The 113,942-nt window shown below is 66.5% G+C and carries 104 protein-coding genes (2 of these 104 cut by a window edge); 53 read left to right on the top strand and 51 right to left on the bottom strand.

From position 1 onward, the window contains the following. Positions 1–1,156, top strand: partial view of an isoprenylcysteine carboxylmethyltransferase family protein gene (locus ETR14_RS01750; protein ID WP_243455719.1) — the 3' portion only. The gene continues 182 nt to the left of window position 1, outside the view; the window shows 1,156 of its 1,338 coding nt (coding positions 183–1,338); the start codon falls outside the window, past its left edge; its stop codon occupies positions 1,154–1,156. Here the strand turns inward: ETR14_RS01750 and ETR14_RS01745 are convergent, their stop codons facing one another. Next, complete coding sequence (locus ETR14_RS01745; protein ID WP_129383080.1) at positions 1,157–3,070, bottom strand: PAS domain-containing sensor histidine kinase; 1,914 nt, start codon at positions 3,068–3,070, stop codon at positions 1,157–1,159. Between the two features lie 94 nt (positions 3,071–3,164). Further along, positions 3,165–4,340, bottom strand: coding sequence for an LL-diaminopimelate aminotransferase (locus ETR14_RS01740; protein WP_129383079.1), 1,176 nt, complete (start codon positions 4,338–4,340; stop codon positions 3,165–3,167). A 162-nt stretch (positions 4,341–4,502) separates the two neighbouring features. On the opposite strand from ETR14_RS01740, the gene ETR14_RS01735 reads away from it, so the two are divergent. Beyond that, a complete protein-coding gene (locus ETR14_RS01735) occupies positions 4,503–6,341 on the top strand; it encodes a DUF885 family protein (protein WP_129383078.1) in 1,839 nt (612 codons plus the stop codon). 22 nt (positions 6,342–6,363) lie between these two features. Here ETR14_RS01735 and ETR14_RS01730 read toward each other — a convergent pair whose 3' ends face one another. Next, a complete protein-coding gene (locus ETR14_RS01730) occupies positions 6,364–6,543 on the bottom strand; it encodes a DUF4169 family protein (RefSeq protein WP_129383077.1) in 180 nt (59 codons plus the stop codon). Between the two features lie 120 nt (positions 6,544–6,663). On the opposite strand from ETR14_RS01730, the gene ETR14_RS01725 reads away from it, so the two are divergent. Further along, positions 6,664–7,119 (top strand): pyridoxamine 5'-phosphate oxidase family protein, encoded by a 456-nt coding sequence (locus ETR14_RS01725; protein WP_129383076.1) that lies wholly within the window; start codon positions 6,664–6,666, stop codon positions 7,117–7,119. Between the two features lie 9 nt (positions 7,120–7,128). Then, positions 7,129–7,572 carry an NUDIX domain-containing protein gene (locus ETR14_RS01720; protein ID WP_129383075.1) on the top strand — a complete coding sequence of 148 codons (444 nt, stop codon included), beginning with the start codon at positions 7,129–7,131 and terminating at the stop codon, positions 7,570–7,572. 22 nt (positions 7,573–7,594) lie between these two features. Here the strand turns inward: ETR14_RS01720 and ETR14_RS01715 are convergent, their stop codons facing one another. Further along, complete coding sequence (locus tag ETR14_RS01715; protein ID WP_206185939.1) at positions 7,595–8,014, bottom strand: DUF6491 family protein; 420 nt, start codon at positions 8,012–8,014, stop codon at positions 7,595–7,597. A gap of 157 nt (positions 8,015–8,171) precedes the next feature. Between ETR14_RS01715 and ETR14_RS01710 the strand changes: the two genes are divergently transcribed. Beyond that, complete coding sequence (locus ETR14_RS01710) at positions 8,172–10,373, top strand: penicillin acylase family protein (RefSeq protein ID WP_129383074.1); 2,202 nt, start codon at positions 8,172–8,174, stop codon at positions 10,371–10,373. A gap of 6 nt (positions 10,374–10,379) precedes the next feature. Here the strand turns inward: ETR14_RS01710 and ETR14_RS01705 are convergent, their stop codons facing one another. Beyond that, a complete protein-coding gene (locus ETR14_RS01705) occupies positions 10,380–11,273 on the bottom strand; it encodes an AraC family transcriptional regulator (RefSeq protein WP_129383073.1) in 894 nt (297 codons plus the stop codon). Positions 11,274–11,402: 129 nt separating this feature from the next. Here ETR14_RS01705 and xth point away from each other — a divergent pair, with 129 nt between their 5' ends. Continuing rightward, on the top strand, positions 11,403–12,176 hold the full coding sequence (xth, locus tag ETR14_RS01700) for an exodeoxyribonuclease III (protein ID WP_129383072.1): 774 nt from the start codon (positions 11,403–11,405) through the stop codon (positions 12,174–12,176). Positions 12,177–12,180: 4 nt separating this feature from the next. Here the strand turns inward: xth and ETR14_RS01695 are convergent, their stop codons facing one another. Next, on the bottom strand, positions 12,181–13,086 hold the full coding sequence (locus tag ETR14_RS01695; protein ID WP_129383071.1) for a LysR family transcriptional regulator: 906 nt from the start codon (positions 13,084–13,086) through the stop codon (positions 12,181–12,183). A gap of 98 nt (positions 13,087–13,184) precedes the next feature. Here ETR14_RS01695 and ETR14_RS01690 point away from each other — a divergent pair, with 98 nt between their 5' ends. From ETR14_RS01690 to ETR14_RS01665, 6 genes are all read left to right on the top strand, one after another. Beyond that, positions 13,185–14,177 carry an aldo/keto reductase gene (locus ETR14_RS01690; protein WP_129383070.1) on the top strand — a complete coding sequence of 331 codons (993 nt, stop codon included), beginning with the start codon at positions 13,185–13,187 and terminating at the stop codon, positions 14,175–14,177. 96 nt (positions 14,178–14,273) lie between these two features. Then, on the top strand, positions 14,274–14,801 hold the full coding sequence (locus ETR14_RS01685) for a cupin domain-containing protein (RefSeq protein ID WP_243455718.1): 528 nt from the start codon (positions 14,274–14,276) through the stop codon (positions 14,799–14,801). Positions 14,802–14,859: 58 nt separating this feature from the next. Continuing rightward, a complete protein-coding gene (locus tag ETR14_RS01680) occupies positions 14,860–15,291 on the top strand; it encodes a MarR family winged helix-turn-helix transcriptional regulator (RefSeq protein WP_129383069.1) in 432 nt (143 codons plus the stop codon). Between the two features lie 43 nt (positions 15,292–15,334). Next, complete coding sequence (locus tag ETR14_RS01675) at positions 15,335–15,838, top strand: (2Fe-2S)-binding protein (RefSeq protein WP_129383068.1); 504 nt, start codon at positions 15,335–15,337, stop codon at positions 15,836–15,838. Next, a complete protein-coding gene (locus ETR14_RS01670) occupies positions 15,835–16,818 on the top strand; it encodes a xanthine dehydrogenase family protein subunit M (RefSeq protein WP_129383067.1) in 984 nt (327 codons plus the stop codon). Before ETR14_RS01675 ends, ETR14_RS01670 begins: the two co-directional genes overlap by 4 nt. Then, positions 16,815–19,127, top strand: coding sequence for a xanthine dehydrogenase family protein molybdopterin-binding subunit (locus ETR14_RS01665; RefSeq protein ID WP_129383066.1), 2,313 nt, complete (start codon positions 16,815–16,817; stop codon positions 19,125–19,127). The genes ETR14_RS01670 and ETR14_RS01665 overlap by 4 nt, the downstream gene beginning before the upstream one ends. A 13-nt stretch (positions 19,128–19,140) precedes the next feature. On the opposite strand, the gene ETR14_RS01660 is transcribed toward ETR14_RS01665, so the two are convergent. After that, positions 19,141–20,475 carry an MFS transporter gene (locus ETR14_RS01660; protein WP_129383065.1) on the bottom strand — a complete coding sequence of 445 codons (1,335 nt, stop codon included), beginning with the start codon at positions 20,473–20,475 and terminating at the stop codon, positions 19,141–19,143. Positions 20,476–20,718: 243 nt separating this feature from the next. Here ETR14_RS01660 and cyoA point away from each other — a divergent pair, with 243 nt between their 5' ends. From cyoA to cyoD, 4 genes are read left to right on the top strand one after another with little or no spacing between them, the layout of a single operon-like run. Beyond that, on the top strand, positions 20,719–21,816 hold the full coding sequence (cyoA, locus tag ETR14_RS01655; protein WP_371416847.1) for a ubiquinol oxidase subunit II: 1,098 nt from the start codon (positions 20,719–20,721) through the stop codon (positions 21,814–21,816). A 19-nt stretch (positions 21,817–21,835) separates the two neighbouring features. After that, on the top strand, positions 21,836–23,833 hold the full coding sequence (gene cyoB / locus ETR14_RS01650; protein ID WP_129383063.1) for a cytochrome o ubiquinol oxidase subunit I: 1,998 nt from the start codon (positions 21,836–21,838) through the stop codon (positions 23,831–23,833). 1 nt (position 23,834) lies between these two features. Next, a complete protein-coding gene (gene cyoC, locus ETR14_RS01645) occupies positions 23,835–24,473 on the top strand; it encodes a cytochrome o ubiquinol oxidase subunit III (protein WP_129383062.1) in 639 nt (212 codons plus the stop codon). Further along, positions 24,470–24,856 carry a cytochrome o ubiquinol oxidase subunit IV gene (gene cyoD / locus ETR14_RS01640; RefSeq protein WP_129383061.1) on the top strand — a complete coding sequence of 129 codons (387 nt, stop codon included), beginning with the start codon at positions 24,470–24,472 and terminating at the stop codon, positions 24,854–24,856. Before cyoC ends, cyoD begins: the two co-directional genes overlap by 4 nt. Before the next feature lie 29 nt (positions 24,857–24,885). On the opposite strand, the gene poxB is transcribed toward cyoD, so the two are convergent. Continuing rightward, entirely contained in the window at positions 24,886–26,610 is a 1,725-nt protein-coding gene (gene poxB / locus ETR14_RS01635) for a ubiquinone-dependent pyruvate dehydrogenase (protein WP_129383060.1), read from the bottom strand. A 181-nt stretch (positions 26,611–26,791) separates the two neighbouring features. Continuing rightward, positions 26,792–27,055 (bottom strand): hypothetical protein, encoded by a 264-nt coding sequence (locus ETR14_RS01630; RefSeq protein ID WP_129383059.1) that lies wholly within the window; start codon positions 27,053–27,055, stop codon positions 26,792–26,794. A 233-nt stretch (positions 27,056–27,288) separates the two neighbouring features. On the opposite strand from ETR14_RS01630, the gene ETR14_RS01625 reads away from it, so the two are divergent. The 8 genes from ETR14_RS01625 to ETR14_RS01590 all read left to right on the top strand — a co-directional run bounded on the left by ETR14_RS01625 (position 27,289) and on the right by ETR14_RS01590 (position 32,362). Continuing rightward, complete coding sequence (locus ETR14_RS01625) at positions 27,289–27,696, top strand: Dabb family protein (protein ID WP_129383058.1); 408 nt, start codon at positions 27,289–27,291, stop codon at positions 27,694–27,696. A 177-nt stretch (positions 27,697–27,873) separates the two neighbouring features. Continuing rightward, positions 27,874–29,838: an acyltransferase family protein gene (locus ETR14_RS01620; RefSeq protein ID WP_165356266.1), complete on the top strand. Its 1,965-nt coding sequence runs from the start codon at positions 27,874–27,876 to the stop codon at positions 29,836–29,838. A 199-nt stretch (positions 29,839–30,037) separates the two neighbouring features. After that, positions 30,038–30,301 (top strand): hypothetical protein, encoded by a 264-nt coding sequence (locus tag ETR14_RS01615; protein WP_243455716.1) that lies wholly within the window; start codon positions 30,038–30,040, stop codon positions 30,299–30,301. Between the two features lie 197 nt (positions 30,302–30,498). After that, complete coding sequence (locus tag ETR14_RS01610; RefSeq protein WP_129383056.1) at positions 30,499–30,684, top strand: hypothetical protein; 186 nt, start codon at positions 30,499–30,501, stop codon at positions 30,682–30,684. Between the two features lie 121 nt (positions 30,685–30,805). Further along, positions 30,806–31,480 carry a phage shock protein PspA gene (pspA, locus tag ETR14_RS01605; protein ID WP_129391160.1) on the top strand — a complete coding sequence of 225 codons (675 nt, stop codon included), beginning with the start codon at positions 30,806–30,808 and terminating at the stop codon, positions 31,478–31,480. Between the two features lie 3 nt (positions 31,481–31,483). Then, the gene (pspB, locus tag ETR14_RS01600; RefSeq protein ID WP_129383055.1) at positions 31,484–31,762 is read left to right on the top strand and encodes an envelope stress response membrane protein PspB; all 279 of its coding nucleotides are present in this window, start codon (positions 31,484–31,486) and stop codon (positions 31,760–31,762) included. Further along, the gene (locus ETR14_RS01595) at positions 31,759–32,106 is read left to right on the top strand and encodes a PspC domain-containing protein (protein WP_129383054.1); all 348 of its coding nucleotides are present in this window, start codon (positions 31,759–31,761) and stop codon (positions 32,104–32,106) included. The genes pspB and ETR14_RS01595 overlap by 4 nt, the downstream gene beginning before the upstream one ends. Before the next feature lie 22 nt (positions 32,107–32,128). Continuing rightward, positions 32,129–32,362, top strand: coding sequence for a hypothetical protein (locus tag ETR14_RS01590; RefSeq protein WP_129383053.1), 234 nt, complete (start codon positions 32,129–32,131; stop codon positions 32,360–32,362). A 44-nt stretch (positions 32,363–32,406) separates the two neighbouring features. Here the strand turns inward: ETR14_RS01590 and ETR14_RS01585 are convergent, their stop codons facing one another. Further along, on the bottom strand, positions 32,407–32,808 hold the full coding sequence (locus ETR14_RS01585) for a GFA family protein (protein ID WP_129383052.1): 402 nt from the start codon (positions 32,806–32,808) through the stop codon (positions 32,407–32,409). 34 nt (positions 32,809–32,842) lie between these two features. Beyond that, the gene (locus ETR14_RS01580; protein ID WP_129383051.1) at positions 32,843–33,379 is read right to left on the bottom strand and encodes a histidine phosphatase family protein; all 537 of its coding nucleotides are present in this window, start codon (positions 33,377–33,379) and stop codon (positions 32,843–32,845) included. 168 nt (positions 33,380–33,547) lie between these two features. Between ETR14_RS01580 and ETR14_RS01575 the strand changes: the two genes are divergently transcribed. From ETR14_RS01575 to ETR14_RS01565, 3 genes are read left to right on the top strand one after another with little or no spacing between them, the layout of a single operon-like run. After that, positions 33,548–34,828, top strand: coding sequence for a 3-methyl-2-oxobutanoate dehydrogenase (2-methylpropanoyl-transferring) subunit alpha (locus tag ETR14_RS01575; protein WP_129383050.1), 1,281 nt, complete (start codon positions 33,548–33,550; stop codon positions 34,826–34,828). A 5-nt stretch (positions 34,829–34,833) separates the two neighbouring features. Further along, on the top strand, positions 34,834–35,838 hold the full coding sequence (locus ETR14_RS01570) for an alpha-ketoacid dehydrogenase subunit beta (protein ID WP_129391157.1): 1,005 nt from the start codon (positions 34,834–34,836) through the stop codon (positions 35,836–35,838). 6 nt (positions 35,839–35,844) lie between these two features. Further along, entirely contained in the window at positions 35,845–37,227 is a 1,383-nt protein-coding gene (locus tag ETR14_RS01565) for a dihydrolipoamide acetyltransferase family protein (RefSeq protein WP_129383049.1), read from the top strand. A gap of 5 nt (positions 37,228–37,232) precedes the next feature. Here ETR14_RS01565 and ETR14_RS01560 read toward each other — a convergent pair whose 3' ends face one another. Beyond that, positions 37,233–37,640, bottom strand: a complete 408-nt coding sequence (locus ETR14_RS01560) for an endonuclease domain-containing protein (protein WP_129383048.1) — start codon at positions 37,638–37,640, stop codon at positions 37,233–37,235. Positions 37,641–37,751: 111 nt separating this feature from the next. Between ETR14_RS01560 and ETR14_RS01555 the strand changes: the two genes are divergently transcribed. Together ETR14_RS01555 and ETR14_RS01550 are read left to right on the top strand one after the other, a co-directional pair. Further along, positions 37,752–40,085 (top strand): transketolase, encoded by a 2,334-nt coding sequence (locus ETR14_RS01555; protein ID WP_129383047.1) that lies wholly within the window; start codon positions 37,752–37,754, stop codon positions 40,083–40,085. Between the two features lie 65 nt (positions 40,086–40,150). Continuing rightward, the gene (locus tag ETR14_RS01550) at positions 40,151–40,357 is read left to right on the top strand and encodes a hypothetical protein (protein WP_129383046.1); all 207 of its coding nucleotides are present in this window, start codon (positions 40,151–40,153) and stop codon (positions 40,355–40,357) included. A gap of 79 nt (positions 40,358–40,436) precedes the next feature. On the opposite strand, the gene ETR14_RS01545 is transcribed toward ETR14_RS01550, so the two are convergent. From ETR14_RS01545 to rsmI, 5 genes are all read right to left on the bottom strand, one after another. After that, entirely contained in the window at positions 40,437–42,578 is a 2,142-nt protein-coding gene (locus tag ETR14_RS01545) for a transglycosylase domain-containing protein (RefSeq protein ID WP_129383045.1), read from the bottom strand. A gap of 116 nt (positions 42,579–42,694) precedes the next feature. Then, positions 42,695–43,849 (bottom strand): FAD-binding oxidoreductase, encoded by a 1,155-nt coding sequence (locus tag ETR14_RS01540; protein WP_129383044.1) that lies wholly within the window; start codon positions 43,847–43,849, stop codon positions 42,695–42,697. Continuing rightward, a complete protein-coding gene (locus ETR14_RS01535) occupies positions 43,846–44,700 on the bottom strand; it encodes an alpha/beta fold hydrolase (RefSeq protein WP_129383043.1) in 855 nt (284 codons plus the stop codon). The genes ETR14_RS01540 and ETR14_RS01535 overlap by 4 nt, the downstream gene beginning before the upstream one ends. A gap of 30 nt (positions 44,701–44,730) precedes the next feature. After that, complete coding sequence (locus ETR14_RS01530) at positions 44,731–45,081, bottom strand: YraN family protein (RefSeq protein ID WP_129383042.1); 351 nt, start codon at positions 45,079–45,081, stop codon at positions 44,731–44,733. Next, a complete protein-coding gene (gene rsmI / locus ETR14_RS01525; RefSeq protein ID WP_129391154.1) occupies positions 45,078–45,908 on the bottom strand; it encodes a 16S rRNA (cytidine(1402)-2'-O)-methyltransferase in 831 nt (276 codons plus the stop codon). Before rsmI ends, ETR14_RS01530 begins: the two co-directional genes overlap by 4 nt. Positions 45,909–45,921: 13 nt before the next feature. On the opposite strand from rsmI, the gene ETR14_RS01520 reads away from it, so the two are divergent. Further along, entirely contained in the window at positions 45,922–47,121 is a 1,200-nt protein-coding gene (locus ETR14_RS01520) for a penicillin-binding protein activator (protein ID WP_129383041.1), read from the top strand. 10 nt (positions 47,122–47,131) lie between these two features. Here ETR14_RS01520 and hemW read toward each other — a convergent pair whose 3' ends face one another. The 3 genes from hemW to rph all read right to left on the bottom strand — a co-directional run bounded on the left by hemW (position 47,132) and on the right by rph (position 49,877). Beyond that, positions 47,132–48,238: a radical SAM family heme chaperone HemW gene (hemW, locus tag ETR14_RS01515; RefSeq protein WP_243455966.1), complete on the bottom strand. Its 1,107-nt coding sequence runs from the start codon at positions 48,236–48,238 to the stop codon at positions 47,132–47,134. 278 nt (positions 48,239–48,516) lie between these two features. After that, positions 48,517–49,164, bottom strand: a complete 648-nt coding sequence (rdgB, locus tag ETR14_RS01510) for an RdgB/HAM1 family non-canonical purine NTP pyrophosphatase (RefSeq protein WP_129383039.1) — start codon at positions 49,162–49,164, stop codon at positions 48,517–48,519. After that, complete coding sequence (rph, locus tag ETR14_RS01505) at positions 49,161–49,877, bottom strand: ribonuclease PH (RefSeq protein WP_129383038.1); 717 nt, start codon at positions 49,875–49,877, stop codon at positions 49,161–49,163. Before rph ends, rdgB begins: the two co-directional genes overlap by 4 nt. A gap of 120 nt (positions 49,878–49,997) precedes the next feature. On the opposite strand from rph, the gene ETR14_RS01500 reads away from it, so the two are divergent. After that, positions 49,998–50,201, top strand: a complete 204-nt coding sequence (locus ETR14_RS01500) for a hypothetical protein (RefSeq protein WP_129383037.1) — start codon at positions 49,998–50,000, stop codon at positions 50,199–50,201. Between the two features lie 30 nt (positions 50,202–50,231). On the opposite strand, the gene ETR14_RS01495 is transcribed toward ETR14_RS01500, so the two are convergent. Next, the gene (locus ETR14_RS01495; RefSeq protein WP_129383036.1) at positions 50,232–51,863 is read right to left on the bottom strand and encodes a sodium/sugar symporter; all 1,632 of its coding nucleotides are present in this window, start codon (positions 51,861–51,863) and stop codon (positions 50,232–50,234) included. A 222-nt stretch (positions 51,864–52,085) separates the two neighbouring features. On the opposite strand from ETR14_RS01495, the gene ETR14_RS01490 reads away from it, so the two are divergent. The 9 genes from ETR14_RS01490 (at position 52,086) to ETR14_RS01450 (ending at position 57,077) form a co-directional block, all read left to right on the top strand. Beyond that, the gene (locus ETR14_RS01490; RefSeq protein WP_129383035.1) at positions 52,086–52,796 is read left to right on the top strand and encodes a FadR/GntR family transcriptional regulator; all 711 of its coding nucleotides are present in this window, start codon (positions 52,086–52,088) and stop codon (positions 52,794–52,796) included. A gap of 16 nt (positions 52,797–52,812) precedes the next feature. Beyond that, entirely contained in the window at positions 52,813–53,661 is an 849-nt protein-coding gene (gene aac(3), locus ETR14_RS01485; protein WP_129383034.1) for an aminoglycoside 3-N-acetyltransferase, read from the top strand. A gap of 47 nt (positions 53,662–53,708) precedes the next feature. Further along, on the top strand, positions 53,709–54,032 hold the full coding sequence (locus ETR14_RS01480; protein WP_129383033.1) for a helix-turn-helix transcriptional regulator: 324 nt from the start codon (positions 53,709–53,711) through the stop codon (positions 54,030–54,032). Continuing rightward, positions 54,029–54,439, top strand: a complete 411-nt coding sequence (locus ETR14_RS01475; RefSeq protein WP_129383032.1) for an SRPBCC domain-containing protein — start codon at positions 54,029–54,031, stop codon at positions 54,437–54,439. Before ETR14_RS01480 ends, ETR14_RS01475 begins: the two co-directional genes overlap by 4 nt. A gap of 61 nt (positions 54,440–54,500) precedes the next feature. Continuing rightward, entirely contained in the window at positions 54,501–54,728 is a 228-nt protein-coding gene (locus ETR14_RS01470; protein ID WP_129383031.1) for a hypothetical protein, read from the top strand. A 2-nt stretch (positions 54,729–54,730) separates the two neighbouring features. Then, the gene (locus ETR14_RS01465; RefSeq protein WP_243455715.1) at positions 54,731–55,189 is read left to right on the top strand and encodes a DUF1801 domain-containing protein; all 459 of its coding nucleotides are present in this window, start codon (positions 54,731–54,733) and stop codon (positions 55,187–55,189) included. A gap of 18 nt (positions 55,190–55,207) precedes the next feature. Continuing rightward, positions 55,208–55,612 (top strand): DUF1801 domain-containing protein, encoded by a 405-nt coding sequence (locus ETR14_RS01460; protein WP_129383030.1) that lies wholly within the window; start codon positions 55,208–55,210, stop codon positions 55,610–55,612. A 116-nt stretch (positions 55,613–55,728) separates the two neighbouring features. Beyond that, positions 55,729–55,911: a hypothetical protein gene (locus ETR14_RS01455; RefSeq protein ID WP_129383029.1), complete on the top strand. Its 183-nt coding sequence runs from the start codon at positions 55,729–55,731 to the stop codon at positions 55,909–55,911. 44 nt (positions 55,912–55,955) lie between these two features. Beyond that, entirely contained in the window at positions 55,956–57,077 is a 1,122-nt protein-coding gene (locus ETR14_RS01450; RefSeq protein ID WP_206185938.1) for an ankyrin repeat domain-containing protein, read from the top strand. Positions 57,078–57,082: 5 nt separating this feature from the next. Here the strand turns inward: ETR14_RS01450 and ETR14_RS01445 are convergent, their stop codons facing one another. The 6 genes from ETR14_RS01445 to ETR14_RS01420 form a co-directional block, all read right to left on the bottom strand. Continuing rightward, positions 57,083–58,318 carry a glycoside hydrolase family 27 protein gene (locus ETR14_RS01445; RefSeq protein ID WP_129383027.1) on the bottom strand — a complete coding sequence of 412 codons (1,236 nt, stop codon included), beginning with the start codon at positions 58,316–58,318 and terminating at the stop codon, positions 57,083–57,085. Between the two features lie 23 nt (positions 58,319–58,341). After that, complete coding sequence (locus ETR14_RS01440; protein WP_129383026.1) at positions 58,342–59,856, bottom strand: tryptophan halogenase family protein; 1,515 nt, start codon at positions 59,854–59,856, stop codon at positions 58,342–58,344. Next, positions 59,853–61,397 (bottom strand): tryptophan halogenase family protein, encoded by a 1,545-nt coding sequence (locus tag ETR14_RS01435; RefSeq protein WP_129383025.1) that lies wholly within the window; start codon positions 61,395–61,397, stop codon positions 59,853–59,855. Before ETR14_RS01435 ends, ETR14_RS01440 begins: the two co-directional genes overlap by 4 nt. Positions 61,398–61,476: 79 nt before the next feature. Beyond that, complete coding sequence (locus ETR14_RS01430) at positions 61,477–64,536, bottom strand: TonB-dependent receptor (RefSeq protein WP_129383024.1); 3,060 nt, start codon at positions 64,534–64,536, stop codon at positions 61,477–61,479. A gap of 252 nt (positions 64,537–64,788) precedes the next feature. Then, on the bottom strand, positions 64,789–65,994 hold the full coding sequence (locus tag ETR14_RS01425) for a cellulase family glycosylhydrolase (protein ID WP_243455714.1): 1,206 nt from the start codon (positions 65,992–65,994) through the stop codon (positions 64,789–64,791). A 31-nt stretch (positions 65,995–66,025) separates the two neighbouring features. Beyond that, on the bottom strand, positions 66,026–67,165 hold the full coding sequence (locus tag ETR14_RS01420; RefSeq protein WP_129383023.1) for an aldose epimerase family protein: 1,140 nt from the start codon (positions 67,163–67,165) through the stop codon (positions 66,026–66,028). 127 nt (positions 67,166–67,292) lie between these two features. Here ETR14_RS01420 and ETR14_RS01415 point away from each other — a divergent pair, with 127 nt between their 5' ends. Continuing rightward, positions 67,293–68,351, top strand: a complete 1,059-nt coding sequence (locus ETR14_RS01415; protein WP_129383022.1) for a glycoside hydrolase family 43 protein — start codon at positions 67,293–67,295, stop codon at positions 68,349–68,351. A gap of 28 nt (positions 68,352–68,379) precedes the next feature. Here ETR14_RS01415 and ETR14_RS01410 read toward each other — a convergent pair whose 3' ends face one another. Both ETR14_RS01410 and ETR14_RS01405 read right to left on the bottom strand, forming a co-directional pair. Beyond that, positions 68,380–71,235: a TonB-dependent receptor gene (locus tag ETR14_RS01410; RefSeq protein ID WP_129383021.1), complete on the bottom strand. Its 2,856-nt coding sequence runs from the start codon at positions 71,233–71,235 to the stop codon at positions 68,380–68,382. A gap of 158 nt (positions 71,236–71,393) precedes the next feature. Then, positions 71,394–72,017: a GNAT family N-acetyltransferase gene (locus ETR14_RS01405; RefSeq protein WP_129383020.1), complete on the bottom strand. Its 624-nt coding sequence runs from the start codon at positions 72,015–72,017 to the stop codon at positions 71,394–71,396. 119 nt (positions 72,018–72,136) lie between these two features. On the opposite strand from ETR14_RS01405, the gene ETR14_RS01400 reads away from it, so the two are divergent. Next, entirely contained in the window at positions 72,137–73,405 is a 1,269-nt protein-coding gene (locus tag ETR14_RS01400) for a M20/M25/M40 family metallo-hydrolase (RefSeq protein ID WP_129383019.1), read from the top strand. Positions 73,406–73,481: 76 nt separating this feature from the next. Here ETR14_RS01400 and ETR14_RS01395 read toward each other — a convergent pair whose 3' ends face one another. Then, complete coding sequence (locus tag ETR14_RS01395) at positions 73,482–74,552, bottom strand: glycoside hydrolase family 43 protein (protein WP_129383018.1); 1,071 nt, start codon at positions 74,550–74,552, stop codon at positions 73,482–73,484. 99 nt (positions 74,553–74,651) lie between these two features. On the opposite strand from ETR14_RS01395, the gene ETR14_RS01390 reads away from it, so the two are divergent. Beyond that, complete coding sequence (locus ETR14_RS01390) at positions 74,652–76,256, top strand: M20/M25/M40 family metallo-hydrolase (RefSeq protein ID WP_129383017.1); 1,605 nt, start codon at positions 74,652–74,654, stop codon at positions 76,254–76,256. A gap of 89 nt (positions 76,257–76,345) precedes the next feature. Beyond that, positions 76,346–79,456, top strand: a complete 3,111-nt coding sequence (locus ETR14_RS01385) for a GAF domain-containing protein (RefSeq protein WP_129383016.1) — start codon at positions 76,346–76,348, stop codon at positions 79,454–79,456. On the opposite strand, the gene ETR14_RS01380 is transcribed toward ETR14_RS01385, so the two are convergent. Further along, positions 79,389–80,612, bottom strand: a complete 1,224-nt coding sequence (locus ETR14_RS01380; RefSeq protein ID WP_129383015.1) for an acyltransferase family protein — start codon at positions 80,610–80,612, stop codon at positions 79,389–79,391. The genes ETR14_RS01385 and ETR14_RS01380 overlap by 68 nt on opposite strands. A 62-nt stretch (positions 80,613–80,674) precedes the next feature. Here ETR14_RS01380 and ETR14_RS01375 point away from each other — a divergent pair, with 62 nt between their 5' ends. Continuing rightward, positions 80,675–81,532, top strand: a complete 858-nt coding sequence (locus ETR14_RS01375) for a LytTR family DNA-binding domain-containing protein (protein WP_129383014.1) — start codon at positions 80,675–80,677, stop codon at positions 81,530–81,532. A 25-nt stretch (positions 81,533–81,557) separates the two neighbouring features. Here ETR14_RS01375 and ETR14_RS01370 read toward each other — a convergent pair whose 3' ends face one another. After that, positions 81,558–82,202 carry a response regulator transcription factor gene (locus ETR14_RS01370; protein ID WP_129383013.1) on the bottom strand — a complete coding sequence of 215 codons (645 nt, stop codon included), beginning with the start codon at positions 82,200–82,202 and terminating at the stop codon, positions 81,558–81,560. Positions 82,203–82,401: 199 nt separating this feature from the next. On the opposite strand from ETR14_RS01370, the gene ETR14_RS01365 reads away from it, so the two are divergent. Further along, positions 82,402–84,336, top strand: a complete 1,935-nt coding sequence (locus ETR14_RS01365; protein ID WP_165356265.1) for a TonB-dependent receptor domain-containing protein — start codon at positions 82,402–82,404, stop codon at positions 84,334–84,336. Between the two features lie 54 nt (positions 84,337–84,390). Here ETR14_RS01365 and ETR14_RS01360 read toward each other — a convergent pair whose 3' ends face one another. Beyond that, positions 84,391–84,849, bottom strand: coding sequence for a hypothetical protein (locus ETR14_RS01360; protein WP_165356264.1), 459 nt, complete (start codon positions 84,847–84,849; stop codon positions 84,391–84,393). A 125-nt stretch (positions 84,850–84,974) separates the two neighbouring features. On the opposite strand from ETR14_RS01360, the gene ETR14_RS01355 reads away from it, so the two are divergent. Then, complete coding sequence (locus tag ETR14_RS01355; protein ID WP_206185937.1) at positions 84,975–85,172, top strand: VOC family protein; 198 nt, start codon at positions 84,975–84,977, stop codon at positions 85,170–85,172. Positions 85,173–85,526: 354 nt separating this feature from the next. Here the strand turns inward: ETR14_RS01355 and ETR14_RS01350 are convergent, their stop codons facing one another. The 16 genes from ETR14_RS01350 to ETR14_RS29020 all read right to left on the bottom strand — a co-directional run bounded on the left by ETR14_RS01350 (position 85,527) and on the right by ETR14_RS29020 (position 101,996). After that, positions 85,527–87,599 (bottom strand): TonB-dependent siderophore receptor, encoded by a 2,073-nt coding sequence (locus tag ETR14_RS01350; RefSeq protein WP_243455713.1) that lies wholly within the window; start codon positions 87,597–87,599, stop codon positions 85,527–85,529. 47 nt (positions 87,600–87,646) lie between these two features. Beyond that, a complete protein-coding gene (locus tag ETR14_RS01345; RefSeq protein WP_243455712.1) occupies positions 87,647–88,774 on the bottom strand; it encodes a DUF1624 domain-containing protein in 1,128 nt (375 codons plus the stop codon). Positions 88,775–88,827: 53 nt separating this feature from the next. Next, the gene (locus ETR14_RS01340) at positions 88,828–89,226 is read right to left on the bottom strand and encodes a MerC domain-containing protein (RefSeq protein WP_129383010.1); all 399 of its coding nucleotides are present in this window, start codon (positions 89,224–89,226) and stop codon (positions 88,828–88,830) included. Between the two features lie 67 nt (positions 89,227–89,293). After that, the gene (locus ETR14_RS01335) at positions 89,294–89,587 is read right to left on the bottom strand and encodes a hypothetical protein (protein ID WP_129383009.1); all 294 of its coding nucleotides are present in this window, start codon (positions 89,585–89,587) and stop codon (positions 89,294–89,296) included. After that, positions 89,584–90,048: a Fur family transcriptional regulator gene (locus tag ETR14_RS28080; RefSeq protein ID WP_165356263.1), complete on the bottom strand. Its 465-nt coding sequence runs from the start codon at positions 90,046–90,048 to the stop codon at positions 89,584–89,586. The genes ETR14_RS01335 and ETR14_RS28080 overlap by 4 nt, the downstream gene beginning before the upstream one ends. Positions 90,049–90,065: 17 nt before the next feature. Further along, positions 90,066–92,207, bottom strand: a complete 2,142-nt coding sequence (locus ETR14_RS01325; protein ID WP_129383008.1) for a TonB-dependent receptor — start codon at positions 92,205–92,207, stop codon at positions 90,066–90,068. A 161-nt stretch (positions 92,208–92,368) separates the two neighbouring features. Beyond that, entirely contained in the window at positions 92,369–92,740 is a 372-nt protein-coding gene (locus ETR14_RS01320) for a hypothetical protein (RefSeq protein ID WP_165356262.1), read from the bottom strand. A 63-nt stretch (positions 92,741–92,803) separates the two neighbouring features. Then, positions 92,804–95,992, bottom strand: coding sequence for an efflux RND transporter permease subunit (locus tag ETR14_RS01315; RefSeq protein WP_129383006.1), 3,189 nt, complete (start codon positions 95,990–95,992; stop codon positions 92,804–92,806). Between the two features lies 1 nt (position 95,993). Then, positions 95,994–97,163 carry an efflux RND transporter periplasmic adaptor subunit gene (locus ETR14_RS01310; protein ID WP_129383005.1) on the bottom strand — a complete coding sequence of 390 codons (1,170 nt, stop codon included), beginning with the start codon at positions 97,161–97,163 and terminating at the stop codon, positions 95,994–95,996. Positions 97,164–97,173: 10 nt separating this feature from the next. Next, positions 97,174–98,403: a TolC family protein gene (locus ETR14_RS01305; RefSeq protein ID WP_129383004.1), complete on the bottom strand. Its 1,230-nt coding sequence runs from the start codon at positions 98,401–98,403 to the stop codon at positions 97,174–97,176. Positions 98,404–98,456: 53 nt separating this feature from the next. Continuing rightward, positions 98,457–98,819 (bottom strand): hypothetical protein, encoded by a 363-nt coding sequence (locus ETR14_RS01300; RefSeq protein WP_129383003.1) that lies wholly within the window; start codon positions 98,817–98,819, stop codon positions 98,457–98,459. A gap of 138 nt (positions 98,820–98,957) precedes the next feature. Continuing rightward, entirely contained in the window at positions 98,958–99,701 is a 744-nt protein-coding gene (gene arsH / locus ETR14_RS01295; RefSeq protein WP_129383002.1) for an arsenical resistance protein ArsH, read from the bottom strand. After that, positions 99,698–100,132 (bottom strand): arsenic resistance N-acetyltransferase ArsN2, encoded by a 435-nt coding sequence (gene arsN2, locus ETR14_RS01290; RefSeq protein WP_129383001.1) that lies wholly within the window; start codon positions 100,130–100,132, stop codon positions 99,698–99,700. The genes arsH and arsN2 overlap by 4 nt, the downstream gene beginning before the upstream one ends. A 79-nt stretch (positions 100,133–100,211) precedes the next feature. After that, a complete protein-coding gene (locus ETR14_RS01285) occupies positions 100,212–100,580 on the bottom strand; it encodes an ArsC/Spx/MgsR family protein (protein ID WP_243455711.1) in 369 nt (122 codons plus the stop codon). 90 nt (positions 100,581–100,670) lie between these two features. Beyond that, positions 100,671–101,000 (bottom strand): helix-turn-helix transcriptional regulator, encoded by a 330-nt coding sequence (locus ETR14_RS01280; RefSeq protein WP_129382999.1) that lies wholly within the window; start codon positions 100,998–101,000, stop codon positions 100,671–100,673. A gap of 396 nt (positions 101,001–101,396) precedes the next feature. Continuing rightward, positions 101,397–101,996 (bottom strand): YdeI family protein, encoded by a 600-nt coding sequence (locus ETR14_RS29020; RefSeq protein WP_129382998.1) that lies wholly within the window; start codon positions 101,994–101,996, stop codon positions 101,397–101,399. A 168-nt stretch (positions 101,997–102,164) separates the two neighbouring features. Between ETR14_RS29020 and ETR14_RS01270 the strand changes: the two genes are divergently transcribed. The 5 genes from ETR14_RS01270 to hemA all read left to right on the top strand — a co-directional run bounded on the left by ETR14_RS01270 (position 102,165) and on the right by hemA (position 108,155). Then, entirely contained in the window at positions 102,165–102,863 is a 699-nt protein-coding gene (locus ETR14_RS01270; RefSeq protein WP_129382997.1) for a helix-turn-helix domain-containing protein, read from the top strand. Between the two features lie 39 nt (positions 102,864–102,902). Then, entirely contained in the window at positions 102,903–104,792 is a 1,890-nt protein-coding gene (locus ETR14_RS28075) for a hypothetical protein (RefSeq protein WP_165356261.1), read from the top strand. 28 nt (positions 104,793–104,820) lie between these two features. Then, positions 104,821–105,918, top strand: coding sequence for a M23 family metallopeptidase (locus tag ETR14_RS29615; RefSeq protein WP_165356260.1), 1,098 nt, complete (start codon positions 104,821–104,823; stop codon positions 105,916–105,918). Positions 105,919–106,010: 92 nt separating this feature from the next. Beyond that, the gene (locus ETR14_RS01260) at positions 106,011–106,811 is read left to right on the top strand and encodes a universal stress protein (RefSeq protein ID WP_165356259.1); all 801 of its coding nucleotides are present in this window, start codon (positions 106,011–106,013) and stop codon (positions 106,809–106,811) included. A 129-nt stretch (positions 106,812–106,940) separates the two neighbouring features. Further along, positions 106,941–108,155, top strand: coding sequence for a 5-aminolevulinate synthase (gene hemA, locus ETR14_RS01255; protein ID WP_129382994.1), 1,215 nt, complete (start codon positions 106,941–106,943; stop codon positions 108,153–108,155). Here hemA and ETR14_RS01250 read toward each other — a convergent pair. Together ETR14_RS01250 and ETR14_RS01245 are read right to left on the bottom strand one after the other, a co-directional pair. Further along, on the bottom strand, positions 108,152–109,267 hold the full coding sequence (locus ETR14_RS01250; protein ID WP_129382993.1) for a hypothetical protein: 1,116 nt from the start codon (positions 109,265–109,267) through the stop codon (positions 108,152–108,154). The genes hemA and ETR14_RS01250 overlap by 4 nt on opposite strands. A gap of 62 nt (positions 109,268–109,329) precedes the next feature. Continuing rightward, positions 109,330–111,033 (bottom strand): hypothetical protein, encoded by a 1,704-nt coding sequence (locus tag ETR14_RS01245; RefSeq protein ID WP_129382992.1) that lies wholly within the window; start codon positions 111,031–111,033, stop codon positions 109,330–109,332. A 432-nt stretch (positions 111,034–111,465) separates the two neighbouring features. Here ETR14_RS01245 and ETR14_RS01240 point away from each other — a divergent pair, with 432 nt between their 5' ends. Further along, on the top strand, positions 111,466–113,942 hold the 5' portion of the coding sequence (locus ETR14_RS01240; protein WP_129382991.1) for an alpha-2-macroglobulin. It continues 3,319 nt past the right edge of the window; only the first 2,477 of its 5,796 coding nucleotides appear in the window; the start codon lies at positions 111,466–111,468; the stop codon falls past the right edge of the window.

The following is a 113,942-nucleotide window of genomic DNA, read 5'->3' as shown; positions in this document are numbered from 1 at the left end:
CGCCGGGCCGATGATCCTGTGGTCGATCGCGGTGGACAAGGTTCATCGCCGCGCATCGACCGGCATCGACTGGTCGGTGCCGCCCCGGCCATGGCGCGAGACCCGCGAGACCAGCATCGTCAAGATCGTCGGCCTGTGGGCGACCTGGGCCGGCATCGCCTTCCTATATTGTCTTGGACGCTGGTATTGGGAGGATCCCTATCTCTTCTCCATGCGCCTGCTCGGCTGGGCGGCGGGGCCGCTAGTGCTGCTCTCCGTCCCTTATATCCTGTGGATCGACCGGCGGCTGAAGGCGCCGCGGGACGGGTCCTGGCACTTCGGCCAGCTCGTCATCGGCCGAACCAGCCTCGTCGATCGCACGGCCGTTCATGACCACCTGCGCAGCTGGGCGGTGAAGGGATTCTTCCTGGCCTTCATGATCGCGATCGTTCCGGGCAACTGGTTTCGGGTGATTACCCCGAGCGGCGCGGAGATCGGCACCAACATCCTCACGCTGACGCGCTGGCTGGTCAGCTGCATGTTCATGGTCGATACGGTATTCGCAACGGTCGGCTATGCGCTGACGCTGAAGCCGCTCGACTCCCACATCCGCTCGGCCAATCCCTATGCCGCCGGATGGATGGCGGCGCTGATCTGCTACCCGCCGTTCATCATGATGGGCGAGGGCCGGCCGCTCAACTATCATCCGGGAACGATGGGCGATGACGGCTGGGTCTATTGGCTCGACGGCTATCCGGCCTTGATCGCGCTCTGGGCGCTGCTGCTGGTGCTGCTGACCGCCGTCTATGCCTGGGCAACGGTGGCGTTCGGGATCCGCTTCTCCAATCTCACGCATCGCGGCATCCTGACCGGCGGCCCCTATCGGCTGACCAAACATCCCGCCTACGTGTCGAAGAATGCGTTCTGGTGGCTGGCGACCTTGCCGTTCTTCGCGACCACCCACAATCTCAACGATGCGATCCGCAACACCATGCTGCTGGCGCTGGTCAGCGGCGTCTATTACTGGCGCGCACGCACCGAGGAGCGGCATCTGATGGCCGATCCCGCTTATCGGGCTTATGCCGACTGGATGGACCGTCACGGCCCGATGACCCGCCTGCTGCGCAGGCTCTCCGGGCGGCCTGCGGGGCCGCCGGCGGCAGTGCCGGCCGAGTAGTCAGTTCAGGGTCGGAACTTCGTCATAGGCGGCCATCAACGCCAGCCCGAGCTGCTGCGCGTCATAGGGCTTGTGGACGAAATGGAATTCGGCTCCGGCGCCCGCCAGGATTTCGTCGCTATAGCCGCTCGCCAGCAGCACCGGCATGCCGCGCCGCCGCTCGCGTGCTCTTCGGGCGAGCTCCACCCCGCTCATGCCCGGCATGACGACGTCGGTGAACAGCAGATCGATCGGCTCGCGATCGAGCAGGGCAAGCGCAGCCTCACCGCCGTCCGCCGGAACCACCTTGTGCCCGAGATCCTCCACCAATGCGGTGGCGAATTCACGGACGTGATCGTTGTCCTCAACCAGCAGCACATTGAGCTGGCGCTCGGTTTGAAGGGCCTGCGGCGTCGCCTCGGCGGGGGTTCCGGTCTTGCCGCTGCGCGGAAGCAGCAGGCGAATGGTGGTGCCTTCGCCGAGCGTCGACTCGATTTCGGCGCGCCCCCCCGATTGCGCGGCGAAGCCATGGATCTGGCTGAGGCCGAGACCGGTGCCCTTGCCGACCGGCTTGGTGGTGAAGAAGGGTTCGAAAACCCGCCCGAGTACCTCCTCGCTCATGCCCTCGCCGGTGTCGTGCAAGGTGATGCTGACCCAGTCGCCGTCCTGATCGGCGCGATTGCAGGTGGCGAGAATGATAGCGCCGCCATTCGGCATCGCGTCGCGCGCGTTGAAGGCGGCATTGAGCAAGGCGGTTTCGAGCTGGGTGCTGTCGACCTCCACCGGCCATAAGGACGGCGCGAGATCGAGCTGGACCTGGATGCTGCCGCCGAGCGTGCGGGAGAGGACTTCGCCGAACGCGTCGAGCCGAACGTTCAGATCGATCACTTCCGGCTTCAGCGCCTGCCGCCGCCCAAAGGCAAGCAGATGGCTGGTCAGCATCGCCGCCCGATCGGCGGTCTCGGTGATCGCATCGAGATAGCGCACCCTTTTCTCGTCGCTGAGCGTCCCTCGGCGCAGCAGGTCCGCCGAGCCGCGGATCACCGTCATCAGATTGTTGAAATCGTGGGCGATGCCTCCGGTCAGCTCTCCCAAAGCCTGCAGCTTCTGCGATTGCTGGAGGGCGGCGCGCGTTTCCTCCAGCTCCAACTGCGCGCGGTGGCGCTCGGTGACGTCGCGGGTGACCTTGGCGAAGCCGATATGCTGCCCGTCGTCATCGAAGATGGGATCGATGACGACGCTGGCCATGAAACGGCTGCCGTCCTTGCGCAGCCGCCACGCTTCCTTCTCGTATTTCCCTTCGCGCAGCGCGGTCGCCAGTGCCCGCACCGGCTCGCCGTTGGCGCGGTCCTCCTCGGTGTAGAATTGGGAGAAATGCTTGCCGACGATCTCGTCCGCCTTGTAACCCTTGATCTCTTCCGCGCCCGAATTCCAGTTGGTCACATGCCCTTCGGGATCAAGCATGTAGATGGCGTAATCGCGCACGCCCTGGACGAGCATGCGGAAGCGGCGTTCGCTCTGGCGAAGCGCGTCGTCGGCCGCTTTCTTCTCGCTGATGTCGCGGGTGATCTTGGCGAAGCCGACCAGCGTGCCGTGATCGTCGCGGATCGGATCGACGACGACATGCGCCCAGAAGCGTGTGCCGTCCTTGCGCACGCGCCAGCCTTCCGCTTCGAACTTGCCCTCCCGGACGGCGGTGCCAAGCACGCGCTCCGGCAGTCCGGCAGCGCGATCCTCCTCGGTGAAGAAATTGGAGAAGTGCCGGCCGATGATCTCGTCCGCCTCATAGCCCTTGAACCGCCGCGCCCCGGGATTCCAGGTCGCGACATGGCCGTCGGCATCCAGCATGTACAAAGCGTAGTCGGTGACCGCGTTGACCAGCAGCCGAAAACGCTGCTCCGTCAGATGGGATTCAAACCGGGCTGCTTCAGCCATTAGCATCCTGAATGACAGGGGGGCAGGGGCGCGCTTCGGCAGGCTCTAGCGCCCCCCACATACCCCTGCAACGGCTTACCATCAAAAGACCGTATTATCCCGAGGCGAGGAACTTTTTCACGTTTCGCGCTGCCTGCCGCAGCCTCTGTTCGTTCTCGACCAGGGCGATGCGGACGAAGCCTTCGCCTTCCTCGCCAAAGCCGACGCCGGGCGCTACCGCGACATGCGCTTCGGCGAGCAGCCGCTTCGAGAATTCGACCGATCCGAGGTGACGAAACGCTTCCGGGATCGGCGCCCAGGCGAACATGCTCGCGGTCGGCGACGGGATGTCCCAGCCGGCGCGGGCGAAGCTCGCCACCAGGCAGTCGCGCCGCGACTTGTAGAGGGCGCGATTGGCCTCGATGATGTCCTGCGGCCCATTCAGCGCCGCGGTCGCGGCCGCCTGGATCGGAGTGAACGCACCGTAATCGAGATAGGATTTGACCCGGGTGAGGGCGTTGATCAGCGTCCGGTTGCCCACCGCGAAACCCATTCGCCATCCGGCCATCGAATAGGTCTTGGACATCGAGGTGAATTCGATCGCGACGTCCTTCGCATCCGCAACCTGAAGGATCGACGGCGTCGGCGTCTCGCCAAAGTAGATCTCGGCATAAGCGAGATCGCTGATCACCCACAATTTATGCTCGCGGGCGAAGGCGACGACCTGCTCGTAAAAGGCGAGATCCGCGACATAGGCGGTCGGATTGGACGGATAACCGATCACCAGCACCGAGGGTTTGGGCACGGTGTAGCGCATCGCCATTTCGAGCCGGGTGAAGAAATCGGGGCCCGGCGCGGCGGGGATCGATCGGATCGCGGCGCCGGCGATGATGAATCCGAACTGGTGGATCGGATAGGAGGGATTGGGCGCGAGCACGACGTCGCCGGGCGCAGTGATCGCCTGGGCAAGGTTGGCCAGACCTTCCTTGGAGCCGAGCGTGACCACCACTTCGCCCTCGGGATCGACGTCGACGCCGAAGCGGCGCTGGTAATAAGCGGCCTGCGCCTTGCGCAGTCCGGAAATGCCCTTGGACGCCGAATAGCGATGGGCGCGCGGGTTGCGTGCGACCTCGGCGAGCTTGTCGATAACATGGGCGGGCGGAGATCCGTCGGGATTGCCCATGCCGAGATCGACGATGTCGACACCCTGCGCCCGCGCCGCTGCCTTCATGCCGTTCACTTCGGCGAAGACGTAGGGCGGCATGCGGCGGATGCGGTAAAAATCTTCCATAGCTCTTCCCGCATATCGACACTTGCGAGGGTGCGAAAGGCACAATGGGATCCCGTCCCCACAAAATGCGCGCGCCGCGCAGCACGGGAACAAGGCTTGCGATTGCGGAGCAAGCGTGCGGCGGGCACAAGGAGCGGCCAATAACTATAAGCAGGAGTGTAGATGCTCGACCGGCGCACCTTCCTCGTCGCGAGCGGCGCCGCCGCCGCCGTTCCTCTCCTCGACGGCTGCGCGGGCGGGTCCGCAACCGCCAGCGGGCCCAATGCTGCCGGCGTCGAGGCGACGCTGGCCGAAACGGCCGAGCAATTGCTCCGCGATTACCCGGAGAATGCGACGTCGCTGGGACTCGACAAGGGTGTACGGGCCGGGCTGAAGGCGCGGCTTACCGATCGTTCGCTCGAAGGATATCACCGGCTCGGCAAGACCGCGGCCGATCGGCTCGAGCGCTTGAACGCGATCCCGCGGAGCAGTCTCGCGCCGGCGGCGGCGATCGATCTGGACGTGGTTCGCACCGCGCACGAGATCGCCGCAGAAGGCTTTCGCTTCCCTTATGGCGACGTGGTGACGCTCAACCAGAACTGGTCGTACCGCAACTCGCCCTACGTGGTTGCGCAGAATACCGGCGCTTTCGTCGAGATCCCGGACTTTCTCGACAGCAACCACGTCATCGCCGTCGCGGCCGATGCGGACTCCTATCTCGATCGCCTCGATGCCTATTGGCGCATGCTCGATGGGGAAACCGAGCGGCTCGCCTACAATCGCAAGCTCAACGTGATCGCGCCTGATTTCCTGCTCGACAAAACTCTGCGGCAGATGAAGAGCGCAAGGGCGCTGCCGATCGCGAATTGGGGTCTGATCACGTCGCTGGTCCGCCGAACCGCCGCCATCCCCGGCGATTGGCAAAGCCGTGCGACCGCGATCGTCGAACGCCGCGTGCTGCCGGCGATGGACCGCCAGATCGCCGAGCTCGAACGCCATCGCGCCCATGCCACCGGCGATGCCGGAGTCTGGAAGCTGCCCGACGGCGACCGTTATTATGCCTGGGCCCTGCGTGCGGCGACGACGAGCAGTCTTTCGCCGGAAGATGTCCACGCGCGCGGCCTGGAGGAGCTCGCCGCCCTGCAAGCGCGAATGGAGCCGTTGCTGCGGGCGCAGGGGCTGACCAGGGGGACCGTCGGCGAGCGCATGACGGCACTCGGCAAGGATCCCAAGCATCTGTTCCCGAACACCGATGCCGGACGGCAGCAGATCCTCGATTATCTGAACGGGCGCGTCGCCGATATCCGCACGCGCCTGCCGCGTGCGTTTGCGACCCTGGTGCCGGGCAATCTCCTGATCAAGCGCGTGCCGCCGGAGATCGAGGCGGGCGCTCCCGGCGGTTATGCGGCGGCCGGCACCATCGACGGTTCGGTGCCGGGCAATTACTATATCAACCTGCGCGACACCGCGATGTGGCCGCGCTTCGGGCTGCCGACCCTCACCTATCACGAAGGGCTGCCCGGGCACATTTGGCAGGGCGAATATACCTACAAACTGCCGCTGGTCCGCTCGCTGCTCGCCTTCAACGCCTATTCGGAAGGCTGGGCGCTCTATGCGGAGCAGCTGGCCGACGAGCTTGGGGCCTATGACGAGGATCCACTCGGGAGGCTCGGCTATCTGCAATCACTCGCCTTCCGGGCCTGTCGCCTCGTCGTCGACAGCGGCCTGCATGCCAAGAGGTGGACACGGGCGCAGGCGATCCAATGGTTCGCCACCACCAACGGCTCGACGGTCGAGGAAGTGCAGGGCGAGGTCGATCGTTATTGCGCATGGCCGGGCCAGGCCTGCGGCTATAAGGTCGGGCATAGCGAGATCGTCCGGCTGCGCGCCAAGGCGCAGGCGGCGCTCGGCGACCGTTTCGATCTGCGCACCTTCGACGATGCCCTCGTGCTCGGCGGCAACGTGCCGCTGACCCTTCTCGAGGATGTCGTCGACCGCCACGTGGCGGCGCGACGCGGCTGAAAGGTCGGGCCGCGGCTGAAGCTCAGTCGGCGTCTCGCCTGGCGGCGTCGAGCAGGCGTCGTTGCCGGTCGGCCTCCATCTTGGCCGTCTTCCTCTCGGCCGCGGTGCGGCCGTGCGCAGCGCGATTGCGCTCCGCGGCGGCGTCCTTCGCGGCGCGCGCCTGTGCCTTGCGGGCCATGCGCAGATTGATGATATCGGCCATGGCGGGATCTAGGCCCGCGCGTCCGCGGCTGACAAGCCCGCAACACCTGCTTTGTCCCGTGTCCAGAACCTGGACCGACGCGGCGCGTTGGCGGCGAAACGGAGATCGAAGGAGCGCGACATGGCCGACATGGACCTGAAGAGCATAGCGGAGAAGATGAAGGACATCGATTTCGCGATCCTGTCCACCCGCACCGAAGGCGGAGAGATTGCGGGCAGGCCGATGAGCAATAATCGCGAGGTGGAGTTCGATGGCGACAGCTTCTTCTTCACGCTTGAGGACACGCGTACGGTGGACGACATCAAGCGCGATCCCAAGGTCGGGCTCGGCTATCAGGGCAAATCAGGCCTGCTCGGGGTGAAGCCTTTCTTCATCACCATCGAAGGCCGCGGCGAGCTGATCCGCGACAAGGCAGCCTTTGCCGAGCATTGGACCAAGGATCTCGACCGCTGGTTCGAGAACGGCATCGACACGCCGGGGCTGGTGCTGCTCAAGATCGTGGCCGACCGGCTCCATTACTGGGATGGTAACGACGAAGGCGAACTGCGTCTTGCCGGAGAGGCCGCGTCCGCATAGCAGGACGGCATGACGTTTCCGGTCAATCTGCCGCGGGTGGGCGCCGGTGCCGCAATCGTGCGGGACGGTGCTCTGCTTCTGGTGCTTCGAAAGCGGCCGCCGGAGGCGGGCCATTGGGGCCTGCCCGGCGGCAAGGTCGATCCGTTCGAGACTGTCGCGAGCGCGGTGGCTCGCGAGATCCGCGAGGAACTGGGCATCACCATCGAACCGGTCACTTTGCTGTGCGTGATCGATCATATCGACCGCGAACGCGGCGATCATTGGGTGGCTCCGGTCTATCTCGTCGAGCGCTTCGGCGGCGCGCCTGCGGTGCAGGAGCCGGAAGCGCTCGCCGACATGGGATGGTTTCCGCTCGACGCCCTGCCGCGCCCGCTGACCCAGGCCGCGGAACAGGCCGTGCGGGCGCTCCAGGTCGGAAGCGCACCGCCGGCGGGGCCATTTGGCCGCGCATGAGGCGGGCCTGGCGGCATCGGGTTCAACGCCGCGCCTTTCGGCGCTCACGGTAGGCATCGACTTCCGCATCGCTGAGTGCGGTGACGTTGGTCACCGGGCAGCGCTGCACGCCGCTCGGGCTCGGGCTCGGCACGATCAACTCGGCGTCGAGACCGCCGCAAATCCACGATCCGCCGCCGCGCGCGCGGATGCCGATGCGCTGCGACCAATCGATGTCGGGGCAGGTGCCAACGATCTCGAGGCGGAACATGCGGCGGGTGCCGATGGTGACGTAGACCGTCTGATCGTCTTCGGCGTGAAAGTCGTTCACCTGGCCCGGAAGAAAGCAGCGTTGCCGCGAGGCGGTCGCGCTCGTCGCCGGTTTTGCGTCGCGGGCGGCGCCGCATGCCGCGACGACGGCGCTGCCGATCAGGGTTCCGGCCAGGCATGCCGCCAATCTCATCGCTCTCGTGCGCATGTTCGACCTCGCTGGTTTCAGGATCCGAACCGGCGCGGCTGCCGCAGGTTCCGGGAGGATCGCCCGTCCGGATCTGGATCAGCACGATGTTCGGGCCGAGCCACGCTTCCCCGGACGGCACGCACCGGCTAAGCCTCTGACCATGCTGCTCGTCAGGAAGGGCGCTCGCCCCGCATTCGCCGCCGGAGCCCTGCTCCTCCTCGCAACCGCATGCGCGACGCCGCAGACCGGATCTTCCGAGATGTCGCGCTGGCGCAGCCAGGCGGAGCGCGTGGAAATTGTGCGCGACGATTGGGGCATCGCCCACATCACCGGCAAGGCCGATGCCGACGCCGTGTTCGGCATGATCTACGCGCAGGCGGAAGACGATTTCAATCGGATCGAAACCAACTATCTGGTCTCGCTCGGCCGCCTCGCGGAGGCGGAAGGCGAAGCGGCGATCTGGCAGGACCTGCGCGCGCGTCTCTACATGGATCCGGGCGATCTGCAGGCGCGCTGGGCGGCCGCGCCGTCCTGGCTCAAGCAGTTGACGCAGGCCTGGGCCGACGGGCTGAACTTCTTTCTCGCCACCCATCCCGACGTGCGGCCGCGGGCGATCACGCGGTTCGAGCCGTGGATGGCCCTGTCCTTTACCGAAGGCAGCATCGGCGGCGACATCGAGCGGATCGATCTTGCCGCCCTGCAGGCCTTCTACGGCGGCAAGGGTCGCGCGCTCGCCGCCGTTCAATCCGCCGGTGGGGAGGATCTGGAACCTCGCGGCTCGAACGGGTTCGCGATCGCACCGTCCAACACAAAGGGCGGCCACGCGCTTTTGCTGATCAACCCCCATACCAGCTTCTTCTTTCGCGCCGAGCAGCAGGTCACGAGCGGCGAGGGCCTGAACGCTTATGGTGCCGCGACGTGGGGCCAGTTCTTCATCTACCAGGGCTTCAACCCCAAGGCCGGCTGGATGCACACCTCCTCCGGCGTCGACGTCGTCGATGAGTTTCTGGAAGCGGTGGAGCAGGGGCCGGCGGGGCTTCGGTATCGCCACGGCAACGGCGTGAAGCCGGTCGCGACGCTGCCGGTGACGCTTCGGTACCGCGCCGCCGACGGCACAATGGCGACGCGTACGTTCGAAACCTACCGGACCCATCACGGGCCGATCGTGCGCGAGCAAGGCGGCAAATGGGTCGCCTTCGCCATGATGCACAAGCCGGTCGAGGCGCTGGAACAATCCTATCTGCGTACCAAGGCGACGGATTTCGCCAGCTTCCGTGCGGTTGCGGAGCGTAAGGCGAATTCGTCGAACAACACCATCTTCGCCGATTCCAAAGGGGAGATCGCCTATCTCCACCCGCAGTTCATCCCTGTGCGCGACCCGCGATTCGATTACACCAAGCCCGTCGACGGCAGCGATCCGCGCGCGGACTGGCGCGGCGTGCACCGGCTGGAGGATGCGCCGCATCTCCTGAATCCGGCCAATGGATGGATTCAGAACACCAACAATTGGCCCTATTCGTCGGCCGGCCCGAACAGCCCGAGAGCCGCCGATTACCCCGCCTATATGGATACTTTCGGCGAGAATGCGCGCGGGCGGCACGCCGTTTCGCTGCTCGGGGCGCGGCGCGACTTCACCCTCGATCGGTTGCGGGACTCTGCCTTCGACAGCTGGCAGCCCGGCTTTGTAACCTTGGTACCCACGCTCGTCGCCGCCTTCGACTCGCTTCCGGCCTCGCCGCGCAAGACACGTCTGACCGAGCCGATGGGGCTGCTGCGCGACTGGGATCATCGCTGGTCGGCGGAGTCGGTGCCGACGACCATTGCTGTCTTCTGGGCGGACCGGCTGATGCAGGACCTTCCTGAGGATCTGCGTGCGCGTCGCAACCAGCTTCCCGAAAATCTCGCCGCCCAAACGACCGCCGCGCAAAAGCTGGTCGCGCTGGAGGATGCGCTGGCGCGGCTCACGCGCGAGTTCGGCCGGTGGCGAACGCCGTGGGGCGAGATCAATCGCTTCCAGCGCCGGACCGGCGATATCGTCCAGCCCTTCTCCGATGCGGCGCCGAGCATCGCCGTGCCGTTCCCATCCGCCCTGTGGGGATCGCTCGCGTCTTTCGGCGCGAAGCCGTACCCCGGCACGTCGAAATGGTACGGCACCAGCGGCAACAGCTTCGTCGCGATCGTCGAATTCGGGCCGCGGGTGCGCGCCCGTGCGGTCAGCGCCGGCGGCCAGAGCGGCGATCCGAAGTCGCCGCACTTCAACGATCAGGCGCAACTTTATGCCGACGGCACCTTCCGCCCCGTCTATTTCCACCCGGACGAACTCGCCGGCCATGTCGCGCGGCGCTATCGCCCCGGCTCGTAGGTCGGCTCAGCCGATCTCCCGCGCCTTGCTTGGCGGGACTCCGAAGGTGCCGCGGAACGCGCGGGTGAATGCGCTGAGGCTGGCATAGCCCAGCTGTCCGGCGATCTCCGTCGCCGTCGCGGCCTGGTTCTTCAGCAGCCCTGCCGCCGCTTCCAGGCGAAGCCGGCGATGATAAGCAAGCGGCGGCAGCCCGAACACCTCCGAGAAGCTGCGCGTCAGGTGAAAGCGCGACAATGCAGCATGTGCCGAGACTTCTCCCAGAGTCACCGGACGGCCGGCATGATCGTGCAGGAAGCAGCGTGCCCGCTCGACTCTCTGCAACGTTTCGATGCGGGTCGATGCCTTGAGACAGGCGAGGCGCTCCAGCCGGTTGGCGAAGGCGGCGAGATAGTCCTCGGCGCCGATCGTCGCTTCCTGGACGATGCGGCGGGCGAGGCCCGGCCCGGCCGAGGGGCGATCGGCGAGCAGGCGGGCATAGTTGCCGAGTGTCACCGCAAGCGGATCGATCCGGCTTCCGGCGAGCGCGCGCCCGAGGCCGAGCGTCGGATCCCCGGCGATCGATGCATGATCCTCGGTGCCGAGATAGACGCAGAGGCCCGTCGTGCGGTCCGGGCCCGTGGTCCGCGCTTCGAACTCCACACCAGCCTCGACCAGCATGAACTCGCCGGCGCGAAGCCGCCGGGTGCGGCCTTCGATTTCGTAGAATTCCTCGCCTTCGAGCACATATTTGACCGACGGCGCGGACGACCGCATGCGGCTGCGGCCCCCGTTCAGCCGCGACAGCACCACCGTGCCGCTGCGCAGCGGCAGGCGCATTCCCTCGCCATGGCTTTCCATGAGATAGAAAGGCGGCGTTGCCGAAGCGGATCGAGACGAGCCGCCGATCATTGTCGTGTCCATAGCAGCAAGAGAAGCAAACCAGATGGGACTGCCGGTCGACCGCAATTCTACCGACGACAGATCGATATCGACGAAACGCAGGGATCTTGGCGCCCGCAAATGCAGGCTGTCCGGAGGACATGATCGGCGATGAGGATCGCGACGTTCAACGTGAACGGCGTCAATGGCCGTTTGCCGCTGCTGCTCGAATGGCTGGAGGAGACGCGGCCGGATGTCGCCTGCCTGCAGGAGTTGAAAGCCCCGGACGACAAATTCCCCGCGGCCGCGATCGAGAAGGCGGGCTACGGTGTCATCTGGCACGGGCAGCCGCGCTGGAACGGTGTCGCGATGCTGGCCAGAGGCTGCGAGCCGGTGGAGACCCGGCGCGGTCTCCCCGACGATCCGGATCCCGCGCAATCACGCTATCTGGAGGCGGCGGTCTCGGGCGTGCTGATCGGATGCCTCTACCTGCCCAACGGCAATCCCCAGCCCGGTCCGAAATTCGATTACAAGCTCGCCTGGATGGACCGCTTCCATGCCCATGCGCAGACGCTGATCGGGCTCGACTGTCCCGTCGTGCTCGCCGGCGACTATAACGTCATCCCGACCGACGCCGACGTCTACAAGCCCGAGCGCTGGCGTGACGATGCGCTGATGCAGCCTGAATCGCGCGAAGCCTTTTTCCGCCTGCTCGATCAGGGATGGACGGACTCGCTGCGTCATCTGCACCCGGACGAGACGATCTATACCTTCTGGGATTATTGGCGGAACGCCTGGGCACGCAACGCCGGCCTGCGCATCGATCATCTGCTGCTCAATCCGCGCGCAGCGCCGCTGCTTCAGGCCGCCGGCGTCGATCGCGAGACACGCGCCAAGGAGGGCGCAAGCGACCACGCGCCGACCTGGATCGAGCTCGATCTCTGATCGCTCAGCCCTGTGCCCGGTTGGCGGCAACGAAGAAATCGATGAACGCACGCACTGCCGGGCGCATCTGGCGGCGGCTGGGATGATATAGCGAAAAGCCCGGAAACGGCGCGCAATGGTCGGCAAACAGCTCGATCAGGCGGCCGGCGGCGAGATCGTCGGCGATCCGATCCTGATAGAGAAAGGCGATACCCGCGCCACGGAGCGCCGCCTGATGAACCATCTGATCGTCATTGGCGGTGATCGCCGCCACCATTTGGGTCAGGGTGAGATCCGCACCGTCACGCACCACCTCCCAGGCATAGGTCCCGCCGCTGCTGAAGCGCCGCTGGATGCAACGATGCTCCGACAACGCCTCCAAGGTCGCGGGCCGTCCGTACCGCGCGAGATATTGGGGCGCGGCAACGATGGTGAAGCGCTGCGCAGGGCCGATCCGCACCGCGACCATGTCGGGCTGCAGCCGCTCGCCCAGACGCAGGCCGGCGTCGAAGCGCTCCGCGACGATATCGACGAAGCGATCCTCGACCACGATGTCGAGCGAGATCTCCGGATAGGCTTGCGAGAAGGCACCCAGATGCGGTGCGAGCAGCATCAGGGCGGCCGAGGGCGGGGCCGTGATCCGCACCCGCCCCGACGGAGCGCCGTCGAGCTCCCGCGCTTCTCGCATGCCCTCGTCGATCTCGGCCAATGCCGGTTCGAGCCGGTCGAGCAACCGCTGTCCGGCGTTGGTCAGGGAAAGGCTGCGGGTCGTGCGGTTGAACAACCGGACACCGAGCCGGTGCTCGAGCGCGCCGACGCTGTGGCTTACGGCAGACGGCGAGAGATTGAGAGCCCGCCCGGCCGCGCGAAAGCCGCCGCTGCGGGCTACCGCCGCGAACAACATCAAATGCGGCAACTGGTCGCGGTCCATTGTCCAATTTCATCGAACAGGATGTGCTGCATAGCCCTGCTACTCAGAACGGTACAGAGGTCTAGAGAGGGGGTGAAGCTCGATCCGGAGGAAGACAGATGGAACAGCGTAAACTCGGCACTTTAGAGGTTTCGGCGATCGGCCTTGGCTGCATGGGCTTTACCGCGGCCTATGGCGGGCAGGACGAGGCGGCATCGCGGGCCACCCTGGATCGCGCGGTGGAGCTCGGCGTCACCTTCTTCGACACGGCCGAAGTCTATGGCCCGTACGAGAATGAGGAGATTGTCGGCCGAGCGCTGCGCCCGGTGCGGGACCGGGTGCTGATCGCGACCAAGTTCGGCTTCGCGATCGGTGACCAGGGCGTTGGCTTTCAGCGGACCACCGGCCTGGACGGCAGCCCGGCCAACGCGCGGCGTGTCGCCGAAGCGTCGCTGGCGCGGCTCGGCGTCGAGACCATCGACCTCTTCTACCTGCACCGTCCCGATCCCGCGGTTCCGATCGAGGAGTCCGTCGGCGGAATGGCCGAGCTGGTTCGGGAGGGAAAGGTGCGGGCGATCGGTCTTTCGGAGGTCAGCGCCGATCAGCTTCGCCGCGCCCACGCCGTCCACCCCATCGCCGCCCTGCAGAGCGAATATTCGCTTTGGTTCCGGGATGCGGAGCAAAGCGTTCTGCCCGTCTGCCGAGAGCTCGGCATCGGCTTCGTGCCCTACAGTCCGCTCGGCCGCGGCTTCCTCACGGGCCGCATCCGCAGCCGCGGCGATCTCGAGCAGGACGATTTCCGCGCTGGCCTGCCGCGGTTCGCCGAAGAGAACATGGCGGCGAATCTCGCCCTCGTCGATCGGCTGAACGAGCTGGCGGAGGCGCGGGGGGGCACCGCCGCGCAGCTCGCTCTCGCATGGGTGCTGGCCCAGGGCGACGACGTCGTTCCGATTCCCGGCGCGCGCAAGATCCCCAATCTGGAGGCCAATGTCGCCGCTGTCGGGCTCGAGCTCTCCGCCTCGGAGCTTGCGGCGATCGGTGAAATCATGACGGGGGTTCAGGGCGCCCGTTATGGTGAGCGGGAGATGGCGCGGCTGGCCGGTCAGCGCTGATCCGGCACTGTCGCTTCTCCACGGGCGCGGCGGCGTGCTAAGGCCGGCACGCTGCTGCCCCGAAAGCGTGGCGTCCGCCGAAGAGAGGATGCGTGGATGAAGATCGAACTGGTTGCCGGCTCCGCCGGCACGAATTGGCGCCGGCGAATTCTTCCGATCGCGATGATGATGGCTGCCTCAGCCTCGTCAACGGCGCAGACCGCGGATCCGACCTCTTTCGCCCGTGCGGGCGATGTCCAGGCGAAAGTCGCGGACATGGAAAAGGCCATGAAGCCCGATCAGGGCTTTGCATGGCAGCCGCTGGTGCGCGACGGCGACAGGGTCGCAGCGCTCGAGGTCTGGAGGAAGCCCGGTAGACCCGCCGTTCACCCGGACGAGGCCGAATATGCGACCGTCATCGCAGGTGCCGGTACTCTGGTGTCGGGCGGCACGCTGGTCGACGCCGAGGTCAAGAGACCTGGGTTGACCGAGGGAAGCCGGATCGAAGGCGGCACGACGCGCGCGCTCGCGCCCGGCGATGTGCTGTTGATCCCTGCCGGAACCCCGCACTGGTTTGGAATCACCGGGGACAGGCTCGTGCTGCTCGGCACGAAGCTTCCGGCAGCGCGCGCTACTCCTAAGTAGGGCGGTACGCACCCGGCTGCGACTAGCCATGCGCCGTCGTTGCGGGGTATGCGGCCCCATGACCATGCCGACCGATGACCAGCTTGCCAGGCTCGGCGCCGCCTTCGACGCGTTCACGCGCCGCTACAAATTGGCGGATGCGCTGGGCGCGGAAAAGCCGCTCAACGAGCTCGACAAGCAGGCGTTGCTCTACGTTGCCCAGCATCCGGGTTGCGGGCCGACCGACATTGCGCGTTTCCTCGATATTCCGAAGACCACCGTGACCTCCGCCACCGATCGCCTGGCCAAGCGCGGCCTGCTCGAGCGGAGCCGAATGGAAGGCGATCGGCGCGCCGTTGCGCTGCAACTGACCGGCCAAGGCCGGGCGCGGGCCGAAGACTTGCTGTCTGCGCACCGCCAGATCAATCGCCGGCTGCTCGAGCCGCTCACCGCACCAGAGCGCGACCAGTTCATCGCCCTGATCACCAAGATTGTTTCACACGAGTATTGAATAATCCGAAGTTCGTTGTATCCTTTCCCAAGGAGGTACGACGATGGCGATCAGGATCAACGGCCGAGACGTAGACGCGCCGGCCGATGCGCGTATCTCGCTGCTCGACCTTCTGCGCGAGCAACTCCACCTCACCGGCACGAAGGTCGGCTGCAACCAGGGTGCGTGCGGTGCCTGCACGGTGCTGATCGACGGCGAGCGCGTGCTCTCCTGCCTCACCCTTGCCGCCCAGGCGGACGGACGCGAGGTGACGACGATCGAAGGGCTGGGCAGTGGCGAGGATCCGCACCCGCTGCAGGCGGCCTTCATCGCCCATGACGGTTTTCAATGCGGCTATTGCACACCCGGGCAGATCTGTGCGGCGGCGGCGATGCTTCGCGAAATCGAACTCGGCGTGCCGAGCTACGTCACAGTCGATCTCGCGCGCCCGGCACCGCTCTCCCGCGAGGAGATACGCGAGCGGATGAGCGGCAACCTGTGCCGATGCGGCGCCCATAACGGGATTATCGATGCGATCCTCGAAGTTGCGCAAGGTACATGCGCATGAACCCGACCACCTATCGCCGTGCGACCTCCCTCGAGCAGGCGCTGGCGTTCGCAGGCGAGGGCGATCGTCTGCTTGGCGGCGGCACCAATCTCGTGGACCTGATGCGCAAGGGTGTCGAGCGCCCCGCAGCGCTGGTCGACGTGACCGGCTTGTCCGACACGATCGAGGCCACCGCCGATGGCGGGCTCCTGATCGGCGCGGCGACCCGCAACGCTGCGGTTGCCGCGCATCCGCTGGTCCGCACCCGCTTTTCGATGCTCGCCCGCGCGACGCTGGCCGGCGCGTCGGCGCAGATCCGCAACATGGCGACGGTCGGTGGCAACGTGATGCAGCGCACCCGTTGCCTCTATTTTCAGGACGAGGCCGGCTCCCGTTGCAACAAGCGTGTTCCGGGCAGCGGCTGCGATGCGCAGGGCGGCTTCGATCGCTATCATGCGATCCTCGGCACCTCTTCGGCGTGCATCGCCAGCCATCCGTCCGACATGTGCGTCGCGCTTGCGGCCCTGGATGCACGGTTGCACCTCGCCGGTCCCGCAGGCGCGAGAACGCTCCCGATCGTCGATTTCCACCGGCTGCCCCGCGATCGGCCCGATCTCGAACATGCGCTCGCACCAGGCGATATGATCGTCGCGATTGAAGTACCGCCGGCGGGGAGCGGGGCCCGGTCCGACTATCGCAAGGTGCGCGATCGGGCGAGCTACGCCTTCGCCCTTGTTTCGGTGGCGGCGGAGCTCACCGTGCGGGATGGAAGGGTAGACGAGGTCCGTATCGCGCTGGGCGGGATCGCGCCGAAGCCCTGGCGCGCCCTGCGTGCCGAGCAGGCGCTGCGCGGCGGTGCCGCCACGGCCGAAGCCTTCGCTGCGGCGGCGGATGCGGAACTCGCCGAGGCAACGCCGCCGCCGGGAGCTGCGTTCAAGGTCGAACTCGCCCGGCGCACGATGGCGGCATTGCTTGTCCAGTTGAGCGGGAGCGCGGCATGAGCAGGATCCAGAATGCCGTCATCGCGTCGGTGAAGACCGCGCTCGGCTGGGTACCGGCGCAATGGTTGCCGGGCGGCACGCCCGATCCGCTGCTCGCGCGGCGGGCGGCGATCGGCCGGCAGGATTCACGGCTGGACGGTCCGGCCAAGGTGCGCGGCGAGGCGCGCTTCGCGGCCGAAGTGGTGATGGAGGGGCTGTGTTATGCCGCCCTCGTCCATGCCGTTGTCACGCGCGGACGGATCAGCCGTCTCGACACCACGACCGCCGAGGCCGCGCCCGGCGTGCTGCTGGTGCTGACCCATCGCAACATGCCGCGGATCAGCACGCTGGCGCTGATCGGCGTTACCGATCTCTCGGCCGTCGGCAACAGCAGCCTGCCGATCCTCCAGGATCCGGAAGTGCGCTATAACGGCCAGATCGTTGCCGCCGTGGTCGCCGAGACGCAGGCGCAGGCCGATCATGCCGCATCCTTGATCGAGATCGACTACGCGGCCGAGCCCGCCCGGACCCACTTCGACCGCGCCAAGGCCGAGGCACGCACGCCGCCATCGATCCTGATCGAGAAGAACCACGTCTCGGTCGGGGACGCCGAGGGTGAACTGAGGCGGGCCGCATTCAAGGTCGACAATCTCTATTGCACGCCCGCGCAGAACCACAATGCGATCGAGCTCCACGGCCTCACCGTTGCATGGGAGGGGGAATCGGTGGTTGTCCATGACGCCACCCAGATGATCGCACCGAGCGCCCGGGCGCTGGCCAAGCTGTTCGGACTGAAAAAGGATCGGGTACGCGTGCTGTCGCCTTATGTCGGCGGCGGCTTCGGCGGCAAGGGGATGTGGGATCACCAGGTGGTGGCGGTCGCCGCGGCCCGGCTGGTCGGACGCCCGTTGCGTCTGATGCTGACCAGGGAAGGCGTCTACCGCAGCGTCGGCGGCCGCAGCCGGTCGGAGCAGCGTGTGGCGATCGGCGCGGACTCGGACGGACGGTTCACCGCCTTGCTCCACACCGGCTATTCGATCATGCCGCCCTACGGCGCCTGCCCGGAACAATACAGCCTGTGTACGCGCGCCTTGTACCGTTCGAACTCTTTCGAGATCCTGCAGCGCCACCTCGATCTCGACATCGTTCCGAACACCTATATGCGCGCGCCTGGCGAAGCGATCGGAACCTTCTCACTGGAGAGCGCCGTCGACGAGCTCGCCCACGCGATGGGCATCGACCCGATCGAACTGCGCCGCCGCAACGAGCCCGAGCGGCACCCGATCCACCATGCGCCCTTCTCGCAACGCGCGATGACGGAGGCTTTCGCCATGGGTGCGGAGCGCTTCGGCTGGGCCCGGCGTTCGCCCGACCCGGGGCGGCAGCAGGACGGCGAATGGCGGATCGGGATGGGCTGCGCCGCAGGCAGCTTTCCTTACGCGCGCATGCCCGGAGCCAACGTGCGCCTGACGCTGCGGGAAGACGGGTCGGCGACGATCGCCAGCTCGGCCCAGGAAATGGGGATGGGCACGGCGACGGTCCAGGTTCAGCATGCCGCCGACCGCTTGGGGCTGCCGGTCGAGGCGATCAGTTTCGAGATGGGGGATTCCGCGTTGCCCGCGGCACCGATGGCCGGCGGCTCGTCGCAGACCGTTTCGCTGGCCGCGGCAATCACCGCCGCGTCGGACAAGCTCATCGCGGAAATGCTGCGTCTCGCCGGTAACGACAGCCCCCTGGCCGGGCTCCGCGCGGGCGAGGTTCACCTTGCCGACGCAGGGATCGTCTGCAGCGACGATCCCGCGCGTCACGAGAGCTTTCGGTCGATCCTTGCCCGGGCCGCGCGCGACGAAGTGGTCGTCACCGCCGCCGGCAGCGCGCCGCTGGAGATGCTCAAATTCGCGATGCACAGTTCATCGGCGATCTTCTGCGAAGTGCGGGTCAGTGCGGTGACCGGTGAAGTGCGCGTCGATCGCCTGCTCGGATCGTTCGATTGCGGCACGATCCTCAACCCGAAAACGGCGGCCAGCCAGTTTCGTGGCGGGATGATCATGGGGCTCGGCCTTGCCCTCACGGAGGAGACCCTGTTCGATCCGCGCAGCGGGCGGGTGATGAACCCGACCCTCGCCGATTACCACATCCCCGTGCACCTCGACATTCCCGACATCGACGTGATCTGGACCGGCATTCCCGATCCGCGATCTCCGCTCGGTGCGCGCGGCATCGGCGAGATCGGAATCACCGGGGTCGCTGCGGCCGTAGCCAATGCGGTCTTCAACGCCACCGGCAAACGCATACGCGATCTTCCGATCACGCTCGACAAATTGCTCTGATGTCCGCTGCGGTTCACTCCGCTTTGCGTGCCCATTCGCGGTTGATGCCGAGCGCGGCGAGGGTGCAGATCGCCCCGGAGAGCAGATAGGCGCCGACCGACAGCAACCCGAAATGGTGGGCGAGCAGCAATGCCGCGAGCGGGGCGAAGGCGGCGCCGATGAACCACGACGCCGTCGCGGTGGTGCCGGCGCCGGTATAGCGATGCTTGAGGGGAAAGCTGCTGTTCACCGCGCCAGAGGACTGGCCGAACGCCAGCCCGAGCAGGATGAAGCCGAGGATCATGTAGACCCACTCTCCCGTCCGTCCCTGGCCAAGCAGTTGCGGGGCGAATCCGCTATAGGCGCCGATCGCCGCGGCCGAGACGCCGAGCAGGACCCGCCGCCCGATCCGATCGGCGATGATCCCGGAGAGCAGAACGGCGACTAGGCAGACCACCGCACCGACGATCTCGATGATGAGGAAGTGGACTGGGCTGTCCTTGCCGGTCAGCACCACCCACGAGAGCGGGAACACGGTGACGAGATGGAACAGGGCGAAGCTCGCCAGCGGCGCGAAGGCGCCGAGGATGACGGTGCGCCATTCTTCGCGAAACAGATCGGGGATCGATGACGGCTGCAACTCGCGGCTTTCGTACAATTCCTGGAATTCGGGGGTGGAGATCAGGCGAAGCCGCGCGAAGAGGGCAACGACGTTGATCACGAACGCGACGAAGAACGGATAGCGCCAGCCCCAGTCGAGAAAGTCGGCAGTGCTCAAGCTGGTCAGGAGAAAGGCGAACACCGCCGCGGCGACGATCAGGCCGAGTGGTGCGCCGAGCTGCGGGATCATCGCGAACCAGCCGCGGCGCGCCGGTGGCGCATTGAGCGAAAGCAAAGCGGGGAGTCCGTCCCAGGTCCCGCCCTGGGCGAAGCCCTGGCCGATCCGGAACAATGCAAGGATCCAGGCCGCGGCGACGCCGATCTGGTCGTAACTCGGCAGGAAGGCCATGGCGGCGGTCGATCCACCGAGCAGGAACATGGCGATGGTCAGCTTGACGCCTCGACCGTGGCGGCGATCGATCCACACGAACAGCAAGGCGCCGAAGGGACGCGCGATGAACGCAAGCGAGAACATGGCGAACGAGTAGAGCGTGCCGGTGACGGCATCGACATAGGGGAAGATCAGCGACGGGAAGACGAGGACGGACGCGATCGCGTAGACGAAGAAGTCGAAGAACTCGGTCGTACGACCGATGATGACGCCGACTGCGATGTCACCCGGTCGTACCTGGTGTTCGCGGGCATTGATGAGGCTCGCATCGCGCTCCAATGCCGTCGAACTCGCCGGTCCTGCGACGGTGCCTGCCATTCCGATACATCCTCTTTGCCGGATCGATCCCGCTGCGACGAATATCGTCGCGCGGCTGCAACGATCTTGGCCCTGGTTGGTTCACTGTAGCCAAAGTGCGGTAGCACGAGATCGTTCGCAAGCCCCGAAGGGGATGCAGGGGAGGGTCGTATCGCGAGCATGCGCAGGCCAGTATCCGGCGCCTTTGCCAAGGCGTTGATTCTCCCCCTTCTTGCGCTGCCGCTCCTGCTCGACAGCTGCAACATGGTGGTTATGAACCCCACCGGCGATGTTGCGGTTCAGCAGCGCAACCTGATCCTGTTCGCCTTCGGCGTCATGCTGCTGATCATCGTCCCGGTGATGATCCTGACCGTCGTGTTCGCCTGGCGCTACCGACAAAGCAATCCGAACAAGGTCTACGATCCCAATTTCGATCACTCGACGACGCTCGAACTGGTGATCTGGTCGTGCCCGCTGTTGATCATCATCGCGCTGAGCGCGGTGACCTGGACGAGCACCCACCTGCTCGATCCGTTCCGCCCGCTCGAGCGGATCGGTCCGGGCAGACCGATTGCACCGAACACGAAGCCGCTCGACATCCAGGTGGTGGCGCTCGACTGGAAATGGCTGTTCATCTACCCGGAACAGGGCATCGCGACGGTCAACGAACTCGCTCTGCCCGTGGACGTGCCGGTGCGATTTACCATCACCTCGTCCGATCAGTTCAACACCTTCTACGCGCCGACCCTCGCCGGCATGATCTACGCCATGCCGGGCATGCGCTCGACGCTCCACGCGGTGCTTAACGAGCCGGGGCAAAGCTGGGGCTATTCGGGCAATTATACCGGGCAGGGCTATTCGCACATGCGGTTCAAGCTGCTCGGAATGGCACCGGCCGACTTCCCGCGCTGGGTCGAGCAGGCCAAGGTCGCAGGCCAGGGCACGCTCACGCCGGCAAGCTACACGACGCTTGCGAAGCCGAGCGAAAGGGTGCCGGTGATGCGCTTCGCGGCGGTCACTCCGGGGCTGTTCGACCGGGTCCTCAATCGCTGCGTCGAGCCGGGGCGTCCATGCCTGGCTGACGTGATGCGGCAGGATATGGCACGAGGCGGAGGCCATCCGCATGACAACGGACTCGGTTCGGGCATGGCGCCCGGCCGGTCGGCGCCGCCGATCCACGGCGACAAGCCGACCCCCGCCTTGGAGAAGAGCAATGCGGAGAAGGCCACCGGGCCGAACGTCACCAAACCGGCACAGCCGCGTACGCCGGGTCAGCTGAAACCGGGCGACCCGCGCAATCGAGACATGTCTGCCGTTCATCCATTCGTCGCCCCCGGCGCTACGCGCGCCGGGCGGGCCTGACCCTGGCTTCGGGATCGTCATGACCGAGAACAGCTTCCTCAAGACGATTTTCGGCCGGCTCGGCTGGGAATCCTTCCCGATCCACGAACCGATCCTTCTTGGGACCTTCATCGTCGTCGCTCTGCTCGGGCTTGCGCTCCTCGGTGCGATCACGCGCTACCGATTGTGGGGCTATCTCTGGCACGAATGGTTCACCAGCGTCGATCACAAGAAGATCGGCATCATGTACATCATCCTTGGCATCGTCATGCTGCTGCGTGGCTTTTCCGACGCGATCATGATGCGTCTGCAGCAGGCGATCGCATTCGGCGACAATGAAGGCTTTCTGCCGCCCCATCATTATGATCAGATCTTCACCGCGCACGGCACGATCATGATCTTCTTCGTGGCGATCCCGCTCGTAGTGGGGCTGATCAATTTCGTGATGCCGCTCCAAATCGGCGCTCGCGATGTCGCGTTCCCGTTCCTCAACAATCTCAGTTTCTGGCTGACCGCGTCGGGAGCCGGCCTGGTCATGGTTTCGCTGTTCGTCGGCGAGTTCGCGCGCACCGGCTGGCTGTCCTACGCTCCGCTCGCGGGCCTTGCCTACAGCCCGGATACGGGTGTCGATTACTATCTCTGGTCGCTTCAGATCGCGGGCCTCGGAACGACCCTGTCCGCGATCAACATGGTGGCGACGATCATCAAGATGCGTGCGCCGGGCATGACGATGATGAAAATGCCCGTGTTCGTCTGGACGGCGCTCTGTTCCAACGTGCTTGCGATTGCGATCTTTCCGGCGCTGACCGCCGCCTTCTTCCTGCTGATGCTGGATCGCTACGTCGGCACCAACTTCTTCACCAACGACCTCGGCGGCGCGCCGATGATGTACTGGAACATGGTGTGGATCTGGGGGCATCCGGAGGTCTACGTCCTCGTCCTTCCCGCCTTCGGCATCTATTCCGAAATCACCTCCACCTTCACCGGCAAGCGCCTGTTCGGCTATTCGTCGATGGTCTATGCGACGGTGGTCATCACCATCCTGTCCTACCTCGTCTGGCTGCACCATTTCTTCACGATGGGAGCGGGGCCGAGCGTCAACTCCTTCTTCGGCATCGCCACCATGGTGATCTCGATCCCCACCGGCGCGAAGATCTTCAACTGGCTGTTCACCATGTATCGCGGCAACATCCGGTTCGAATTGCCGATGATGTGGGTGCTCGCATTCATGCTGACCTTCACGATCGGCGGCATGACCGGAGTCCTTCTCGCCATCCCGCCGGCCGACTTCGTGCTGCACAATTCCCTGTTCCTGGTCACCCACTTCCACAATGTCATCATCGGCGGCGTGGTGTTCGGGCTGTTCGCCGGCATCGTCTACTGGTTCCCGAAGGCCTTCGGATTCCGCCTCGATCCCTTCTGGGGCAAGATCGCGTTCTGGGGCTGGGTGATCGGCTATTGGGTCGCCTGGATGCCGCTCTACTTCGCCGGGCTGATGGGCGTCACGCGGCGCATCCAGCATTTCGACGATCCCGCGCTACAGCCCTTTTTCGTCATCGCCTTCATCGGCGCGCTGATCATCGCCATCGGCATCTTCGGCTTCGTGATGAGCATCGTGATGGGCTTCGTGCACCGCGTGAAGCTTGCCGACACCAGCGGCGATCCTTGGGACGGCCGCACCCTCGAATGGTCGACCGCATCGCCGCCGCCGCCCTACAATTTCGCATTCACGCCGGTGGTTCACGATCTCGATGCCTGGTACGATATGAAGAGCCGCGGCTACCGGCGGCCGGAAGGCGGCTATCGGCCGATCCACATGCCGCGCAATACCGGCACCGGACTGATCCTGTCCGGTATCGCCTTCGTGCTCGGCTTCGCGATGATCTGGTACATGTGGTGGCTCGCCGCACTCAGCTTCGTCGCCCTGTTGGCGGTGGCGATCGTCCACACCTTCAACTTCAAACGCGACTATTTCATTCCGGCCGACGAGGTGTCCGCGACCGAGGGCAGGCGTGCCGAGCTTGCAGCGGGGGCCTGAGATGACCGATCACACGCTTGCCGGAACAGAGCCGACCGGCCCCACCTGGCACCTTGCCGAAGAGGAAGACCATGATCATGGCGGCGGCGGCGCCACGATCCTCGGCTTCTGGATCTACCTGATGAGCGACGCGCTCATCTTCGCGTCCCTGTTCGCGATGTACGGTGTGGTGAGCACAAGCTATGCGGGCGGGCCGGTGCCGCGGGAGATTTTCGATCTGCCGCTGGTCGCGCTCAACACCGCCCTGCTGCTGGCATCGTCGATCACCTTCGGACAGGCGATGCCCCACATGGAAGCGGGTCGGGTCAGGCCAACCCAGATCTGGCTGGCGATCACGGGCCTGCTCGGCGTAGCCTTCGTCGCGGTGGAGCTGTTCGAGTTCACTACTCTGATCGCGGAAGGGGCGGGGCCGCAGCGCAGCGCCTTCCTGTCCGCCTTCTTCACCCTGGTCGGCACGCATGGCGCGCACGTCAGCGTGGGGCTGATCTGGATCGTCGTCACCGTCGTGCAACTCGCCCGGCAGGGGCTCGGGCAGGAGATGAAGCGGCGCCTCGTCTGCCTTGGGATGTTCTGGCACTTTCTCGACATCGTCTGGATCGGCGTCTTCACCTTCGTCTATCTCTATGGAGTGATCCGTTGAGCAGTCCCTCCCTCGACGGCGATGCCGCGCTCCACAGCCACGGCGACACCCATGGTCACGGCAGCCGGCGCGGCTACTTGATCGGCACGATCCTCTCGATCCTGCTCACCGCTGTTCCCTTCTGGCTGGTGATGTCGGGCGGGATAGCCGACAAACAGGTCACCGCCATTCTCATCTTTGCGATGGCCCTCATCCAGATCGTCGTGCACGTGCTGTGCTTCCTGCACCTCGACACCCGTTCTGAGGGCGGCTGGACACTGATCGCCTTCCTGTTCACCGTCGTCATCGTCGTGCTGATGATCGGCGGCTCGGTGTGGGTGATGTTCCACCTCAACACCAACATGATGCCGATGCCGGTCGAAATGGCGCCGCCGATACGCTGAGCGGGAAAGCGGATGGCGAGCGCCGAGGTTCAGCGGAGGAGGTTGGTCTTCGCCAGATCGACGATCTCGTCGCCGCGCCCGTTCATCACCGCGCGCAGCACATAGAGGCTGAATCCCTTGAGCTGCTCCGCCGTCACCTTCGGCGGCATCGACAGCTCCTGACGGTTGACGACGACGTCGAGCAGGGCAGGGCCCGGGCTGGCGAGCAGGGTTGCGACGGCGCCCTGGAGATCGCCCGGTTTCTCGACCCGAATGGCCTTGACCCCGATCGCCCGCGCCATTGCTGCGAAATCGGGATTGTGGAGCGACACACCGGTTTCGAGATATCCCGCTGCCTTCATCTCCATCTCGACGAAGCCGAGGCTGCCGTTGTTGAAGACGATGACCTTTACCGGCAGCTTATGCTGGGCGAGGGTCAGGAAATCGCCCATCAGCATGGCGAAGCCGCCATCGCCGGACAGCGACACGACCTGTCGCCCGGGGCTCGCCGCCTGCAGGCCGATCGCCTGGGTCATCGCATTGGCCATCGATCCGTGCACCCAGGAGCCGATCAGGCGGCGCTTGCCGTTCATGCGCAGATAGCGCGCCGCCCAGATCGTCGGCGTTCCCACGTCGGCGGTAAACAGGCAGTCGGCAGCCGCCGTCTCGTCGATCACCTTCGCCAGATATTGCGGATGGATCGGGCCGTCTGCGGGACGTGCGACCGCGAGCGCATCCAGATCTGCGCGCGCCTTGCGGTAATGGCGGAGACTGTCGTCGAGATGAGCGCGGTCCGACTTGCGCGTCAGATGCGGCAGCAACTGCCGGACCGTTTCTTTGACATCTCCGACCAGCCCGAGATCGAGCCGGCAGCGGCGGCCGAGATGCTCGGGACGAATGTCGATCTGCGCGATGCGGGCGTCGTCGGGATAGAATTGCCGATAAGGGAAGTCGGTGCCCAGCATCAGCAGCATGTCACATTTCAGCATTGCGCGATAGCCCGACGAGAAGCCGATCAGGCCCGTCATCCCCACATCGAAAGGGTTGTCGGGCTCGACGAACTCCTTGCCGCCAAGTGCATGGACGATCGGCGCGCCGAGCGCGTCGGCAAGCTCCAGCAATTCGCCATGGGCGCCGCGGCAGCCGCGCCCGCAGAGCAGGGTGACGGACTTCGCCTCGTTGAGCATGGCCGTCAGACGATCGATGTCCGTGGGTGCAGGGGCAATGCGCGGGGAGGGCGGGAGCAGGCCGGAAATCCCCGCCGACTTCGTGTCGGACGCCTTTTCGAGCGCGACATCGCCCGGGATGACGAGCACGGAGACACCGCCCTTGCCGACCGCCGCGCGGATGCCGAGCTCGAGCGTGCGGGGCATCTGCTTCGGGCTCGACACCAGCTCGCAATAATGGCTGCAGTCCGCGAACAGCCGCTCCGGCTTGGTCTCCTGGAAATAGCCGCTGCCGATTTCCGCGCTTGGAATGTGGGCGGCGATGGCGAGCACCGGTGCGCCGCTGCGGTGACAATCGTAGAGGCCGTTGATGAGATGCAGGTTGCCGGGCCCGCAGGAACCCGCGCAGACGGCGAGCCGGCCGGTCAGTTGCGCCTCGGCACCGGCGGCGAAGGCCGCCGCCTCCTCGTGCCGCATGTGCACCCATTCGATCTTGCCGCGCCGCCGGATCGCCTCGGTCAGACCGTTCAAGCTGTCGCCGACGATCCCATAGATCCGCTCGACGCCGATTTCTTCAAGCATCTCCACGATGGTGTCGGCGACGTTCATCGGCAATCCTCCGCTACGCAAATGGGTGTGCGGAATGCCTTATGCGCTTCTCCGCGCACTTGCGATGACAAGTCGGCATGGCCGGGATCGGCAGGCGAAAAAAAGCGCCCGCAGCACAGGCGGGCGCTTCTTTCTGCGCGGTCCGCCGAACGGCGGCTGCGCAACCGAATCCGTCTGCGGCTCAGAGGCCGTTGGCGAGATTGGTGTCGGGATCGTTGGTGTTGGCGTCCTGCGCCATCAAATTCTGAGTATTGGCGTCCATGGTCGCATTCGCGTCCATGCCCGGCATGGCGCCCATCGAACCGTTTGCGTCCATGGACAGATTGTCATCGACCATGATGTTTTCGGTCGTCAGGGTGTTCGCCTGGTTGACGTCCGCCTGATTGTCGCCACCGCCGCAAGCGGCGGTCGCCAGCGCCAGGCCGGCGATCAAGATAACACGCATATAATCCTCCCTCTTCATCTCATTCGGCAACGCTTAGCGGCGCGCCAAGGGCGGTCAACGGCTCGTAAGCCGCTTGGCTCCACGACATGGAATCAGGATGCTGTTTTCGGGCTTCTTTCTCGTTGGTGGCGTCTGACGTGGCCGAGAGACAAGGAAGCGGCGGCTGAGCCATGGGGATTGTCGTTGCCGCACCGATAGCTTTATGCCCACGGCCGCAACCGTGGGGACGCAGCATGTCGGTCGAACGAAGAGACGTCGTAAAGGCGGTGGCGCTTGGCGGCGCCGCCATGCTCTCGGGCACCCCCGCCGCGGCGGCGCCGGCACAGGCCGGCAGCAGGATCGTCCATCACGTCTTCTTCTGGCTGAAACGGCCCGAATCGGCCGAAGACCGCGACGCTCTGATCGCCGGCCTGCGCACGCTCCGGGCGATCCCCGTCATCCGCGATCTCCAGATCGGCGTGCCGGCCTCGACCGAACAGCGGGACGTCGTCGATTCCAGCTTCGATGTGTCGGAGCTGATGGTCTTCGACAGCGTCGAAGACCAGAAGACCTATCAGGATCATCCCATCCACCAGTCCTTCGTCGCCGAGTGCAGCCGCTTGTGGGGCAGGGTGATCGTCTACGACATGGTCACGGTCTGACGCCACGGATGCCGCCGGGGCCGCAGTCGACTGTCCGACGATGAAGCGCCGCCCGATCGGCTTCGCCGTTCAAGTTAGGAGGTCGCCATGAAGGTGGCTGGCGCCGAGACGACGATCGAAGGCGCCGGGCGCTACATACCCGGTATCGACGGGCTTCGCGCGATTGCCGTCCTCGCCGTGATCCTGTTCCACTTGCGTCCGAGGTTCTTTCCGGGCGGGTATCTTGGTGTCGACATTTTCTTCGTCATCTCCGGGTTCGTCGTCACAAGATCGTTTATCGACGCCCAATCCGGTCGGCTGCGCACGACACTGGCGCGATTCTACGCACGTCGCGTCGTCCGGATCGTTCCGGCGCTCGTCGTCATGCTCACAGTCACGTCCGTCTTTTCCGTCCTGTTCATACCGGCAGCCAGCGTGATGACCGCGAGCAGGGGCGTTGCCGTCGGCGCAGCCGTGGGAGGCGCCAACATAGTCCTCGCCTTCCTCAGTCAGGCGTATTTCGGCGGAAGTTCGGAGCGCAATCCGTTCCTCCACACCTGGACCTTGGGCGTGGAGGAGCAATTCTATCTCGTCTTGCCCTTCCTCATCTGGCTCTGGTCAGGAGGGGATCAGAAACAAGGAAGACGCCGGCTTGCGCTGTCGATCGGTGCGCTCGGCTTCGCTTCGCTGCTTCTTTCCACCCACCTCTACGCCTCGGCGCCGAACCTCGCTTTCTACCTGATGCCGTCGAGATTTTGGGAGCTTGCTGCCGGAGTGTTGCTCGCGATCGGGTTGCCGGGTTGGCAAGAGGCTGCAAAGTCCGCAGGACTGCCGGCTCGCTGGTGCGCGTACCTATTTTCGATCGCAATGCTGGGAGCGTTGATCACCTTGCCGTGGCTCCAGGCGGCGCCTCGAATCACTATCGGCGCGGTTGTTGCAGCCATGATCCTCCTGATGCTCGTGGTGGCGCGGCCGGGATACATGCCGCCGATCTGGCTGGAGACGAAAGCGGCCACCTACGTCGGCAGGGCGTCCTACTCCCTGTATCTGTGGCATTGGCCGGTAATCGTGCTGCTGCGTTGGACGATAGGGCTAGAAGGCGGAATTCCGCTCGTTATCGCCCTTGTCCTGACGGCGGTTCTCGGCCTCCTTTCCTACCATTTCGTGGAGCAGCCGTTTCGAGCGAAGCGCCGCGAGACCTACACGTTTCCGTTGCAGGTGGTCCTGGCAGGAAGCGTCGCCTTGCTGGTCTGCGCGTGTGTCGTCTTCACCGTCTTCCACGCCGAGCGTTCAATAACGCTCAGCCGGATGCATTACGGGCTGCTGGCTGACCGGACTTTTCGGGCGGGGGCCTGCGCCAGCAGCAGCCTTGTGGAGCCACTCGCTGGCGGCACCGTCGAACGCTGGTCCCCTCGTTGCCCCGGCAAGCCCGGACGAGCCCGTCTATTCGTGGTCGGCGATTCTTACGCATGGTCCTATGGGAGCATGGCTGCGCGATACGCCGCCGGGCGCGGTGCTCCTGCGGCGATATTTCATCGCAACGGATGCCCGTTCCCCTATATCGCCCCGATCGCCCCGCAGCAGGCCGGGTGCGAAGCCTTTCACCGCTCCGTCATCGCTACGCTTTCGAGATCGGTAGCACCCGGCGACGTGGTGGTGATGGCGTCGCTGCGGATCGATCGCCTGGATCCGGACCGGCCAAGGGGAATTATCCCGCTACCGGCGCGGCCGGCGGCGGCGGCGATGTCCCGTCGCCGGGCGCTGGCCCTTCTGCTTCCGCTCGCTCGGCGAGGCGCGATCCTCGTGTTCGAGGCGCCCAGGCCGGTGTTCAGGGCGATGCCGTATCGCTGCTCGGACTGGTTCAATCGCGCCAATCCCGATTGCCGCGGCGGCTTCAGGGTTCCGGAACGGGAATTTTCAGCCTCCCGGGCCGTCATGCTGGCCGAATATCGAGAGCTTGGGGCGGTTCTACCGAGAGCGGCAGTGTGGGATCCCTTTCCTGCGCTGTGCCCAGCCAGCGTTTGTGACGCCTATCGCGGCGATCGCCCCCTGTATTTCGACTCGTACCACGTGACGGAACATGCGAACGATCTGCTCTACCCAGCCTTCCTGACGTTCATCGACGAACTGGGGCATCCGCCAAGCGAGACGAATGGCCGGTGATCATCAGGCGGCAGCAGGCAATCGGCGATCGGGCAGGCAGGGCTCGGAAGTGTATCCTGCCGTGGGAGAGAGGGGAGGCGCGAGCCCACCGGCTGCCGGCCATCTTCTTTCCTGTCGGTATGGTTTACAAATTCCTAACGGTCGCGGATCGGGATTGGCGCAAATCCGCCAATGGCCCAGCTCTTGCTTGGCTGCGCGCATGTTCAGCAGGATCGCGCGTCTCTTCGTCATCAAGACCCGCCTCGAAGCGTTCGCCATCATCTACGCACTGGCGGTGGGAGCCGTTACCCGCGGCTTCGTCTATCTGCAGAAATATCCCGGAGTTCTCGGTTACCTGCTGTTCGCGGCCTGCACCGGGGCCGTGTTCATGGCCGGCGGCAAGCTGCTCGACGCGACGCGAGGGCCGCGCCACCGCCGCTCCAGCCTTCGCCGCATCGTCACCCGCGCCCGTACGTACGGCTGACCTGCGGTCGGCGCGATCGGCGCCCGCTGAAAGTTGGCGTGATACACCAACAGTCGGTATCTGTACGGCTGCGGCAATCCACGTTCTTCGGGCATTAATGGCGGAAAACCGCCATTCTCCGCACTTGGCACGGGCCTTGTAATTCTGTTGGCAACCCGCCGCGAGGCGGTTCGCAACAGGATCTAGGGAGCCAAGCCATGTTCGACCTCGACAATCTCAAGCAGGGTGTGATCGCCGCCGCTGCCGCCATCGTCCTCACCGCCACCGCGTTCGCCGCCGCTGCCGGCCCGGTCCGTGTCGCCGCAAATGCGGCACCGGTGGCCGTCCAGACCGCGCCCGTCCAGGTCGCCGCGATCGATGCGGAGGCAATCGTCCATGGCTGAGCCGATCCATGTCCGCCGCGAGGATCTGGTGCCGATGCCGCCGCAGCGGCTCCAGCCACCTCCGCGCCCCGGCGGTCCACGCCGCCCCGAGCCGCCAAGCCAGACTTTCAAGGATCTGCCGATGAGCATCTTCACGCGCACCCGCGACATCGTCGCCGCGAACTTCGCCGATCTGCTCGACAAGGCGGAAGACCCGGCCAAGATGATCCGGATGATCATCATGGAGATGGAGGAGACGCTCGTCGAAGTGCGTGCGTCCGCCGCCCGGACGATCGCCGACCAGAAGGAGATGCGCAGCCAGATCGCCCGCCTGCACAAGCTGCAGGACAGCTGGACCGAAAAGGCCGAGCTGGCGCTGTCCAAAGGTCGCGAAGACCTCGCCAAGGGCGCGCTCCAGGAGAAGAACAAAGCGGCCGACCTTGCCGACAGCCTCGCCCAGGAAATCGAGATGCTCGACGACGGACTGCGTGCCTCGGAAGGCGACATCGCCAAGCTGCAGACCAAGCTGCGCGATGCCCGGGTGCGTCAGAATGCGATCCAGAGCCGCTTCGAAAGCGCCCAGAACCGGGTGCGGATGCGGGAAGTCTATGCCGGGCCGCGGGTCGACGAAGCCTTTTCGCGCTTCGACCAGCTCGAACGCCACGCCGACCTCGCCGAGGCGCGCGCCGATGCGCTCGCGCTGGGCGCACCGCCGCAGAGCCTGGAGGACGAGATTGCCGAACTTCGCAACGCCGACAAGGTCGATGCCGAGCTGGCGGCGATGAAGGCGCGGCTCGCCGCAGGCCCGGAGGCCTGACCGATGGGCTCCGAGATCATCGTCATCCCGGCGATCTTCATCGGTCTGCCGTGGCTGATCCTGCATTACCTCACGCGCTGGAAGACCGCGGCGACCCTTACCACCGACGACGAGAAGCTGATCGAGGATCTCTACGACCTTGCCCGCCGCCTCGAAGACCGGGTGATCACCGTCGAACGGATCGTCGGCGCTGACAATCCCAACTGGCGCGCACTCGCCGCCGACCCCCTTCAATCCGGCCTCGAAGACCGGAACCAGGAAAGCCTCAGGAGGATCAAGTGAAACGCACCTTCCGTCTCGACCGCCGCAACGGCAAGCTCCTCGGCGTCTGCGCCGGCATCTCGAACATGACCGGCTGGGATGCCACCCTGGTCCGCGTCGGCATCGTCTTGATCACTCTGCTCGGTGCCTTTCCGTGGACCCTGCTCGCCTACGGCATCGCGGCCCTCATCGCCGACAAGAAGCCCGCGAGCCTCGCCGATCACGATGCGTACAAGGCGCCCCGCATGTCGGCGCGCGACTATCAGGAGCAGATGCGCGACATCGACCGTCGCATGATCGAGGTCGATTCCTACGTCGCGGGCTCGAACCGCCGCCTCGCTGACGAAATCGACCGGCTGCGCTGACGTTCAATTCGGGAGAAGAGACATGTCCGGCATGATCACCCTTGCAGCCCTCTCCACAGTCGCTCTGATCGGTCTTGGCCTGACCCTGCTCGCGTGCCTCAAGGCCTGGCAGGGCTGGCTCGATCTCAAGCGGCTCGAACTCGGCGCAGCGCCGCGGCATTCCACCGGGGGCAGCATGACCGAGCTGATCGAGATGGCCGATCTCAAGGAGCGCATCCGCAAGCTCGAATCGATCGCGGCCTGCGTCGACCTGTAAGCGTCCGGGGGGAAAGGCGGGGGAGCCTCGGCTCCCCGCCGCATTCATTCCTCGCTGAGGGCGCCTGCCGTCTCCAGCCGCACCCACGGATGACGCCGCTCGCCGTAGACCGAGACGGTCGGCTCCGGAAAATCCACTTCGGCAAAGGCGCCGACCGGAATCGTGACCATCCCCGGGCGCCCCTCGATACGGTAGAAGATTGTCGATCCGCAGTCCGGACAGAAATCGGTCCGGCTCCAGCGGCCTTCCGCATTGTGGCGAAACCGGCTGCGGCTCTCGCCCGCCACCGCCACCTGCGCATCGGCGAAGGTCGCGTTCCACGCAAAGGCGCTGCCGGTCCTCCGCTTGCAGGAGAGGCAGTGGCAGACCGAGTTTCGCACGGGCTCGCCGGTGCAGGTTGCCGTCAATTGTCCGCAGGCGCAGGCCGCACTCCGTACCCTGTCCATTGCCTTCATCCGTTCGATGGCGGCAGCGCCGCTCTTATTGCCCCAGCCGTCGTTTCTCGACCCGATGATCGCTGCCGGCCACATGCCAGACGTCGCCGAATTCGCTCTCGCTGAGCGGCTCCGGGCGGGCGCCGCCGAGCTTCTCGACGATTTCCGGTACGGTGTTGCTGTGGCCGATGATCAGCACCGGGCCGGGCTCGCGCGCCACTTCGGCGACGAGCCGGGCGGTATCGGCGGGGTCGTAGGTCTTGAGCGGCAGGCCCAGGGTGGACGCCAGCGGCGTCGCGGTCTCGCGAGCGCGGCGGGTGGTGCTGACGTAGATCGCCTTGGGCGGATCGGCGGCGAAGAAGGCGAGCAGGTCCTCGGCGTGCCGAAGCCCTTCGGGGGAAAGCCCCGGGTCGACGCCGTCGCCCTTTTCGAGATGACGCATGACGTAGACGTCGGGCGCGGCGGGTGTCGGATCCACGGCTTGAGCCTCCGCACGGTTGTAGGTGGATTCCCGCTCATGCCCGCCGGCGCAGGCGGCGAGCGGGAGCGCCAGGAGAATCGGAACGACGTGTCGAAAGCGCATGCTTCAGGCCCCTGCTTTGGTTGCGCCGATCCGTAACGCAGTTCGCGGCCGGAATCTCGCCGGATCTGACATCGGGCCCGGCTGGCAAGGCCGAGCATTATCGGTTAGAGGCGCGCCACGATCAAAAAGGCCGGCGCGTCCATCCAGCGCGACGGTAGAGGAGAGAGGATGACCAGCGATATCGAGCGCCCCAACCGGCCGGCGCTCTCCCTGCACGTGCCCGAGCCGAATGCGCGCCCGGGCGACGAGATCGACTTCAGCCACATAGCGATCCCGCCCGCGGGCAGCGTCCGCAAGCCGGACGTGTCCGCATCGCCCGCAGAGACGCACGAGCTTGTCTACTCGCTCGTCCGGGTGCTCGACGACGAGGGCAGGGCGGTCGGGATGTGGGATCCGCGGCTCGATCCGGATCAGCTGCGGCGCATTTACCGCGACATGGTGACGGTGCGGATCTTCGACGATCGCATGTACCGCGCCCAGCGTCAGGGCAAGACCAGCTTCTACATGAAGTCGACCGGCGAGGAGGCAGTGGCGGTCGCCGCCGCCCACGCGCTCGACCGCGACGACATGACCTTTCCGACCTATCGCCAGCAGGGAATCCTCGTCGCCCGCGGCTATCCGCTGCGCGACATGATGTGCCAGGTCTATTCGAACCGTGCCGATCCGTTGAAGGGCCGGCAGCTTCCGATCATGTATTCCTCCCGTGAATATGGCTTCTTCACCATCTCGGGCAATCTCGCGACCCAATATCCGCAGGCGGTGGGCTGGGCGATGGCGTCGGCGATCCGCGGCGACAGCCGCATCGCTTCGGCCTATATCGGCGACGGCTCCACCGCGGAGGGCGATTTCCATGCCGCGGTCACCTTCGCGGGCGTGTATCGCGCACCGGTCATCCTCAACGTCGTCAACAATCAGTGGGCGATCTCGTCCTTCTCCGGCATCGCCGGCGGCGAGCTCACCACCTTCGCGGCGCGTGCGGTCGGCTACGGCATCGCCGGCCTGCGCGTCGACGGCAACGATCCGCTGGCGGTGTTCGCGGCGACCCGCTGGGCCGCCGACCGCGCTCGCCTCAACCTCGGGCCGACCTTGATCGAAATGTTCACCTACCGAGTCGAGGGTCATTCGACCTCCGACGATCCCTCGGCCTACCGGCCCAAGAATGCCGGCGCAGCCTGGCCGCTCGGCGATCCGATCGCCCGGTTGAAGCAGCATCTCGTCCTGCTCGGCGAATGGGACGAGACCCGCGAAAGCGATCTGCTCGAAACGGTCGAAGCCGAAGTCCGCGCCGCCCAGCGCGAGGCGGAAAAGCAGGGGACTTTGGTCACCTCCTCGATCGAATTCCCGCAGGACGTCACCACGATGTTCGAGGACGTGTTCGAGGAGATGCCGTGGCACCTCAGGGAACAGCAGGCGCAGATGGTCGCCGAGCTGGAGGCGAAGCGCAAATGACGATCATGAACATGATCCAGGCGATCAACAGCGCTCACGACGTGATGATGGAACGCGACGACCGCGTCGTCGCGATGGGCGAAGATGTCGGCTTCTTCGGCGGCGTGTTTCGCGCGACCGAGCATCTGCAGAAGAAATATGGCAGGAGCCGCTGCTTCGATACGCCGATCTCGGAAAACGGGATCATCGGCACCGCGATCGGCATGGCCGCTTACGGCCTGCGCCCGGTCGCCGAAATCCAGTTCGCCGACTACATCTATCCTGCCTTCGACCAATTGGTCTCGGAAGCGGCGCGGATGCGCTATCGCACTGCCGGCGAATGGACCCTGCCGCTGACGGTGCGCTCGCCTTATGGCGGCGGCATCTTCGGCGGCCAGACCCACAGCCAGTCGCCGGAAAGCCTGTTCGCCCACGTCGCGGGCCTCAAGACGGTGATTCCGTCCAACCCCTACGATGCCAAGGGGCTGCTGATCGCGGCGATCGAGGATCCCGATCCGGTGCTCTTCTTCGAGCCCAAGCGGATCTACAACGGCCCGTTCGACGGCTTTTTCGATCGTCCGGTGACGCCCTGGGCCAAGCACCCCAAGGCGGAAGTGCCGGAGGGCCATTATACGGTGCCGCTCGGCAAGGCGGCGGTTGTCCGCGAGGGCGAGGCGGTGACCGTGGTCGCCTACGGCACCATGGTCCACGTCGTGCTCGCGACGATCGAGGCCGAAGGGATCGATGCCGAGGTGATCGATCTTCGCACCATCCTGCCGATCGACATGGACACGATCGAAGCCTCGGTGAAGAAGACCGGGCGCTGCGTCGTCGTCCACGAGGCGACCCGCACCGGCGGCTTCGGCGGCGAGCTCTCCGCGCTCGTCCAGGAACGCTGCTTCTACCATCTCGAAGCGCCGGTCCAGCGGGCGACCGGCTTCGACACGCCCTATCCCCATTCGCTGGAATGGGCCTATTTTCCCGGGCCGATCCGCATCGGCACCGCGATCAAGAAAGCTCTGGAGGTCTGATCGGTCATGGCGCGCTTCGCATTCAAGCTCCCCGACATCGGTGAAGGCATCGCCGAGGCCGAGATCGTCGCCTGGCACGTCAAGGTCGGTGACATGGTCAAGGAGGACCAGCAGATCGCCGACATGATGACCGACAAGGCGACAGTGGAGATGGAATCTCCGGTCGCGGGCCGGGTCGTCGAAGTGGCGGGCGAGGTCGGCGACCAGATCGCGATCGGCTCGGTGCTGGTCGTGTTCGAGACCGAGGCAGATGCCGTTTCCGGTGCGAAGCAGGATGGCACCGAGACGGAGGCCGGCGAGCGCATAGACACGGTGGCTCTGGCCGACGGGCTGATTGCGCCGACGCAGGCGCAGGAGGCCGCCGTGCCGAGTACGGCGGAGGAGCCCGCAGAAGCAAAATCCTCGCAAGAGCCGTTCGTCGCCGGTTCCTCAACGCAGCCTTCAGCAGACGCTCAGCTTCCGTCAACAGACGCCGAAGAACGCCCCGCGACTTCGCTCGGGGCGAGCGAGGGCGGTGGGGAAGGCGCGAGGAGGCCGCAAGTCCTCGCCTCTCCGGCGGTTCGTCAGCGCGCTCGCGATCTCGGCGTCGACCTCGCCGAGGTGAAGACCACCTCCGATCGCATCCGCCACGCCGATCTAGACGCCTACCTGCTCTACAATAATGGCGCGGTCGCGCGCAGCGGCGCGCCGCGTCGGCAGGACGAAGCGGTGAAGGTGGTCGGCCTCCGCCGCAAGATCGCCGAGAACATGGCTGAGGCGAAGCGCCGCATCCCGCATTTCACCCTGGTCGAGGAGTTCGACGTCACCGCGCTCGAACAGACGAGGGCGATGATGAATGCCGATCGGGGATCGAACCCGAAGCTGACGATGCTGCCCTTCCTGATCGCGGCGATGGCGAAGACGCTCGCCGACTATCCGCAAATCAACGCCCGCTACGATGACGACGAGAATGTCGTCTATCGCTCCGGCGCGGTGAACATGGGCATGGCCACCCAGACCCCGAACGGGCTGATGGTGCCGGTGATCCGCAGCGCCGAGACCAAGAGCGTGTGGGAAATCGCCGGCGAGATCCTTCGCCTCGCCGAGGCCGCCCGCACCGGCAAGGCCAGCCGCGACGAGCTGTCCGGATCCACCATCACCATCTCCAGCCTCGGACCGATGGGCGGCATCACCTCGACACCGGTGATCAACCGCCCCGAAGTGGCGATCATCGCGGTCAACAAGCTCGAGGAGAAAGCGGTGGTCGTCGACGGCGACCTCGAGATCCGCAAGCGCATGAACCTCTCCCTCTCCTGCGACCACCGCGTCGTCGACGGCTGGGATGCGGCGAGCTTCCTCCAGGACATGAAAAAACTGGTCGAGAACCCGCTGAAATTGCTGTCTTTGTAGAAACGTCAACTGGTACGCCGCCGGCGCTTTCTCCCCTCCCTGGAAGGGAGGGGCAGGGGGTGGGTGCCGCCGAGGCACTCGGCGGCTTTCGCGAGTATCGCTTCGACAACGCCATCCGGATTGTCGTTGACCTCGGAATTCCAGAAACGGATCACAGTCCAGCCCTGCGCGTGCAAATAGGCAGTCCGGTGCACGTCTTCCGCACTGTCGCAATGTTGCGTGCCATCGATTTCGACGACCAGCCGCGCCTCCCGGCAGGCCAAATCAGCGATGAACGGGCCAATCGGAAGCTGGCGCGTGAACTTGGGGCGGTAGCGCGAGATCGAGCGCCAGAGCGACCTTTCCTGCTCGGTGGCTCCGGTACGGAGCGCACGAGCTCGCTGCGTGCTAGCAGGATCGATGCGTCTGCGCATGCGACGAAAGTATCAGGAAACGGCGCTCCGCGCACCCACCCCCAGCCCCTCCCTTTCAGGGAGGGGAGTTCCCTCTATGCGGCCCCCACCTTGGGGCAGTAAGGCGCCCCCATGCCCGACACCGCTTCCACCACCCGCTCCGCCCCCGATCTCGAAGCGCTGCGCCTGCTCGACGATCGTCTTCGCTGGCTGTCCGCATGGACGATCCACAATGCCAACCACCTTCGCCCCTCGCCCGACGGGCTGAAAGTCGGCGGCCATCAGGCGTCGTGCGCGTCGATGACGGCGATCATGGCGGCGCTCTACTTCCATGCGCTCGGCCCCAACGACCGCGTCGCGGTCAAGCCGCATGCGGGGCCGGTGCTGCACGCCATTCATTATCTGCTCGGCAACCAGAGCCGGGCCCAGCTCGAGGCGTTTCGCGGGCTCGGCGGCGCGCAATCCTATCCGAGCCGGACCAAGGACCGGATCCCGGTCGATTTCTCGACCGGCTCGGTCGGCCTCGGCGTCGCGATCACCGCCTTCGAGAGCCTGGTTCAGGATTACATGCTCGCCCACGGCATGATCGCGCCGGCGGACACCGGACGCATGGTCGCCCTGCTCGGCGACGCCGAGCTCGACGAGGGCAATATCTACGAATGCCTGATCGAGGCTTCGAAGCACGACATCCGCAATTGCTGGTGGATCGTCGACTATAACCGCCAGTCGCTCGACGCGACCACCGCCGATCGAATGTTCAGCCGCTTCGACGAGATCTTCGCCAGCTGCGGCTGGCGGGTGGTCACCCTGAAGCACGGCACGCTGATGGAAGCGGCGTTCGCCGAGCCGGGCGGGGCGGCGCTGCGCGACTGGATCGATGCCTGCGGCAATGCCGATTATGCCGCGCTCACCTACCTGGGCGGCGGTGCCTGGCGCGAGCGCCTGGCGCGCGATCTCGGCGACGCGGTGGCGCCGCTCCTGGCCTCGCGTGACGACGATGCGCTGCAGGCGCTGATGACCAATCTCGCCGGCCACGACATGGCGAGCTTGGTCGAGGCGTTCGATCGCGCGGCGGACGACGTGCCGACCCTGTTCATCGCCTACACCGTCAAGGGCTACGGGCTGCCGTTCGCCGGCCACAAGGACAATCATGCCGGGCTGATGAACCCGGGGCAGATCGATGCTCTGCGCGAGCGCATGGGGATTGCGGACGGCGCGGAGTGGGAGCCGTGGGCCGGGCTCGGCGACAATGCCGCCGCCGCCGCGCAGGCTGCGGTCGCCGGCAGCCGCATCGCCCGCGAGAAACGCCCCCGCGTCTGGGATGTCGCCGAGGTTCCGGTGATCCCGGTTCCGACCGGCGAGGAGCAGTCGACCCAGGCGGCGTTCGGCCGCATCCTGCTCGATCTGTCGCGGATCGGCGGCCCTCTTGCCGATCGCATCGTCACCACCTCGCCCGACGTTACCGTCTCGACCAATCTCGGCGCTTGGGTAAATCAGCGCGGCCTGTTCCGCCGCCAGGAGCTCGCCGACGTGTTTGCCGCGGCGAAGATCCCGTCGGCGCAGAAATGGAGCGGCCACGCCGCCGGCCAGCATGTCGAACTCGGCATCGCCGAGAACAACCTGTTCCTGATGCTCGGCGCGCTCGGCCTTGCCGGCGATCTGTTCGGCGACCGGCTGTTCCCGATCGGCACCGTCTACGATCCGTTCATCGCCCGCGGCCTCGATGCGCTGAACTACGCCTGCTACCAGGATGCCCGCTTTCTGCTCGTGGCGACGCCGTCCGGCCTGACCTTGGGGCCGGAGGGCGGCGCCCACCAGTCGATCAACCCGCCCCTGATCGCGCTCGGCCAGCCCGGGCTGCGCCACTATGAGCCCGCCTTCGCCGACGAACTGGCGCTGCTGATGGAGGAGGCGTTCCGGCTGATGCAGCGCGAGGATGGCGAGAGCGTCTATCTGCGCCTCACCACCCGCACCATCCGCCAGATCGACCGCGCCGACGACAGCTGGAAGGCGGACGCGATCGCCGGCGGCTATTGGCTCCGTCCTCCGGCTGAAGACGCCGAGGCCGCGCTCGTCTACGCCGGTGCGCTGGCGCCCGAGGCGCTCGCCGCCTGGGAGGCTCTGCGCGACGATGTGCCCGGCCTCGGCCTGCTGGCGATCACCTCACCCGATCTCCTCCACCGAGGCTGGAGCGCACGCACCGCCGGACGTTGGACAGGGAAGGGCGCGACGCCCGCGCACGTCGAGCGCTTGCTTGCGCCGCTTGCCCCCGGCGCCGGCCTCGTCACCCTGCTCGACGGCGCACCCGCCGCCTTGTCGTGGCTCGGCGGCGTCCGCGGCCAGCGGGTCAGCCCGCTCGGGGTGGACCGCTTCGGCCAGACCGGCACGCTCGATGATCTCTACCGCGCCTACCGGTTGGACGTCGATGCGATCGTCGAAGCCGCCGCCGAGCTGTTTCTCGGCTGAGCCCGCGCGCGGAACAAAGCTGCTTCAGCCTCGCTCTTGCTGCAAATCAATGTTGGAGACAGTCTATGATCGGCAAGCTTCTCGGTGGATATGTGGGTTCGCGGGTCGGCGAGCGCTACGGCAATGAAGGCCTCAAAGGGGCCCTGATCGGCGTCGGCGCGAGCGCGCTCGCTCGCCGTGGCGCGGGTCCCCTCGCTTTGGTCGTCGGCGGTGCCTGGGTGGCGAAGAAGGTGCTCGAGAAGCGCCGCGGCAGGACCACCGCGACCCGCTGAAGCCCTCGCGAGTTCAACAAAGCCCTCTCCGCTTCCGCGGGGAGGGCTTTTTGCTGCTGGTCCAGCTCGCTTCAGGAGCTCAGAACCCTTCTTCGTCCTCGCCGCCATCGGCGGGCTCCCCGCGCGGCGGCGCCGGGCGGACGCGAACGTTCGACGGCGGTGGCGGCAGGTCGATGATCGGTCCGCCCTCGTCCTCCGGATAGGGGCCGTCGCCGCCATCGGCCGGGAAGCCGCCCTCCGCGGAAGGATCCACCCGCACCGTCAATCCATTGCCGTCGACGCCGACGCCGAGATCGATGCCCATGCCTTCGACCGGAATGGTGAAGTTGCCGCCAATCATGTTGCCGTCGTCGACTTCGGGCGGCGTCGCGATCGCCGGTGCGGCCGGCCGGGCAGGGCGGCTGCCGGTGGCCTGGGCGGTGAAATCCCGGAAGATGCGCGCCGGAAGGCCGCCGCCGGCGACGTTGCCGAGCGGGCTGTTGTCGTCGTTGCCGACCCAGACACCGACGACGAGATCGTCGGTGAAGCCGATGAACAGAGCGTCGCGATTGGCCTGGCTGGTGCCGGTCTTGCCGTAGACCGGGACCTCGAGCGCCGCGGCCCGGCCGGTGCCCTGCTGGACGACGCCGCCGAGCATCTCCTTCATCTCGTCGAAATGGGAATCCCGCGAGGCGCCGGCGACCGAACTGTCCCACATGCGCTGCCACCACGGCTTGTCGGGATCGTCGAGCCCGCGCGGCCGCACCGGATAGGCGCCGGCGGCGATCGCCGCATAGGCCGAGGTCATTTCGAGCAGGGTGACACCCGAAGTGCCGAGGGCAAGGCTCGGATTGGGATTGAGCGGGCTGGTGACGCCGAGATCCCGCGCCGCGCGAACCACCTTGTCCATGCCGACCCGCTGCGCCAGCCGCACCGCCGCGACGTTGCTCGACACGGCCAGCGCATCCTTCACCGTCATCGTGCCGCGATAGGCGTTGCCGTAATTCTTCGGCTGCCAGTCGCCGATGCGGAGCGGCGTATCCTCGATCGGATCGTCGGGATCCATGTCGGCACGCAAAGCGGCGAGATAGACGAACAATTTGAACGTCGATCCGGGCTGGCGCCGCGCCTGGGTGGCGCGGTTGAACGGGCTCTTGCGATAATCCTTGCCGCCGACCATCGCGACGACCCGGCCGTCGGGCCGCATCGCGACCAGGGCGACCTGCGCCTTGCCGAGGCCGGCACGGCGCACCGTCTGCAGCGCCGCTTTCTGCAGCCGCGCCTCGAGCGTCGTCTGCACCTCCTGGGCGCCATAGCCTTCTTCCTCGGCGGCGCCGCGGGCACGGGCGGCGGGCAGGACCCAGTCGGCGAAATAGGTTCCGGTCGGCACTTCCCGCTGCGGCTCGACCTTGAGCCGCGCCGGCTTGAGGCTGCGGCGCTGCGCCGGGGTCAGCAGATTCTGCTCGATCATCGCCGCGATCACCACCCGGCCGCGCTGCCGTGCCTGGTCGTAATTGCGAGTCGGGGCCAGCCGCGATGGGGCCTTGACCATGCCGGCGAGCATCGCCGCCTGGGCGATCGTCAGCTTCTCCGGCGGCACGCTGAAATAATGTTCGGAAGCGGCCCTCAGGCCATAGGTGTTGTCGCCGAAATAGACGTTCGACAGATAGCGTTCGAGGATCTCGTCCTTGGTCAGCCAGGCTTCGAGCCAGAAGGCGATCAGCACCTCCTGCGCCTTGCGGGCGGCGGTGCGTTCGGAACTGAGGAACGAGATTTTGGCGAGTTGCTGGGTGATCGTGCTGCCGCCCTCGCGCACGCCGCCGGCGCCGGCATTGCGCCAGGCGGCGCGGGCGATGCCGCGCAGCGAGATGCCGAGATGGTCGCGGAAGCGCCGATCCTCGATCGCGACGAAGGCATTGGGCACGTGCTTGGGCAGATCGGCGATTCGCACCGGCGCCCGAATGTCGGCGCCGCGGCGCGCGATCGGCTCCCCTTCGACCGACAGGAGGGTCAGGCTCGGCGCGGCGATCGGCTGCAGCGACTTGGACAGGGGCGCGGTGACCGCCAGCCAGGCGACCATCAGCATGAACAGAGCGGTGAGGCCGAGCACGACATGCTTCAGCCGCCAGCGCCGCCACCAGGATCGCTTCGGTGGCGGCCCCTCCGGCACGGAGAAATTGGGGCCGTAGCCCATTTCGTCGGCCGGCAACTCCTGCCATCTGCCTGAAGTGTCTATGCGCATGCGCGCTCCCTAGCGCCTTTCCCGGTCCGACCGAAACATTCGACGACTCGCAAGGATGCAACACCTACAGGCACGAACCCGGACGCGGTCTGAACGAAGTTCGCGCGTCCCGCGGCTCATGAGGCTTCCGCCGTGGTGGTGCCGCCGCGGAGGCGGCCCGGCGTCACCACAGAGGGCGCGATTCCGAACGATCCGAGGCCCTCGGGCCAGCGTCCGCCGGTGATCAGCGCTTCCACGATCGCCGCCATGGCGGGCGCGGTCTGCAGGCCGTAGCCGCCCTGGCCGACCAGCCAGAAAAAGCCTGGTGCCGCGTCGTCGAAGCCGGCGGTCGGAACGCGATCGGCGACGAAGGAGCGGAGACCCGCCCAGCGATGCGCGATCCGGCCGGCCGCCAGGCTGGTATATTGCTCCAGCTGGTGAGCGGCGAGGGCGACGTCATAGTCTTCGGGCTGAGCGTCGCCGGGTCCGTCCTCGACCTCGTCCACCGGGGAGATCAGCAGCCGTCCCGCCTCGGGCAGCATGTAGAAATCGCTCGCGGCGGTATGGACGAAGGGCCAGGCCGATACGTCGAGTTCCGGCGGGGGATCGACGACGATGATCGTGCGGCGCTTGGGCGCGAGGCCGATCGGGCGCACTCCGGCCAGCGCCGCCAGGTGATCGCCCCAGGCGCCGGCGGCGTTGATCAGGATCGGCGCCGACCAGCTTTCGCCCGACTCGCTGGTCACCTGCCAGCGGCCGGCACGATGCTCGATCGACGCGATCCGCCGGCCGGTCAGGATCGAACCGCCGGCGCGGCGCAATGCGCGGGCATGGGCCTGGAGGAGGGCATCGGCATCGAGCTTCAGGCTCGTCGGATCGAGGATCGCTCTCACTGCGCCGCTGGGTCCGGTCCGGAGCACCGGGCACAGATCGAGGATCTCGCCTTCATCGAGCCAGCGCATCGCATCGGTGAAGCGATCCATTTCGGCGCGCAGAGCCTCGAGAGCAGGCAATTGCGCCTTGCGGGCCACATAGAGCGACGGGGCGGTACGGGCGATTGCGGTGTCGCAAAGGCCATCGGGCTGATGTTCGTAGAAGGTCCGGCTCCAGGCGGTGAGGCCGCGCACCGCCGCATTGCCGATGCCGTAATGGCTGAACGACACGCTGCGGCCGGAGGAATGGTAGCCGAGCGCGTCCTCGCCCTCCAGGATCGTCACGCGTGCGTGTTTCGCAAGCGCAGAGGCTGCCGACAGGCCGGCGATGCCGCCGCCGATGACGAGGATGTCGCTCACGCCGGCTGCGTCGCGCTCGCTTCGCGGATCGCGCTCAGGATCCTGTCGGGATGGGTGTGATGGATCATATGGCCGCCGCCTTCTATCCGCCCGATCCGCCCCTTGGGCAAGAGCGCGGCGACCGCAGCCGCCTGGCGCGTCTCGTCGATGACCTTGTCCGATGTGCCGATCAGCACCTGCGCGGGGATCTGGATTTCGCCGATCGCGATCGTGCCTCCGGCCGAAAGCGGCAGGGTAGCGGCGGCATCCTCACCCTCGAAGACCAGCGCCTGCGGATCGAGGATGTCGGCAAACGGGTAGGTCTCGTGCCATGCGGCGGGGACGTCCTGCGGGTGGAACATGATCTTGTGGAACAGCGGCAAGGCCATCGCATCCAGCCGCATCGCCTCGGCGAAGCGGGAGAGCGCCGGCCCGGCAAGCGGTATGGCGCGCGGCGCGAGCAGAAGCTGTTCCATCAGCCGCGGCTCCGGAAAGGCGATTGGCGACAGCAATATCATCGCCGCGAACAGATCCGGATGACGCTCGGCCAGTGCCAGGGTGACGAGGCCGCCGAAGCTGTGCCCGACGACGATCGCGCGGCGGATGCCGAGCTGTTCCAGCCCTTCCGCAATCTGATCGGCCTGGTCGCGCGGCGTGCCTTCGAACCGCCGCCTGCGGCTGCGGCCATGGCCCGGTCGATCGACGGCCGTGACCCGGTGCGTCGGCGCGAGCGCCTGCGCCACCGGGCTCGTTCGCCAATCGTGGCTGGTGGTGAGGGCGCCGTGGATGAGGACGAGATCGGGTCCTGATCCGGTCTGGGCGGCGTGAAGGCTTCGGTCGCTGCCGAGATTGCATGTCTGTTCGTGCCACATGGCGGCTGAACGGCGCGCCGCCGCCGATGTTCATCCGCGCCAGATATTCTCCAGATGGCGCGGCAATCGGCCCGGCACGATGAAGATCGCGTCGATGCGGAGGATGTCGCCGGCACGGGCGTGAAGCGGCGCAAGCGCTTCGGCAGCCGCGGCGACGCGGCGGAGGCGATACTCGTCGAGTGCCAGATCGGCATCGGCGGCGGAGGCGCGTGCCTTTACCTCGACGAAGGCGAGGACATTGCCGCGCCGGGCGATCAGATCGATCTCGCCACGCGGCGTGCGCACCCGCCGGGCGAGGATCGTCCACAATTTCAGGCGAAGCCACCAGGCGGCCAGGGCCTCGGCCCTCCGGCCGCCGCGCTCCGCCTCCTGCCGGCTCATTTGAGCTTCAGCGCCCGTTCGTAAGCAAGCCTTTTCGGCACGCCGAGCTGCTCCGCGACCTCCGCCGCTGCCCGCGACGGGGACAGCTGCGCCATCGCCGCGCGCAGCGCCGCGTCGATGTCCGCCTCGCCGGCCGGTTCGGCAGCGCCCGGCGGTCCGACGACGATCACGATCTCGCCCTTCGGCGGGGCGTCGGCATAGCGCGCGGCGAGCTCCGACAAGGTGCCGGTCGCGGTCTCTTCGAATCTCTTGCTGATCTCGCGCACCACGGCTGCCTCGCGGTCGCCGAGACCGTCGTAGAGCGCCTGGAGCATCGATCCGAGCCGCGGGCCGCTTTCGTAAAGAACCAGGGTGGCGCGGATGCCCGCCACTTCGGCGATCGCACTTGCGCGGGGCCCGCCTTTGGGCGGCAGGAAGCCGAGAAACAGGAAGCGGTCGGTCGGCAGGCCGGCGAGCGTCAGGGCCGAGACGACCGCCGAGGGGCCCGGAATGGTGGTGACCGGGATGCCGGCCGCGCGGGCATCGCGCACCAGCTTGTAGCCCGGGTCGGAGATGAGCGGCGTGCCCGCGTCGGAGACGAGCGCAACCGCGCCGTCCCGCATGCGGGCGAGCAACTCCGGGCGTACCCGGTCGGCATTGTGATCATGGTAGGGCACCATCGGCCGCTTCACGCCGATATGGCTCAGCAATTTGGCGGTGACGCGGCTGTCCTCCACCGCGATCAGATCGGCGGCCGACAGGGTCGCCGCGGCGCGCGGGCTCAGATCGGAAAGATTGCCGATCGGCGTCGCGACGATATAGAGGCCGGGTTCGAGGGGCGTGTGCATGAGGGACGAGGTCATGGCAGAGCAGACATACCGGCCGCAAGCGCGGCGGTCGTTCATCGCGCTTGGCGCATCGTTGATCGTGCTGTCGCTTTCCGCCTGTCAGTTGGTGCCTTCGGCCGGGCCTCGGCGTCCGCCCGAGCCGACCAGGCCGGAAACCGAAGAGCCCGAGTTGGGCCCGGACACCACGACCGGGCTGCCGCAGGACGCGGACCGCCATCGCATCGCCGTGCTGGTCCCGCTCACCGGCGGCAATGCCGGAGTCGGGCAATCGATCGCCAACGCCGCCAATCTCGCTTTGCTCGACAGCGGCGGCGATCGCATCCGGATCACCGTCTACGACACCGCCAAAGGCGCCGAGACCGCGGCCAATCAGGCCGTCGCCGACGGCAATCGCCTCTTTCTCGGACCTCTTCTGGCGGAAGACGTGCGCGCGGCTGCGCCGATCGCGTCCCGCGCCCGCATTCCTGTCGTCGCTTTCTCGAACGATGCCAGCGTTGCCGGCGCCGGCACCTATCTGATGGGCTTCACGCCGGCACAGTCGATTTCGCGCGTGGTCCGCTACGCCCGCAGCGAAGGCGTCGAGCGGTTCGCGGCCCTGACTCCGGCGGGAGTGTACGGCCGTCGTGCCGGGCAGGCGATGATCGATGCGGTCAACCGCGGCGGCGGGCGTCTGGTCGGCATGCAGAGCTTCGATCGCGGCATTCCCGGGCTGCGCAGCGCCATCGTCAAGCTCAACACGCAAGGGACGTGGGACGCGATCGTGATCGCCGACAGCGGCCGTACCGCGATCACCGCGGCACCGACCCTGCGCAACGGCCCGAGCGGCAGCGCAAGAATCCTCGGCACCGAACTCTGGTCGACCGAGACCGATCTCGGCAAGACTCCGGGCCTGCGGGGCGCCTGGTATGCGGCGCCGTCGGATGCGATGTTCGAGCAGCTACGCACCCGCTACCGGGCGCGCTACGGCGCCAATCCCTATCGGCTCGCAAGCCTCGGCTATGACGCGGTCCTGCTCGCCGTCCGAGTCGGCAAGACCTGGCGCTTCGGCCGGCCGTTCCCGGAAGGCGAACTCCGCGATCGTGTCGGCTTCACCGGCATCGACGGCGCCTTCCGATTCGGCGCCGGCGGCGTCGCCGAGCGCGCGCTCGAGGTGCGCGAGGTCACTGCAACCGGAACCAAGGTGGTCTCCCCCGCGGCGCGCGAGTTCGACTGAGCGGACGAGCTTAAGCGGCGAGCTCCGCCAGGATCCCGTCCAGCAGCAGCATCCCATCGGACCTGGCGAACAGTCGCCCGTCGCGGCGTTCGACGAAGCCCTGCCGCTCCATCCGCGCTAGACCCTTGGCATCCAGCGCCCGCTCGATCCGCGCCAGCGTCACGCCCTCGCGCAGCCTTATTCCCATCAGCAGAGTCTCGAGCGCTTCGTCGTCGGCGCTGAGCGCCGCCTCTTCGACGATGCCATGGCCGTTGCGTCCGAGCGCTTTCAGCCAGTTTTCCGGTTTCTTGTGACGCTGAGTCGACGCGTGGCCGCGGCGGCCGTGGGCACCCGGGCCGACGCCGAGATAAGGATTGTAACGCCAGTAAGCGAGGTTGTGCCGGCTCTCCTCGCCGGGCCGCGCGTGGTTGGAGACTTCGTAGGCGGGGAGGCCGGCGGTGCCGGTGATCGCCTGGGTCATCTCGTAGAGCGACGCCGCCTCGTCCGGGTCCAGAGTCGGCAATTCGCCTTTCGCGGCGAGGGCTGCGAAGCGGGTGCCGGGTTCAATGGTCAACTGGTAGAGCGAGAGGTGGCCGGTGCCGAAACCGAGCGCGCGACGCAGTTCCGCCTCCCACGCGTCGGCGCTCTGGCCGGGCCGGGCGTAGATCAGGTCGAAGCTGACCCGCTCGAACACGCGCTGGGCGGTGTCGAGGGCAGCGAGACCCTCCGCGACGCCGTGGGCGCGGCCGAGGAAGCGCAGCACCTCGTCGTCGAGCGCCTGCAGGCCGAGCGAGACGCGGTTGACGCCGGCGGCGGCGAGATCGGCAAAACGTGCCGCCTCGACGGAGGACGGATTGGCCTCGAGCGTGATCTCGATGCCGTCGGCAAACCCCCAATGCCGCTCGGCCGCCGCGATCAGCGCCGCCACCGTCTCCGGCGGCATCAGCGACGGCGTGCCGCCGCCGAAGAAGATCGAGCCGAGCGGCGCCCGGCCGGGATAGACGCGCGCCTCATGCGCGAGGTCGCGCAGCAGCGCGTCGCGCCAGACCTCTTGATCGACTGCCTCGCGAACGTGGCTGTTGAAGTCGCAATAGGGGCATTTCGAGACGCAGAACGGCCAATGGACGTAGAGCGCCAGCGGCGGGGTTTCCTGGCCTGCAGGCGCAAGGGAGTCGGAGAAGCGGGCTCCGCTATCACGCTCGGAAGATCCTCCCCGGGACGGGGAGGGGGACCGCCGCCGCAAGGCGGTGGTGGAGGGGGTGCCGAGACCCGCTCCGAAGCTCTTATTACCCCGCTCGGAGTGGGTCTCCGAACCCCCTCCACCGCCTTGCAGGCGGTCCCCCTTCCCGTGCCGGGGAGGATCTAATGCTGTTCCCTCGGAAACGGGCATCCGAGCCTCGAAAGGCGTGACCCGGCTCACAGCAAGGCTTCGACCAGCTTCCTGAACGCATCGGCGCGATGGCTGATCGCATGCTTCGCGTCCGGATCCATTTCGCCGAACGTCAGATCGTGTCCGGCCGGCTGGAACATCGCATCGTAGCCGAAGCCCTTGTCGCCCCGTGGCGGCCAGACCAGAACGCCGTCGACGCGGCCCTCGAACCATTCGCTTCGCCCATCCGGCCACACCACTGCCAATGCGCATACGAAATGTGCATTCCTGCCGGTCTCGGGCCCGAGCGCCTCCAGTTCGTCATGGACTCGGCGCATGGCGCGGTTGAAGTCGCGGTCGCCGGTGATTTCGCCGGGGCCGGCTTCCGGTGCCACGGCCGGGTCGCCGCCGAGCGCCCAGCGCGCCGAGAAGATGCCGGGGCGGTTGCCGAGCGCTTCGACGCACAGGCCGCTATCGTCGGCGAGCGCGGGCAGACCGCTGAGATCCGCCGCCTGCCGCGCCTTGAGATCGGCATTGTCGACGAAGGTGGTGCCGATTTCCTCCGGCTCGGGCAGGTCGAGCTCGGCCGCCGAGACCGGTTCGATGCCGTAGGGGCCGAGCAGGTCGCGTATCTCGCGGACCTTGCCCTGATTGTGGCTGGCGATGACCAGTCGCCCGGCCTCGAGCTTTCTCATCGTCCGGTCGCCCGATCCTGCGCTGCGAATATCTGGGTACAGCCGATGCGGGCGAGACGAAGCAACCGGAGCAGCCCTTCCTCGTCATACGTCTCGCCTTCCGCCGTCGCCTGTGCCTCGACGATGTTGCCGTTGCCGGTCAGCACGAAATTGCCGTCGGCGCCGGCGTTTGAATCCTCGTCATAATCGAGATCGAGCACGGCCGTGCCGTTGTAGATGCCGCAGCTCACCGCCGCGACCTTGTCGCGGATCGGATCGACATTGAGCAGGCCCTGCTTCATGATTCCGTCGATGGCGATGCGGAGTGCGACCCAGGCGCCGGAGATGGCCGCCGTCCGGGTGCCGCCGTCCGCCTGGATGACGTCGCAGTCGAGGGTAATCTGGCGCTCGCCGAGTTTCTCGAGATCGACCACAGCGCGCAGCGAGCGGCCGATCAGGCGCTGGATTTCCTGCGTGCGGCCGGATTGCTTGCCCGACGCCGCCTCGCGGCGGCCGCGCGTGTGGGTGGCGCGGGGCAGCATGCCATATTCTGCCGTCACCCAGCCCTTGCCCTTCCCGCGCAGCCAGGGCGGCAGATTTGTCTCGACCGAAGCGGTGCACAGCACGCGCGTGTCGCCGAAGGAAATAAGGCAGCTTCCCTCGGCATGACGGGTGAATCCCGCCTCCATGACGATCTCGCGCATCTGGTCGGGCGCGCGTCCGGATGGGCGCATGGTGGTCCTTTCTCGATTGATCGCCGCGCCTTACCGGCGGGGGGCGAGATAATCCAGCCCGGGCGGGAAGGATCGAACCCGTCAGGTCCGATGTTGTCCTCGCCTCAACAGGAGACGGTCATGCGCGCACCCAAGCACATCTTCCTCGCCGCAGGTCTCGCGCTTGCCGCCTGCGGCGACAATGGCGGTTCCGAAAACTCGGCGGCGGACGCCAACGCCATTTCCGAGGACCCATTCGGCGCCACCGGCGCGCCGGGTGCGGATCTCACCGACAATGGCGTGACCGACGGCGCCAACGGGCTCGCGGACGTGAACGGGGTCTAGCTTTGCTCCGCGCTCGGGGCGGATCGGCGCTTACCAATAGGTCGCGTACAGAGCGACCAGGATGACGATCACGCCGAGGCTGGCGATGTTGAACGAGGGGGTCGTCGCGTAGCTGACGTCCCGAGTGACGATGATGTTCTTGTCGGCGCGATGCGGGGTGAGCAGCGACACAACCACCGCCAGTGCGAGCGAAGCAAGGAAGACCAGGCCCATCCGATCCATGAAAGGCAGATCGGGAACCGCCACCTTGCCGAGCCACGACAGCACCACCGATGCGACCGCAGCGGCGATGGCGCCGCCCTCGGTGGCGCGCTTCCAGAACAGGCCGAGCATGAACATGACGACGATGCCCGGCGTGAAGAAGCCGGTGAATTCCTGGATAAACTGGAAGGCCTGGTCGGATTTGCCGAGCAGGGGGCGCGCGACCAGCACCGCGATGACAACCGACACAGCCGCAGCGATGCGGCCGACGAGGACGAGCTCACGCTCGCGCTTCGCCTGCGCCGGATCCTTGGTGCTGGCGGCGGCATCGGCGATGTCGCCTTCCGGGACCGGCACGCCCGGCGCGCGCTTGAACTTGGCGTAGAGATCGAGGGTGAAGATGGTCGCGATCGAATTGATCTTCGATGCGGTCGAGGCGATGATCGCCGCCACCAGCGCCGAGAAGACGAGGCCGAGAATGCCTGCCGGCAGGTAGCTCAGCATGGTCGGATAGGCCTGGTCGGGCTTTTCGAGGCCGGGTGCCAGGATCACGGCGGCGATGCCGGGCACGACCACGATCAACGGCATCAGCAGCTTCAAGTAGGCGGCGAAGACGACGCCCTTCTGCGCTTCCTGGATGTTCTTGGCGGCAAGCGCGCGCTGGATGATATATTGATTGAAGCCCCAGTAGCTGAGGTTGGCGATCCACATGCCGCCGATCAGCACCGAGATACCCGGCAGCTCCTTGTAGTGCGGGCTGTCGGGCGAGAGGATCATGTCGAAATGCTCGGGCAGGCGCTGGAGCAGGGTCGAGAAGCCGCCGACGATCCCGGCCTCCCCGCCGATCTCGTTCAGGGTGATGCCGGATACGAGCAGGCCGCCCATCACCAGCAAGGTGACCTGGACGATGTCGGTCAGCGCAACGGCCTTGAGACCGCCCTTCAGCTGATACAGCAGAGCGAAGGCGCCCAGGGCGAAGATGGCGACGTCCTGGTTGACGCCGGCGACGCGGTTGACCGCAATCGAGCCGAGCCAGATGATCGAGGTCAGGTTCACGAACACGTAGAGGGCCAGCCAGAAGAGGGCCATCAACGTCCTGATGTTGCGGCCGAAGCGCTGCTCCAGGAACTGGGGCATCGTGTAGATGCCGTTGCGCAGGAAGATGGGCAGGAAGAACTTGCCGACGATCAGCAGGGTGAGTGCCGCCATCCACTCGTAGGAGGCGATCGCGAGACCGATCACGTAGCCCGATCCCGACATGCCGACGATCTGCTCGGCCGAGATGTTGGCGGCGATCAGCGACGCGCCGATCGCCCACCATGGCAGCGACTTCGACGCCAGGAAATAGTCGGACGTGTCCTTTTCGTGCCCCGCTTTTTCGCGGCTGACATATTGCGCGAGCAGGAAGATGCCGATCGCGTAGGCGACCACGACGACGATATCGATAGTGGCAAGGTGCACGTCCGGTCCTCCCGCGAAATCCGCGCGGATTGGCTCCGCGTCGGATGGTCCCGATCCCCGGCGGGCTTTCCACCGCCGCGGGACTCGGGTGTGTCGAAACTGTGTGCGGCAATGTTGCCGTCACGGCGTGTGGAATTATAGGATTAATCGGCCGTGTCCAGTCGGCGATTGCGCGCAGGTGGCGCGCTCTCGTTGCGACGCCGGCTTGGTTTAGGGGAAGACATGATGGGCGCAGAGCCGCCGCGTAATTTGACGTTCGGAATGCTCGACGCGCTCGGCAAGGCGATCGTCGTCGGCCGCTATGATGACATCCGCTTTCCCACCGAGGCCGAGCTCGCCGACGAGCACCAGGTCAGCCGCTCGGTCACCCGGGAGGCGGTGAAGATGCTGACCGCCAAGGGGCTGCTGACCGCGAAGCCGCGCAAGGGAACGTCGGTCCAGCCGGCCTCCGCCTGGAATCTGTTCGATCCAGACGTGCTGCGCTGGCTGCTCGAGCGTAAATTCTCGCTCGAGCTGCTGCGCCAGTTCAGCGAATTGCGCATCGCCATCGAACCTGCCGCGGCTGCGCTCGCCGCGCGCTGGGCGGGCGCCGAGGCCGTCGGGGCGTTGCGCGCGGGCTATCGCCGGATGGAAGCGGCAGAGACCGGGGCCGACGATCCTCTCGATGCCGATATCGCCTTTCACGTCGCGGTGCTCGAAGCCTCGGCCAATCCCTTCTACACCCAGTTTCGGGACGTCGTGGAGACGGCCTTGCGCACCTCGATCCACTTCACCAACCGCTTCAAGGGGCGAACCGCGAGCCTGCCCGCGCATTACGACGTGCTTGCCGCGATCGAGGCAAGGGATGCTGAGGCCGCCCAGGCGGCGATGCACGAGATCATCACCGACGTGATGACCTTGGTCGCCGAGGCCGAGCGTCGCGATCGCCAATGACCACGGCCAACCCGTCTTGAACACGACCTTCCACACCCGGGCGTCGCTCGCCGCGGATCTGCGCGCGATCGGCATCGACGCGGGAGACTCCGTCATGGTCCACGCCGCGGTCGGACGATGTGGGCCGCTGCTCGGCGGCCCCGATGCGCTGATCGGCGCTTTGTCCGATGCGGTCGCGGCCTCCGGAACCATCCTGGTCTACACCGACTGGGACGCTGCCTACGAGGATCTGCTCGACGACTCCGGCCGGGTGCCGGAGGCGTGGCGAGAGCACGTGCCGCCATTCGATTCGGAACGCTCCCGGGCGATCCGCGACAACGGCGTTCTGCCGGAGTTCCTGCGCACGACGCCGGGAGCCCGGCGCAGCGGTAATCCCGGCGCGTCGGTTGCCGCGCTCGGCGCACGTGCGGAAGCGTTCACCGACGATCACCCGATCGACTATGGCTATGGCGAGAATTCGCCTCTGGCCCGGCTTGTCGGGGTGGGCGGCAAGGTGCTGATGATCGGCGCGCCCTGGGAAACGATGACCTTGCTTCATCATGCCGAGCATCTGGCGCACATCCCTGGAAAGAGGATGAAGCGGACCGAGGTGCCGTTCGCGACGGCCGCCGGCGTCCGCTGGCGCTTCGTCGAGGAGTTCGACACCGGGTCGCCGATCGTCGACGGTCTGGCGGAGGAGTATTTCGAAGACGTCGTGCGCGCCTTCGTTGCCACGGGGCAGGGCCGGCAAGGCGCCGTCGGCGATGCGCCATCGTTGCTCGTGGACGCGCGGGCAATCTGCGCGTTCGCCATCGACTGGCTGGAGCGGACCTGCGGGCGAGGGTGGCGGCACGGCGCCGGAACGACAGGAATTGACAACCAATAACTCGCTGGTTATGAATTAGGCGAAACCGGCGGAGTTGTTCGATTCCGATGTCCGACGCCCACGACATCCTCTTCAGGACGCTTGCCGACCCCACCCGGCGCGCGATCTTCGAACGGCTGTGCCGGACGGGAGAGCAGACCGTCGGCGCCCTGACCCGAGAAGCCGGCGTATCCCAGCCGGCGGTCTCCAAGCATCTCGCGATCCTGAAGCAGTCCGGCCTGGTAAGCGACCGCCACGAGGGACGGCAGACCCATTACTCGGCCCAGCGCGGTGCCTTGGCGCCTTTGCTCGACTGGACCAGCGAGATGACCGGCTTTTGGGAAAGCAAGTTCGACGATCTGGAAGATCTGCTGAAAAGGATGGATCAATGACCGATAGCACAAGCGAGACCCGCTCCGTCGTCGTCGAGCGGGATCTCGCACATCCGCCGGAAAGGATCTGGCGCGCTTTGACGCAGCCGCACCTCATCCAGGAATGGCTGATGAAGACCGATTTCGCGCCGGTGGTGGACCAGCGTTTCACGCTCAGCGGCGATTGGGGCTCGGTCGATTGCCGGGTGCTCGAGATCGAGCCGGGCAGCCGCCTGTCCTACACCTGGGACGCCATGGGGCTGGAGAGCGTGGTCACCTGGACGCTGACCCCGATCGCATCGGGCACGCACCTGCGCATGGAGCAGGTCGGTTTCCGTCCCGATCAGCAGCAGGCCTTCGCCGGTGCGAAGTTCGGCTGGCAGAAATTCTTCGGCAATCTGGAGCAGGTGCTCGATCGACCGGAGTGAAACGATCGGGCACGATCCGCCGGCACCGCACACCTGGCTGTTCGCACAAAGGGAGGTTGCAATGAACTGGAACAAGTCGCTTCGCCAACTTCACCGCTGGCTCTCGATCGCGTTCACCCTGGCCGTCATCGCCAACCTGTCGTTCCTGCCCTGGAGGCAGCCGCCGGTCTGGGTCGGTCTGATGGCTCTGTTTCCGCTGATCCTGCTGATGCTGAGCGGCCTGTACCTGTTCGCACTTCCTTACACGTCTGCCTGGCGCCGCCCGCATCGCGCCGGCGCCGGGGAATAAAGGTGCCGAGCGACACGCCGAAAGCACCGATGCGCCGGGCCAATGGATCGGCGGCGGATGGGCCCGTTCTGCTTTCGGGCGGCAATCCGCAGATTCCCAAGGGCGACGGCGATGCGCCGGTGGCCGCCTATCTCGACGCGATGCCCGGCTGGAAACAGGATGTCGGGCGGCGGCTGGACGCCCTGATCGTGCGCACGGTCCCGGGCGTTCGCAAGGCAGTCAAATGGAACACGCCGCTTTACGGTACCGACGGCAAGAGCTGGTTCCTCGGCTTTCACTGCTTCAATCGCTACGTGAAGGTCACCTTCTTCAAGGGCATGTCGCTCGATCCGCCGCCGCCCGGTGAGTCCAAGACACCGGACACCCGCTATCTCGATATCCACGAGAACGAACCGCTCGACGAGGCTCTGCTGAGGCGCTGGATCGAGCAGGCAGCGGCGCTGCCCGGATGGATCCCCTGAACCACAAGGAGGAAAGTCATGACCGACATCGACGTGCAGGAAGGACCAAGTCCGTCGGAACGGATCGACGCGCGCATCGCCGAACTCGGCGACTGGCGCGGCAAGATGCTCGCGCGGCTGCGCGCCCTCATCCACGAAGCGGATCCCGGTATCGTCGAGGAATGGAAATGGCGCGGCGTTCCCGTGTGGAGCCATGACGGCATCGTCTGCACCGGCGAAACCTACAAGCTGGTGGTGAAGCTCACCTTCATGAAGGGCGCCGCGCTCGACGATCCGGCCGGGCTGTTCAACGCCAGCCTGGAAGGAAACGCCCGGCGCGCGATTGACGTGCGCGAAGGCGAGGCGATCGACGGGGAGGCGCTGAAGGCGCTGATCCGGACTGCCGTGGCGCTCAACACCGCGGGGCGCGCAAAGAAGAGGTGAGGTCCGTTTCCAGGCGCGCCTGATCGCGCTACGCGATCCCTGCTGGTGTTCAGGGTGGGGCGATGGTGCATATGAGAGATGTGGCGATTGCGGCGGTATCGCGAGAAGATGCCTAAATGGCCTATCTGGAGATGGGTCGGCCGGAGAAGCTGTCGCCGGGGCAACTGCAACAGCTTCGGGCGGTGACCAAAGATGCGCCGCTTGTCCACATTGTCGAGGTAAAGCGGGACGGCAGCGCCGCGTTTACGCTGCCGATGCGAGCCCATGACGTCGTGCTCGCCGAATTGGAGCGTGGCTGAGTTTCCTCGCCGCGTCCGCGGCACCGCAGCGCAAAAGGGGTTCGATGATGGCCAAAGCCAAGCGGAAGACGCTTCCCAAGGATTTCGAAGACCAACTCGCCGCCGGCGACCTTGAAGCGCTCAAGCGCGTCTTCGACCTATGTGAGCTCGATGCGCGCGGCGGCGTGTTCAAGCAGACGGCTTTGGCCTACAGCGCCTGCCCGGACGCACTCGCGCGCTGGCTTGTCGAGCAGGGCGCCGACCTGGCGGCACCCGACAGCCGTGGCGACACGCCGCTCCATTCGCGTTCGGGTGACTGGAGGGGAGGTGTCGAGCTTCTGATCGAACTCGGAGCCGACGTGAACCATGACGCGGGAGGACGGGGCACCCCGCTGCACCGTGCTGCAGCAGCCGGGCATGTTGGGACGGTGCAGATCCTTCTCGCCCATGCTGCCGATCCCGATGCTGTGGACCGTTCCGGAAAGACTCCGCTCCTCGTTGCGCTTCAGAATTGCAGCAATGCGACGATCGAGAGGGTCGCTGCCATCGCCGAGCTTCTGCTTGGTGCCACAGCGGGTAGAGCGGAGAAGCCGAGACCCTTTCTGGGACGTCTGTTGGGCAAAGGCGGGAAGCAGATCTCCGCAGTAACCCCGGAGATGCAGGCACTGGTGCAGCGGATCGGTACGAACTTCGAATTTCATCGTGCGAACTTCGATCCCGACAGCGTTGAAGCCGCAAGTCATGCCCTGGATGGGCTCTACGCATTGTTCGATGTCGCCCCGGTGGCGCGGCGCACCATGCACGACGGCAGAGCCCCGATCGTGGCCGGAGCCGCCGGCTGGCAGGCTCAGCACCAAGAATTGTGGAAATTGCTCGTTCCTTCGAGCGGCGCGGCCGCGACCGTCCAAGGGGAGGTGATCCGCATTTCCGGCCGCATCAGCGATGAGCTCGAGCGCAACGGCGGCGTCAACTGGGACGCCGACTACAAGAAGATGGCTGACGCGTTTCTCGGCCATGTGGGGCCGGCCCAGGCGCTACCCGCGAACGAGCTGGCAAAGACGCGCGCGCTGGTGGCGGAGCTCAAGGCGCGGCGTGGCAATGCCGCCGAACTGTGTAAGCTGGCGGTGGCATGGGTTGTGCTCAACCCGCACCCGATCCCATCGCCGGCGCCCGACTACCGGCGCTGAACGGATCAGGGCTGCAGCCGCACCATCGCCACGCCGTGCGGCGCCACCTCGGCGGCGTAGCTGCCCTTCCTTCGGCCGAGATCCTTGTGCGCCCACAGATCGCGGACGCGGAGCGAAAGGCTGCGGGGCAGGCCGAGTTGCTCCCAGGTCGCTTCGATCCGCGCCGGTGTCTCGCCGCGATTCCAGAAGAGCAGGGTGCGGCCGCCATCGGCCATCGGCTTCGACCAGGTTTCGCTTGTGCCATCCTTGGCGACGCGATGTCCCTGCTTGCCGAGCCGGTCCTGGTCGACCGCGATGACCTCCCGGTTCAGCAGGATCGCCCGGGTCGCGTCATCCATGTTGGCGACGTCGTTGCCGGCGATGAGCGGTGCCGCCATCATCGCCCAGAGCGAGAAATGGGCGCGATATTCGACGTCGGTGAGGCCGCCATTGCCGACTTCGAGCATGTCCGGGTCGTTCCAGTGGCCCGGTCCCGCATAGGGCCAGAGCGGCTCGTTCATGTCGACGATCGAGGCGACGCCCCACGAATAATTGTACTTGCCCTGCCACTTGTCGGTGATGTCGCCGGTGGTCCGCCACATGTTGCCGATCTTCGAGGCCCACAGCCACGGCTTCGAATTTCCCCATTCGCACAGCGAGAACAGAATCGGCCGGCCGCTCGCCTTGAGCGCGTCGGCCATCAGGGCATAAGCCTCCTCGGCATTGCGTACCCCCGTCGAACACCAATCATATTTCAGATAGTCGACGCCCCAGCGTGCATATTGCAGCGCATCCTGATATTCGTGGCCCTGGCTGCCGGGACGGCCTCCACAGGTCTTGCTGCCGGCATCCGAATAGATGCCGAACTTCAGCCCCTTGGAATGGATGTAGTCCCCGAGCGCCTTGAGGCCGGAGGGGAAGCGGGTGCGATCCTCGGTGATGAAGCCGTCGGCATTGCGCTCGCCATGCCAGCAATCGTCGATCACGATATAGTGGTAGCCGGCCTCTTTCATGCCGTTGGCGGCGATTGCGTCGGCGGTGTCGCGGATCACCTTCTCGTTGACGTTGCAGGCGAACTTGTTCCAGCTGTTCCAGCCCATCGGCGGGGTCTGGGCAAGGCCGTTATGCTGCCGTTTCGGGTCCTTCGAAGGCGCGAGCGTGTTCGGATCGGGATCGAGCACCTCCTGGGCCAGGACGGGCGTGAGGGCCGGCAGCAGGCAGGCTGCGGCGGCGAGCGCGTGAAGCACGATCTTCGAGGTCATCGGTTACTCCGGGGTTCTAGGCGTCAGGTCTGCGTCGCGGCGCAGCAGCGCGCGACGAATTCGGCATGGCTCGGCAGCGTCTCGACCGCACGGCGAAGCGCCTCGCGCAGTCCGTTCATCTGGCCGCGCAACGCGTCGGGGTCGATCGTGTCTGCGACGGGGTCGTGGCCGCGCGGCCGCACGCCCTGTCCGATCAGCACCGAAAGCCAGCTGTCTTCGGAAAACAGCTCGTCCCCGCTGCGAAAGACCCGGCCCTTGGATCGGAACAGATCCAGCTTTTCCCGGAGGCTGTCGGGAAGCGTCATCGCGGCGCAGTCGGACCAGAAGGACGTGTCGCGCCGCTCGGTCGCATGATAATGCAGGATCAGGAAGTCGCGGATCTGCGCATATTCGAGCGCGCTCTGCCGGTTGAACTCGTCACGCTCGGCCACGTCCATGTCCTTGTCGGGGAAGAGCAGCATCAGCCGTGAGATCGCGGTCTGGATGAGGTGGATGCTGGTCGATTCGAGCGGCTCGAGAAAGCCGCCCGACAGCCCGACCGCAACCACGTTGCCATGCCACAGCTTGCGGCGATGCCCCGCCAGGAAGCGCAAGCGTCGCGGCTCGCCGGCCGGCGCGCCGTCGAGCGTTTCCAGCAGCCGTCGGTGCGCGTCGTCGTCCGTCAGGTGCGCGCTGCTGTAGACGTAGCCGTTGCCGGTCCGGTGCTGGAGCGGGATCCGCCAGCGCCAGCCGGCCCCATCGGCGGTCGAGCGGGTATATGGGAGCAATGCACCCGCCGGGGTGCAGGGGAGGGCGATGGCGCGGTCGCAGGGAAGCCAATGCGACCAGTCGACGAACGGCTCGTGCAACGTCTCGCCGAGCAGCAGCGAACGGAAGCCGCTGCAGTCGACGAACAGGTCGCCGGACAGCATGCTGCCGTCTTCGAGGTGCAGCGTGCGGATGAAACCGTTCTCCGGATCCCGTTCGACCGAGATAATCCTGCCTTCGATCCGCTCGACGCCGCGATCTTCGCTCCAGCCCCGCAAATAGCGCGCATAGAGAGCGGCATCGAAGTGGAAGGCGTAGGCGAGGGTAGAGAGCGGGTGGTTCGGGCTCGTTTCGGGTCGTCCGAACCTGCCCATTTCGGCGGCAAGGGTCGACGCGCTAAAGGCGCCGAGCGGGTCGGCGTTCTCGCTATCCTCCTGCTGAACCAGCTTCAGCCACAATTGGGAGAAGCGGACGGTCTGCGTGTCGCGGCCGATCGTTCCGAACGGATGGATGTAGCGGTGGCCGAGCCGCAGCCAGTCGACGAACTCGATGCCGAGCTTGAAGCTGCCCTGGGTGCGTCGAACGAAATCGTCCTCGTCGATGCCGAGCAGCCGGTTGAAGTCCCGGATCGTCGGGATCGTCGCCTCGCCGACGCCGACGGTGCCGATCGCATCGGATTCGACCAGCTTGATGGAGACGGTGCGGCCGAGCAGGCGCGCCATCGCGGCGGCGGTCATCCAGCCGGCGGTGCCGCCGCCGACGATGATCACGGTTTCGATCGGCCCGCTCATCGCTTCGGGAACCGGAAATCGGGACGCCGCGCCTGCTCGATCAGAGCGCGGTGGCTAGGCAGAAGCCGCTGTGCGTTGGCCTGCTGCGCGCGAATGTCGGCAAAGGCGCGCCTGGCTTCCGCATGATAGCGGAAGGCACCCGCCTGTGCGCCGAGGTCGCTTTTGTAGCCCATCCCGTAGAGAACATATTGCCAGTTGGCGGCGAGAAAGATGTCGTGGTTCAGATCGACGTCGATGAAATCCGGCGCTCGATAGCGCCAGCGCTCGAGCCGCTCGCTGAGGCCGTCCGACCAGGTGGCGGGATCGCGATTGTCGATCCAGAAGGCGCTGTCTGCGCGATCGCTCAGGCAGTAATGGAGCTTGATAAAATCGACGACGTGATCGTAGCGTTTGACCATGATCGCGTTGAATTGGCGCGCGCTGACCTCCTGGTCGCCGCCCCAGGGGAAGAGATTGACCAGCATCAACGCCGCGATCTCGGCAAAGCCGATGCCGGTCGCTTCGAGCGGCTCGATGAAGCCGCTTGAAAGCCCGATCGCGACGCAGTTCTTGTGCCACTGGATTTGACGATAACCCGCCTCGAACTCGAGCAGGCGCGGTTCGATCGCATCGGCTCCCGGCCCGACATAGGCGCGGAGCGTGCGTAACGCCGCCTCGTCGTCGGTGTAGGCCGAGGAATAGACGTAGCCGGTGCCCCGTCGTTCGTGCAGGCCGATGTCCCAGATCCAACCCGCACTGCGCGCGGTGGCGATGGTCTGCGATGCGATCGGGCCGCCGGGCTGTTCGTAGGGCACCTGCAGCGCGACCGCGCTATCGACGAACAATTCGCCCCGCCGCGAGTGGAACGGAATGCCGAGGGCCTCGCCGATCAGCTGTGCGCGGAAACCGGTACAGTCGACGTAGAGATCCGCGGCCACGCGGCCGCCCTCGCGGCAGAGGAGCGCCGCGATGCTGCCGTCCTCCCCCAGTTCGACTCCGGTTACCTTATCCTCGACGTGCCGCGCGCCGAGCGCAACGGCGCGCTTGCGCAGCAGGCGTCCGAGCAGCACCGCGTCGAAATGATAAGCGTAGGTCAGCGGCCCTGCGAACGGCGGATGGCCGGGAAGCTTGGGCGCCAGGCACGCATCCGCAGCGCTCTTCTGGACCGTGTTGACCTCCGCCCAAGCCGCATCGCCTGCGGCACCCATCAGCCAGTAGGGCAGGAGGTCGAGGCCGTCGCTCTGGTCGCTGATTTGGAACGGATGGAAATAATGGTGCGGGCCGTCCGGACCGGGCGCCCGCCAGTCGGCAAAGCGTATCCCCTGCTTGAACGTCGCATTGGCCTCGCGGATGAGGTCGGCTTCGTCGATGTCGATCGCGCTCAGCGTCTTGCGGATGCTCGGGAAACTGCCCTCGCCGACGCCGATCACCGGAATGTCCGGGGATTCGATAACGGTGAGCCGGATGCCGCCCTGCGAGGCGGCGTTCAGCCGCTTGGCGAGGTAGGCGGCCGTGACCCACCCGGCGGTACCGCCGCCGACGACGATCACCTCCTTGGTCACGTCATGCCCTCCCGAAGCCGGTGGGAACGCAGCCGAATCCCGTCATTCGGTGCGGTCCCGTCCTTCATATGCCGAGCGATCAGAAGCTGAAGTTGATGCCGCCTTCAACCCTGCGGTCCGACAGGAACCAGCTGCGCACCAGAGTGGAGTTGCCGGGATAGCCCGCCATCAGCGTCTTCGTCACGGCGTTAGTGAGGTTCGTGCCTTGCACGAACACGCGCAGCTTGGGCGTGATCGAGAAGGTTATGCCCGCGTCGAGCTGCCCATAAGCGTCTGCGTAGACGGGGAGGGACGCGCGCACCGACGTGCCGACGCCGTTCGCATCGAAGGCGGTATAGGTCGACGTCGTGCCGTTGCCGTTGGTGGTCTGCAGATATTTGCTGCGCCACGAATACGCGACGCGGATCGACAGCGGCTCGCGCTCGTACAGCAGTTGCGCGTTCACATTGTGCTTCGAAAGGCCGACGATCGGAATTCCGGTCATCTCCTGGCCGTTGATGTCGCGGGCCAGTGCCGACGGCGACTTGCTGTCGATATAGGTGTAATTCGCCTCGATGCCGAGGCCGTTGAACGGCTCCGGCAGCATATCGAAGAACTTGCGCCCGCCGATCTCGACGCCGGTGACGAACGACTTCTTGTCGGCATTGTACACCTCCTCGGCGCTGACGACGCTGTCGGCGGTGAAGGTGGTGCCGTCGGGACGTGTGAAGGTCTGTGAATAAGGCCGCAACGTGGTGCCGAACAGGATCTGATCCTTGAGGATCTTGCGGAACAAGGCGACGTGCGCGTTGAAGCTGTTGCCCTGATAATATTCCGCGCTGAGATCGAGGTTCAGCGACATGGTCGGCTTCAGCTCCGGATTGCCCCGGGTCGCGGTGAAGCCGTTGAAGATCGGGGCGTAGCTGGTGGCGCCGTTATTCGCATTGTCGGCGGTGTTGATGCCGATCGTCTGGGTCGCACGCAGCGAGTAGAAATCCGGCAGCGACATCGTCCGAGTGACGCCGATCCGCACCACCACATTGTCGCTCGGCCGCAGGCTGAGGTTGAACGACGGCAGGAAGCGGGTGAACGAGTTGCTCGCCGACCGGGTCGTGTCGGTGCTCACCGCCGCCACCGCATTGTTGGCGACGCCGTCGGCCAGATCGGCATTGGCTTCGGCCTGGCTGAAGTAGAAGCTCGGATAGCTGGTCACTTCGCGGCCGGAGCCGTCAAGATCGATGTCGACGACGCGGAGGCCGATATTGCCGTCGTATCGGATCGGGCCTTCACCGCCGAAGCGCGCCTGGATGTAGGCCGCCTTGTTGCGCAGCCGCGTATTGATCAGGCCGGCGCGGTCCTGCTTTCCGATCGGATTGGGCCCGGTCGGATTGGCGCCGGTATCGTAGCCGTACGCCGTCTGGATGTAGATCGGGTCGAAGCTTTGCAGCATCGTTTGGCTGGGGATGAAGAAGCCGGTCGGGACCGACACGTCGCCCTTGAAGAAGTTGGAGAAGCCTTCGAACTCGGCGTCCGATGCGGTGCCGTCGGCGAGCGTCCGCTGCGGCGAACCGTTCCAGTCGCGGCCGAGCGGCGCCCAATAGGTGCCGATCTGGTTGTCGCGCTCGCGCCGGTTGGCATAGCGGGCGCCCACCTCGATCCGGCGCAGGAAGTTGCTCTCGTCTCCCACCGCCCAGGCGAGGTCGAGGTTGGCGGCGGTTTCCTTGGCTCGGTTGCGGTCCGGATTGAACGAGAAGCTCTGCCAAATGTAGCCGGCGCGATCGTCGAACGACGTCGCCGGAGTCGCGCTGAATTCGGGAAGGCCGCCCGAAGCGTCGAACGCGAAGGACGACATCGTCGATCCGACCGAGGATCCGAACGCATTGGAGTTCGAATAGGATTCGACGAATTGCAGCGCGCCGTTGAGGCGCAGATTCCGGGTCAGATCCCAGGTGAAACCCTGGCTGAAATCGCGGGTCTCGTTCTCCTGATTGGACGCGGTCGCCGATCCGGTGATCGATCCCAGCGTGTAGTTCGCCTGGGACGAGGGGATCAGGTTGGACGCACTGATCAGGACTCCGTTCGAATCGTAGCGTGCATCGCTCGACGGCGTGGGGATCAGGCTCGCATCGGTGTTGCTCGGCACCGCGAACACGCCGGTCTCCGTGCGATCGCTTCGATAATTGCTGATGAAGGTGGTGTGAAAGAAGCGCAGATTGTCGGCCGGCTCCCACTGCACGGCGCCGTAGAAGCCCTTGCGGCGACGCTCGAAATTCTCCTGGCCGTAGTCGAAGCCGCCGGGAATGTAGCGAAGCTGGCCGCCGATATAGCGTGGATAATAAGGCTCAGCGCGGATGAAGGAGCTCTTCGAACGCAATTTGTTGAAGGCGACGTCGAGCAGCACGCCGATCCGGCCGATGCCCGTGTCGAAGGTGTTGGAGATGAGCAGCGAGCCGCCGAACGAAGCCTTTTCGGACGCGTCGCCATAGCCGGCCTGGGCAGTCCCGGAGACGGTGAACTCCTTGAAATCGAACGGCATCTTGGTGCGCAGATCGACGGCGCCGCCGATGCCGCCCTCGATCCGGTCCGCGGTGCTCGCCTTGTAGACGTCGACCGCCGCCATCAGCTCCGGCGTGACTTCGCCCCAGCTGATGCCACCGCCGCCATTGGCGCCGAAGATCTCGCGGCCGTTCAGGGTGGCGAGCACGTTGGAGAGGCCGCGCACCTGGATTCCGGAGCCTTCGACCGAGAAGCGGTCGGGATCGCCAAGCGAGGCGAAGCGAACGATCGAAACGCCGGGCACGCGCTGGAGGACTTCGGTGATCGAATTGTCCGGAAGCTTGCCGGCGTCGTCGGCCACGACCGAGTCGATGATGGTGTCCGAATTGCGCTTGCGCTCGGTAGCGTTCTGCAGCGCCTGCCGGCGCGCGGTGACGACGATCTCGTCGCCGGACCCGTCGGTCGCAGTCTGTCCGGCGTCGTTCTGGGAAGCGGCGTCACCGGCCGAGAGCGGGTCTCCCCCAGCGGCCTCAGAGGTGTTGGCGGGGATGCCCGCAGGTCCGACCGGCGCCGGACCCTGCTGCGCAGCGGCCGGCGCACCGAGGCTCAACGCGGCCAGGGCGACGAACGAGGTACCCCCTAGCAGAAGCTTTCGATTGTCCACGTTCCTCTCCCATGCGAAACATAATTATCTTATTTAATTCGATATGTCCGACATAAGGGGTGTGTCAACGGTGCCAATTGGCGGCTCAGAAACCGGTTACAGCGGTGGCGATGAAGAGGTTCGGGGAGGGGGTAAAGCATGCGTACATCGTTGACGCGCTGCCTGCCCGTGCGGTCAACGATCTGAGCAAATAGAAGACGCCGCCGACCAGTCGGGCCGTGATACTGAGGCCGCTTCTTCCCGGTGAGTCTGTCAGCGGGCGCCCGTCCGCGGCCGCGCCTTGCGCTGTTCGCGGAAGATCTCGGCCTCACGCGGGCGGTAGGGCGTGCCGTCCGGCCTCAGGAGATCGTGGAACCAGGCGACCGGCTCCTGCAGCGTATAGGGGCGTTCCCAGCTGTCCCAGGGCAGATGCGTCTGGATCTCGCCTTGGACGAAGCCCCAGTTGATCATCCCGATATTCTCGCGCCGGGCGATCGGCAGGATCGTGTCGACGGTCGAACCGGCGCTGCGCGCCATCCATTCGGTGCAGATCAGCGGACGGCCATAAGGGCGAAGCTGCGCGATCCTGGCTTCGAAGCTCTCCGGCCATTCGTAATTGTGGAAGGTGACGACATCGGATTCGGCGAGCTGGATGCGCTGGATCGGGGTGAGCTGCGGCGCGCCGGGCGACCAGTCCGGGCCGATCCATACCCCGCTGGTCAGCGGCTGCCGCGGCTTCTGGGCGCGCGCCCAGGCGAAGATCTGCGGCAGCAACTGTTCGATGCGCCCGCGCTCCTCGGCGAGCTGATCGTCATTGTACATGCCGCCGCCGGGATTGTCGGGTTCGTTCCAAAGATCCCAGGCGAGCACGCGGTCGTCCTTGCCGAAGGTGCCGACGACATCCTCGACATAGCGCCGGAACCCGGCATCCTGCGCGGGATCGATCAGGTCGCGTCGGCCGGGGCTTTGCACCCATCCGCTATTGTGGACTCCGGGGATCGGCCGGTGCTGCGGGCCGATCACCGGATCCGGATCCCAGCAGCTGTCGAACAGGACGAGCATCGGCCTGATGCCGTGACGGGCGGCGATCGCAAGGAATTCGCCGAGCCGGCGTTTGAAGCCCTCCGGATCCTGTTCATAGGCGAGATCGTGCAGGTAGACGCGCATGGTGTTCATGCCGAACTGCTTCGCCCAGCCGAGCTCCCTGTCGATCTCCGTCGGGTTCCAGGTCGCCGCCTGCCACATGTCGAGCTGGTTGATCGAACTCGCATTGGCGTAATTGGCCCCCGTGATCCACGGCTGGTCGGCATACCAGCGCCGCGCTTTCTCCCGGCTCCAGCGCGCCGGATTGCCGCGCACCGCATCGGCGGCGGTGAGATAGAGCGCACTCGGCGCGATTGCGGCCGGTGCAGCTGTCTGCGCCAGGATCGGCATGGGCGCGGCGAGCAGGCTGGCCGCAAGAAGAAGGCGGAGCGTCATCGTGCTGTTCCTTGCAACTGAGAGCAGGGGCTCATCGGCCGACGGTGGAGAAGCGGAACTGGATGGTGTTCCGGTAGGTCTGGCCGGGGTTGAGGCGCACCGATCCGAAGGCGGGCTGGTTGGGCGTGTCGGGGAACATCTGCGGTTCGAGCACGATCGCATCGCCCTGGCGGTAGAGGCGGCCGGATTTGCCGACGATGGTGCCGTCGAGGAAATTGCCCGAATAGAATTGGATGCCGGGCTGGTTGGAGAAGACGTGCATGACCCGGCCTGATTTCGGCTCCTCGACCCGCGCGAGCAGGCGCGGCTCGCGGGAAAGGTCGCGGGCGACCACCCAATTGTGGTCATAGCCCTTGCCGAACAGGATCTGCTCCTCGCTGGTGCGGACACGCTTGCCGATCCGGGTCGGGCGGCGGAAGTCGAAGATGGTGCCGGCGACGGGGCGGAATTCACCGGTCGGGATCAGGGTGGCGTTGACCGGGGTGAAATGTTCGGCGGGGATGGTGAGGATGTGGCCCATCGCCCCTTCCGGCGAGCCTTCGCCGGCGAGGTTCCAGTAAGCGTGGTTGGAGAGGTTGATGACGGTCGGGCGATCGGTCGTCGCGCGATAGTCGACGCCGAGCACGTTCTGTTCGTCCAGCGTGTAGGTGGCGGTGACGGTGAGCTGGCCAGGATAGCCCTGATCGAGATGCGGGCTGACGTAGCGCAGGGTGACGCTTGCGGTGGGGCCGTCCTTGACCTCGACCACCTTCCAATTGACCTTGTCGAAGCCCTTGCTGCCGCCGTGGAGCGCGTTGGGCCCGTCGTTGAGCGGAGTCTGGTACACCTTGCCGTCGAGCGTGAACTTGCCGCCGGCAATGCGGTTGGCGACCCGGCCGACGGTGGCACCGAAGAACTCGCCCTTGGCAAGATAGCCGGCCATCGTCGGATAGCCCAAAGTGACGTCGGCCAGTTCCTCGTGGCGATCGGGCACCAGCAGCGACTGGAGGGCAGCGCCGTAGCTGATGATCCGCGCCTGCATGCCGGACGCGTTGGTGAGGGTGATCGCCTCAACCGCCGCCCCGTCCGGCATCTGCCCGAACGGCGCACGCGACACGCTCGCCGCTTCGGCCGGCGTCGTGACCGCCGCAGCGGTTCCAAGCAGGCCCATCGCCATCAGCGTCTTTTTCATCGATCTTCCTCTCCCCGTGCCGGTCGTCCGGCTTTTCGTTGCGCGAATACGTATGATATATTGCGCGGCTCAACAACCAGAAGCGCTGCTCCGGGGCTCCGGTTCCGGCACTTGGCGGGAGAATTTCATGAAGCGCCATTTTCCGCTGCGTCTGCTCGGCGGGGCGGCTGCGATCGGTCTCTGCGCCGCGTCTGCGCCAGCGGCCGCCCGGGAGCCGCTGTTCGCACCGGTGTTCGCGCGCGATTTCGCCGATCCGTTCGTGCTCGTGCAGCCGAGCCGGTTCATCGCCTATGCGACCAATGACGGCGAAGCCGGGATCAACGTCCAGGTAGCGCTTTCCACCGATCTTCGGACCTGGGCACTTGCCCCCGATCCGGCGAGGCCCGCCAAGCCGCGCGACGCGATGCCGGTGCTTCCCGGCTGGGCGAAGGAAGGCGCGACCTGGGCGCCCGAAGTGCTCGAGACGAATGGCGCTTACGTCCTCTATTTCACCGCACGGCATCGCAAGAGCGGCCTGCAATGCGTCGGCGCGGCAAGCGCCGCCGATCCGCTCGGTCCTTTCGTCTCTTCGGCGCCGGATCCCCTGGTGTGCCAGTTCGCGCTCGGCGGCACGATCGACGCCAGCCCGTTCCGCGACGCCGACGGCAGCCTTATCCTCTACTTCAAGAATGACGGCAACAATCCCGCCGCGAACAAGCCGGCGCAGATCTGGGGCCAGCATCTCAGCGCGGACGGCCTGCACCTCGAAGGGGAACCGGTGGCCCTGCTCAGCAACGATGCGCCCTGGGAGGGGCGGGTGGTCGAAGCACCGACCATGGTGCGCGGTCCTTCGGGCTACACGATGTTGTTCTCGGCCAGCGACTTCGGCTGGCACGAACGGCAGCGCCTGTCCTCCTACGCGATCGGCTACGCGACCTGCGAGGGTGCGCTCGGCCCGTGCAGCGACGCCGGCGACAATCCGTTGCTGTACAGCTTCAACAGCCGCGAGGTCGGCTGTCTCAGCGGTCCCGGTCACCAGGCGGTGTTCGAGGCGGCGGGGCGGCGATTCATCGCGTTCCATGCCTGGGCGGCGACGCCGGGCTGCCGAAAGCTCGACGACAAGCGCCAGATCTATGTCGCACCGCTTGGCTGGAGCGGTGCGAAGCCGCAGATCGGAGCCAGCCTCAAACCGGTCGAACCGGATTGAGGCTGCGCCCGGAATCTGCGGGAGCCGATCAGAAGCGGAAGCGGACGCCACCCGACACCACCGATTCCTCGAACCGGTAGACGAGCGGGAAGACCTCCGGATCGCCGGTGACCGCGCCGGCCTGGTAGTTGATCCTGACGATGTCCGATTTGAACGGATTCTTGAGGATATTGGTCCAGTCCAGGAACACGGTCAGATTGTCGTTGAAGGCATAGCTGCTCGACCAGTCCAGCCTCGAGATCGGCCGCACATTGCCTTGCAGCGTGTACGGGTTCGGGCTGTTGTTGTCGCGCTGCCCGAGGTCCCCTTCGGGGTAGCGGCTGCGCAGATTGTAGGAAAGCCGCGCCGAGAAGCCGCCACCCTCGTACATGCCGACGAGGTTGTAGGTCCACTTCGACACGTCGGGAATGCGCAGGCGCCGAGTCACCTGATTGGTCGGCGTGGCGGTGCTCGGCGCGTTCTCGAACAGGGTGAAGTCCGCCTTGGCGTCGACATAGGTGGCGTTCGCCTGCGCGCCGAATCCGTGGGCCCATTGCGGCAGGAAATCGAAGTCGAAGAAGGTGCTGACCTGCGCTTCGAAGCCGTCGATGCGCGCCTTGCGGGTATTGACCGGGCCGGTGATCAGCAGCGGCTGTCCGGTCGCCGGATCGGGATCGGGATATTCGAACGTGGTATTGGCGATGAACCCCCGCATGTCGCGCCGGAACACCGCCACGGAGGCGAACCCGGCATTGGCGAAATAATATTCCAGGCTCGCATCGTAATTGTTCGAGGTGAGCGGCTTCAGGAACGGGTTGCCGCCCGTGCCGCGTCGCACGCAATCCGATGCTCCGGGGGAGCAGGTGATCGGCGAGCCGAGGTTCAGCGCCGGATTGAGCTGCTCGAAGGTCGGCCGCGTGCGGGTCTGGGTGGCGGCAAGGCGGAGCTGCAATTCGGGCGTGAACTGCGCCCGCAGGCTGATGTTGGGCAGCCAGTCGGTATAGTCGTTTTCGAACGTGATCGGGGTCGGCGCGACACCCGGCGCCGAGACGACTCCCTCGATCCGCTCCTTGGTCTTGACCGCGCGCAGACCGACATTGCCGTCGATCGGGAAACCGGCATCGAAGCGGAAGCCGAGCTGGGCATAGGCCGCATAGGATTTCTCGTTGATGTCGAAGCCGCGCGTCGGATCCGGATCGGGATCGTCCGTCGTGTTGGACCGTGACGCCGTGCCCTGGGTGATGTTGAACTGGCGCAATTCGACGAGGTTCTTGCGGATGCTGTCATAGGTCGGCGCCAGCCAGGTTTTCGGGAATGGCCGGTCGTCGTCGCCGCGGAAGCCCGACTGGAACAACCGGTAATCGAGCGGCACCGCCGAGAGCGGGATCGGAGCATGATTGCCGCAGCACGCACGTGCGGTGAAGTTCCAGTAACGATCCCCACGGCGTGACGAGGCATTCCGGTCGACATAGCGGACGCCCCATTCGACCTTGGGCAGGAAATCGAGACCCGGCTCGTATTCGAAATCGAGCCTCGCCTGCCAGTCCTTGCCCTTGGCGGTCAGATAGTCCTCGTAGAAGCCTCGATAATTGTAGATCGCCGCGTTCGACGGATCGATGCCGTTCACGCGCAAGGTGGGTCCGGGGCCGCCCGGCGCGCCGATCACGTAATCGACCGAATAGGCATTGGTGTTGATTTCGTAATCGACGCTCTCGGTCTCTAGATTGAACGTGCTGTCCGTGCGGGCGAGATCGCCGCTGATGCGGAGCGCGCCGGCGTCGTAGCTGCCGCCGATGGCGAACTGATAAGTGTCGGTCTTGCGATAGGTTCCGCCCTGGAAGCCCCAGGTCTCTCCCGGCGCGCCGGGATTTACGACGGTGCCGCTCTCGACCGCGTTGCTGCCGTCCCGGAAGACGACATTGGTGTGGGTGCCGCCCCAGAGCGGCTGCGCCCACATCCGGTCTTCGGCTTCCTCCCGGAATCCTTGCCACAGGCCCTCGACGTAGAATTCTAGGCCGGGGGACGGGCGCCATTGCAGCGCGCCATTGACCGAGGGCCGCCAGCGATTCGCTTCGTTGTAGCGGATTTCCGGCCAGTCGGGGGCGCGGCCGCCGGCGAGGTCGGCGATGAAGAAACCGTGGCGCCGGATCGAATCGCGATAATGAAGCTGCGTGTATGAGACGTTGAGCAGCGCGCCGATCTCGCCCATGCCCGTGTCCCACCGATTGGAAATCAGCAAATTGGCATTAGGGCTGAAGTCACGGGATTGGTTGGGATAGACGCCCCAGACGGACCCAGCCACCTCCAGCCCCTTGAAATCGAACGGGCGCCGCGATCGCACGTTGATCAGGCCGGCAATTCCCGGCTCGACCAGATTGGCGGACGACGTCTTGAACGCCTCCACCGCCGCGATCGCGCCCGACGGGAAATCCTGGAGCGCCACCGACCGGGTCTCGGCGGTGAAGATCTCGCGGCCATTATAGGTCGTCGTGTAATAGGTCCGGTCGAGACCGCGGACGAGCACGCGGCTGGCTTCGCCGCCCGCGCGCTCGACCTGGATGCCCGGGATGCGCGCGGCCGTATCCGATACGGCGATGTCCGGCAGCTTGCCGATGTCTTCGGCGACGATCGCATCGATCTGCTGCTCGGAATTGCGCTTGAGGTTCTGCGCGGATTGCAGGCTTCGGCGCAGGCCGGTGACGACGATGCCTTGCTCCTCGCTCTGGCCCGCCGTCTCGACGGCGCCGTCGGTCTGGACGGCGCCGGCGTCCGCGTCCGCAGGGCTCTCCTGCGCCTGCACCGCGGGATCCGGCGGAGCCGCCTGCCCCTGTGCGAAGGCGGGCGCTGTGGACAAAGTCAGGATGACGAGCGACGTCGAGCAAAGGGCGCATGTCTTCAGGCGCATCTTTCAAGCCTCCCCAGGCTGTTCTTGTTATGTCGACCCGTCTGGCGGGGTCGATCGGACCATCGCGGAGGATGCGCCTTGGTTCCGCCGGCGACAATAGATTTATCTGATTTATGCCGAAGTGTTGCGGATTTGCCGCAGCTCAGGTCGGCGAGACGCTATCCGAGGCGTGTCGGCCGGGTCCGCGTGCGGATCATGTGCAACAGCCGCGGATCATCGGGCGCGCAGCCATAGACGCCGCGATAGATTTCGCGCAGCCATGTCTCGATCTGCCCGTCGACGTCGGGTCCCGCGCCGTCGACGAGCAGGTCGAGCAGCGGCGGTTCGCCGGCACCGGGCAGCGGCAGGATGAAGTCGAGATCCTCGATCCGGCGGCTCCCCAGCCGCCGATAGAAACCGATCCGCCGGGCCCGCAGCGGCGCGTCCGCGCAAGCCTCGCGGTCCGACTCGACTTCCACGATCAGCGGGCGGTGCCCGGCCGCGCGACGCGCCTGTTCGTAGAGCCGGGCGCCCAACCCCCGGCCCCGCAAGGCCGGTGCGGTCGCGAGATATTCGAGCAAGGCGATCGCATCGCCGACATAGAGCAGGAAGAAGCCGATGACGGCGTCGCCCCGACAGGCGACGACGATGCGGTGAACCTTGGACGTCGCCATCGCACGCACCGCGTCCCGGCTCTTGCGCTCCCGCTTCGGAATGCTGTCCTCGTACAGCGCGAACATCGCAGCGAAGCGGGGATCGTCGGCATCGTCCAGTTCTGCGAAGCGGATCGGCAGGTCGGTCATCGCCGCTCCATCCACCGTTGCGCCCGCCGCTGCAATATGCCCGGACTAGGTTCGCGAGCCTTGCCGGGATCGCTGCCGCGGCCTTACACCCGCAGCCCGTCTCCAGCCGAGGATGCCCGATGATCCGATCCGTGTTTCTTCTCGTCAGCAGCCTCGCGCTCGTTCCTGCAGCGGCAGCGGCGACCGACGTCGTCAAGGTGATCAAGCATCCCGCCTACCAGAAATCGGTGGCGGTTCTCGACCGCGAGCATGATCGCATCGTCGCCGACATCGTCACGCTGACCGAGATCCCGGCGCCGCCTTTCCAGGAGAAAGCGCGAGGGAACGCCTATCTCGAAATGCTGCGCGCCGCCGGATTGGGCGACGTAGAGATGGACGAAGAAGGCAATGTGCTGGGCGTCTGGCGCGGCACGGGTCCGGCCGGCGGCCCTATGGTGGCGATCGCTGCCCACCTCGACACCGTCTTCCCGGCCGGCACTCCGATCAAGGTCAGGCGCGAAGGCACGCGGCTCAGCGCCCCGGGCATCGGCGACGACACGCGCAGCCTTGCCGTCCTGCTCGGCTATGTCCGCGCAATGCGGGAAGCGGGGGTGCGCACCGGCCGCGACATCCTGTTCGTCGGCAATGTCGGTGAGGAAGGGCCGGGCGACCTGCGCGGCGTCCGTCACCTGTTCACCAAGGGGCGGTACAAGGATCGGATCAAGACCTTCTTCTCGATGGACGGTACCGACGGCAAGAGGATCGTCAACGGCGGGGTCGGCTCGCGGCGCTACCGCGTCACGTTCAAGGGACCGGGAGGCCACAGCTACGGCGCCTTCGGCCTGGTCAATCCGATGACGGCGATGAGCCAGACGGTGGTCGATCTCTACAGGATCACGCCGCCGAAGACGCCCAAGACGACCTATGCCGCGAGCGTCACCGGCGGCGGCACGTCGGTCAATTCGATCCCGGACCAGGTCTATATGGAGTTCGACATGCGCTCGGTCAGCGCCGATGCGCTCGCCGCGCTCGAGAAGCAGTTCCTCGGCATCGTCGCCGCGTCGGTCGAGACCGAGAACAAGGCACGCTCGACCCGCGAGGGACCGATTTCCGCCGATCCGAAGCTGATCGGCGATCGTCCCGCCGGCGGCACGCCCGAGGACAGCGCGCTCGTCCAGATGGCGCGTCGCGCGGTCGAGGCCCATGGCCTGGAGCCCGAGCTCACGGCCTCCTCGACCGACTCCAATCTGCCGATGAGCCTCGCTATCCCCGCCGTCACGATCGGCTCGGGCGGCAGCGGCGGCCGCGCCCATTCGCTCGACGAATGGATCGACGTCGAGAAGGGCGCCAGCCTCAAGGGGATGCTGCCCGGCCTCACCATGCTGCTTGCGGCTGCCGATCTGCGGTAACGGCGAAGACCCTGCGCGGCCGCACCGGCCAGCCGCGCCACGTCGGGCCGGCCGCATAGCCGCCATGAAGGGCCGCTTACGGCCTTGGCTTCGTGGTCGCCGAGATCGGGTGCGGCGCGACTCCAGCTCTGGTCATCACGATCGGGCGAATGCTCCCGTCGGCGTTGAACGTCAGCGTCTCCAGCGCAAGCTCGCGGTGATTGCCGTTGTCGGTGGCGAGCGGCCGGCGATGATAGGCGATCACCCAATCGTCGGTGCCGGCAATGTTGACGACGCTGTGGTGACCGGCGCCGCGGGCGATGCTCTCGTCCTGCTGAAGGATCTTGCCCATTCGCTTGAACGGCCCGACCGGCGAGCGGCCGATCGCGTAGGCCACCGAATAATGGGGGCCGGTCCATTCGCCCTCCGACCACATCAGATAATAGAGGCCGCGGCGCTTCAGCATGAACGAGCCCTCGACATAATCCGGGCTCGGCGTGATCTCCTTGTAGAGCGTGCCGTCGGGAAACGGCACGATGCTCAGGAGATCGGGCGCGAGCTTGACGACGTTGCAATGCTTCCAGCCGCCATAATAGAGATAATGGCTGCCGTCGTCGTCACGGAACACCATCTGGTCGATCGGCTGGGCGCCGTTCCGGATCGCGCCGATCAGCGGCCGTCCCAGCGCATCCTTGAACGGCCCTTGAGGCCTGTCGGCAACGGCGACTCCGATGCCGCCGAGCTGGCTTTCATGCTTGATGTCGTTCGCGCCGAAAAAGAGATAAAATCGGCCATCGTGACGGATCGCGGAGGGCGCCCACAAGGCATAGGCCGCCCACGAGACGCGTTCGACGTCGAGCGCGCGCGGATGTTTCCGCCAGTGGACGAGATCGGGCGAGGAAAAGACGTCGAAGAACGTCTGCTTCAGGAATGGCGCCCATATGTCCGGAGCCTTGCGCTGCTGGATCTGACTCGGCGACAGCGTCGAGGGCGAATCCGGCGCCGCTTCGTCGGCCGAATAGGTCGGGTAGATCCAGTAGCGGCCTTCGAAGATGCGGATTTCCGGATCGGCATACCAGCCGGGCACGATCGGGTTCTCGGCTTCCGCAGCCCCGGCTTGAAGAAGCGCGAGTGCCGCCCCGGCCACCATTGCTGCCCTCTGTCGCATGTCACCGATCCTTTCTCGTCCGGGCGGCTGCGCCGACGGCGCTTGTACGCTTCGCCGGGGTCGTTTAGCCGCCGTACCGAATCAAGAGGAAAGAATTCAATGCGTTCGTTGACGATGCTCGCACTTCTGCTCGGTGCCGCGCCGGCCGCTGCCGCGCCGCTCGATCCGGCGATGATCAACCGCATCGCCGATCAGGCGCTGAATCATGGTGAGGTCGTCGACACCGTCGCCTATCTCACCGATCGCATCGGGCCACGGCTGACCAATTCTCCCGGCATGCGCGCCGCCGAGCGCTGGACTCAGCAGCGTTTCCGCGACTGGGGGCTGGCCGACGTGCGCACGGAAGGCTTCCAGTTCGGCCGCGGCTGGTCGATCGAGTCCTCGAGCGTGCGCATGATCGCGCCGCGGCCGCTCGCCCTGCGCGCCATTCCGATCACCTGGACTCCGGCGACCGAGGGCGCCCTGACCGCGCCTATCATCGTCGCACCGATGAAGCGCGAAGCCGATTTCGAGCAGTGGCGCGGCAAGCTTGCCGGCAAGATCGTGCTGGTCAGCTATCCGGCGCCGCCGCGCGATGCGACCGATCCGCGCTTCTCGCGCCTGTCGGATGCCGACATCGCCAAGCTCGACGTCTATGTTCAGCCGACCAATGACGAGAAATCGGGCGACGGCTGGTTCAAGATGCTGAGCTTCGCCAAGAAGCTCGACGCGTTCCTGAAGAGCGAAGGTGCGCTCGCCTGGGCGCGGATGTCGTCCCGCGACGGCGGCCTCGTCCACGGCAACGGCTATCTGCATCGTGCCGAAGACACGCCGGCGCTGCCGGGGATCGAGATCGCCGCCGAGGATTACCGGCGTCTGGCGCGGCTCGCCAAGGCTGGCGAGGTCCGGCTCGAGATCGACAGCCGCGTCCGCTTCGACGACAGCGACAGCAAGGGCTACAACATCCTCGCCGATCTGCCGGGCACCGATCCGAAGGCCGGCTATGTGATGGCGGGCGCGCATCTCGATTCCTGGGTCGCAGGAGACGGCGCCGCCGACAACGCCGCGGGATCGGCGGTGGTGATGGAAGCGGCGCGGATCCTCTCCACGCTCAAGGTCCGGCCGAAGCGGACGATCCGCTTCGCTCTGTGGTCGGGGGAAGAGCAGGGCCTCTATGGCTCGGCCGCCTATCTCGAGCGGCATCTCGCGACGCGGCCTGCCAGTCCCGACCCCGCCAAGGCGGCGCTCGGCTACGATTTCAAGCTCGATCAATATCCGCTGACCAAGCTGCCCGGCTATGACGATCTCGCCGGCTACTTCAACATCGACAACGGCTCGGGCAAGCTGCGCGGCATCTACGCCGAGAACAATCTCGCCGCTGCGCCGATGCTGCGGGAATGGCTCGCTCCGTTCGCGAGCATGGGCGCGGCCACGGTCGTGGCACGCCCGACGGGCGGCACCGATCATCAATATCTCTCCGCGGTCGGGCTACCCGCCTTCCAGTTCATCCAGGATCCGCTCGATTACGGAACCATGGTTCACCACACCAATGTCGACACCTTCGATCACCTGCGCGCCGAGGATCTGCGGCAGGCCGCTGTGATCCTGGCATCGGTGCTGCTGTCGGCGGCGAACAGCGACAAGGCGCTGCCGGCGATGCCGCTGCCGACCAGGCCGAAACTCACCGATCCCTTCTCCTACGAGGATCCTGACCAGCGCGACTGAGGCGGACCCCAAGTCTTTCTTGAGTCTGGCGGCGGGCGCGCTTGCCTGTATGCTCGCGGACGGCCGCAGGGGGCCGGGTGGGGTAGGTCATGGTGGCAGGCACGACGGCCGATTTCCTGGAGGGCGGCGGCGACATGGGCCGCCGCATCCGCGCCTTCGACTGGGCGGCGCACCCGCTGGGGGAGCCCGATACATGGCCGCAGGCGTTGCGGACGGTCGTCCGGCTGATGCTGACCACCCGCCATCCGGTGGAAATCATGTGGGGCCCGGAGCTTTATTGCCTCTACAACGACGCATTCGCGGAGGCGCTCGGCCCCGAAAAGCATCCGGCGTTGCTGGGCGGCGCGGCACGAGACCATTGGGCCGAGGTGTGGCCGATCGTCGGCGAGGCCGTGGAGGATGCGGCGCACGGCCGTCGCGCCACGTTCCGCGAAAATCAGAAGGTGCCGATCCAGCGCAGCGGACGCCTGGAAGACGTCTGTTGGACGTACAGCTACAGCCCGATCGATCATGACGGGCAGGTCGGCGGCGTGCTCGTCCTGTGCACGGAAACCACGGACCAGGTCTTGCACGAGCGGCAACGCGAGGCGGAACATGCGCGGCAACGCCGTCTGTTCGAGCAGGCGCCCGGCTTTATCATCATCATGCGCGGGCCAGATCACGTCGTCGAATTCGTCAATGATGCGCATCGCCGCGTGTTCGGCAGCGACGACTGGGTCGGCCGCCCGATCCGAGGCGCCTTTCCCAGCATAGAAGGGCAGGGCTATTTCGAGATCCTCGACCGAGTGTACGAAACGGGCGAGACCTACGAGGCCAACGGCGACCGCGTCAGCTTCCGCCGCGCCCCCGGCGCGCCGGTCGAGACGCGCGCGCTGACCTTCATCTACGCCGCGCTGCACGAGGAAGACGGCACGATCGGCGGAGTCTTTTGCGAAGGCTTCGACGTGACGCAGGGCCGCCATTCCGAGCTGCGTCACGCGGCGCTGTCGGAACTCGCCGACCGCTTCCGCGACATCGAAGAGCCGGATGCGCTTGCCTATGCGGCGGCCGAGATCCTCGGCCGGACGCTGCAGGTGAGCCGCGCCGGCTATGGCACGATCGACGCGGCCGCGGAAACGATCAGGATCGAGCGGGACTGGAATGCGCCGGCCATCGCAAGCATTGCCGGGCTGCTCCACTTCCGCGAGTACGGCTCTTACATCGAGGATCTGAAGGCGGGTGAGACGGTGATCGTCTCCGACGCCGATCACGATCCCCGCACCGCCGCGACCGCATCCTCTCTGAAGGCGATCAGCGCCCAGGCCTTCGTCAACATGCCCGTCACCGAGCAGGGCGGGATCGTCGCCTTGCTGTTCCTCAATCATGCGGCGCCGCGGCACTGGAGCGCCGACGAGCTTGCATTGATGCGGGAATTCGCGGAGCGCACCCGTATCGCCGTCGAGCGGCGCCGCGCCGAGGTCGAACTCCGCGCCAATACCGAGCGGCTCGCCTTTCTGGATGTGCTCGGCCGCGAAACCGCGCGCGCGACCGACGCTGATGCGATCATGGCGATCACCACGCGTCTGCTCGGCGAGCATCTCGGTGTCTCCAATTGCGCTTATGCCGACATGGACGAGGACGAGGACGGTTTCACCATCCGTGGCGATTGGAGTGCGCCGGGCTCGCCGAGCATCGTCGGCCATTACAGCCTTGCCGATTTCGGCAAGCTCGCGGTTCTCAATCTCGGCGCCGGCGAGCCGCTGATCGTCAACGATAATCTTGCGGAACTCGCGACGCACGAAGCCGCGACCTTTCAGGCGATCGGGATCGCCGCGACGATCTGCATGCCGCTGGTCAAGGACGGCAAGCTGACCGCCCTGATGGCGATCCACGATCGCGTGCCGCGTGACTGGAGCACGCGTGAGCTCGCTTTGCTGCGCGAGGTCACGGAACGTTCCTGGGCGCATATCGAACGGGTGCGGACCGAGGCCGAATTGCGCGCGCTCAACGATACGCTGGAACAGCGGGTGCGGGAGCGCAGCGCGCAGCTTCTCGAAGCCGAGGATGCGCTGCGGCAGTCGCACAAAATGGAAGCGGTCGGGCAGTTGACCGGCGGCCTCGCCCACGACTTCAACAATCTGCTGACCGGCATCGGCGGCAGCCTCGAAATGATGCGGATGCGCATCGGCCAGGGGCGGATCGCCGACGTCGAGCGCTATTCCGCGGCGGCGCAGGGTGCGGTGCAGCGCGCCGCGGCGTTGACCCACCGCCTGCTTGCCTTCTCACGCCGGCAAACGCTCGATCCGCGTGCCACCGACGTCAACCGGCTGGTCGGCGAGATGGAAGAGTTGATCCAGCGTACGGTGGGGCCGGAGATCCAGGTGGAGGTTTCGGGCGTCGCCGGCCTGTGGTCGACCTTGGTCGATCCCAATCAGCTCGAAAACGCCTTGCTCAACCTCTGCATCAACGCGCGCGATGCCATGCCCGATGGTGGCCGGCTGACCATCGCCACCACCAACCGCCGGCTCGACGACGGCGCCGCCCGCGAACAGGATCTTCCACCCGGCGATTACGTGGCGCTTCATGTCACCGACACGGGCACCGGCATGTCGCCTGAGGTGATCGCCAAGGCGTTCGATCCCTTCTTCACCACGAAGCCGCTCGGCGAAGGAACGGGGCTAGGCCTGTCGATGATCTACGGCTTCGCCCGGCAATCCGGCGGGCAGGTGCGGATCGCCTCCGAAGTCGGGCTGGGCACGACGATGTCGCTCTATCTTCCCCGCCACGATGGGCAGGCGTCGCCGGACAGCGACGACAGCGCCGCCGCCGAGCCGGGTCTTGCCGGCGACGGCAAGGTCGTGCTGGTCATCGACGACGAGTCCACGGTGCGCATGCTGGTCGGCGAAGTGCTTGCCGATGCCGGCTTCTCGGCGATCGAGGCGTCGGACGGACCCTCCGGCCTCAAGATCCTGCAGTCCAATGTCCGCATCGACCTGCTGATCACCGATGTCGGGCTGCCCGGCGGCCTCAACGGCCGTCAGGTCGCCGACGCCGCCCGTGCCGCGCGTCCCGGGCTCAAGATCCTGTTCATTACCGGCTATGCGGAAAATGCGGTGATCGGCAACGGCCAGCTCGATCCCGGCATGTCGATCGTCACCAAGCCGTTTCAGATGGATGTTCTGGCCCGCAAGATCCGCGAGGCGATCGATCAACCGGCTTGAGGCCGGTGAGGACGCGCAGCCAGTTCGTGCGCCGCACCAAAGCGAAGAACAAGGCGCAGCCCCCGATCGTAGCGGCCAGGATCATCGTCGCCTCGAGTGCGAGCGGCAGGGCAATGGGCCTCAACATCCAGGCCGTACCGATGATCAGTGTCTGATGGACGAGATACCAGGGAAAGATCGCCTGGGTCAGATATCGCCGCGCCGGGTGATCGAGACGGGCGAGATGGTGATGGGCGTAGCCGAGCATCGCCGCCGTCCAGCTCCACTGATCGAGGCCGTAGACGCTCCGCATGACGGCCTTGGCAAGCGCCGGATCGATCGCACCGGACATCCACAGGATCAGCGCGCCGGCGTAAACGGCATAAGCGGCGATCGCGACGAGGAGGGTGGTGTGGCGCCATGCGGCCAGGGCGGACCAGATCCGGTCGCTGCGCGCGGCGCCGAAGCCGAACAGGAATGCGGCCAGCGACTCCGCATGCACCGTCCAGTCCCCGAAGAAGGCATGGGTCTCGGGGAAGTGCGGCGCCAGGATCAGCCGGATCGCGGTGAAGGTGACGACGGGCAGCAAGGCCAACCCGATCCAGAGAGGGATCCGCGCCACCCGTTGCCCGATCAAGGCCAGGGCGCGCGCAGGCAACCGGCGGACGAGCGCGGCGGCGCCGGCCAGCAGGATCGTGTAGGCGAGGATGTAGACGACGAACCAGAGGTGGTTCCATGTCGGCGTCGTCAGCGGGGCATCGTGCCAGCGCCAGTTGCCGCTGGCGGTGAGATAGGCGGCATAGAAGCGCAGATACGGCAGTTGGGTCCCGGCGTCGGCGAGTTGCAGCCAGGTCTGCGGCGGCACGATTACCAGCATCCCGAACAGCAGCGGCGGCACGAGCCTGAGCAAGCGGGTGCGCAGGAACGCCGGGGTGGCGGCACCGTCGAGCATGAATCGCGTGGCCGCGCCCGAGACGATGAACAGCAGGGTGAGCCGCCACGGGTTCGTCAGCACCATGATCGGCTGCAGCCAGTCAATCGTGCGCGGGCTCTTCACATGCCAATCCCAGGGCACGTAATACATGCCGATATGGTAAAGGATCAGCAGTCCGAACGCGCCGATCCGGATCCAGTCCAGATCGAGCCGACGATCCTTCTTGGCGGCATTTCCGTTCATCCGTGTCTCCTTGTCGAGCGGAGTCTCTCGATGGATGGAGGCGCATCGGCTATCGGGGTGTCATGAGCGGCGACGTCACAGGGACGAACGGCGAAGGTCCTGGGGCGGGCGGCAGCGATGGCGTGACCAGCGGCGTGCCGGCGGCCGCCTTCCTCCTGTGCGCGGCGGCGCCGATCCTGTTTGCCGGACTCAACGTCTGGACGCGTCTTCACGATCAGCCGGTGCTCGTCGCTGCGGGGCGGACATGGGAGGTCGTCGCATGGGAGGTGTCGAGCGCGGCTGTGACGATCCTGCTGCTCCCGTTCGTAGCGCGGATCGCGTACCGGGCGGTCGCGGCGCTGCCGGGGATCGGCCGGGCTCTGGCCCTGCATCTGGCGGGAATTGTGGCCTTCTTCCTCCTCCACGTCGGCGGCTTCGTGCTGATCCGGTCGGCCGTCTACGCGGCGATGGGCAGCCGCTATCGCTTCGGCGGGTTCGGCGCATGGCTGTATGAATTGCCCAAGGACGCGGTGAGCTACGCCATCCTCGCCGCGGTCATGACCGTCGCCTTGCTCCGCCCGCGGACATCGGCCCCGATCCCGGAAGCACCGGATGCGCCGCCCGCCGCAATCCCGATCCGCGAGGGCAGCCGCACCCATTACGCCCGGCCCGACGAGATCCTCGCCGTGTCCTCGGCCGGCAATTACGTCGAATGGCATCTGGAGGACGGCCGCAAGCCGCTCACCCGCGCCAGCCTCGCCGCCATCGAGGCCCAGCTCGCGCCGCTCGGCTTCATCCGCACCCATCGCTCGTGGCTGGTCAACCGCCGCCGCGTCACCGCGATCGCCGCCACGCGCAGCGGCGATCACCAGCTCACCCTTGCGGGTGGAGTCACCGTGCCCGGTTCGCGGCGCTATGCGGCGGCGTTGGAGACGCTGTAAGGCGGTACGGCGAGGTGCGCGGGGGCTACGTCAGATGCCCCTGCTGCAGCGCCTTCAGCGCGGCGCGGGTCCTGTCGCGGGCGTCGAGCTTCAGCAACAGGTTGGACACGTGGTTCTTCACCGTCCCCTCCGCCAGGGTCAGAAGATCGGCGATCTCCCGATTGCTGTAGCCGGCGCAGATCAAGTGCAGCACCTCCTTCTCGCGGCTGGTGAGCGGATCGGCGACATAGGTGTCGGCGGATGCCGGAGCGGTCCGGCGCAGGGCCGCCATAAGGCTCTCGGTCAGCGCCGGCTGGAACGCGGTGCCGCCGTCGGCCAACGATCGGATCGCGCGGGCAAGGTCTTCGAGCGACACGTCCTTGAGCATCAGTCCCTTGGCGCCGGCCTTGATCGCGGCGATTGCGGCGTCGCCGTCGTCGAAGGTGGTGAGGATCAGGGTCGGCGGCAGGGCGTTGGCCGCGCGTAGCCCCTCCAGGACGGAGATGCCGTCGCGGCGCGGCATCCGGATGTCGAGCAGGAGTACGTCGGGCCCGAGTGCGGGAACCTTGGCCAGCGCCTCCTCCCCATCGGCGGCTTCGCCGATCACCTCAATGTCGGGCACGAGCGCGAGCAGACCACGCACGCCCTGACGGACCAGCGTCTGATCGTCGGCGAGGACCACCCGGATCATCGGGTCATTGCCTCCTCAGCGCAGCGGCTGAGGGCCGACCCGGAGAGAGAAATCGCAGCGCACCTGTCATCGGGCGATGCTGCCACAGGGGGACCGACGTCGCCATAGGCCGGAAGTCACGACTTTGGCGCGCGACCTCCGGCACTTCGACGGCAGCAAGGACAGCGGCACAGAGAAGGGATCAAGGAGATCCTTCGAAATGGTCCGGTCCCTCAGCCTTGCCGCCATTCTGGTCGCGACCGCCGCGCCGGCGCTCGCCCAGCGCGCGGACGAGAATGTGGTGAAGGCGGCCGACGACGCGTTCGGCACCAGCGTCGGCAACGAGAAGATCGGTCTGTACAATGCCGGAGACGTGCGCGGCTTCAGCCCCACCAGCGCCGGGAACATCCGGGTCGAGGGGCTTTCCGTCACCGAACATGGCGGCTTCACCAGTCGCATCGCGGCCGGCTCCACCATCAGGGTAGGTTTGACCGCCCAAGGCTATCCATTCCCGGCCCCGACCGGCATCGCCGATTATGCGCTGAGGGCTTCCGCCGACGAGGCGATTCTCAGCCCGATCCTCTATCTGGGGCCCAATCGGACGGTCGCCGTGGATATCGATGCGCAGCTTCCCATCGTGCGCGATCGGCTCAGCCTCGCCGCCGGTCTCGCCTACCGTTACGAAGAAGCCTTTCGCGGTGAGGACAGCCGAACCTTTCAGGCCGGAGGGGTTCTGCGCTGGCGGCCATCGGATCGCGTTGAACTCCGATCCTTCTACGCACGCAGCGCGATCATGGACGATCTCGACATCGGCAACATCTTCACCGGCGGTTCCTACCTGCCGCCGAGGATTGCGCGGCGCTATTTCGGCCTCGACTGGATCAGAACCGAAGTCCGGCGTCATTTCTACGGAAGCGCTGCGACCGTTCGCATATCCGATGCCTGGCAGATCAGGGCGGGCCTGTTCCGTTCGGAAAACCATGTGCTGCTTAACCCGGTCGAGCTTTACCGCAATGTCCAGCCCGACGGGACGGGAGATCGCACGGTGGTGACCACGCGCGATCAGACGGCGAAGTCGACGTCGGGAGACGCGCGTGCATCCTTCGCGGTCACGGATGGGGTGCGGCGGCACACCCTCCATGTCGCCGTGCGCGGGCGCAGGACGGAGCGGCGCTATGGCGGCGCCGATGTGCAGGAGCTCGGGCCGGCGGTGATCGGCCGGCAGATGGCGGTGCCGGAGCCGGTCTTCGATTTCGGTCCGCTTTCACATGACGAGATTCGTCAGGTCACTGCCGGCATGGGCTACGAATTGCGCTGGCCCGGAGTCGCCGAGCTGAGCCTCGGCCTTCAAAAAACCGACTATCGGAAGACCAGCCTGGTTCCGGACAGACCCGCGCTCATCACGAACGCCGGCCCGTGGCTCTACAACGGCACCTTGGCGCTCTACCTTACCGAGAGGCTGGTTGCCTATGGCGGCTACACGCGCGGGCTCGAAGACAGCGCAACTGCCCCGTCCAACGCCCTCAATCGCAACATGGCGCCGCCGGCACTTCGCACCAGCCAGCGCGATGCCGGGCTTCGCTACGCGATCCTGCCGCGTCTCAGCTTGGTCGCCGGGCTGTTCGACGTCCGAAAACCCTATTTCAACACGGATCCGGAGCGATTCTACCGACAGCTTGGAACCGTGCGGCACCGCGGCATCGAACTGTCTCTCGCGGGCCAGCCGAGCGCTGGATTAACGGTCGTTGCCGGCGCGGTGTTCCTGGATGCCGACGTTGCCGGAGACGCGGTCGATCTCGGCGTGATCGGACCCAAGCCGGTCGGTACCAGTGCAAGAACGTTTCGCGCCAATCTGGACTACCGCTTCCCTTTCTTCGACGCGCTCTCACTCGATCTCGGCATCACCAGCCTGGCCGGAGAGGTCGCCAGCCCCCGAGGCCCTGGCGCGCTCGGCGGCAGGCAGCTGCGCACGAAACCTCGAACGACCATCGACATCGGCGGCCGCTTCCGCTTCCGGGTCGGTGACGCCCCCGTCACGGTGCGCGCGCAAATCACCAACATCTTCAATCTCTACGCCTGGGACGTCGCACCCAATGCATCGTTCAAGTTCATCGAGAATCGACGTTTTCTGCTGACCCTCGCCGCCGATCTCTGAGCGGGTGGGTGCGCTGTCCCGCCTGCGCTCCAGCCACGCGGTGCACTCGAGTGGTCAGGCATTCTCGCGAAGCGAAAGCGCACGGGCGGTAAAGGGAAGGTCGGCCGGCAGCGCCCGCAGCAGGTCGCGGGCGCGCGCCTTGTCCGCGAGATCGACATAAAGGCGCCCGTCCGAGCGGCTCTTGATCTCCAGGCGGGTAACGAAGGGCATTCGGACGAATTCGACGCGTGCGATGTCGGCAAACCGCCAATGGTCGGGCTTGAACAGTTTGAAGTCCAACCCGTCCGACGTGACCGCAAGCTTTGGGTTGATGCTGTTGCTGGAATAGCCAAGCAGGCGGTAGCTGCGCTTGAGTTGTCGCACCGGCACCAGCATTGCTCCGGTCGGCTCGCGCGAAAGCGGCTGGTCCGATTTCCGCCGGAGGCGGGCGATCAGCCACAGTGCAAGCCCGGTTGAAAGCACCACGGTCAAGGTGACCATCACGATCACCAGCAGCATCATCTGCTCGTCCACTGCACGCACCCCCAAGTCTTTCGGCGCGAAAGCATCGTATGGATGGCATCGTGCGTCAATTCGTTCCCATGGCGAGAACGGTGACGTAGCGATCTGGAAGGTGCGGATTTCCTCACGCCGGGACCGTGGCGGATCATCGGAACGCGCCGGTCTATCTTCGCGTCATGTTCGCGGTCGAGGATCTCGGCGACACGCTGGAGAGGCTGCGTACCCGCGGCGCCGAGCTCGTCGGCGAAATGGTCCGGTACCAGGACACCTACCGGCTCTGCTACATTCGCAGTCCCGAAGGCATCCTCATCGGCCTCGCCGAAGACCTTCGCTGATCACGCTCGAAGCCACCGTCCTTCAATTGAAGGACACTAAACACAATTCGACCCGCAGGGGCGCCGCGGGAACGGTGCGTTAGAGCGTGACGGGATGCTGCACGAAGAACATCATCGCGCCGCCGGCGAACCCCAGCAGACCCAAGGAGAGCGGATGCGACGCCAGTCTTTCCATGAAACGCATAAACCTGTCCCGAACTCTGCGTCCCCGACGGTGCGCGGCCGCTCCGCAAGAGCGGCCGCCCGACGCGGCACGACGATGTCAACGGATGTAGACATAAGCATTCGGCCAGCGATGTCAACGGCTGTTGATGCGTTGCAGGGCCGGACGCTCCATGGCGACAGGCGACGCGATCAGAATGCCAGGCGCGCCGAGGCGCGAACGGTTCGCGGGGCCCCGGGATAGATCCACAAGGCATTGTACGAGCTCTGGGCGTAGCGGGCGTCGAAGATGTTGTCGGCCTCCAGCCGTAGCGTGAGCGCGGGCGACACGACATATTCCGCTGCAGCCTTGGCCTTGACGTAAGCGGGCAGGATCAATCCGCTCGCGTCTAGCGTGCCGGCGCGGTCGCCGACGTAGCTCGCACCCAGGCTCACGGTTACGCCGCGCCCGCGATCGTCCAGAAAGCGCCCGAGCGCGAACAGGTTCGCGGAATGATCCGGGACGTTCAGCACCGCATCGGTGGCGAAGGCGGCGTCGTCGGCGCGCGCCGGAGTCCAGGCATAATTGGCGACGATCTGCCACCGGTTGGCGAGCTTGATCGCGGCGTCGAACTCGATCCCGCGGCTGGTCAGCTTGCCGACCGGCGCGAGGTAGCTGGCATCGACCGGATCGGTGGTGAGGATGTTCTGCTTCTCGATCTCGAACCAGGTGAGGGCAAGGTCGATGCCCGGCCATGCGGCGGTGATCCCAAGCTCGTAGCCGTGGCCGCGTTCGGGCGCGAAGCCGTCGCCTGTCCGCCCGGTTCCGGAGTTGAGCAGGTGGCTCTCGCCCCAGTTCGCCTGGATCGCCACGACGTCGCTGAGCGCGTATCGGCCGCCGATCCGGAAGTTAACCGGTTCGCCGACGGTGACTGCGATCCGATCGGTCAGCAGGTTGCGGATCTTCTGCCGGTGGGCGTCGAGACGGATGCCCCCGGAGACTGTCAAGCGGTCGCTCACCGACCACATGTCCTGGACGTACAGGGTCGCGGCCTTGCGCGTCTCGCGATTGTTGGTGAACGGAAGCAAGGCGGGCGGCGTGCCTCCGTAGACGGGATCGTAGATCGAAATCGGATAGGGGTTCGCTGCGGTCGGATTGCGCCGCATCCATCGTTCCTGATAGTCGAGCGTGTAGCCCTTGATGCCGATGCTGGCGCGATGCTGTCCGAACTCGCCGGCGAGTTCGAGCCGGGCCGAGAAGTCTTCCACCTCGAAGTCGCGCTGGCGACGCTGGCGCCACAGGGTGGTACCGACGAGCCGCGACTGGTCCGAGGAAAAGCCCTTCAGCGATCCGCTGCGGTAGGCGACGCCGCCGTTCAGGGTCAGGCGATCGCCCAATCCGGCAAGCATGGTCAGCTGGTGCCGCCGGTTGCGGAAGCGGGTGATCCCGTCTCCAGGTTCGCCATAGAAGCGGTCGCTCGGCAGGGCATTCGGATCGCCATCCACCGCCGGAATGCCGCGATCGAAGGGAGCATCGAACGAGGTCAACTCGCCGACATAGGTAAGCCGCAGGTCCGGCAGGGGCATCCAGGTGAGCGAAGGCGCCACCGCCCGGCGCTTCAGCGTCACGAAATCCCGCCACCCGTCGCTATTCTCGGCAGCGACCACGATCCGCGCCGCGAGCGTGTCGGTCAACGGTCCGGTCACGTCCACTTCGGCCCGCTTCCCGTCGAAGCTGCCATAGGTCAGGACGATCTGCGCGGACGGATCGAAACGCGGCGTCTTCGAGACGATGTTGACGCGGCCGCCCGGATCGATGTCTCCGAACAAGGCGCCGGCAGGGCCTTTCAGCAGTTCGATCCGTTCGGCCGTAGCCGGATCTCGTGGCGGCCCCATGCCCCGATTGGCGAGAAAGCCGTCGACATAATATTCGGCACCTCCGTCCGGCGTGCCGAGAAAACCGCGGATCGCGAAATTGTCCAGGAAGCCGCCGCGATTGTTCTGATTGCTGACTCCGCTGATCAGTTCCAGCGCATCCGAAAGCCGATAGGCGCCTGCCGCTGTGAGCAGATCGCGCTCGACCGATCGGCTCGACGGCGACATCCGTTCGGTGACCACGTCGGACGACAGCGTTCGATCGGCGGGCGCGCGCCGCGTCCCCAGAACGACGATCTCTTCATTTTCGGCAGCCGGGGCGGCCGCGTCGACGCTCGCAATCGGGGTGGCGGCGGCAGGCGCCTCGGGGCTGGACAGAAAGGCGAGCGCGGAAACGAGTGGATCGAACACGAGGAACTCCGGCGAGGAAAAGATGAGGTGAGCGGCTCCGTCGGCCGTCAAAGGTAGGTGAGCAGCGGGTTTCGGCTTTGCCGCTTCACGCCGACGAACCAGCGGCAGGCGAACCAAAGCGGCACCGCGACGCCGGCGGCGAGCAGCCACAGCGCGCCCACGTTCGGGACGCTGAACGCGATACCCTGATTGGGCCCGACGACGAGGATGGCGGCGAGGTTCAGCAGGTGCAGGGCGTAGAGGTGGACGACGTAGAAGAAGAGCGGGGCCGATCCGAACACCGCCAGCGCTGCGACCAGCCGCGCCGGCGCCCGCTCGAGCGCGGCGAGCAGCAGGGCGCCGACTCCCAGGGTCAGCAGAAGGAAGTCTGCCGAAGGCGGGTATTTGGTAAGATTGACGAAGCTCATCATCGTCCGGAGCGGAGATCCGCCATCGAGCCAAGGCGCGGGATCGCCATAGACGTTGGTGGCGCGCAGCAAGAGGAAGATGGCGAGAGCGGAGATGCCGATTGCGGCCAGGCGCCGGATGCGCTCCTCCTGTCGGGCGCCGCGTGAAAACCAGGGGCCTGCCGACCAGCCGAGCACGATCACGCCGATCCACGGCAGCACCGGATAGGAGGTCCGTGCCCGCAACGTGTCCGTCAGATCGAGATAGCCGCGATCGTGGAGAATGGCCCAGGCGGCGTGGCCGCTCTGGTGCGGAGCAAAGCTGATCGGATCGAGCAGATTGTGTCCGAACAGGAGGACAAGACCGATGGCGGGGAGGAGCTTCGCAGGCAGCCGGATCAGTGCCGAAAGCGCGATCATCGACAGCCCGATCGCCCAGATCACCTGGAGGAAGAGCGTCTGCGGCGGCATCGCGAAGGTCCACGCGAAGTTGACCACCGTGAGTTCCAGCACGATCAGGAACAGGCCCCGCTTGAGCAGGAAGCCGGAGGCGGCGGCCCGGCCATGCCTTTGCCCGTAGAGCCATGCCGCGACGCCGGTCAGCGCCACGAAGACGGGCGCGCAGAGGTGGGCTGCGATCCGGGTGAAGAAGAGGAGGGGATCGATGGTCTCCACCTCCATCGGATCGGAGACCTGCGCGTGGATGTAAAAGAATTCGCGCGCGTGATCGACGAGCATGAGCAGCATGACGGTGCCGCGCAGGGCGTCGATCGATTGGATCCGGGACACGGCGGAGGCTGCAGCATGTTTCTGCGCAGGAACGGGCTTCGACGGCGACATCGTCATGCGCTCCGGAGCCGCCAGTTGAGCAGGTGGGCGATCGCGAGCAGCAGGCTGCCCGCAACGGTGCATCCCGTCTCGGCGAGCCACGGCAATCCGGCAAGCGCGCCGAGGCCGAGCGCAACGAGCCCGGCGACGCCCAGCGTCACGGGATGGAGGATGCCGTGCAGACGATAGCCACGGGTGATCGCCCAGCCGCTGATCGGAACGGCCAGTCCGAAGGCAACGAGATGCGTCTCTTCGGGAATGGTGAGGATCGCCGAGAGTGCAGGCAAAAGAGCGATCGCCACCGGCAGCAGAAGACAATGGGCAAGGCAGGCGATCGACGCCGCGGCGCCGGCCGCATCGAGCCAGATCGAGGAGCGCCCGGTTCGGGCCGGGCGGCAGGTTTCGGGGGACATGGGAGAACCTTCTGGAAATGGCCTTGCCATCAGGCTGCGGGGTCGCCGTCAGGCTGCTACGTTGCCGTCAGGGCGAAGTTCGGCGAACGACGCGGCCGGTCCGCGCATCGACGTCGATCCACAGGACTTGGCCAGCGCACAGAAACTTGAGGCGATAGATGCCGCCGCTCGGATCATATTCCGGGCCGAGATACTGGCAGTTCCGCATCTGTGGCAGCAGGGCCTTCTCGATATCCGAGAGGGGCACCAGCGCGCCGCGGCGGACGTCGCGGAACAGACGATTGTGATCCGGCTCCCGCGCGACTGCGGAGCCTTCCGGGACTGCGGCAGCCAGGATGGCGAAGAGGACCGCCCCGTTCATGCGCACGGCGCGTCCTCGCGGCAGGCGCAGCACAAACCTTCCGCTTCGGCCGACCAGATCCGCGGAGTCCAGCCGGCCGTGCGCAGCCGCTGGATCAGCAGCTGGTGCTCACGGCCAAGATCGACCGGCGTGCACGCGCGGCAGGTGGAGCACAGCAGGACTCCCCAACGCCCGACCGCCGGAACGGGCGCGATAACGTGCCTTTTCCAGCTCAGGATCGGGATGATCAATCCGGCTTCCGCGAGGCGGTGCAGGCAGCGATAGACGATCGCCGGGTGCGCCGAAGCGCCGTTTCGACCCAGCTGTTCCGCGATCTCGTAGGCGCCGATCGGGCGCGCCGCGTTCCAGATCAGCCGAAGCACGTCGCGGCGGCGTTCGGTCAGGCGGAGGCCGCCGGTGGCGGCATGTGCGACATAGTCTTCGAACCGCAGGCGCTGCGTGGGACGAGCGAGTGTCAGCATCGCGCATCTCCCGGAGTTCAGAAACTTACTCGGGCACTGACGCGAATGTCCCGTCCGGCGAGAGGCACGAAATCCTTGGTGAAGGAAGCATGACGCCGCGCCGCCACGTCGAAGATGTTGTTTGCCGACAGGATCAGGGTGGTTTCGCGGCTTTGCCACGGCTTCCAGGCAACCGACGCGTTCACCGTCGTGAAGCCTTCGGTCGGAGCCTCGAATTCCGCCACCCGGTCCTGATCGTCCACCCACTCGATCTCGGCACGCGCGGTCAGTTTCGCGGCCGTAGCCTCTAGCCCGCCCAGCAGACGAAGCGGAGGAATGCGGGGTACCGGCCCGCCGGAATCGATGGTGGCACGAACATAGTCGGCTACGCCGTCGGCGCGGATGGTGACGCCGCCTGCCGTGAACAGGTCCGACGATGCTTCGACCTCGAACCCATAATAGCGCGCGTCCCGCTGATAATATTGGAAGACGGGAAGCGCGTCCTGCTCCTCTCCGGTCGCTGCCTGAAAGATATAGTCGTCGAACCAGTTGGCGAATGCGCTCGCACGCAGCCGTACCGGGCCGGCCTGCGCGCGGGCATAGGCTTTGAAAACCCAGCTCTTCTCCGTCGCAAGCGTGGGATCGCCGATTTCATAGGCCTGGGTCGCGACGTGCGGACCGTTGGACAACAGCTCTTCCGCCGCCGGCGCGCGCTCCGCCCGCGAGAGATTGACGCCGATTCGGAAACGGTCGTCGGGCGCGTACGCCGCGCCCACTGCCGCCGACACGGCGTCGAAGCTGCGGTCCACGCCGGCGGCGATCGAGCGCACCTTGCTGTGTTCGTAGCGGCCGGCCGCCTCGAGCTCGATCTTGCCGATCGAGACTTCCTGAAGCGTGAACAGGCCAATCTGACTCGTCTCGTTCGGTGGGACGAATGCCTCGGCGCCGATCGCCTCGAAATCACGCAGGAAGAATTGCGCCCCGCTGGCGCCGCGCCAGCCCCCGCGATCGGTCTGGACGAGCTCGAACCGGCCTTCCATGGCTTGGGTCCGGAAGATGGTGCCGACCTCGTCGCCCTCGAACTCGGTGTGCTTGTAGTCGGCGGCGCCGAGCCGGACGCGGATTTGATCGAGTAAGTCCCCGCCGACGTTGATCTGGGCACGCAGGTCTGCGCGAAGCTGCTTCAGGCCGATGGTGACCGCTTCCTCGCCATGCTCGTGAACACCTTCTTCTTCCCCGGTTTCCTCGCCTTCATGCTCGTGATGATGGCCGGCACCGGGGGCGGTGGGTACGCCATAGTCGCTGTCGAACCAGCTCACCGAAACCCCCAGGCTGCCGCCGTCGCGGATGAGCGAGAAGCCGCCACCGAGCGTCTTCTGCTCGGTACCGCTGTTCGGAATTCGTCCGCGCCGGTTCGCGTTCGCGGTCGCCTCCGCGGCCTCGTCGAGATGACCTTCCTCGGTCTCCTCCGCAGCGATCTCGAGCTGCTCCGCGCGAAGCGCCGGTGAGAGGACGTAGCCGCCGGTGCGAAGGTCATCCGTCTTACGCCAGCTACCGTCGACGTGGAGCACGATGCCCTCGCCGACAGCGACGTCGGCGGCGCCGCCAACACTGCGTTCGTCGGCGGCGGAGCCAAATATCCCGATCAGGTCGACGTGCGCGCCGCTCTCTGGAATGACGCGCGGGATGCGACGATCGAGCACGTTCACCGCGCCCCCGATCGCCTGACTGCCGAACAGCAGCACCGCGGGTCCGTGCAGCACTTCGATCCGCTCCGCGGTGAGGGGATCGATGGTGACCGCGTGGTCGGCGGAGGTGTTGGAAACGTCGATCGAACCGATACCGTCGGTGAGGATGCGGATCCGTTCCCCCTGAAAGCCGCGCAAAACCGGCCGCGACGCACCGGGGCTGAACGCAGTGGAGGATACGCCGGCCTGGCGCGCCAGCGTGTCGCCAAGTTGCGGACGAAGCTCGCGCAGCAATTCCGTACCGGTGAGCACGGAAGCCCCGGAGAGCAGGCTGAGCTCCCGCACATAATTGCCGGTCACGATGATTTCGGGCGAATCTTCATGATGCGCAACGGCGGTGTCGGACACCGGCGGCGGAACATCGGTCTGGGCAAGGGCGATATGCGGAACAAGCGCGGCGGCGGTGCCCGCGAGCAGGGTAAAGCGAAACATGAGGTGGTTCCGAAAATGCTGGCTGCCGAACGGCAGCGTCGGCGCGGTGCGCGCCTGAGGAGAAAGCTGGGAGGCAAGGCCTGGAGCAAAGCCGCGCGGGCGAGCCGGCGCGCACCATGCATGGCAATCAGGCCGTCAGGGCGCCGTCTCGGCGCCCTCGATCAGACCAGCGGCGGCTCCAGCATCGGCGAGATCGACCGCCCCGACAGCGGCGCCGCGTCGCCGGGCTGGTCGTGTTCCAGGGCGCGGAGGCGCAACGGCACCGAAATCGGTTCCGGCGGCAGCGCATAGCCGGCGAGCGACGCCGCCGCCGCATCGGCGAGCGAGGCCAGGTCGGAGATCGTGCGCTCCGCCCTGTCTTCGCTCCGCGCTTCGGATGCCGCCGCCGCATCGTCGCTCTGCAGAGCCGCGGCGTGCGCCTGCGCGTCGCCATGCTGGCACAGCACGCTTGCCACCGCCGCACTATTCGCGAAGATCAGCGCAAGCAGGGTCAGGAGGGTCAGCAACCGCGACATCGTGCGATGATGTATCATCGGATTGCGCGCAGATGCAAGGCTCCTTCGCGCCGCCAGGCCACTCTGCATGACCGTGCTATCCTATCGCGCGGGACTGAACACGGCCATCGACGACCGGGACCGCGCGCGAAGCACCCACTGGCTGATCGAGGGGAGTACGAACAAGGTCAGCAGGGTCGCGGACAGCAAGCCTCCGATCACCACGGTGGCAAGGGGCTTCTGAACCTCGGCGCCTGCGCCGCTCGCCACCGCCATCGGCGCGAAGCCGAGAATGGCGACGAGAGCGGTGGTGAGAACCGCCCTGAGCCGTCCGATCGTCGCTTCGACGATCGCCTCCCGGCGATCCCCTGCGCCTTCGAGACGCGCCTTCAGCGCCTGCATCAGGACGAGCCCGTTCAGCGTAGCCACGCCGGAAACCGCGATGAAGCCGACTGCGGCCGAGATCGAGAACGGCATTCCTCGCATGAGCAGCGCCAGCGTGCCGCCGACCAGGGCCAGGGGTACGCAGGCAAAGACGAGCAGCGCCTCGGCGGCCGAACCGAGCGCCAGAAACAGCAGGATTCCGATCAGCATCGCGACCAGTGGGATGATGATCATCAGCCGTTCGCTGGCACGCGCCAGATTTTCGAACGTGCCGCCCCATTCGAGCCAATAGCCCGGCTCCACCTTCACCTGTTTGGCGACGCGGCGCTGAGCCTCTTCCACGAAGGAGCCGAGATCGCGGCCGCGCACGTTCACCTGCACGGTTACGCGCCTTTTGCCATTCTCGCGGCTGATCTGATTGGGGCCTTCGGCGGTGTCGAAGCGGGCCACCGACCCGAGCGGCACGGGCGCGGTGAACCCCATTTCTGCGCCCTCGGGCATCACCGGCAACTGGTTCATGACCGCCGGATCTCCGCGTGTCGCCTCGTCGAGGCGAACGACCACGTCGAACCGACGATCGCCTTCCTGCACCTGTCCTGCTTCCCGTCCGCCCATTGCGATCGACAGCGCCTCGGCGGCGTCGCTGGCGTGAACGCCGAGCGCCGCCGCGGCGGTCCGGTCAACGCTGGCGGTGATCGTCGGCTGGCCGCTGACCTGTTCGACCCGCACGTCGGCAGCGCCGTCGATGCCGGCCAGAACCTCGGCGATGCGGTTCGCCTGAGCCGTGAGCGCGCCGAAGTCGTCGCCATAGACCTTCACGGCGACGTCGCTGCGGACTCCGGCGATCAGCTCGTTGAACCGCATCTGGATCGGCTGGGTGAATTCGTAATTGTTGCCGAGCAGCCTTCCGAGCGCCTTGTCCATCCGGGCGACCAGCTCCGCTTTGGGAAGTCGGCGGTCCGGCCATTCCTTCCTCGGCTTGAGCATGACGAACGTGTCGGTGACGTTCGGCGGCATCGGATCGGAAGCGAGTTCGGCGGTGCCGGTCCTGCTGAATACCAGGGAGACTTCGGGGAAGGCTGCCAGCGCTTTCTCCACCCTGAACTGCATCTGCTGCGCCTGTTCGAGCGAGGTCGACGGCACGCGAATGGCCTGAACGAGCATGTCATGTTCGTCGAGTTGCGGGATGAATTCTCGCCCGAGGCTCATGAATGCAATCGCGCCGACGAGCAGGGCCAGGGCCGCACCGGCGGCGACCGCCCCCGGCGCCGCAACCGCTTTGCGAAGCCATGGCTCGAACCGCCGGTTCGCAGCAGCCGCAAGCCTCGTCTCCGCGTGGCTGCCGGCCGGTGCCCGAAGCAGCAAGGCCGCCATCGCGGGTACGAAGGTCAGCGACAGGATGAAGGCTCCGGCCAGAGCGAACATCACGGTGCTCGCCATCGGCGCGAACATCTTTCCCTCGACGCCCCGAAAAGCGAGCAGCGGGGCAAAGACGAGCAGGATGATCGCCTGTCCGTAAGCCGCCGGCCGGGCCATCTCCCGCGCCGCTCCGGCCGCCGCCTCGACGCGCTCGCCTATGGTCAGCTCTCTACCGATCTCCTGCCGGCGGAGGCCGAGGCGCCGCAGCGTGTTTTCGATCACCACCACCGCGCCATCGACGATGAGCCCGAAATCGAGAGCGCCGAGGCTCATCAGATTGCCGCTGATGCCGAACCTCCGCATCGCAATGGCGGCGAACAGGAAGGAGAGGGGAATGACGGCCGCAGTGATGATCGCCGCCCGCACGTTGCCGAGCATGAAGAAGAGCACGGCGATGACGAGCAGCGCGCCATAGGCAAGATTGTGTTCGACGGTGCGGATGGTGGCATCGACGAGTTTGGTGCGGTCGAGCACGGGGTTCGCGACGATCCCCGCAGGCAGGCTGCGGTTGATCTCCTGGAGCTTGTCGCCGACGCGGCTCGCGACGCGGCGGCTATTTTCTCCGGCCAGCATCATCGCAGTGCCGATGACGACCTCCCGGCCATTTTCGCTGGCGGCACCGAGCCGCGGCGCCTGTCCCTGGCCGACGGTTGCGAGATCGGCGACGCGAATGACGAGACCGGCACGGCGGCCGACCGGCGTCTGCGCGAGTTCCTCGATGCTGCGAATGCGCGCGTCCGCGCGGACGATGAAAGCCTCTCCGGCACGCGTGATATAGCCGGCGCCGGCGACCTGGTTCGCATGTTCCAGCGCATCGACGAGCTGGCGCAGGCCGATGCCGTACGAGGCGAGACGCGTCGGATCGGGACGAACCGCATATTCCTTCACATACCCGCCCTGCACGTCGATGGCGGCGACTCCGGGTACGTTCTTCAGCTGCGGTGCGACGATCCAGTCCTGCACCGTTCGCAAATAGGTCGCGCGCTCGGTCTCGCTGGTCAGGCGCTCGCCTTCGGGCGTGACGTAGACGCCGCGAGCCGCCGGTCCGCGAAACTCGATCGTCCAGATGAACACCTCGCCGAGACCGGTGGCGAGCGGCCCCATCGAGAAGTCCACGCCCTGAGGCAGGCTGGCCTGGGCGGATCTCAGCCGTTCGTTGACCAGGCTGCGCGCGAAGTAGATGTCCGTGTCGTCGTCGAACACCGCGGTGATCTGCGAGAGGCCATGGCGAGAGAGCGATCGCGTGCCCTCAAGGCCCGGCAGGCCGGCGAGCGCCGTCTCCAGCGGAAAGGTCACCTGGCTCTCCACCTCTTCGGGGCCGAGGGCAGGTGCGACGGTGGTGACGACCACCTGCTTGTTGGTGATGTCCGGCACCGCGTCGATGGGCAGCCGCAGCAGCTCGCGGCCCCCGTAGATCAGCAGCACCAAAGCGAGAGCCGCAACCGCGAAGCGGTAACGGACCGAAAGGTCGATGAGGCGGCTCAGCATCTCAGTGCTCGTGCTCCGCTTCGGATTTGGAGAGCTCCGCCTTGAGGAGGAACGCACCGCGCCCGGCGATCCGTTCACGTCCCGTCAGCCCCTTCAGGATCTCGGTTCGCCCGGCGGCCGACCGGCCTGCCACCACCGGCGTGGCGCGGAAGCCGCTGCCGTCGGCGACGAAGACGACCGATCGTCCTTCGACATTCTGCACCGCGTCTGCCGGAACCACGATCGTGTCGGCGGCACCGGTGAGAACGCGGCCGGACACCGGCGTGCCTGCCGGCGGCACGAAGCCGATCGGGCGAGCCCGGACCTGGGCTCCCGCTGTCGCGGCGTTCGGCGAGATCGCCGTCACGACCGAGCGGATCTCCTCACCGCCCGCCATGGTGGCGAGGATAGGGCTGCCGATGCGGATCGTCCGGGATGCGCCGGCGGGTGCCTCGAAGATCAGTTCGACGCGGTTCTGGTCCGCGACCTGCGCTACCGTCGCCCCCTGGGCCAGCACGGACCCGGTGGCGGCCCCGAGAGAGGTGATGGTACCCGCCATCGGAGATCGCACGATCACATATCCTGTCGCGCCGGGTGAGCCGACGGCGGCGATCTGGGCCTGCGCTGCTCGCAGGCTGGCCTGGGCTTTCAGCGATGTCGCTCTCGCGGCCTCGAGATCCTGGCGCGCGGTAACCTTGGCCCGGTACAGCTGCGTTTCCCGGCGGTGGGCCGCCTGAGCAGCTTCGACCTCAGCCCGCGCTGCATCCGCTGATGCGTTTAGCGATGCGCCTTCGGGGCTGCGGATGGTCACGAGCGGCGCTCCGGCGCGGACGTTGGTTCCCGGCGCAACGTGCACGCGCTGCACGACGCCTCCGAGAGGCGCACCGACGGCGGCTTGCGCGTTCGGCGCGAAGGCGGCCCGTCCTGGGATGAGGAGCTCGGCGCCGCCGCCTCGAGCGACGGTCGTGACCTCGACGCCGGCGGTCGACGCAGTGGCGGGCGGAAGCGCGACGAAGCCCTCGCGGGCTTCTTCAGTCTCGCCTTGCTCATGCTGACTCTCGGCGTGCTCGCCGGCGCCTTCGCCTTCGTGACTGGCGGGTGCGTTCCGCCAGATCAACGAACCGGCTCCGAGTCCGGCCGCGGCCGCGACGATGCCGACACCGGCGATGGAGGTGATTGTCCGTCGGTCCATGGACATGTCCTTATTGCGCCAGTGCGCGCTCGAGCGCCGCCAGGGCGCGGGCACGGTCTCGGCGGGCTTCGATGATCGAGGTGCGGGTGGAAGTGAGACTGGCCTGGGCGTCGAAGACATCCAGGAGCGAGAACTTGCCCGCGCCATATCCGATTTGTGCAACGCGGATCGCTTCCTGCGCCTGCGTGAGGCCCGCGCCTTCCAATGCCGACAAGCGCGCTTGCGCGGCCGAGAGGAGCGATCGTGCGTCCCGGGTCTCCCGCTCGCTATCCAGCCTTGCCTGCGCCATCCTGGCCTCGGCGGCGAGCAGCTCGGCCTGCGCCGCTTCGACACCGCCCCGATTACGGTCGCGAATGGCGAGCGGCATCGTGATGCCGCCGACAAGTGCGACGTCCTTGGTCTCGGCGAGGCCACGAAGGCCTGCACGGGCGGTGATGTCGGACACACCCGCACTGCGCTCGAGAGCGATCCGCGCTTCGGCGAGCCGGCGTTCCGCTTCGGCGATACGCAGGGTAAGAGGAACGCCGCTCGCCGTGGCCGTATCGGGCAAAGGCGGCCCTTCACCACCCACGGCGTCCAGATCGTCCTCCGGAGTGCCGATCAGGCGGGCCAGGGCACGGCTCGCCTGCTCCTCCTCGGAGCGGGCGCGCTGGGCGTCGGCCCGAGCTTCCGCAAGGGCGCTCTCGGCGCGGAACTGCCGCAACGGCGGGTCGCGGCCGTTCTCGACCATGAGGCGGGCCGTCCGCGCGAGCTCCTCCGAGCGAACGATCGTCTCTTGAGCCAGAGCGAGCTTCTGCTCGGCCGCGACCAGGTCAGCGAATGCATTGCCGATGTCCCGTACGATGTCCGCCCTAGTTCGAAGAAGGCTTATGCTGGCGAGTTCGAGGTCCGCGCGGGCGAGCGCCATCCGCGCATGTCGCTTGCCGCCTCGTTCGAAGCGTTGGGCTATGGCCACGGTGAGCTCCGTGCCCCCGAAGCGGCTGTAGCGCCCGGTGCCGAAGGCATTCTCGACCTCGGCGTCGAGCTCGGGATTGGGCGACACGCCGGCCTGGCGCGCCCGTGCCTGCGCTGCGCGAACCGATGCCTGTGCTGCCGTCAGCAGAGGGGCGTTGTCCTCGACGTGGCCGAGGGCCTCGGCGAGCGTGATCGGGCGTGCGTAGGCATCACTGGCCGCGAGCGCGAAGAGCGCGGCCGCGACGGTGCCTGCCAAGGCACGAGCCCGCTGCATTGTGCGTGTCATTTTCCATCCTGAAGTCCGAGCTGGTGCGATCCCGTGGTCGGGCGCGGCTGGGTTCAGGCGGAGGGTGGGCGCTCCGGCATGTCGACCGGGCTCGCCATCAGCGGACGGGCCGGGGTGGACCGATACTCCACTGTGGCCATCACCGGTACCGCAGCGTCCCGAGCGCTGGAGGGAATGCCGGCGCAATGGCCGTGATTGAAGGCGCAATGGCCCTTCGGGGATCCCTTGTCGGGATCAGACCGGTTGTCCGTGTCCGCCGTCGCATGGTCGTCCGCCCCGGCCACGGCGCCGGCCCTCAGATGCGCGACGCTCTCCCCGGCGCAGCCGATTTCGGCGAGCGCAGGCGTGGCGAATGTGAGCAGCAGCAGGGCTGCCACCGCCCGCATCGCGGACCGCCAGAGTTTCAGGAGAGCCATGTGCGACAGGTAGCCGATCTCTCGTGGAATTGCGAGCAGTGCGCGCGCCTCATCCCGCCGCCTCCAGATGTGGCTTGCAGGGGCCTCGATGCAGGCGACCGAACGCCGGGAAGCGCTCGTCCGCTCCGCGCGCCATCGTCACCGAGCGATGGCTGCTGCGGAGTGATCGGTGCCCGGATCGACAGCAACTCCGGAGGCCTTCCGTTCCGAATAGCGGTTCACGAGCTGTGTGGCGTGCGGCCGCATCAGCACGGTGATGCGGACCAGTTCCTCCATGACGTCGACGATCCGATCGTAATAGCTCGAAGCCTTCATGCGGCCATTCTCGTCGAATTCCTTGTAGGCCATGGCGACCGAGGATTGGTTCGGGATGGTGAACATGCGCATCCAGCGGCCGAGCAGCCGCAGCGTGTTGACGGCGTTGAAGGATTGCGAGCCGCCAGAGACCTGCATCACGGCGAGGGAGCGGCCCTGCGTCGGGCGCATGCCCCTCATCTCGAGCGGCAGGTGATCGATCTGCGCCTTCATGATCCCGGTGATCTGGCCGTGCCGTTCGGGGCTGCACCAGACCTGACCCTCCGACCATATCGACAGTTCGCGCAGATCCCGGACGGCCGGATGATCGTCGCCGGGAATCTGATCGGGGAGGGGAAGGTCGGACGGATCGAAGATTCGGGTCTCCGCGCCGAACATCTGCAGCAGCCTCGCAGCCTCTTCGGTAGCGAACCGGGAAAAGGATCGTTGGCGAAGCGAACCGTAGAGGAGGAGGATGCGGGGCGGCGACTGATCGTCGGCGAGGCCGAGGGCCGGCCTCCGGATCACGTAGGACGGGTCGAGCGCGGGGAAGATGTCGGGATCGGGAAGGACGCGTACGCGGCTCATGCGAGCTCCTTGACGAGATAGGTGGCGCTCGCTGGGCAAAGCGACATGAACTGCGCCGTTGTCGCGATCGGCGGAGGCGCCGCGACGCGGTCGGCCTCGCGGTAGCCCAAGCGGCGAAAGAACGAAGCAGCGCCGGTGGTGAGAAGGTGTATTCGTCGAACCTGGTCGTGAGCGGCCATCCGCTCGGCTTCCTTGACGAGGCGCGTGCCGAGCCCTTCGCTCCGACGAGTCTCGAACACGACAAGGGAGCGGAGCAGGCGATCGGCGCCTGCGCCTTCCAGCCCGACATAGCCGACCGATCCGGCTTGGTCGGCCAGACGGAAAAAGCTGCGGCCGGGCGCCTCCAGATCGTCCGTGGGCAGGCCGGCCTGTTGGAGCGCGCGGCGCATCGCGCCGTAGTCACGCCGTGGGACCTGTTCCAACCTCGTCATGCAGTCGCCTTTTCTTCGAACCGCGCCGGCCCGAGTCGGATCGGCACCATCGACGTCGGCGCGACCGAGACAGTCGCGTTCACTGTGCGACGCGCCGTCCGTCCGCGCCCACCACCTGTTCACCATCTTCCTTTGCAAACGCGCGCTGCTGCTCCGAGGGGAGAAGCTCCAGCACTGCTTCGGACGGCCGACACAGCTTCACGCCCATAGGTGAGACCACGAGCGGCCGGTTCATGAGGGCGGGATTGTCCACCATCGCATTCACGATCTGCGCGTCCGTCAGGTTCTCGTCGTCGAGCCCGAGTTCCGCATAGGGCGTGTCCTTCTGCCGGAGCAGATGGCGGGCGGTGATCCCGGCTCGTTGGATCAGCTGCTCGAGCAGGGGACGGCTCGGCGGCGTCTTGAGGTATTCGACGACATGGGGTTCGATGCCGGCGTTGCGGATCATGGCGAGCACGGTCCGAGACGTGCCGCAATCCGGGTTGTGGTAGATTGACGATGCCGGCTGTGCTCACGCCGGTGCCCTCCTTGTCCATCATCAGCAGGGGACGAGTTCGGATAAAAGGGATCCGCACAGCTCGGCGCTGCCGCCGCAGCAGTCTTTGACGAGGAAGAGGGTCAGCGTCCGCAGCCGTTCGAGATTGGCGCGGTAGACGATCGAGCGGCTGCGCCGCTCCGATATGACCAGTCCTGCACGTGCCAGCGTCGCAAGGTGCGTGGACATCGTGTTCTGGGGTATGTCCAATCGGCGCGCGACCTCGCCTGCGGGCAATCCTGCGGGCTCGTGCCTGACGAGGAGGCGGTAGGTCTCCAGCCGAGTTCTCTGCGAGAGAGCGGCAAGACAGTTCAGGGCCGAGTCGGTATCCACACTTCCAGATTTACCGATATGACGGCACCTTGCAAGTCTCGTTGATGCGAGGCGGCAAAAGTTCAGTCCGCCCCTCCTAGCGGTTGATCCTCAACCTTGTTCATGATATGTTCCGACGGCTCCGCCGTGAATGCGCTTCCTTGGGCGTCGCGGGGGACCATCTTTCCGTCACAGGGTACCGCAAGGCGCCTTCCTTGAAGACGGAGGTCCAGAAAAGAACGGGGCAGTTGGTCGGCCGCCCTGCGATCCGCTGTGCACAGGCCGCACGACGGTCGCGTATTCCAGGGCGGCCGGTTCCGGTCCGCTTGCCGCCGCGGCGTCGCGCGGGCTGCGCTCGGCCGGGATCGAATATGGAAAATCGACCGTATTATCGGTCAATACGGTCGCTGGAATGGGTTAGCTGCGCCGCTGCGGGTGGGGGGTCTCGCCGCGCCTCAGCATGTCGACGAACTGCGCGATCTTGCGCTTGCGCGCGGCTTCGGTTTTGAGGTTGTGCAGGCGGAAGGCGAGGGCGAAGCGGTTCTGGGCGCTGAGCTTGGCCAGCATAGCCTTTGCCTCCGGATCGGCGTCGATCGCGGCCTGAAGGTCGTCCGGGATCGTCATCTCCTTGCCGCTGCCATAAGCGCGGTCCCAGCGGCCGTCGGCTTTGGCGGCTTCGACTTCCCGGAGGCCATGCTCGGTCATCCGCCCTTCGGCCGTCAGGCGGGCGACGTTGTCGACGTTGATCTTGCTCCAGATGCTCTTGGGGCGACGTTTGGTGTAACGCTGCAGGTAGCTCGTCTTGTCGAACGATTTCCGGATTGCGTCGATCCAGCCCCAGCAGAGGACCACGTCGATCGCTTCCTTGGGCGTGATCGACGGGCGCCCCGATCCGACCTTGTGGATCTTGATCCAGACTTCGTCCTCGCGATCGTGATGGCGCGACAGCCAGTCATGGAAGAGGTCTGCCGTTTCGAATTCGTGGACCTTGTCGGGATCGACTTTCACCGGCGGCATGCGCTCTCCTCTGGTAGCGGACGTCCGTGTTTCTGGAGAGGATCGCGCGGAAAGAGAAGGGCCGATGGCGCCAGGGCTATGCCGGTGCCTCGAACGTGAGGTGGCAAACGCCTTTGCCTACCTACGCGGGCGCCTTATACTTCGGGAAAAGCTGTCCGCTGGATCGGGATGCGCATTCACACACTCTTGTCTCCGGAAGCGCAGCTCGCCCCGCAGCGGATCGCCGCAGCGTCGAAGCTGGCATGGCACGCGCACGATCAGGCCTATGCCGCGATCGTGCTGCGGGGCGCCTACATGGAGGCGGGAGATGGCGGCCGGTACCGGGCCGAGCCCGGACAGGTGCTCGTGCATCCGCCACGCTCCGGCCATGCCAACTGGATCGACGGCAACCAGGTCGCGGTGGTGAACGTGCCATTGTCGATCGCCGACGGCCTGCGGCTCGAAAGCGGCAGTGTTGCCGATCCGGACGCCCTGCGCGCCGAGATCCTGCGTGCCCCGGAAGACGCCGCTGCCATCATCGGGCAGAGGGTACGGCCGTCGCACCGGCCCGAGCAGGATCTGCCCGATCTTCTCGCCGCGGCGCTCGCCGCACCCGAGGCGCCTTCGCTGATCGCATGGGCGGCGCATCATCGCGTGTCGGCGCGGACGATCACGCGCCATTTCCGCAGCGCCTATGGCATCGCGCCGGCACGCTATCGCTGGCGGGTGCGCACGCTCGCCGCCTGGCGTGAGATCGTCTGCGGCACGGCGCCGCTCGCCGACATCGCCGCCGCCGCCGGTTTCGCCGACCAGGCGCATATGACCCGATCGATCGCAACGCTGACCGGTCGTCCGCCGCGGGCATGGCGGACGCCCGTGTCCGTTTGATTCAAGACCGGACCGGCGTTCGCGCTCTACTTCGGCGCGATGAGATCCGCTCGACGCCTGTTCGCCTTTCCCCTTCCTCTGTTGCTCGCCGCCGCCGCGCCGCCTGACGTGGAGCAGCGCAGCCTGGTCGACCAGGCGGCAGCGGCGTACGGCGTCTATGACGTCAATCGGGCCGAGGCGCTGTATCGCCGCGCCGCCGAGGATCCGAAGGCGAGCCCGGCCGATCGTGGTGTTGCCCGCCGCGAGGCGGCTCGTATCGCCTGGCTGGTCGACGGCGATGCCGCCACTGCGCGGCGCCTGCTCGACCGCGGCATCGGCGAGGATCCCGATCCCTGTCCTGCAGCCTTGCTCTATGCGCGCATCCTGAACGCTCAGGTGGCGGCCGGAGACGGGCCGATCGACGGCCTCGCGCTGCGATGCCGGGCCGTCGAGCCCGGCGTCGCCGTCGAACGGGCTCGCGCCCGAATGCTGGCCGCGGCCGGTGCCCGGGAGGGAAGGCCGGCGCTGGTGCGCGCTGCCGAGGCGGCCTGGGCCGCGCTCCCGGCCGATGCGCGGTCCAGCCCGGCGGGCGCACGCCTTCGACTGGCGCTCGGTCTGCTCGCCGGAGACGGAGCGGGCGCCTATGCCGGCTGGCGAAGCTATTTCGGCCTCGCACCGGGCGAGGATTCGCCCCAGGCGCTGCAGCCGCTGCTCAGCGATGCGATGAGCGTCTTCCGGCGCGGGGCGGCAATCGGCGGCGATCCTCGTGATCGTCTCGCCCTTGCTCTCCTCCTGATGCGAACCGGCTTCGACGAGGAGCTTCGCGGGTTCATCGCGGACGCGCCGTGGTGGCAGGCCCTCGGCGACCAGGACCCGGGCCGCCGGACCATCGGCGCCTATCTTCGCCTGCGCGCCAGCCTCGATGCCGCGGTGCTTGCGCACGATCGCCATTATGCGCGGCACGGCGCTTCGAACGAGGACCAGTTCGAACAGGGGCTGACGTCGATGCTCTCCGCCGCCGTCGCGGAGCTCGGCTCGACGGGGCCGGATCCTTGGCCGGAGCTGCGGCGCCACTTCAACCTGTTCGGCACGATCGGCAAGAGCAACGGCGTATCGAGCCTTCATCTCGGCCACGTCGTCGTCGACGCGCAGAGGTCGGTGACCCAGGACGGGCGCAGCGGCACGCTCCGTTTCATCGCCATCGACACCATGGCGCAGAACGGCTTCTCCGGATGGCTCGCCGACGGCGCGGGCGGGCCGGGTGGCTGGGCGGTCGAGGGGACCACCATCGTCCAGGTGCGGCCGCGCTTCATGGCCACGGTCGAGACCTCGCTTGCACTCGCCCGGCCGGGCGAAGCCCGGGACCGGGCGCTGCGCGAGACCGCCCGCAAGCGCGCGAGCGATCGCGCGATCGCCGCAGCGGAGCCGATCGCTTTCCTGCCGGGGGTCCGCGATCGCCTGCGGCTGCAGGGCATTGACGACATCGTTGCGCAGGTTCGCGGCGCCGGCACGCCCGAGGCGGAGTTCGCGGCCGCGTTCCGAAAAGCCTATTCGGAGGCGACCTTCGGCAGCGCGATCCTGGCGCACGAAGGGCGGCATGCGCTCGACCAGGTTGAATTTACCGGCACGCATGCGCTCGCCAATGACGAACTCGAATATCGCGCGAAGCTCTCCGAGATCGCGTTCGCGGCCAGCCCGCGCCTGGCGCTGTCTTCGATCTACGGGCCGCTGTTCGGCGGCAGCAGCGGTCACGGCATCGCCAACCGCCGGCTGGCAGCCGATCTCGCAGCTTGGATCCGGGCTCATCCGGATGAGGTCGCCGCCTATGATGCGGGTCTCACGCCGCTCGAGCAGCTCGATCGTCTCAGCAACGATCAACTGCGTGCGATCGTGCGCGGCCTCGACGCGCGTCTTCGGTCACCTATCGCCGAGCGTGCCCCCATCGGTTAGTCTCGCCTGGGGATGCCGGGAGGATTTTATGCTGCGCCTTCGTTTCGGAGCGATGCTCCTGTGCCTGCTGCCTGAGGCTCCGGCGGCGCATGCTGCGGAAGGGCGCGAAACACAGCTTCAGCAGGCTTTCGCCATCGAGGCGCGCGGCACGCCCGCTCCGGTCGTGATCGAAGGGGTCAGGCTGCTCCGCTACGAGCTTCATCTGACCAACTTCGCGGCGCGCCCGCTCAGCCTCGAGCGGTTGACCATCCGTGCGCGCCCCTCCGCTAGACCGCTCGCAAATCTTGAGGGTGAGTCTCTGGCGCGCGCCGCGTTGCTGGTGGGTGGGGAGCGGGGAATCGATCCGCGCACGATCGAGCCCGGGCGGCGGGTGATCGTTTATATCGATCTTGCCATGCCGGAGTCCCTGCCGGCGCAGATCGACCATCTGATCCAGTTCGAGGGCACGTCCGCAGGCGAAGTGATTGGCGGAACTCTCGCCGTCGATCCGCGCCCGCTGCCGCAGCTCGGACCGCCGCTGCGGGGCGGTCCCTGGGCGGCGATCTACGATCCGGGCATGGAGCGAGGCCACCGTCGCGTGCCATATGCAGTCGCAGGCCAGGTCACCATTCCAGGCCGCCACGCGATCGACTGGATGCGTGTCGGCGACGATGGTGCGGCTTTGGGCAAGAGCGACGGCCTTGGGGCGGAGGTGCTGGCGGTCGCCGACGCTGTGGTCGCCGCCGCGCGGGACGGCATGGCCGAGCCGGTTGGGGAGCGCCCGGCTGTCGCTCTCGCCGACGCCTCGGGCAATTACCTTGCGCTCGATCTCGGCGGCGGGCGGTTCGCCTTCTACGAGCATCTGATGCCGGGGCTGCGGGTCAAGGTGGGCGACCGGGTGCGGCGCGGCCAGGTGATCGGACGGCTCGGCTCGACAGGACAGGCGAGCCGGCCCCATCTCCACTTTCACGTGGCGGATGCAGCCTCGACGCTCGGAGCGGAAGGGCTACCCTATCGGCTCGGCGGCGGCACCATCGTCGGCCGCTTCCCGTCGATCGAGACCTTCGGACAGAATGCACCATGGACGGTCACCAAGGCTGCGCCGACCGACTTTCCCGGTCCCAACGCGGTCGTCCTCTTTCCCTGAGTGTCACGGACGGCCGCCGGAAGCTGTGCAGCCGGCCAAGCTGGTGTAAAAGGCGGGGAGCGCGTGCGCGGGCCGACACGGAGGAAGAGTCGATGACATCGATCCTGCTCTACGCCAATGACGATCCCGGCTTCGACACGCGCCTAGCCGCAGCCATGGCACTGGCCGGCGCCGCCGGCGGGCACGTCACCTGCGTTCAGGCGCGGCCGTTCAATACCTTCGTGGTCGCCGATCCGTTCGGCGGGGTCTACGCGCCGGCCGCTCTCATGGAGAAGATCGAAGCGGCCGACACCGCCCATCAGGAGCGGAGCGAGGCGCTGCTCCGCGCAGGCACCGTGGCCTGGGACTGGCAGCGCGAGGATGGCGAACCGGCCCAGGCGCTGATCGCACGCTCCTCGCTTGCCGACGCGATCGTGATCAGCGTTCCCGGCAACGATCCGGCCGCCCTGGCGCTCGCGTCCGAGGTGGCCTTGCACGCGCGATCGGCCGTGCTCGCCGTGCCGCGAACCGGCACTCGCTTCGATCCGGCGACGAAGATGATGGTGGCCTGGAACGGCTCGGCGGAAAGCGCGCACGCGCTGCGCCATGCTCTGCCGCTGTTGCGCCTGGCGGGCGGGGTCGATGTCGTGTCGATCGCGGGTGGGGCCGGCCGCTTTGCAGCGGCGGACGCGGCGGCCTATCTCGCCGGTCACGGCATCGCGGCGGGACTGGTCGAGCGGCGCTCGGAGGGCCGCAGGCCGGCCGAGGCGCTGGTCGAGACCGCGGCCTCGCTCGGTGCCGGTACGATCGTGATGGGGGCCTATGGGCATACGCGGATGCGGGAGGCGGTGCTCGGCGGCACCACCCGCGACATGCTTCGCCAGGCGGCGCTCCCGCTCGTCCTCGCGCATTGAAACATCAAAGTTGGCTTACGAGAATGGAGCCCGTGGCTCGCCGCGAAGGGCGACGAGCGAGGGTCGGCCGCGGCATCCTCGGTAAATCCCGTAGTGCGCTTGTTGCCGCCATTGGTTTAAAGGGCCGCTATGGACTACGCCAAAACCTTCGCGCAGGCGATCGACCGGCTTCATGCCGAGGGCCGGTATCGGGTGTTCATCGACATCCTGCGCAACAAGGGCGCCTTTCCGAACGCGCGCTGCTTTGCCGGGCATAACGGCCCCAAGCCGATCACCGTGTGGTGTTCGAACGATTACCTGGCGATGGGCCAGCATCCATCCGTGATCGCGGCGATGGAGGAGGCGCTGCACGATGTCGGTGCCGGCTCCGGCGGCACCCGCAACATCGGCGGCAACACCCATTATCATGTCGATCTCGAGGCCGAGCTCGCCGATCTCCACGGCAAGGAAGCGGCTTTGCTGTTCACCTCGGGCTACATTTCGAACGAGGCGACGCTCTCGACGCTCGGCAAATTGCTGCCGGGCTGCGTGATCTTCTCCGACGAACTCAACCACGCCTCGATGATCGCCGGCATCCGCACCTCGGGCTGCGAGAAGCAGATCTTCCGCCACAACGATCTGGCGCATCTCGAAGAGCTGCTCGCCGCCGCCGATCCGGACGTGCCCAAGCTGATCGCGTTCGAGAGCGTCTATTCGATGGACGGCGACGTCGCCCCGATCGCCGACATCTGCGATCTCGCCGACAAGTATAATGCGATCACCTATCTCGACGAGGTCCACGCCGTCGGCATGTACGGTGCCCGCGGCGGCGGCATTTCGGAGCGGGACGCGGTCGCCCACCGCCTGACCATCATCGAAGGCACATTGGGCAAGGCGTTCGGCGTGATGGGCGGCTACATCGCCGCCGACAGGAACATCGTCGACGTGATCCGCTCCTATGCGCCCGGCTTCATCTTCACGACGTCGCTGTCGCCCGTGCTGGTCGCCGGCGCGCTCGCCAGTGTCCGCCACCTCAAGGCGTCCGGCGCCGAGCGCGAGGGGCAGCAGGCCGCCGCCGCGCAGCTGAAGACGATCTTCGCCGACGCCGGGCTGCCGGTGATGGCGTCGACCACCCACATCGTGCCGCTGATGGTCGGCGATCCTGTCAAGGCCAAGAAGATCAGCGACATCCTGCTCGCCGAATACGGCGTCTACGTCCAGCCGATCAACTATCCCACCGTCCCCCGCGGCACCGAACGCCTCCGCTTCACCCCGGGCCCGAGCCACGATACCGCGATGATGCGCGAACTCGCCGAGGCCCTCGTCGAGATCTGGGACCGGCTCGAATTGCGATTGGCTGCCTAAGGCTTCAATTCGCCCTTGATGATGTTCCTGACGAGGGCGTCGTAGCGGGATTGCGCCTTCGCCTTCTCATCCTCGGCCATCGCCGTCATCTTGCCTTTGAGGGCGAGCGCCTCCTCGCGAAATTTGACGTCGGAGATGATCGTCATCAGGTCGAGCAGATCGTCGACGATCGGGTTTTGTCCGCTCTCCCCCATGTGGAAGCGTTTCATCACCTCCGCCGAGGTGACCATCGCAGTGAAGCTTTCGAGTTCGCTCTGGGCGGCGCCGTCGACCGCGATCACGACATAGGGCTGGTCGCCGTCATAGGGCTGGCCATCACTGTCGATGAGACCGGCGCCGGGGCGGAAGCGCAGCCCTTCCAGCCCCGAATTCGCCGACGCGATCACTCGGTAGCCGGCATCGGCATCGGCAAGGCCGGCGATACCGAAATTGAGCTCCTCGGTCGCGTCCCACGACGAATTGCCGCCGCTGATCGCCTTCAGCAATTTGCCGGTCGCCGGCACGATCTGCCCGGCCGCGAGCAGCGCTCCGGCATAGGGCAGGAAGAGCGGGATCTGCGCGGCCGCAGCGAATGCCTCGCCGAGCACGTCCAGGATCGACTCCTCGCGCGGTGCCGAGGCGAGCTCGACGGAGACGACCAATTGCTTGGTTGCGATCGCTTTCTGGTAGGCGATGATCGGCGTGCCGTCCTTGAGCGCGCTCGGCCGCGGCAGGTTGGTGCGTTTGCCCTTCTTCGTCGCGACCCAGTTGAGCGCACGGGCGCTCGCCTTGAACGCGCTCCATTCCTTGACGCCGGAAACGACGGCGATGTCGCCGGTGCCGCCCCCCAGGAAGCCGCCGTTGCTGCCGACCTTGCCCGTGTAGACGTGGCGGATGTCGATCGTCACCGGGCTGCCGAACCGGATCGGGGTGAAGTTCGTCGTCGTCCCGCCACCGGTCGGATCCGCCGCAACTGCTGCGAATTCGAACAATTGACCCGATTCCAGCGCGATGCTCGGCCCGGCATCGTTGCGCGCGCTCGCGCCATGCATCGCGCGGACGAGCTCCGGCGCCTTGGCTGCATATTCACTCTCGGGAACGAGTTGGTCGCCGAGGACACGGAAGACGGCCATGAGGATCCTTTCGATTGCAAGCGTCAGGGGCATCGTCGATGTGCCCCGGCCACGTTCGGCGATCAGGCGTGCAGCCAGAAAGCGTGTTCGGCGAAGCGCTCGCTCTTCCACCAGTCGAGCGTGCTCCGGCCGCGCCGGAAATTGACCGTTCCCGCCTGGCTCTGCACCGGCATCGTCACGGCTCCGGCGGCATTGCGCTTCGCGGTCTCGTCCCCGGTCTCGGGGACCACCGCGACGATGTGTCCCGATCGGCCATCCTGCCGCCGCCGTGCGACGATGAGGCTGACCCCGCCGAGATTGGCGTGGTCCTGGAGCTCGGTTACCGTGGCGGCTCGGCGCCAGCCGAAGCGCTCGCCGAAATCGCGCAGCCAGCGGAAGATGTCGTTGGCCCGGACTTCGTCGACGCTGCTGCCCAGCCGCGGCTGCGGGCTCTGTCCGCGCGCGATCTGGAGCAAGGCAGGCTGCGACCACCACACCCGCGGCAGATAGGTACCGGCAAGGCGGCAATAATCATGGGCGTAGATGTTGCAGAAGGTGGCGCCGTCATGCGGTTGGTAGCGTTTGTGACGCGGATCGTCGGTCGCGAGATAGTCGATGATCGCGTTCAGCTCGTCGCGAAGCCCGGCAGGATCCTCGGCGGCGCGCGCCGGCATCGCCGGTTCGCTCAGCGACCGCGCGCCCGCAATTCCGGTGCGCTTGGTCACCGTTCCGGGTGCCGCGGCCAGATGCGCTTCGGGAATGGGTGCCGGTGCCGCCTCCGCCGATTCACGGACCAGCGCGGGTGCCGGCGCGGCGGCGCGCACCAGCAGACGCTCGGCGACGAAGCCCTGAAACAGCTTTCCGCCGAGCAGCGCCTGGACTTCGATGAAGCCGTTCACGGCGGTGCCGGTGAGCGCGCGCACGACATGGCCGTCGGGCAGGTCGGCACGAACGTTCGCCGTCACCGGATTGCTGATCTTCGCCTCGCTCCTCAACCGCACCGTGTTGGCGTTGGTGTCGACCTGGAAGAACGGGCCGGTTGCGGTGATCGTATCGGCAGGCGGAAGCGTGACCGTGCCGGGGGCAGGGGGACGGACCGGCGGCGCGTTTCCGGTCGGGATCGCCCGCGCCATCGCCATGAAATCGCGGATGGCCTCGCCGTAGAATTTGGTGCCGTCGAAATGCCCCTGCTTCAGATCCCTGGAGGGATTGAAGCCGCCGGTATTGTAGGCGATTGCGACGTGGCAGAATTCGCGGTCGCTGATCGCGCTCCGATCCTGCAGCCGCAAAGTGCGCAGGCCGCGCTTGAGTTCGCCGATCGCGTGCTGGAGCGCATGATCGAAACTCTCATACCGCCTCTCGAGAAAATAGTCCGGATCGGTCAGGAAGAATTGCAGATCATATTGGAACACGCCGAAGCCGTGGCAGAACTTCTTTGTGTTGGTGCGGGCGAAGCGGTAGTCCGGAATGTGCTCGGCCATGTCGAGCAGCGCCTTGCGCGCGATGTCGAACATCTGCGCGCCTTTCGGCACCGCCAGGAGATCGGCCTTGGTACGCGGAAAGGCGCGTCGACCCTTGTCCGCATCGAGCGTGTCGCCGCAACATAACGCCACCACCCGTTCGGGGGTGAGTGAGGCGATCTGCCGCATCGGCCCCCACAAGGATCCGGTCTCCTGACAGGCGATCGCGGTCAGCATGTCCACGTCGAACACGGTGCCTCGCAGCGCCTCCGCCATCCTGGCACCAAAGTTGCTCTTGAACCAAGCGACGTCGGCAGTCTTGACCATGGTACGCCTCCCGAAAACCGAATCGTAATCTCTAGATTTCGCCAAGCTCTCATGGCGGCGTAAATTGTCAATCAGCCATTTTGCCGCCCATGCTAACTGCTATTACTGTATCTCGTTGAGCAAACTTTCAGAAATTATTCGGTCGACGCTCTGGTGTTAAGTGCACCATATTGTATTCGCTTGTCATTTCGGCGTGCAGATGAGGGGCGTGGCTCGTCTGGGCCGCCGTGGCGGTGTCATTGCTTTGGGCATCACCGCCGTTATGGACCAACTTGATGGCGCTCTCCTCCGCTTCGATAGGGCACTCGGCGGCGCCCGGACCGCACATTTCCGCCGGAATCCGTAAATCGCTTCATCGCGGAAAAATAACGGTTCACCGCTGGACCTGTCACTGCGTCTCATGCATGGTCGGGCCTCTTCAGGAGATCGTGAATGCGCAGCTGGCTGCTCCGATTCGGGTTCGTGCTGGCACTGGTGCCGATCGTCGCTTCGGCCGACACGCCCCCGTCCGTGGTCTTCGCCGAACCGGGAACCAACGGCAGCGCGATCACCCGCTTCACCATGCGCTTCTCCGAGGCGATGGTGCCTTTGGGCCAGGGTCTGTCCGGGCGCCCGCCGATCCGCATGGCCTGCAAGGTCGACGGTAAGGGGCGGTGGGTGGATCCCACGACCTATGTGTGGGACTTCGATACGGCACTGCCCGGCGACACGATCTGCACGGCCGAGTTGCGCGACGGCCTCACCACGCTCGATGGAAGCGTCGTCGGCGGCACCCAGCGCTTCGAGATCGACAGCGGCGGGCCGACGCCCAAGGCTGTCCTGACCGGCTCTTCCGGAGACGGCATCGAGGAGGACCAAGCCTTCATCGTTGCCGTCAACGGCCCTGTTGATCGCACCTCGATCGCCCCGAACGTCTATTGCACGGTCGACGGGATCGGCGAGCGGATACCCGTCGATCTGCTTCCGTCCGACACGCCCGGTCGGCTGCTCTCCGAAATGGGCTCGCGCTGGTCCGCCGAGAGCTTCCTCGAAGATGCCGGTCTGCCGAGCCCGCTGCCCGCATCGGCGAAGGAGCGCGACGCCGCGCTCGCCAATGTCGTCGCGCTGAAATGCCGGCGTCCGCTGCCGCCCGGCCGCGACATGGCGCTCGTCTGGGGCAAGAACGTGCGCAGCCCAAGCGGGCGCATTGCCGGCAAGGAGACGCGCCATGATTACGAGGTTCGCACCGCCTTCACCGCGCGGTTGAGCTGCTCGCGGGTCAACGCCAATGCCGGCTGCAATCCGCTGGAGCCCGTCAATGTCCGCTTCAGCGCCGAAGTGCCGCGTGCCAAGGCGCTTTCGCTGCGCCTGGATCTCGGCGGCGGCAAGCTGCAGGCGCCGATCGACAAGGGACGGGAGGCGACCTTGTCCGAAGTCTCGTTCAAGCCGCTTTTGACCCCTGCGATCACGGCGCGGCTGCTCGTTCCCGAAGATCTTCGCGACGAGAGCGGCCGGGCGCTCGCCAACGGCCGCCGCTTCCCGCTTTCGTTCGAGATTTCGGCGACGCCGCCGCTCGTCAAGTTTGCGGCACCGTTCGGCATCCTCGAAGCACGGGAAGGCGGCGTGCTGCCGGTGACGGTGCGCGGCGTCGAGCCCGATCTGCAGCCCAAGATGGTCGGCATCGCGGGGGCGAGCGCGCGCATCGACGCCGACGATCGGGTGATTGCCGACTGGCTGCGCAAAATTGCCAAGGCGCAGGAAGACGACATTCGCGACGAAGGCACGGAGGACAAGCCGAAGGAGGTCAATTACACCGGCACCACCTCGCTGCTGAACGAGGCCGCCGGCGCAAGCGCGATGAGCGTTCCGCTGCCCGGAAAGGGCAAGGAGTTCGAGGTGATCGGGGTGCCGCTCGGCAAGCCCGGTTTCTATGTCGTCGAGCTCGCCAGCCCGGAGCTCGGCCGGGTCCTGCTCGGCCGCCCAGCCACCCGCTACGTCAGCGCCGCGGCTCTGGTCACCGACATGACCGTCCATTTTAAATGGGGGCGCGCGGGGTCGCTCGCCTGGGTGACGTCGCTCAGCGAAGGCAAGCCGGTCGCCGGTGCCGCGATCCGGGTCACCGACAGCTGCAGCGGCGAGCAACTCGCCGCCGGCACCACCGACAAGAAGGGCCGGCTCGCCATCGCCTCCGGCCTGCCGTCGCCGACCAGTCGCTCCGGCTGCGAACATCTCGGCGACAGCTCGCCGCCGCTGATGATCTCGGCCCGCAAGGGGGGCGATTTCTCCTTCACCATGACGCAGTGGAGCGATGGCATCTCGCCGGGCGATTTCGAGCTGCCTTACGGCTGGTCGGAGCCGGAGCCGATTCTCCACACCATCCTCGATCGCACCCTCCTGCGGGCGGGTGAGATGGTGCACATGAAGCACGTCTACCGAATGCCGACCGCAGGCGGGTTCCGCTCGGGCGGCAGCCTTTCCGGGACGCTCGAGCTCAGCCATTCGGGCTCGGACACAACCTATTCGCTGCCGCTTGCGCTGGACGAGGGTGGGATCGGCGAGAGCGAATGGAGCCCGCCTGCAGGCGCGCCGTCCGGCGACTATCAGATCCGGGTGCGGGTCGGGCCGCCACCGTCTTCGGCCGGCGACGACGAAGATGCCGACGACAGCCGCGAGACGATCTACACGGGGCAGTCGATCCGGGTCGAAGATTATCGGCTGCCGACGATGCGGGCCAGCGTCAGCGGCCCCAAGACGGCATCGGTCCGGCCCAGGCAGCTGCCGCTCGATCTCTATGTCGGTTATCTCTCCGGCGGCGGTGCGCGCGGGGCCGCAGTGAAGCTGCGCACCGCCTGGTCGACGTTCGGCGATGCGCCGGACGGCTGGGAAGGCTGGACGTTCGGCGGCCGCCGCATCGTCGAAGGCACGGTTCC

Source organism: Sphingosinicella sp. BN140058 (assembly GCF_004135585.1).
GTDB lineage: Bacteria > Pseudomonadota > Alphaproteobacteria > Sphingomonadales > Sphingomonadaceae > Allosphingosinicella.
The sequence above is the reverse complement of the archived record's forward strand: the minus strand, read 5'-3'. Positions and strand labels throughout refer to the sequence as shown.

Coding starts and splice junctions, on each gene's coding strand:
- ETR14_RS01245 (WP_129382992.1), bottom strand. CDS start 111,033: ATGGTCAAGACTGCCGACGTCGCTTGGTTCAAGAGCAACTTTGGTGCC.
- arsN2 (WP_129383001.1), bottom strand. CDS start 100,132: ATGACGAGGTTGGAACAGGTCCCACGGCGTGACTACGGCGCGATGCGC.
- ETR14_RS01665 (WP_129383066.1), top strand. CDS start 16,815: ATGAGCAGGATCCAGAATGCCGTCATCGCGTCGGTGAAGACCGCGCTC.
- ETR14_RS01325 (WP_129383008.1), bottom strand. CDS start 92,207: ATGTTTCGCTTTACCCTGCTCGCGGGCACCGCCGCCGCGCTTGTTCCG.
- ETR14_RS01315 (WP_129383006.1), bottom strand. CDS start 95,992: ATGCTGAGCCGCCTCATCGACCTTTCGGTCCGTTACCGCTTCGCGGTT.
- ETR14_RS01710 (WP_129383074.1), top strand. CDS start 8,172: ATGCTGCTCGTCAGGAAGGGCGCTCGCCCCGCATTCGCCGCCGGAGCC.
- ETR14_RS01685 (WP_243455718.1), top strand. CDS start 14,274: ATGAAGATCGAACTGGTTGCCGGCTCCGCCGGCACGAATTGGCGCCGG.
- ETR14_RS29615 (WP_165356260.1), top strand. CDS start 104,821: ATGCTGCGCCTTCGTTTCGGAGCGATGCTCCTGTGCCTGCTGCCTGAG.
- ETR14_RS01405 (WP_129383020.1), bottom strand. CDS start 72,017: ATGACCGACCTGCCGATCCGCTTCGCAGAACTGGACGATGCCGACGAT.
- ETR14_RS01555 (WP_129383047.1), top strand. CDS start 37,752: ATGCCCGACACCGCTTCCACCACCCGCTCCGCCCCCGATCTCGAAGCG.
- ETR14_RS01425 (WP_243455714.1), bottom strand. CDS start 65,994: ATGACGCTCCGCCTTCTTCTTGCGGCCAGCCTGCTCGCCGCGCCCATG.
- rph (WP_129383038.1), bottom strand. CDS start 49,877: ATGCGCCCATCCGGACGCGCGCCCGACCAGATGCGCGAGATCGTCATG.
- ETR14_RS01530 (WP_129383042.1), bottom strand. CDS start 45,081: ATGAGCCGGCAGGAGGCGGAGCGCGGCGGCCGGAGGGCCGAGGCCCTG.
- ETR14_RS01375 (WP_129383014.1), top strand. CDS start 80,675: ATGAGCGGCGACGTCACAGGGACGAACGGCGAAGGTCCTGGGGCGGGC.
- ETR14_RS01725 (WP_129383076.1), top strand. CDS start 6,664: ATGGCCGACATGGACCTGAAGAGCATAGCGGAGAAGATGAAGGACATC.
- ETR14_RS01415 (WP_129383022.1), top strand. CDS start 67,293: ATGAAGCGCCATTTTCCGCTGCGTCTGCTCGGCGGGGCGGCTGCGATC.
- ETR14_RS01745 (WP_129383080.1), bottom strand. CDS start 3,070: ATGGCTGAAGCAGCCCGGTTTGAATCCCATCTGACGGAGCAGCGTTTT.
- ETR14_RS01570 (WP_129391157.1), top strand. CDS start 34,834: ATGAACATGATCCAGGCGATCAACAGCGCTCACGACGTGATGATGGAA.
- ETR14_RS28080 (WP_165356263.1), bottom strand. CDS start 90,048: ATGCTGACACTCGCTCGTCCCACGCAGCGCCTGCGGTTCGAAGACTAT.
- ETR14_RS01520 (WP_129383041.1), top strand. CDS start 45,922: ATGGCAGAGCAGACATACCGGCCGCAAGCGCGGCGGTCGTTCATCGCG.
- ETR14_RS01250 (WP_129382993.1), bottom strand. CDS start 109,267: ATGGCCGTCTTCCGTGTCCTCGGCGACCAACTCGTTCCCGAGAGTGAA.
- ETR14_RS01305 (WP_129383004.1), bottom strand. CDS start 98,403: ATGACACGCACAATGCAGCGGGCTCGTGCCTTGGCAGGCACCGTCGCG.
- ETR14_RS01450 (WP_206185938.1), top strand. CDS start 55,956: ATGATGGCCAAAGCCAAGCGGAAGACGCTTCCCAAGGATTTCGAAGAC.
- pspB (WP_129383055.1), top strand. CDS start 31,484: ATGGGCTCCGAGATCATCGTCATCCCGGCGATCTTCATCGGTCTGCCG.
- ETR14_RS01625 (WP_129383058.1), top strand. CDS start 27,289: ATGTCGGTCGAACGAAGAGACGTCGTAAAGGCGGTGGCGCTTGGCGGC.
- poxB (WP_129383060.1), bottom strand. CDS start 26,610: ATGAACGTCGCCGACACCATCGTGGAGATGCTTGAAGAAATCGGCGTC.
- ETR14_RS01715 (WP_206185939.1), bottom strand. CDS start 8,014: ATGAGATTGGCGGCATGCCTGGCCGGAACCCTGATCGGCAGCGCCGTC.
- ETR14_RS28075 (WP_165356261.1), top strand. CDS start 102,903: ATGAGATCCGCTCGACGCCTGTTCGCCTTTCCCCTTCCTCTGTTGCTC.
- ETR14_RS01585 (WP_129383052.1), bottom strand. CDS start 32,808: ATGGACAGGGTACGGAGTGCGGCCTGCGCCTGCGGACAATTGACGGCA.
- ETR14_RS01660 (WP_129383065.1), bottom strand. CDS start 20,475: ATGGCAGGCACCGTCGCAGGACCGGCGAGTTCGACGGCATTGGAGCGC.
- ETR14_RS29020 (WP_129382998.1), bottom strand. CDS start 101,996: ATGCCGCCGGTGAAAGTCGATCCCGACAAGGTCCACGAATTCGAAACG.
- cyoA (WP_371416847.1), top strand. CDS start 20,719: ATGGTGGTTATGAACCCCACCGGCGATGTTGCGGTTCAGCAGCGCAAC.
- ETR14_RS01565 (WP_129383049.1), top strand. CDS start 35,845: ATGGCGCGCTTCGCATTCAAGCTCCCCGACATCGGTGAAGGCATCGCC.
- ETR14_RS01370 (WP_129383013.1), bottom strand. CDS start 82,202: ATGATCCGGGTGGTCCTCGCCGACGATCAGACGCTGGTCCGTCAGGGC.
- rsmI (WP_129391154.1), bottom strand. CDS start 45,908: ATGCACACGCCCCTCGAACCCGGCCTCTATATCGTCGCGACGCCGATC.
- ETR14_RS01535 (WP_129383043.1), bottom strand. CDS start 44,700: ATGTGGCACGAACAGACATGCAATCTCGGCAGCGACCGAAGCCTTCAC.
- ETR14_RS01720 (WP_129383075.1), top strand. CDS start 7,129: ATGACGTTTCCGGTCAATCTGCCGCGGGTGGGCGCCGGTGCCGCAATC.
- ETR14_RS01320 (WP_165356262.1), bottom strand. CDS start 92,740: ATGATACATCATCGCACGATGTCGCGGTTGCTGACCCTCCTGACCCTG.
- ETR14_RS01550 (WP_129383046.1), top strand. CDS start 40,151: ATGATCGGCAAGCTTCTCGGTGGATATGTGGGTTCGCGGGTCGGCGAG.
- ETR14_RS01445 (WP_129383027.1), bottom strand. CDS start 58,318: ATGACCTCGAAGATCGTGCTTCACGCGCTCGCCGCCGCAGCCTGCCTG.
- ETR14_RS01580 (WP_129383051.1), bottom strand. CDS start 33,379: ATGCGCTTTCGACACGTCGTTCCGATTCTCCTGGCGCTCCCGCTCGCC.
- ETR14_RS01690 (WP_129383070.1), top strand. CDS start 13,185: ATGGAACAGCGTAAACTCGGCACTTTAGAGGTTTCGGCGATCGGCCTT.
- ETR14_RS01440 (WP_129383026.1), bottom strand. CDS start 59,856: ATGAGCGGGCCGATCGAAACCGTGATCATCGTCGGCGGCGGCACCGCC.
- ETR14_RS01560 (WP_129383048.1), bottom strand. CDS start 37,640: ATGCGCAGACGCATCGATCCTGCTAGCACGCAGCGAGCTCGTGCGCTC.
- ETR14_RS01490 (WP_129383035.1), top strand. CDS start 52,086: ATGATGGGCGCAGAGCCGCCGCGTAATTTGACGTTCGGAATGCTCGAC.
- ETR14_RS01385 (WP_129383016.1), top strand. CDS start 76,346: ATGGTGGCAGGCACGACGGCCGATTTCCTGGAGGGCGGCGGCGACATG.
- ETR14_RS01365 (WP_165356265.1), top strand. CDS start 82,402: ATGGTCCGGTCCCTCAGCCTTGCCGCCATTCTGGTCGCGACCGCCGCG.
- ETR14_RS01335 (WP_129383009.1), bottom strand. CDS start 89,587: ATGAACGGGGCGGTCCTCTTCGCCATCCTGGCTGCCGCAGTCCCGGAA.
- ETR14_RS01680 (WP_129383069.1), top strand. CDS start 14,860: ATGACCATGCCGACCGATGACCAGCTTGCCAGGCTCGGCGCCGCCTTC.
- ETR14_RS01500 (WP_129383037.1), top strand. CDS start 49,998: ATGCGCGCACCCAAGCACATCTTCCTCGCCGCAGGTCTCGCGCTTGCC.
- arsH (WP_129383002.1), bottom strand. CDS start 99,701: ATGAGCCGCGTACGCGTCCTTCCCGATCCCGACATCTTCCCCGCGCTC.
- rdgB (WP_129383039.1), bottom strand. CDS start 49,164: ATGAGAAAGCTCGAGGCCGGGCGACTGGTCATCGCCAGCCACAATCAG.
- hemA (WP_129382994.1), top strand. CDS start 106,941: ATGGACTACGCCAAAACCTTCGCGCAGGCGATCGACCGGCTTCATGCC.
- ETR14_RS01380 (WP_129383015.1), bottom strand. CDS start 80,612: ATGAACGGAAATGCCGCCAAGAAGGATCGTCGGCTCGATCTGGACTGG.
- ETR14_RS01740 (WP_129383079.1), bottom strand. CDS start 4,340: ATGGAAGATTTTTACCGCATCCGCCGCATGCCGCCCTACGTCTTCGCC.
- ETR14_RS01675 (WP_129383068.1), top strand. CDS start 15,335: ATGGCGATCAGGATCAACGGCCGAGACGTAGACGCGCCGGCCGATGCG.
- ETR14_RS01475 (WP_129383032.1), top strand. CDS start 54,029: ATGACCGATAGCACAAGCGAGACCCGCTCCGTCGTCGTCGAGCGGGAT.
- ETR14_RS01285 (WP_243455711.1), bottom strand. CDS start 100,580: ATGATCCGCAACGCCGGCATCGAACCCCATGTCGTCGAATACCTCAAG.
- ETR14_RS01615 (WP_243455716.1), top strand. CDS start 30,038: ATGTTCAGCAGGATCGCGCGTCTCTTCGTCATCAAGACCCGCCTCGAA.
- ETR14_RS01310 (WP_129383005.1), bottom strand. CDS start 97,163: ATGGACCGACGGACAATCACCTCCATCGCCGGTGTCGGCATCGTCGCG.
- ETR14_RS01695 (WP_129383071.1), bottom strand. CDS start 13,086: ATGGACCGCGACCAGTTGCCGCATTTGATGTTGTTCGCGGCGGTAGCC.
- ETR14_RS01270 (WP_129382997.1), top strand. CDS start 102,165: ATGCGCATTCACACACTCTTGTCTCCGGAAGCGCAGCTCGCCCCGCAG.
- ETR14_RS01480 (WP_129383033.1), top strand. CDS start 53,709: ATGTCCGACGCCCACGACATCCTCTTCAGGACGCTTGCCGACCCCACC.
- ETR14_RS01630 (WP_129383059.1), bottom strand. CDS start 27,055: ATGCGTGTTATCTTGATCGCCGGCCTGGCGCTGGCGACCGCCGCTTGC.
- ETR14_RS01730 (WP_129383077.1), bottom strand. CDS start 6,543: ATGGCCGATATCATCAATCTGCGCATGGCCCGCAAGGCACAGGCGCGC.
- ETR14_RS01410 (WP_129383021.1), bottom strand. CDS start 71,235: ATGCGCCTGAAGACATGCGCCCTTTGCTCGACGTCGCTCGTCATCCTG.
- ETR14_RS01575 (WP_129383050.1), top strand. CDS start 33,548: ATGACCAGCGATATCGAGCGCCCCAACCGGCCGGCGCTCTCCCTGCAC.
- pspA (WP_129391160.1), top strand. CDS start 30,806: ATGAGCATCTTCACGCGCACCCGCGACATCGTCGCCGCGAACTTCGCC.
- ETR14_RS01610 (WP_129383056.1), top strand. CDS start 30,499: ATGTTCGACCTCGACAATCTCAAGCAGGGTGTGATCGCCGCCGCTGCC.
- ETR14_RS01300 (WP_129383003.1), bottom strand. CDS start 98,819: ATGGCTCTCCTGAAACTCTGGCGGTCCGCGATGCGGGCGGTGGCAGCC.
- ETR14_RS01420 (WP_129383023.1), bottom strand. CDS start 67,165: ATGAAAAAGACGCTGATGGCGATGGGCCTGCTTGGAACCGCTGCGGCG.
- ETR14_RS01460 (WP_129383030.1), top strand. CDS start 55,208: ATGACCGACATCGACGTGCAGGAAGGACCAAGTCCGTCGGAACGGATC.
- ETR14_RS01395 (WP_129383018.1), bottom strand. CDS start 74,552: ATGCGACAGAGGGCAGCAATGGTGGCCGGGGCGGCACTCGCGCTTCTT.
- ETR14_RS01470 (WP_129383031.1), top strand. CDS start 54,501: ATGAACTGGAACAAGTCGCTTCGCCAACTTCACCGCTGGCTCTCGATC.
- ETR14_RS01260 (WP_165356259.1), top strand. CDS start 106,011: ATGACATCGATCCTGCTCTACGCCAATGACGATCCCGGCTTCGACACG.
- ETR14_RS01735 (WP_129383078.1), top strand. CDS start 4,503: ATGCTCGACCGGCGCACCTTCCTCGTCGCGAGCGGCGCCGCCGCCGCC.
- ETR14_RS01705 (WP_129383073.1), bottom strand. CDS start 11,273: ATGGACACGACAATGATCGGCGGCTCGTCTCGATCCGCTTCGGCAACG.
- ETR14_RS01545 (WP_129383045.1), bottom strand. CDS start 42,578: ATGCGCATAGACACTTCAGGCAGATGGCAGGAGTTGCCGGCCGACGAA.
- xth (WP_129383072.1), top strand. CDS start 11,403: ATGAGGATCGCGACGTTCAACGTGAACGGCGTCAATGGCCGTTTGCCG.
- ETR14_RS01590 (WP_129383053.1), top strand. CDS start 32,129: ATGTCCGGCATGATCACCCTTGCAGCCCTCTCCACAGTCGCTCTGATC.
- ETR14_RS01670 (WP_129383067.1), top strand. CDS start 15,835: ATGAACCCGACCACCTATCGCCGTGCGACCTCCCTCGAGCAGGCGCTG.
- cyoB (WP_129383063.1), top strand. CDS start 21,836: ATGACCGAGAACAGCTTCCTCAAGACGATTTTCGGCCGGCTCGGCTGG.
- cyoC (WP_129383062.1), top strand. CDS start 23,835: ATGACCGATCACACGCTTGCCGGAACAGAGCCGACCGGCCCCACCTGG.
- ETR14_RS01400 (WP_129383019.1), top strand. CDS start 72,137: ATGATCCGATCCGTGTTTCTTCTCGTCAGCAGCCTCGCGCTCGTTCCT.
- ETR14_RS01340 (WP_129383010.1), bottom strand. CDS start 89,226: ATGTCCCCCGAAACCTGCCGCCCGGCCCGAACCGGGCGCTCCTCGATC.
- ETR14_RS01455 (WP_129383029.1), top strand. CDS start 55,729: ATGGCCTATCTGGAGATGGGTCGGCCGGAGAAGCTGTCGCCGGGGCAA.
- ETR14_RS01390 (WP_129383017.1), top strand. CDS start 74,652: ATGCGTTCGTTGACGATGCTCGCACTTCTGCTCGGTGCCGCGCCGGCC.